Annotated in this window: 96 protein-coding genes, 1 tRNA gene and 2 pseudogenes (1 of these 99 cut by a window edge); 59 read left to right on the plus strand and 40 right to left on the minus strand. The window is 67.5% G+C overall.

Annotation, left to right across the window (positions count from 1 at the left end; genetic code table 11):
* Nucleotides 1–72 precede the first annotated feature (72 nt).
* A complete protein-coding gene (locus RNZ50_11420; protein MDT8855612.1) occupies nt 73–1,245 on the plus strand; it encodes an FAD-dependent monooxygenase in 1,173 nt (390 codons plus the stop codon).
* A 75-nt stretch (nt 1,246–1,320) separates the two neighbouring features.
* On the opposite strand, the gene xth is transcribed toward RNZ50_11420, so the two are convergent.
* From xth to RNZ50_11435, 3 genes are all read right to left on the minus strand, one after another.
* Nucleotides 1,321–2,100: an exodeoxyribonuclease III gene (gene xth / locus RNZ50_11425; GenBank protein MDT8855613.1), complete on the minus strand. Its 780-nt coding sequence runs from the start codon at nt 2,098–2,100 to the stop codon at nt 1,321–1,323.
* A 79-nt stretch (nt 2,101–2,179) separates the two neighbouring features.
* Nucleotides 2,180–2,899: a hypothetical protein gene (locus tag RNZ50_11430; protein MDT8855614.1), complete on the minus strand. Its 720-nt coding sequence runs from the start codon at nt 2,897–2,899 to the stop codon at nt 2,180–2,182.
* Nucleotides 2,900–3,071: 172 nt separating this feature from the next.
* Nucleotides 3,072–3,398, minus strand: coding sequence for an iron-sulfur cluster assembly accessory protein (locus tag RNZ50_11435; GenBank protein ID MDT8855615.1), 327 nt, complete (start codon nt 3,396–3,398; stop codon nt 3,072–3,074).
* Nucleotides 3,399–3,483: 85 nt separating this feature from the next.
* Between RNZ50_11435 and RNZ50_11440 the strand changes: the two genes are divergently transcribed.
* Entirely contained in the window at nt 3,484–4,671 is a 1,188-nt protein-coding gene (locus RNZ50_11440; protein MDT8855616.1) for a deoxyguanosinetriphosphate triphosphohydrolase, read from the plus strand.
* A 1-nt stretch (nt 4,672) separates the two neighbouring features.
* Here the strand turns inward: RNZ50_11440 and RNZ50_11445 are convergent, their stop codons facing one another.
* Together RNZ50_11445 and RNZ50_11450 are read right to left on the minus strand one after the other, a co-directional pair.
* Nucleotides 4,673–5,152: a disulfide bond formation protein B gene (locus RNZ50_11445; protein ID MDT8855617.1), complete on the minus strand. Its 480-nt coding sequence runs from the start codon at nt 5,150–5,152 to the stop codon at nt 4,673–4,675.
* On the minus strand, nt 5,149–5,727 hold the full coding sequence (locus RNZ50_11450) for a YqaA family protein (protein ID MDT8855618.1): 579 nt from the start codon (nt 5,725–5,727) through the stop codon (nt 5,149–5,151). The genes RNZ50_11445 and RNZ50_11450 overlap by 4 nt, the downstream gene beginning before the upstream one ends.
* Before the next feature lie 154 nt (nt 5,728–5,881).
* On the opposite strand from RNZ50_11450, the gene RNZ50_11455 reads away from it, so the two are divergent.
* The 4 genes from RNZ50_11455 to RNZ50_11470 all read left to right on the plus strand — a co-directional run bounded on the left by RNZ50_11455 (nt 5,882) and on the right by RNZ50_11470 (nt 13,990).
* A complete protein-coding gene (locus tag RNZ50_11455; GenBank protein MDT8855619.1) occupies nt 5,882–6,724 on the plus strand; it encodes a neutral zinc metallopeptidase in 843 nt (280 codons plus the stop codon).
* 153 nt (nt 6,725–6,877) lie between these two features.
* Nucleotides 6,878–6,961 (plus strand) — tRNA-Leu (locus tag RNZ50_11460).
* 784 nt (nt 6,962–7,745) lie between these two features.
* Complete coding sequence (locus RNZ50_11465; GenBank protein ID MDT8855620.1) at nt 7,746–10,052, plus strand: Hint domain-containing protein; 2,307 nt, start codon at nt 7,746–7,748, stop codon at nt 10,050–10,052.
* A gap of 356 nt (nt 10,053–10,408) precedes the next feature.
* The gene (locus RNZ50_11470) at nt 10,409–13,990 is read left to right on the plus strand and encodes a Hint domain-containing protein (protein MDT8855621.1); all 3,582 of its coding nucleotides are present in this window, start codon (nt 10,409–10,411) and stop codon (nt 13,988–13,990) included.
* Here the strand turns inward: RNZ50_11470 and RNZ50_11475 are convergent.
* From RNZ50_11475 to RNZ50_11510, 8 genes and pseudogenes are all read right to left on the minus strand, one after another.
* A complete protein-coding gene (locus tag RNZ50_11475) occupies nt 13,982–14,590 on the minus strand; it encodes an NTP transferase domain-containing protein (GenBank protein ID MDT8855622.1) in 609 nt (202 codons plus the stop codon). The two genes, RNZ50_11470 and RNZ50_11475, sit on opposite strands and share 9 nt — an antisense overlap.
* A 332-nt stretch (nt 14,591–14,922) precedes the next feature.
* Nucleotides 14,923–17,340 carry an FAD-dependent oxidoreductase gene (locus tag RNZ50_11480; GenBank protein MDT8855623.1) on the minus strand — a complete coding sequence of 806 codons (2,418 nt, stop codon included), beginning with the start codon at nt 17,338–17,340 and terminating at the stop codon, nt 14,923–14,925.
* Between the two features lie 168 nt (nt 17,341–17,508).
* Nucleotides 17,509–18,837 carry a branched-chain amino acid ABC transporter permease gene (locus RNZ50_11485; protein MDT8855624.1) on the minus strand — a complete coding sequence of 443 codons (1,329 nt, stop codon included), beginning with the start codon at nt 18,835–18,837 and terminating at the stop codon, nt 17,509–17,511.
* A complete protein-coding gene (locus tag RNZ50_11490) occupies nt 18,834–19,844 on the minus strand; it encodes a branched-chain amino acid ABC transporter permease (GenBank protein MDT8855625.1) in 1,011 nt (336 codons plus the stop codon). The genes RNZ50_11485 and RNZ50_11490 overlap by 4 nt, the downstream gene beginning before the upstream one ends.
* Before the next feature lies 1 nt (nt 19,845).
* The gene (locus tag RNZ50_11495; protein ID MDT8855626.1) at nt 19,846–20,556 is read right to left on the minus strand and encodes an ABC transporter ATP-binding protein; all 711 of its coding nucleotides are present in this window, start codon (nt 20,554–20,556) and stop codon (nt 19,846–19,848) included.
* Nucleotides 20,557–20,654: 98 nt separating this feature from the next.
* Nucleotides 20,655–21,436, minus strand: a pseudogene (locus RNZ50_11500) (ABC transporter ATP-binding protein).
* A gap of 125 nt (nt 21,437–21,561) precedes the next feature.
* A complete protein-coding gene (locus RNZ50_11505; GenBank protein MDT8855627.1) occupies nt 21,562–22,746 on the minus strand; it encodes an ABC transporter substrate-binding protein in 1,185 nt (394 codons plus the stop codon).
* A 306-nt stretch (nt 22,747–23,052) separates the two neighbouring features.
* Nucleotides 23,053–24,072, minus strand: coding sequence for a GlxA family transcriptional regulator (locus tag RNZ50_11510; protein ID MDT8855628.1), 1,020 nt, complete (start codon nt 24,070–24,072; stop codon nt 23,053–23,055).
* A gap of 155 nt (nt 24,073–24,227) precedes the next feature.
* Between RNZ50_11510 and RNZ50_11515 the strand changes: the two genes are divergently transcribed.
* Complete coding sequence (locus RNZ50_11515; protein MDT8855629.1) at nt 24,228–25,598, plus strand: 3-deoxy-7-phosphoheptulonate synthase class II; 1,371 nt, start codon at nt 24,228–24,230, stop codon at nt 25,596–25,598.
* Between the two features lie 34 nt (nt 25,599–25,632).
* Here the strand turns inward: RNZ50_11515 and RNZ50_11520 are convergent, their stop codons facing one another.
* Nucleotides 25,633–26,268 (minus strand): PAS domain-containing protein, encoded by a 636-nt coding sequence (locus tag RNZ50_11520; GenBank protein ID MDT8855630.1) that lies wholly within the window; start codon nt 26,266–26,268, stop codon nt 25,633–25,635.
* 301 nt (nt 26,269–26,569) lie between these two features.
* Here RNZ50_11520 and RNZ50_11525 point away from each other — a divergent pair, with 301 nt between their 5' ends.
* The 4 genes from RNZ50_11525 to RNZ50_11540 all read left to right on the plus strand — a co-directional run bounded on the left by RNZ50_11525 (nt 26,570) and on the right by RNZ50_11540 (nt 29,973).
* Nucleotides 26,570–27,466, plus strand: a complete 897-nt coding sequence (locus RNZ50_11525; GenBank protein ID MDT8855631.1) for a YicC/YloC family endoribonuclease — start codon at nt 26,570–26,572, stop codon at nt 27,464–27,466.
* Between the two features lie 2 nt (nt 27,467–27,468).
* Nucleotides 27,469–28,116 carry a guanylate kinase gene (gene gmk / locus RNZ50_11530; GenBank protein ID MDT8855632.1) on the plus strand — a complete coding sequence of 216 codons (648 nt, stop codon included), beginning with the start codon at nt 27,469–27,471 and terminating at the stop codon, nt 28,114–28,116.
* A complete protein-coding gene (locus RNZ50_11535) occupies nt 28,113–28,631 on the plus strand; it encodes a gamma carbonic anhydrase family protein (GenBank protein ID MDT8855633.1) in 519 nt (172 codons plus the stop codon). The genes gmk and RNZ50_11535 overlap by 4 nt, the downstream gene beginning before the upstream one ends.
* Before the next feature lie 154 nt (nt 28,632–28,785).
* Nucleotides 28,786–29,973 (plus strand): aminotransferase class I/II-fold pyridoxal phosphate-dependent enzyme, encoded by a 1,188-nt coding sequence (locus tag RNZ50_11540; GenBank protein ID MDT8855634.1) that lies wholly within the window; start codon nt 28,786–28,788, stop codon nt 29,971–29,973.
* A gap of 3 nt (nt 29,974–29,976) precedes the next feature.
* Here the strand turns inward: RNZ50_11540 and RNZ50_11545 are convergent, their stop codons facing one another.
* The gene (locus RNZ50_11545; protein ID MDT8855635.1) at nt 29,977–30,372 is read right to left on the minus strand and encodes a hypothetical protein; all 396 of its coding nucleotides are present in this window, start codon (nt 30,370–30,372) and stop codon (nt 29,977–29,979) included.
* Between the two features lie 230 nt (nt 30,373–30,602).
* Between RNZ50_11545 and RNZ50_11550 the strand changes: the two genes are divergently transcribed.
* From RNZ50_11550 to phoB, 7 genes are all read left to right on the plus strand, one after another.
* The gene (locus tag RNZ50_11550; protein MDT8855636.1) at nt 30,603–31,643 is read left to right on the plus strand and encodes an ATP-binding protein; all 1,041 of its coding nucleotides are present in this window, start codon (nt 30,603–30,605) and stop codon (nt 31,641–31,643) included.
* Nucleotides 31,644–31,778: 135 nt separating this feature from the next.
* The gene (locus tag RNZ50_11555) at nt 31,779–32,825 is read left to right on the plus strand and encodes a substrate-binding domain-containing protein (protein ID MDT8855637.1); all 1,047 of its coding nucleotides are present in this window, start codon (nt 31,779–31,781) and stop codon (nt 32,823–32,825) included.
* A 73-nt stretch (nt 32,826–32,898) separates the two neighbouring features.
* Nucleotides 32,899–34,275 carry a phosphate ABC transporter permease subunit PstC gene (gene pstC, locus RNZ50_11560; protein ID MDT8855638.1) on the plus strand — a complete coding sequence of 459 codons (1,377 nt, stop codon included), beginning with the start codon at nt 32,899–32,901 and terminating at the stop codon, nt 34,273–34,275.
* A 10-nt stretch (nt 34,276–34,285) separates the two neighbouring features.
* A complete protein-coding gene (gene pstA, locus RNZ50_11565; GenBank protein MDT8855639.1) occupies nt 34,286–35,575 on the plus strand; it encodes a phosphate ABC transporter permease PstA in 1,290 nt (429 codons plus the stop codon).
* 16 nt (nt 35,576–35,591) lie between these two features.
* Nucleotides 35,592–36,389: a phosphate ABC transporter ATP-binding protein PstB gene (gene pstB / locus RNZ50_11570; protein ID MDT8855640.1), complete on the plus strand. Its 798-nt coding sequence runs from the start codon at nt 35,592–35,594 to the stop codon at nt 36,387–36,389.
* Between the two features lie 11 nt (nt 36,390–36,400).
* Nucleotides 36,401–37,120 (plus strand): phosphate signaling complex protein PhoU, encoded by a 720-nt coding sequence (phoU, locus tag RNZ50_11575; GenBank protein MDT8855641.1) that lies wholly within the window; start codon nt 36,401–36,403, stop codon nt 37,118–37,120.
* Between the two features lie 14 nt (nt 37,121–37,134).
* Nucleotides 37,135–37,827, plus strand: a complete 693-nt coding sequence (gene phoB, locus RNZ50_11580) for a phosphate regulon transcriptional regulator PhoB (protein ID MDT8855642.1) — start codon at nt 37,135–37,137, stop codon at nt 37,825–37,827.
* 77 nt (nt 37,828–37,904) lie between these two features.
* Here phoB and RNZ50_11585 read toward each other — a convergent pair whose 3' ends face one another.
* The 3 genes from RNZ50_11585 to mazG form a co-directional block, all read right to left on the minus strand.
* Nucleotides 37,905–38,849: a nucleoside hydrolase gene (locus RNZ50_11585; GenBank protein MDT8855643.1), complete on the minus strand. Its 945-nt coding sequence runs from the start codon at nt 38,847–38,849 to the stop codon at nt 37,905–37,907.
* Between the two features lie 116 nt (nt 38,850–38,965).
* Nucleotides 38,966–39,973 (minus strand): Fe(3+) ABC transporter substrate-binding protein, encoded by a 1,008-nt coding sequence (locus RNZ50_11590; protein ID MDT8855644.1) that lies wholly within the window; start codon nt 39,971–39,973, stop codon nt 38,966–38,968.
* 198 nt (nt 39,974–40,171) lie between these two features.
* Entirely contained in the window at nt 40,172–41,014 is an 843-nt protein-coding gene (gene mazG, locus RNZ50_11595; protein ID MDT8855645.1) for a nucleoside triphosphate pyrophosphohydrolase, read from the minus strand.
* A 63-nt stretch (nt 41,015–41,077) separates the two neighbouring features.
* Between mazG and RNZ50_11600 the strand changes: the two genes are divergently transcribed.
* Nucleotides 41,078–42,253: a M20 aminoacylase family protein gene (locus RNZ50_11600; GenBank protein MDT8855646.1), complete on the plus strand. Its 1,176-nt coding sequence runs from the start codon at nt 41,078–41,080 to the stop codon at nt 42,251–42,253.
* On the opposite strand, the gene RNZ50_11605 is transcribed toward RNZ50_11600, so the two are convergent.
* Nucleotides 42,250–42,642 carry a hypothetical protein gene (locus RNZ50_11605; GenBank protein ID MDT8855647.1) on the minus strand — a complete coding sequence of 131 codons (393 nt, stop codon included), beginning with the start codon at nt 42,640–42,642 and terminating at the stop codon, nt 42,250–42,252. The genes RNZ50_11600 and RNZ50_11605 overlap by 4 nt on opposite strands.
* 166 nt (nt 42,643–42,808) lie before the next feature.
* Here RNZ50_11605 and speB point away from each other — a divergent pair, with 166 nt between their 5' ends.
* From speB to RNZ50_11630, 5 genes are all read left to right on the plus strand, one after another.
* The gene (gene speB, locus RNZ50_11610; protein MDT8855648.1) at nt 42,809–43,768 is read left to right on the plus strand and encodes an agmatinase; all 960 of its coding nucleotides are present in this window, start codon (nt 42,809–42,811) and stop codon (nt 43,766–43,768) included.
* Nucleotides 43,765–44,214, plus strand: coding sequence for a DUF1499 domain-containing protein (locus RNZ50_11615; GenBank protein MDT8855649.1), 450 nt, complete (start codon nt 43,765–43,767; stop codon nt 44,212–44,214). The genes speB and RNZ50_11615 overlap by 4 nt, the downstream gene beginning before the upstream one ends.
* A gap of 108 nt (nt 44,215–44,322) precedes the next feature.
* Entirely contained in the window at nt 44,323–45,381 is a 1,059-nt protein-coding gene (gene prfA, locus RNZ50_11620; GenBank protein ID MDT8855650.1) for a peptide chain release factor 1, read from the plus strand.
* Nucleotides 45,378–46,208 carry a peptide chain release factor N(5)-glutamine methyltransferase gene (gene prmC, locus RNZ50_11625; protein ID MDT8855651.1) on the plus strand — a complete coding sequence of 277 codons (831 nt, stop codon included), beginning with the start codon at nt 45,378–45,380 and terminating at the stop codon, nt 46,206–46,208. The genes prfA and prmC overlap by 4 nt, the downstream gene beginning before the upstream one ends.
* Before the next feature lie 271 nt (nt 46,209–46,479).
* Complete coding sequence (locus RNZ50_11630) at nt 46,480–47,439, plus strand: DUF4167 domain-containing protein (GenBank protein ID MDT8855652.1); 960 nt, start codon at nt 46,480–46,482, stop codon at nt 47,437–47,439.
* Nucleotides 47,440–47,472: 33 nt separating this feature from the next.
* Here RNZ50_11630 and rsmA read toward each other — a convergent pair whose 3' ends face one another.
* The 6 genes from rsmA to lptF form a co-directional block, all read right to left on the minus strand.
* On the minus strand, nt 47,473–48,315 hold the full coding sequence (gene rsmA / locus RNZ50_11635) for a 16S rRNA (adenine(1518)-N(6)/adenine(1519)-N(6))-dimethyltransferase RsmA (GenBank protein MDT8855653.1): 843 nt from the start codon (nt 48,313–48,315) through the stop codon (nt 47,473–47,475).
* Between the two features lie 24 nt (nt 48,316–48,339).
* The gene (gene pdxA / locus RNZ50_11640; GenBank protein MDT8855654.1) at nt 48,340–49,314 is read right to left on the minus strand and encodes a 4-hydroxythreonine-4-phosphate dehydrogenase PdxA; all 975 of its coding nucleotides are present in this window, start codon (nt 49,312–49,314) and stop codon (nt 48,340–48,342) included.
* A complete protein-coding gene (locus RNZ50_11645; protein MDT8855655.1) occupies nt 49,311–50,522 on the minus strand; it encodes a peptidylprolyl isomerase in 1,212 nt (403 codons plus the stop codon). The genes pdxA and RNZ50_11645 overlap by 4 nt, the downstream gene beginning before the upstream one ends.
* A 90-nt stretch (nt 50,523–50,612) precedes the next feature.
* A complete protein-coding gene (gene lptD / locus RNZ50_11650) occupies nt 50,613–52,790 on the minus strand; it encodes an LPS assembly protein LptD (protein MDT8855656.1) in 2,178 nt (725 codons plus the stop codon).
* Complete coding sequence (gene lptG, locus RNZ50_11655; GenBank protein MDT8855657.1) at nt 52,790–53,884, minus strand: LPS export ABC transporter permease LptG; 1,095 nt, start codon at nt 53,882–53,884, stop codon at nt 52,790–52,792. The genes lptD and lptG overlap by 1 nt, the downstream gene beginning before the upstream one ends.
* Complete coding sequence (gene lptF, locus RNZ50_11660) at nt 53,881–55,023, minus strand: LPS export ABC transporter permease LptF (GenBank protein MDT8855658.1); 1,143 nt, start codon at nt 55,021–55,023, stop codon at nt 53,881–53,883. Before lptF ends, lptG begins: the two co-directional genes overlap by 4 nt.
* Nucleotides 55,024–55,196: 173 nt before the next feature.
* Between lptF and RNZ50_11665 the strand changes: the two genes are divergently transcribed.
* Nucleotides 55,197–56,666, plus strand: a complete 1,470-nt coding sequence (locus RNZ50_11665; protein MDT8855659.1) for a leucyl aminopeptidase — start codon at nt 55,197–55,199, stop codon at nt 56,664–56,666.
* A 4-nt stretch (nt 56,667–56,670) separates the two neighbouring features.
* On the plus strand, nt 56,671–57,132 hold the full coding sequence (locus RNZ50_11670) for a DNA polymerase III subunit chi (protein MDT8855660.1): 462 nt from the start codon (nt 56,671–56,673) through the stop codon (nt 57,130–57,132).
* A gap of 69 nt (nt 57,133–57,201) precedes the next feature.
* Here the strand turns inward: RNZ50_11670 and RNZ50_11675 are convergent, their stop codons facing one another.
* From RNZ50_11675 to RNZ50_11685, 3 genes are read right to left on the minus strand one after another with little or no spacing between them, the layout of a single operon-like run.
* Nucleotides 57,202–57,777 carry a TIGR02281 family clan AA aspartic protease gene (locus RNZ50_11675; GenBank protein MDT8855661.1) on the minus strand — a complete coding sequence of 192 codons (576 nt, stop codon included), beginning with the start codon at nt 57,775–57,777 and terminating at the stop codon, nt 57,202–57,204.
* A gap of 9 nt (nt 57,778–57,786) precedes the next feature.
* On the minus strand, nt 57,787–58,407 hold the full coding sequence (locus RNZ50_11680) for a MarC family protein (protein MDT8855662.1): 621 nt from the start codon (nt 58,405–58,407) through the stop codon (nt 57,787–57,789).
* A gap of 7 nt (nt 58,408–58,414) precedes the next feature.
* Nucleotides 58,415–60,262 (minus strand): ABC-F family ATP-binding cassette domain-containing protein, encoded by a 1,848-nt coding sequence (locus RNZ50_11685; protein ID MDT8855663.1) that lies wholly within the window; start codon nt 60,260–60,262, stop codon nt 58,415–58,417.
* Here RNZ50_11685 and RNZ50_11690 point away from each other — a divergent pair.
* Nucleotides 60,243–60,413: a hypothetical protein gene (locus RNZ50_11690; GenBank protein ID MDT8855664.1), complete on the plus strand. Its 171-nt coding sequence runs from the start codon at nt 60,243–60,245 to the stop codon at nt 60,411–60,413. The genes RNZ50_11685 and RNZ50_11690 overlap by 20 nt on opposite strands.
* A 44-nt stretch (nt 60,414–60,457) precedes the next feature.
* Nucleotides 60,458–60,880 (plus strand): nucleoside-diphosphate kinase, encoded by a 423-nt coding sequence (gene ndk, locus RNZ50_11695; GenBank protein ID MDT8855665.1) that lies wholly within the window; start codon nt 60,458–60,460, stop codon nt 60,878–60,880.
* 847 nt (nt 60,881–61,727) lie between these two features.
* On the opposite strand, the gene RNZ50_11700 is transcribed toward ndk, so the two are convergent.
* Nucleotides 61,728–61,928, minus strand: coding sequence for a heavy metal-associated domain-containing protein (locus RNZ50_11700; GenBank protein MDT8855666.1), 201 nt, complete (start codon nt 61,926–61,928; stop codon nt 61,728–61,730).
* 144 nt (nt 61,929–62,072) lie between these two features.
* Here RNZ50_11700 and RNZ50_11705 point away from each other — a divergent pair, with 144 nt between their 5' ends.
* A complete protein-coding gene (locus RNZ50_11705) occupies nt 62,073–64,580 on the plus strand; it encodes a heavy metal translocating P-type ATPase (GenBank protein MDT8855667.1) in 2,508 nt (835 codons plus the stop codon).
* Nucleotides 64,577–64,969 (plus strand): Cu(I)-responsive transcriptional regulator, encoded by a 393-nt coding sequence (gene cueR, locus RNZ50_11710; protein ID MDT8855668.1) that lies wholly within the window; start codon nt 64,577–64,579, stop codon nt 64,967–64,969. The genes RNZ50_11705 and cueR overlap by 4 nt, the downstream gene beginning before the upstream one ends.
* 101 nt (nt 64,970–65,070) lie before the next feature.
* On the opposite strand, the gene RNZ50_11715 is transcribed toward cueR, so the two are convergent.
* Nucleotides 65,071–65,505, minus strand: a complete 435-nt coding sequence (locus RNZ50_11715; protein ID MDT8855669.1) for an Rrf2 family transcriptional regulator — start codon at nt 65,503–65,505, stop codon at nt 65,071–65,073.
* A gap of 755 nt (nt 65,506–66,260) precedes the next feature.
* On the opposite strand from RNZ50_11715, the gene RNZ50_11720 reads away from it, so the two are divergent.
* The 14 genes from RNZ50_11720 to RNZ50_11785 all read left to right on the plus strand — a co-directional run bounded on the left by RNZ50_11720 (nt 66,261) and on the right by RNZ50_11785 (nt 86,601).
* On the plus strand, nt 66,261–68,654 hold the full coding sequence (locus RNZ50_11720) for a glycogen/starch/alpha-glucan phosphorylase (GenBank protein ID MDT8855670.1): 2,394 nt from the start codon (nt 66,261–66,263) through the stop codon (nt 68,652–68,654).
* Nucleotides 68,655–68,664: 10 nt separating this feature from the next.
* The gene (gene glgB / locus RNZ50_11725) at nt 68,665–70,902 is read left to right on the plus strand and encodes a 1,4-alpha-glucan branching protein GlgB (GenBank protein MDT8855671.1); all 2,238 of its coding nucleotides are present in this window, start codon (nt 68,665–68,667) and stop codon (nt 70,900–70,902) included.
* Nucleotides 70,902–72,173, plus strand: a complete 1,272-nt coding sequence (glgC, locus tag RNZ50_11730) for a glucose-1-phosphate adenylyltransferase (GenBank protein ID MDT8855672.1) — start codon at nt 70,902–70,904, stop codon at nt 72,171–72,173. Before glgB ends, glgC begins: the two co-directional genes overlap by 1 nt.
* Before the next feature lie 41 nt (nt 72,174–72,214).
* A complete protein-coding gene (glgA, locus tag RNZ50_11735) occupies nt 72,215–73,648 on the plus strand; it encodes a glycogen synthase GlgA (GenBank protein MDT8855673.1) in 1,434 nt (477 codons plus the stop codon).
* A 5-nt stretch (nt 73,649–73,653) separates the two neighbouring features.
* On the plus strand, nt 73,654–75,759 hold the full coding sequence (gene glgX, locus RNZ50_11740) for a glycogen debranching protein GlgX (protein ID MDT8855674.1): 2,106 nt from the start codon (nt 73,654–73,656) through the stop codon (nt 75,757–75,759).
* A 1-nt stretch (nt 75,760) separates the two neighbouring features.
* Nucleotides 75,761–77,392: an alpha-D-glucose phosphate-specific phosphoglucomutase gene (locus RNZ50_11745; protein ID MDT8855675.1), complete on the plus strand. Its 1,632-nt coding sequence runs from the start codon at nt 75,761–75,763 to the stop codon at nt 77,390–77,392.
* Nucleotides 77,393–77,493: 101 nt separating this feature from the next.
* Nucleotides 77,494–77,991 (plus strand): trimethylamine methyltransferase family protein, encoded by a 498-nt coding sequence (locus tag RNZ50_11750; GenBank protein ID MDT8855676.1) that lies wholly within the window; start codon nt 77,494–77,496, stop codon nt 77,989–77,991.
* Between the two features lie 85 nt (nt 77,992–78,076).
* The gene (locus RNZ50_11755; GenBank protein ID MDT8855677.1) at nt 78,077–78,775 is read left to right on the plus strand and encodes a response regulator transcription factor; all 699 of its coding nucleotides are present in this window, start codon (nt 78,077–78,079) and stop codon (nt 78,773–78,775) included.
* A 64-nt stretch (nt 78,776–78,839) separates the two neighbouring features.
* Nucleotides 78,840–80,003 carry an FIST N-terminal domain-containing protein gene (locus RNZ50_11760; protein MDT8855678.1) on the plus strand — a complete coding sequence of 388 codons (1,164 nt, stop codon included), beginning with the start codon at nt 78,840–78,842 and terminating at the stop codon, nt 80,001–80,003.
* Nucleotides 80,004–80,024: 21 nt separating this feature from the next.
* Entirely contained in the window at nt 80,025–82,223 is a 2,199-nt protein-coding gene (locus RNZ50_11765) for a PAS-domain containing protein (protein ID MDT8855679.1), read from the plus strand.
* A gap of 108 nt (nt 82,224–82,331) precedes the next feature.
* The gene (locus tag RNZ50_11770; GenBank protein MDT8855680.1) at nt 82,332–82,868 is read left to right on the plus strand and encodes a carbon monoxide dehydrogenase subunit G; all 537 of its coding nucleotides are present in this window, start codon (nt 82,332–82,334) and stop codon (nt 82,866–82,868) included.
* A 26-nt stretch (nt 82,869–82,894) separates the two neighbouring features.
* Nucleotides 82,895–83,380, plus strand: coding sequence for a (2Fe-2S)-binding protein (locus RNZ50_11775; protein ID MDT8855681.1), 486 nt, complete (start codon nt 82,895–82,897; stop codon nt 83,378–83,380).
* A gap of 60 nt (nt 83,381–83,440) precedes the next feature.
* On the plus strand, nt 83,441–85,804 hold the full coding sequence (locus tag RNZ50_11780; protein MDT8855682.1) for a xanthine dehydrogenase family protein molybdopterin-binding subunit: 2,364 nt from the start codon (nt 83,441–83,443) through the stop codon (nt 85,802–85,804).
* An 11-nt stretch (nt 85,805–85,815) separates the two neighbouring features.
* Complete coding sequence (locus RNZ50_11785; protein ID MDT8855683.1) at nt 85,816–86,601, plus strand: FAD binding domain-containing protein; 786 nt, start codon at nt 85,816–85,818, stop codon at nt 86,599–86,601.
* Between the two features lie 123 nt (nt 86,602–86,724).
* On the opposite strand, the gene RNZ50_11790 is transcribed toward RNZ50_11785, so the two are convergent.
* Genes RNZ50_11790 through RNZ50_11800 form a run of 3 tightly spaced genes read right to left on the minus strand, consistent with a single transcriptional unit; the run spans nt 86,725 to nt 90,085 of the window.
* Entirely contained in the window at nt 86,725–87,696 is a 972-nt protein-coding gene (locus tag RNZ50_11790; GenBank protein ID MDT8855684.1) for a glucokinase, read from the minus strand.
* Between the two features lie 24 nt (nt 87,697–87,720).
* Nucleotides 87,721–89,049: a GH1 family beta-glucosidase gene (locus RNZ50_11795; GenBank protein ID MDT8855685.1), complete on the minus strand. Its 1,329-nt coding sequence runs from the start codon at nt 89,047–89,049 to the stop codon at nt 87,721–87,723.
* Nucleotides 89,050–89,053: 4 nt separating this feature from the next.
* Nucleotides 89,054–90,085: a substrate-binding domain-containing protein gene (locus RNZ50_11800; protein MDT8855686.1), complete on the minus strand. Its 1,032-nt coding sequence runs from the start codon at nt 90,083–90,085 to the stop codon at nt 89,054–89,056.
* Between the two features lie 278 nt (nt 90,086–90,363).
* On the opposite strand from RNZ50_11800, the gene RNZ50_11805 reads away from it, so the two are divergent.
* The 7 genes from RNZ50_11805 to RNZ50_11835 all read left to right on the plus strand — a co-directional run bounded on the left by RNZ50_11805 (nt 90,364) and on the right by RNZ50_11835 (nt 97,923).
* Nucleotides 90,364–91,716: an ABC transporter substrate-binding protein gene (locus tag RNZ50_11805; protein ID MDT8855687.1), complete on the plus strand. Its 1,353-nt coding sequence runs from the start codon at nt 90,364–90,366 to the stop codon at nt 91,714–91,716.
* Between the two features lie 63 nt (nt 91,717–91,779).
* Nucleotides 91,780–92,772, plus strand: coding sequence for a sugar ABC transporter permease (locus RNZ50_11810; protein ID MDT8855688.1), 993 nt, complete (start codon nt 91,780–91,782; stop codon nt 92,770–92,772).
* Nucleotide 92,773: 1 nt separating this feature from the next.
* Nucleotides 92,774–93,904 carry a carbohydrate ABC transporter permease gene (locus RNZ50_11815; protein ID MDT8855689.1) on the plus strand — a complete coding sequence of 377 codons (1,131 nt, stop codon included), beginning with the start codon at nt 92,774–92,776 and terminating at the stop codon, nt 93,902–93,904.
* Nucleotides 93,904–95,526, plus strand: coding sequence for an alpha-amylase family glycosyl hydrolase (locus tag RNZ50_11820; GenBank protein MDT8855690.1), 1,623 nt, complete (start codon nt 93,904–93,906; stop codon nt 95,524–95,526). Before RNZ50_11815 ends, RNZ50_11820 begins: the two co-directional genes overlap by 1 nt.
* A gap of 13 nt (nt 95,527–95,539) precedes the next feature.
* On the plus strand, nt 95,540–96,625 hold the full coding sequence (gene ugpC, locus RNZ50_11825; GenBank protein ID MDT8855691.1) for a sn-glycerol-3-phosphate ABC transporter ATP-binding protein UgpC: 1,086 nt from the start codon (nt 95,540–95,542) through the stop codon (nt 96,623–96,625).
* Nucleotides 96,626–96,770: 145 nt separating this feature from the next.
* Nucleotides 96,771–96,908 carry a hypothetical protein gene (locus RNZ50_11830; GenBank protein ID MDT8855692.1) on the plus strand — a complete coding sequence of 46 codons (138 nt, stop codon included), beginning with the start codon at nt 96,771–96,773 and terminating at the stop codon, nt 96,906–96,908.
* A 166-nt stretch (nt 96,909–97,074) separates the two neighbouring features.
* Complete coding sequence (locus RNZ50_11835) at nt 97,075–97,923, plus strand: GNAT family N-acetyltransferase (protein MDT8855693.1); 849 nt, start codon at nt 97,075–97,077, stop codon at nt 97,921–97,923.
* 9 nt (nt 97,924–97,932) lie between these two features.
* Here RNZ50_11835 and RNZ50_11840 read toward each other — a convergent pair.
* Nucleotides 97,933–98,046 (minus strand): annotated as a pseudogene (locus RNZ50_11840) (arginase).
* Between the two features lie 314 nt (nt 98,047–98,360).
* On the opposite strand from RNZ50_11840, the gene RNZ50_11845 reads away from it, so the two are divergent.
* Nucleotides 98,361–99,338: a tellurium resistance protein gene (locus RNZ50_11845; protein MDT8855694.1), complete on the plus strand. Its 978-nt coding sequence runs from the start codon at nt 98,361–98,363 to the stop codon at nt 99,336–99,338.
* Between the two features lie 60 nt (nt 99,339–99,398).
* Here the strand turns inward: RNZ50_11845 and RNZ50_11850 are convergent, their stop codons facing one another.
* On the minus strand, nt 99,399–100,097 hold the full coding sequence (locus RNZ50_11850) for a type 1 glutamine amidotransferase (protein MDT8855695.1): 699 nt from the start codon (nt 100,095–100,097) through the stop codon (nt 99,399–99,401).
* A gap of 134 nt (nt 100,098–100,231) precedes the next feature.
* On the opposite strand from RNZ50_11850, the gene guaB reads away from it, so the two are divergent.
* The 3 genes from guaB to RNZ50_11865 all read left to right on the plus strand — a co-directional run bounded on the left by guaB (nt 100,232) and on the right by RNZ50_11865 (nt 105,305).
* Nucleotides 100,232–101,680, plus strand: a complete 1,449-nt coding sequence (guaB, locus tag RNZ50_11855; GenBank protein MDT8855696.1) for an IMP dehydrogenase — start codon at nt 100,232–100,234, stop codon at nt 101,678–101,680.
* Nucleotides 101,681–101,729: 49 nt separating this feature from the next.
* Entirely contained in the window at nt 101,730–102,893 is a 1,164-nt protein-coding gene (locus tag RNZ50_11860; GenBank protein MDT8855697.1) for an RsmB/NOP family class I SAM-dependent RNA methyltransferase, read from the plus strand.
* A 108-nt stretch (nt 102,894–103,001) separates the two neighbouring features.
* Nucleotides 103,002–105,305, plus strand: coding sequence for an ATP-binding protein (locus RNZ50_11865; GenBank protein MDT8855698.1), 2,304 nt, complete (start codon nt 103,002–103,004; stop codon nt 105,303–105,305).
* A gap of 6 nt (nt 105,306–105,311) precedes the next feature.
* Here RNZ50_11865 and RNZ50_11870 read toward each other — a convergent pair whose 3' ends face one another.
* Nucleotides 105,312–105,908 (minus strand): hypothetical protein, encoded by a 597-nt coding sequence (locus RNZ50_11870; protein MDT8855699.1) that lies wholly within the window; start codon nt 105,906–105,908, stop codon nt 105,312–105,314.
* Between the two features lie 193 nt (nt 105,909–106,101).
* On the opposite strand from RNZ50_11870, the gene recA reads away from it, so the two are divergent.
* The 3 genes from recA to RNZ50_11885 all read left to right on the plus strand — a co-directional run bounded on the left by recA (nt 106,102) and on the right by RNZ50_11885 (nt 110,255).
* A complete protein-coding gene (recA, locus tag RNZ50_11875) occupies nt 106,102–107,175 on the plus strand; it encodes a recombinase RecA (GenBank protein ID MDT8855700.1) in 1,074 nt (357 codons plus the stop codon).
* A gap of 141 nt (nt 107,176–107,316) precedes the next feature.
* Nucleotides 107,317–109,965, plus strand: a complete 2,649-nt coding sequence (alaS, locus tag RNZ50_11880) for an alanine--tRNA ligase (GenBank protein MDT8855701.1) — start codon at nt 107,317–107,319, stop codon at nt 109,963–109,965.
* Nucleotides 109,965–110,255, plus strand: a complete 291-nt coding sequence (locus RNZ50_11885) for a DUF1330 domain-containing protein (GenBank protein MDT8855702.1) — start codon at nt 109,965–109,967, stop codon at nt 110,253–110,255. The genes alaS and RNZ50_11885 overlap by 1 nt, the downstream gene beginning before the upstream one ends.
* A 7-nt stretch (nt 110,256–110,262) precedes the next feature.
* Here RNZ50_11885 and RNZ50_11890 read toward each other — a convergent pair whose 3' ends face one another.
* On the minus strand, nt 110,263–110,721 hold the full coding sequence (locus tag RNZ50_11890) for an Lrp/AsnC family transcriptional regulator (GenBank protein MDT8855703.1): 459 nt from the start codon (nt 110,719–110,721) through the stop codon (nt 110,263–110,265).
* Between the two features lie 138 nt (nt 110,722–110,859).
* On the opposite strand from RNZ50_11890, the gene RNZ50_11895 reads away from it, so the two are divergent.
* Entirely contained in the window at nt 110,860–111,657 is a 798-nt protein-coding gene (locus RNZ50_11895; protein ID MDT8855704.1) for a class II glutamine amidotransferase, read from the plus strand.
* 34 nt (nt 111,658–111,691) lie between these two features.
* Here RNZ50_11895 and typA read toward each other — a convergent pair whose 3' ends face one another.
* The 3 genes from typA to RNZ50_11910 all read right to left on the minus strand — a co-directional run.
* Nucleotides 111,692–113,509 (minus strand): translational GTPase TypA, encoded by a 1,818-nt coding sequence (gene typA, locus RNZ50_11900; GenBank protein MDT8855705.1) that lies wholly within the window; start codon nt 113,507–113,509, stop codon nt 111,692–111,694.
* A gap of 136 nt (nt 113,510–113,645) precedes the next feature.
* Nucleotides 113,646–114,263 (minus strand): YitT family protein, encoded by a 618-nt coding sequence (locus tag RNZ50_11905; GenBank protein ID MDT8855706.1) that lies wholly within the window; start codon nt 114,261–114,263, stop codon nt 113,646–113,648.
* A 117-nt stretch (nt 114,264–114,380) separates the two neighbouring features.
* Nucleotides 114,381–114,986: the final stretch of an NADP-dependent isocitrate dehydrogenase gene (locus RNZ50_11910; protein MDT8855707.1), read on the minus strand. The gene runs 609 nt beyond the window's last position; only the last 606 of its 1,215 coding nucleotides appear in the window; its start codon lies off the right edge, out of view — the gene reads right to left on this strand; it ends in the stop codon at nt 114,381–114,383.

Genomic DNA, 114,986 nt, shown 5'->3' on the forward strand with positions numbered 1-114,986 from the left:
GGCGCGAAACAACTGACGCCGGGCCATCGCTGGCCCGGCGTCTTGCATTTGGCGCCCTGAGCGGGGGAAGACATGAGCCTGATCGGCGCAGAGATCACGGTGCTGGGGGCCGGCGTGGCGGGACTGGCAGTGGCAAGGGCGCTGGCGCTGCGTGGCGCCCGCGTCACTGTGCTGGAACAGGCCAAGGCGATCGAAGAGGTCGGGGCCGGCCTCCAGATCAGCCCGAACGGGGCGGCGGTGCTGCACGCACTCGGCCTCGGCGCGGCGCTGGAGGCCGCCTCGACCCGCAGCCAGGCGGTGGAACTGCGCGACGGCATCGACGGCGCCACCGTGCTGCGGATGGACCTTGCCCGCCTGCGGCCGGGGCAGGGCTATCACCTGCTGCACCGCGCCGACCTGATCGACCTGCTGGCCACCGGCGCGCGCGAGGCCGGCGTCGAGATCCGGCTGCTGCAACGGGTGGAAACGGTCGACTTGTCCGGCCCGCGCCCGAAACTGGTGACGCTGCAGGGCGCGCAATCCACGCCGCCGCTGCTGATCGGCGCCGACGGGCTGCATTCCAAGGTGCGGGCGGCCCTGAACGGGGCGGTTGCGCCGTTCTTCACTCATCAGGTCGCGTGGCGCACGGTGATTCCTGCCGAACCGGGTGCCGCCCCGGTGGCCGAGGTTCACATGGGCCCCGGCCGCCATCTGGTCAGCTATCCGCTGCGCGGCGGCAGCCTGCGCAACATCGTGGCCGTCGAGGAACGCCGCCGCTGGGTGCAGGAAGGCTGGAACCTGAAGGACGATCCGGTGGAAATGCGTCTGGCGTTCGAAGGCTTCGGCCCCCGGGTGCGCGGCTGGCTCGACGCGGCGCAGGAGGTCTGGCTCTGGGGCCTGTTCCGCCATCCGGTGGCGAAGCACTGGCACGGGCAGGGTGCCGCGATCCTAGGCGACGCCGCCCACCCGACGCTTCCCTTCCTGGCACAGGGCGCCAACATGGCGCTGGAGGATGCCTGGGTGCTGGCCGCATCCCTTGCCGCGCATGACACACCCGAGGTGGGCCTTGCCGCCTATCAGGCCGCCCGCGCCCGGCGCTGCGCCGCCATCGTGCAGGCCGCCAACACAAACGCGCGCCTCTACCATCTCGACGGCATCGCGCGCGACGCCGCCCACCTCGGGCTGCGCTTCGGCGGCCGCATGGCCCCCGGTCTGGCCCTGAAACGCTTTGACTGGATCTACGCCCACGACGCGACGAAGGCCTGACCTACGGCTTTCTTCTGTTTCCAAATATCCCCGCCGGAGGCACCCGCCCGCCGGGCAATCCCGGCGGCGCAGACCTCAGGCCGCCAGATCCACCCAGACCGGCACATGGTCCGACGGCTTGTCGCCCGCCCGCACCTCGCGGTCGATCCGCGCCTCGCTCAGCAGGTCCGCCGCCTGCGGCGACAGCAGAACGTGGTCGATGCGGATGCCATTGTTGCGCGACCACGCCCCTGCCTGATAGTCCCAGAAGGTATAATGCCCCGGCGCGGGCTCCCGGGCCCGGAACGCATCCAGATAGCCCAGATGCAGCACCCGGCGAAACGCGGCGCGCGTGGCGGGTAGGAACAGCGCATCCTCAACCCAGGCGGAAGGCTTCGCCGCATCTTCGGCCTGCGGAATCACGTTGTAGTCGCCCGCCATGACCACCGGCTCCTCGGTCGCCAGCAGGTCGCGCGCCCGGTCCAGCAGGCGCGCCATCCAGGCCAGCTTGTAGTCGTATTTCGGCCCCGGCGCCGGGTTGCCGTTGGGCAGGTAAAGGCCGCAGACCCTGACAGCCCGTGCCCCGATCACCGTCGCCTCGATCCACCGCGACTGTTCGTCGGCGGCGTCGCCGGGCAGGCCGCGCACCACATCCTCCAGCGGCAGGCGCGACAGGATCGCCACGCCGTTGAACCCCTTCTGGCCATGGGTCTCCACCCGGTAGCCCATCTCCTCGAACAGCGCGCGCGGGAAGTCCTTGTCCTGCGACTTGATCTCCTGCAGCAGCACAACATCGGGCATGGCATTGCGCAGCCAGTCGGGCAGGGCCTCGATCCGCGCCTTGATGCCGTTGATGTTGAACGTGGCGATTTTCATCGTCGCAGACCTTTCGCAGCGGATGGCCGCAGCCTATGGGCTGGCCGGTGCCGGGGCAAGCGCCCGCTCGGGCGCACCCTCAGGCACTCCGGGCCAATGCCGGCCGGGCCGCGGCCAGCCACAGCGCATCGAGCGCGCGGAGTTCTGCGGCATCGAAGCGCGCGGCTTCCTCCCAATACCGCCCCGAGGGCACGAAATAGCCAAGCTCCGCCTCGCGCTGCAGGGCCTGCGCCGCCAGTGCACCGTCGAACGGCAGCGGTCGGGCGCGAGCGACCGAGTCCGGTCGCATCCGGGGGAAGACCAGCCGCGAAGGCCCCTCCGACAGGTTGACGAAGGCACAGCCCTGCCGCGCCCCCAGCACCATCAGCCGCGCGGCCTTGGCCTCCAGCGATTGCAGCGTGATGTCGGGGCGCAGCGGGTCGGGGCTGCCCGTGCCGTAGAAATGCGTGCGCCCGACGGCCGGGTAATGCATGTCGCAGCCCAGCAGGGCAATCACCTTCGGGGCATGGGCAAACAGCGCCCAGTATGCGGCGGTGAAGGCCATGGTGCCCCCGGCATAGACGAAACCGCCAAGGGCATTCTGGGCCGGAACGAAATCCTCCTGAGTCACCAGCCGCTGCCCGGGGCCGGGCTGGGGGCGGCGATCTTCTGGAAAATCATGCGGATGGATCAGCGCATCCCAGTCCGGCCGCACCCGCCAGGCGTTGTTGATCGCCAGCACATGATCGAACGGAGGGCGCGGCCAGTTGGCGGCGCGGGTGACGGACGGGCCGGAGCCGAGGATCAGAATGTGCCGCATCGCCGTGCCCCCATTGTGTCCTCGTGGAACTAGGGCGGGGCGGACGCGGGGCGAGGTCCCCACCGGCATTTCTGCCGAAGATCGCGATTTTTCTACGAAAAATCACCGCTGCGCGGATGCGGCTGAATCGTGGGTTGACCGATTTTTCGTAGAAAAATCGTGCGGCGGCCGGTCACATCGAGAACGACGTTCCGCACCCGCATGAGCTGGATGCATTGGGGTTCCGGATCACGAAGCGCGCACCGATCAGTTCCTCGGAATAGTCGATCACCGCGTTCGACAGGAAGGGCAGCGACACCGCGTCAACCAGCACCTTCTGCCCGTCCTTTTCCAGCACCAGATCGTCGGCAGCCGGATCGTCGAGCCGGATGTCGTACTGGAAGCCCGAGCAACCGCCGCCTTCGACCGCGACGCGCAAGGCGCGCCCGTCGCCGGTGCTGGCGGCAATCTTGGCCAGCCGGGCAAAGGCCCGGTCGGTCACGCGGGGGGGAAGCGTCAGATCCATTGCTTACAAAACCCGTGTCATTCCGGTTACCGATTACATATAGGAGGATGCAATTGCCCACACAAGCACAGGCGACATGATGTTGGCACCCTATGCCTGCCAGCCCGAACAAAGCCGAGGAAGGCTTCATACCGAGCGGATGTCGAGCTTTCGCTCGGATTTTCAGCGCGACCGGGACCGGATCATCCATTCCAGCGCCTTCCGGCGGCTGAAGCACAAGACGCAGGTCTTTGTCGAGCATGAGGGCGACTATTACCGCACTCGCCTGACGCACTCGATCGAGGTGGCACAGGTGGCGCGCACCATCGCGGGCGTGCTGGGGCTGAACACCGATCTGGCCGAGGCGGTGGCGCTGGCGCATGATCTGGGCCACACGCCGTTCGGCCATACCGGCGAGGATGCGCTGGGGGCGCTGATGCAGCCCTACGGCGGGTTCGACCACAACGCGCAGGCGATCCGCATCGTCACCCGGCTGGAACGGCACTATGCCGATTTCGACGGGCTGAACCTGACCTGGGAAACGCTGGAGGGCATCGCCAAGCACAACGGCCCGCTGCTGGTGCTGGGCCCGGACGGGGTGCCGGTCGGCGACCCGCTGCCCTTCGCGCTGGCCGAGGCCAATGCCGAATGGGATCTGGAACTTGACACCTTTGCCTCGGCCGAGGCGCAGGTGGCGGCGATTGCCGACGATGTTGCCTATTCGCACCACGACCTGCACGACGGACTGCGCTCGGGCCTGTTCACCGAGGCCGACCTGATGGAGCTGCCGGTGACCGGCCCGGCCTTTGCGGCCGTCGACGCGCTCTACCCTGGGCTGGAGCCGATGCGGCGGCGGCACGAGGCGCTGCGGCGGGTGTTCGGACGCATGGTCGAGGACGTGATCGCGGTGGCAAAGAACCGGCTCGATGCGGCGCAGCCGAAGTCGGTGGCCGAGATCCGGGCGCTGGGGGCGACGGTGATCCGCTTTTCCAAGCCGCTCTATCAGGAACTGAAGGTGATCCGGTCGTTCCTGTTCCACCGGATGTATCGCGCGCCCTCGGTGATGTTGGAACGGGCGCGGGTGACGCTGGTGGTCAACGACCTGTTCCCGCTGTTCCTGTCGCAGCCCGGGCTTTTGCCCGCCGAGTTGCAGGCCGATGTGGCGCGGGCCGACGGGCAGGTGGCGCTGGCGCGGATCGTGGCCGATTATGTGGCGGGCATGACCGACCGCTTCGCCTTGCAGGAACATGCGCGGCTCTGCGGCGGCACAGCGGGGGACCGCGGCTAGGTCAGCGCCGGGCCGGGGCCAGCGCCGCGGCCAGCCAGATCGCCGCCAGCCCGACCGAGGCCACCGCATTCCAGCTGGCCATCGACAGGGTGAACAGCTCCCACGCCACCTCGTCGCAGCGCACGATCGGGGCGGCGAGGATCTGGTTCAAGAGGTCGGCCGGGTCCAGGCCCGCGACGCTGCCCGTGGTGCAGGAGGTCGGACCCTGCCACCAGCCACGCTCGACGCCGGTGTGATACATCCCGATCCCCGCCGTGGTCAGCGCCGCCGCCGCGCCGAGCACGGGCAGGGTGCGTCCCCTCAGCGCCAGCGCCAGCACGCCGATGCCCACTGCCGCCGCGTGGGGCCAGCGTTGCCACAGGCACAGCGGGCAGGGCGCCATGCCGCCCAGATACTGGAAGCCAAATGCCCCCAGAAGCATCAGGGCTGAACCGCCCGCCGCCAGCAGGATCAGGGTCGTGCGTGTCAATGTGCGTGTCATAGATACCTCACCAGTGCAAAGCCGCCCAGCAGCAGCAGCACCGCCAGCGTGAACAGGATCCCGAGGCGGCGCTCGATGAAGTCGCGGATCGGCGCGCCGAATTTCCACAGCAGCGCCGCCAGCACGAAGAACCGGAAGCCGCGCGCCACGATCGAGGCCACGATGAACACCGGCAGCGACAGGCCGGTCATCCCCGACAGGATGGTGATGACCTTGTAGGGGAAGGGGGTGATGCCTGCAATCAGCACCGCCCAGGCGCCCCAGTCGTTGTAGTTCTGCTCGAACACCGCGAACTTGTCGGTCATGCCGTAGAAGGCCAGCACCGGCTGCCCGACCGTTTCGAACAGCAGCGCGCCGATGCCATAGCCCGCCAGCCCGCCCAGCACCGAACTGACGGTGCAGACCGTGGCGATCAGGAAGGCGCGCGACGGGGCGGCGATGATCATCGGGATCAGCAGCAGATCGGGCGGGATCGGAAACACCGAGCTTTCGATGAACGAGACGAAAGCCAACGCCCAGAGCGCATGGCGGTGCTGCGCCAGCGACAGGGTCCAGTCATAAAGCGAGCGTATCATGAAGGTCTCCTGAAATCCGGGCGGTTGCACCATGGAACGGGGCGCGAGGTCAAGGGCGGATGGAGGCTTACCGATGCGGGCAGGCTCGGCTACTGTGCGGGAACCACGGGCGGCCGGGCGCGTTGCCGGGTGGCGGGGTTTCTGGGGGATCGGCATGAAGTGGCAGGGCAGGCGCGGCAGCCGAAACATCGAGGACCGGCGCGGCATGTCGGCCGGACGGGTTGGCGGGGTCGGCGGCATCGGCGTGGTGGCGGTGCTGCTGATCGGGTATTTCTTCGGGATCGACGTGACACCGCTGCTGCAGGAAGGCGGCAGCGAACCGGGCACGCCCGTCGAACTGACCGCAGAAGACGTGGCTGCGGGCGAATTCGTCTCGGTCACGCTGGCCGATACCGAGGAGGTCTGGGCACAGGTGTTCCGCGATCAGGTCGGCCGGGCCTACCGCCCCGCGACGCTGGTGCTGTTCAAGGACGTGACGCAGTCGCCCTGCGGCGGGGCATCAGGGGCCACCGGGCCGTTCTACTGCCCGGCAGACCGCAAGGTGTATCTGGATACCGCCTTCTTCACCACGCTGGAGCAGCGTCTCGGCGCGGCCGGCGACTTTGCCGCCGCCTATGTGGTGGCGCACGAGATCGGGCACCATGTGCAGCATGAACTGGGCATCCTGGGACAGGCCGGCGAACAGCGCGCTGCCATGTCCGAGGCCGACAGCAACGCGGTGTCGGTGCGGGTCGAGCTTCAGGCCGACTGTTTCGCGGGGATCTGGGCGCGCGAGGCGCAGGCGCGCTTCGGGTCGATCAGCGCGGCCGATCTGGAGGAGGCGGTGAACGCCGCGCGCCAGATCGGTGACGACACGCTGCAGCGCAACGCAGGCCGACGCCCGATGCCGCACACCTTCACCCACGGCACCTCGGCGCAGCGGTCCGACTGGTTCGAGCGCGGCTACCAGACCGGCGACATGGCGCAATGCGACACTTTCGCCGCGTCGCGGCTGTAGGGCGATTTTTCTACGAAAAATCGGCGGTGGCGCGGGTTCCCGTGCCGGGATGCCCGTGCCGGGATGCCCGTGCCGGGATGCCCGTGCCGGGATGCCGGTGCCGGGATGCCGATGATTGACGCCGCGTTGCGGCCGCGGTAAATGGCAGCCGTGGCCCGAGTGGCGGAACGGTAGACGCAGGGGATTCAAAATCCTCCGCCGAGAGGTGTGCGAGTTCGAATCTCGCCTCGGGCACCATCCCCAACGCATGAGATCCTGCGTGAGTTGTGCGGCATACGTGGCAGTGCCGGGTGGTGATTCGGGCTTTCTTAAGCTTAACAGTGGATTGAACGGCACCGAAGGCCGGTTTCGGCCCGGATTGATGCGCATCCGTGAACGGCCTGCGGGCAAAGGGGGCGAAATCTGGGCAGTATCCGGAGCCTGGTTAACCGGCTCTTGCGCCCGGCCACCTGTTTCCGCCACGTCAACAGTCATCTTCCCCGGCCGGCCATGGATTCTGAATCCTGCCACGGAATCCGGGGTTTGGCGGGTCGGCGGGGGCGCCGATCTGCCCGGGCCGGAAACAATCCTGAACCATGGGCTGAGACTCAGGCCGCGATTTCTGCCAGATGCAGGGGGGGGTGCCGCCAAGTTGCCACCAGCCTGCCGTTTTTCACTTTCCGGAAGGCTTAATCAAAGGTAGTGATTCAGGAGTCTTGCTGGGTAAGACAGATTGGCCGTGGGGGCGGTCGTTCAGTGGTGGTGCGCCGGTTGGCGCGGGAGAAGTCGTGAACATGCTGCCAGTTACCGGATTGGTTTCCGGGTGCGTCGATCCGGGGCATCTCCGGGATTGACCGGGCTGCGTCCGCTTCTTGCGGGCGGCAATTCTGTTCCTCCTCGCAATTGACGACAGGTCTCCAGGTGCAGCGGTCCGGCGAGTCCGGTCCGGTGCCGACCGTGCGTTTCCCGCCCGCGGGAGGCGGAGAGCTTTGGATCGGGTGCAGCCGGGCGACGGGTGTGCTGCTGACGTAAGGATATGGATATGCCGGTAATTGCGCTCTACAACTTCGACGAGACGACGGGAACGACGGTCCATGACTCCGCTCTGGGCAACGGGGCGCAGAACGGGATGTACATCAACGGGGCCTCGCCCGCAGGGGGGGAGGCGATGCTGGATGGCAGGAACGATCTGGTAAAGATCCTTGCCAACCCGGTGTTCCAGATGGACAGCGGCACCCTGAACATCGCGTTTTCCCAGAGCTCGGCAAGCGGCTGCCGTCCTGAAACCATCCTGTCGCGCGACAGCGCCGGCGTGACGCAGGGCGGGTTCCGCATCGAGATCCTGGCCAGTGGGGCGATCGTCATCGCGCATGAAGGCGCGGCCGGCACCGAGACCTTCGGCACCGGGCCGGGCTTCATGGCGCCGGGTGATGACATCAAGCTGAGCTACAGCTGGGACGAGGGCGGGACCGGCGGCAAGCTGGTGATCGAAAACACCACCGCGGGCACCGCATTCGCAGACGACGTGCCCAACAGCCTGACGATGGACATGGGCGCCATCAACCAGCCCTGGATCGTGGGTGCCGGGCAGTCGCTGTCGTCCCCGGCGATCCTGAACGACATCAACCAGCATTTCCACGGCACGGTTTCGATGTTCTCGATCTCGGACACGGTCGACAACCTCGGCACCGTCAACGACGGAATCGTTTCGGGCACGGAAGGCGACGACCTGATCGACCTTGCCTATACCGGCGACCCCGATGGCGACCGGATCGACCGCGGCGACGCGATCATCGCCGGTCAGGGCCCCGATGACGACATCGTGGTGGCGGGAGGCGGCAACGACACCGTGCTGGCCGGGCTCGGAAACGACCTGATCTACGGCGGTGGCGGGAATGACGTGATCCATGGCGGCCCCGGCGATGACACGATCGACGGCGGCGACGGCAATGACACCCTTCATGGCGGCAACGGCAGCGATCTGGTGGACGGCGGCGACGGCGATGACCTGATCGACACCAGCGGCAGCAGGGCACCGTTGCCCGACCGCGGCTATCCGGGGCTTTATCCGGCCGATGGCGACCCGATGAACGACCGTGACACGGTCTACGGCGGGGCCGGCAACGACACGATCACCACCGGCGATGACAACGACCTGATCTTCGGCGGTTCGGGCAACGACTTGATCGACGGCGGAATCGACGACGACACCATCCATGGCGGCAGTGGCGACGACACGATGATTGGCGGCGAAGGCTCCGATGTGGTGTTTGGCGGCGACGGCAACGATCTGATCTATGGCGGGCTCAGCCCCGAGTTTCCCGACGCGATCAACATTCCCGACGCCACCGACCTGCGCCCCGACAATGGCCGGGACACGCTGTTCGGCGGCGCGGGCAACGACACCATCTTCGGCATGGATGATGACGACATCCTGCGGGGGGGCGACGGCAACGACTACCTCGATGGCGGGATCGACGACGACACCCTTCATGGCGACGAGGGCAATGACACCCTGATCGGCGGAGAAGGTACCGACGTGATGTTCGGCGGGGCCGACCGCGACACATTCATCGGTGCCACCGCGGGCGATCAGATCGACGGCGGCGAGGAGGGCGACGACTATGACACGCTCGATCTGCGTGGCCTCGGTCCGCGGCAGGTGATCTACGACCCGGCCAACTCGGAAAACGGCACGGTCAACTTCCTCGACAGTGACGGAAACCTTACCGGCACGATGGCTTTCGTGAACATCGAGAATGTGGTGTGCTTTACGCCCGGCACGATGATCGCCACGCCGAAGGGCGAGGTTCCGGTAGAAAATCTGCGCCCCGGCGACAAGGTGATCACCCGCGACAACGGCATTCAGGAAATCCGCTGGACCGGCCGGAAGGTGATGGACTGGCGCGCCCTGACGGCAAACCCGCATCTGAAGCCGATCCTCGTTCGCCAGGGTGCGCTTGGCAACGGCCTGCCGGAACGCGACATGATGCTGAGCCCGAACCACCGGGTTCTGGTCGCCAACGACCGCACGGCGCTTTACTTCGACGAACACGAGGTGCTGGTTGCGGCCAAGCATCTGGTCGGCGGCGCGGGCATCCATGAGGTCGACAGCATCGGCACCACCTACCTGCACTTCATGTTCGACCGCCACGAGGTCGTTCTGTCGAACGGGGCCTGGACCGAAAGCTTCCAGCCGGGCGACTACACGCTGAAAGGCATGGGCAATTCGCAGCGCAACGAGATATTCGAGCTGTTCCCCGACCTGAAGACACCGGCCGGGCTGGACGCATACGGTGCCGCCCGCAAGACGCTGAAACGGCACGAGGCGCGCCTGCTGGTCCAGTAAGGATCAGGCGGCGCCGGCAATCGACGGATCAGGGGCTCCTCGCGGGGCCCCTTTTCCTTGGCGGCGGGACAATCCGGCCGCAGGGAAGGGATTGTTTCGGGTTTGAGGGCGAAGGCCCGCAACCCCCGCAGCCTGTTACGGGAATTCGGCAAAGCAGCCCAATTTGCACATATTTCAGCCACCTTCCGTTGCCAGAAGCGGGGTTGACCGAACCGCGGCTCAAGCCTTTGCCGCGCGCCCCCGAAGCCCCCGGCAGGAGATGACGATGGCCCGCCTGCTTGCCAGACCCCACGCCCGCGACTTCGGCCGCATGTCATTCCCGCCCGTCTTCCCTGCCGCAGCCTGAGGGTCACACCATGCCGAGAGCAGATGCGCTGAAGATCCTTGATGCCGCTGCCCCCGGCAAGGGCGAAGCTGCGGATGGCCTGTCCCCGATCAGGGCCGCCGACGCTGCCCCTGACGGGACCGTGTCGGCCACCGATGGCGACGTGGGTCCGGCCGTGGCCGGTGATGAAAGGGTGCTGGCCGGGGCCGGGGATGACAGTGTCGAGGGCGGCAGCGGCGACGACACGCTGGCGGGCGGTGCCGGGGCCGATGCGCTATTCGGCGGCGCGGGTGACGACCTGCTGCTGGCGGCCGGCGATCCGGCCGATCTGATCGGCAACGGCGGTTTCGAGCAGACCGGCGGCATGGCCGCGACCGGGACCGGCCATCTCGGCTACGATGGCACGGCCCCCGGCGGCTGGGTCGCCGGGCCGGGCGGCGTGGTCGAGATTGTCTCTGCCGGCGCGGGCGGCAACTCGCTCGACACCGAAGGCCCGTTCGGCACCGGCAGCATCAGCCAGCAGATCGCGGGCGTGGTCGATGGCGCACCGTATGAGATCACCTTCGACGCCATCGACGGATTGAGCGACGACAACACTCTGGACGTGTTCTGGAACGGCATTCTGGTCGGCACGGTCGATCCCGGCAGCGCCGCGCACACCACCTACCGCATCGCGGTGACGGGGGGCGAGGGCGACGGCAGCAACACCCTGACCTTCCAGAGCACCGGCCCGCAGGACGGGGCGGGGATGCTGCTTGACAACGTGCAATTCTGGGGCGCCGGCAGCCTGACGGACGATGCCGATGCCGACACCTTGTCGGGCGGCGACGGGCGCGACGCCGTCGTGGCGGCGGGCGGCGACCTGGTCGATGGTGGCGACGATGCCGACACGCTGGTGGTCAACGGCGTGCTGTCGATCGCCTTCGACCCCGACAATGCCGAGAATGGCACCATCACCTTCATCGACGCCTCGATCCTGACCTTCGCAAATATCGAGGCGATGGTCGTCGATGGCGGCGCGGATGACATCGTGCGCGGCACGGCGGGCGATGACCTGATCGGCGCGGGCCATGCCGACCTTGACGGCGACCGGATCGACGGCAACGACGCCCTGCTGCCCGGCGAGGGTGCGAACGACGACATCGTTCTGGCGGGCGGCGGGAACGACACGGTCGCGGGCGGCCTCGGTGCCGACGAGGTGTTCGGTGGCGCCGGGAACGACAGCCTGAACGGCGAGGATGGCGACGACAGCCTGCTGGGCGGCACCGGCGACGACACGCTGATCGGCGGCGGCGGCGACGACACCCTGCGCGGCGGCGACGGGCGCGACCTGCTGCTGGGGGTCGATGGCGCCGACCTGATGTTCGGCGAGGTGGGCGACGACGAACTGGTCGGCTCGGTCGGGGATGACACGCTGCACGGCGGTGCGGGCAACGATACCCTGCGCGGCGACGAGGGCAACGACACGCTTTACGGCGGCGACGATGCCGACCGGCTGTATGCCGGGTCGGGGGCCGGGTTTGTCGATGGCGGCGAGGGCGGCGACGACGACGACACGCTCAATGTCAGCGATCTGGCCGGGGTGGTCCATGATCCGGCGAACGGCGAGAACGGCACCGTCACCTTCCTAGATGGCAGCACGCTGGGTTTCGTCAACATCGAGCATCTGGTCTTCAACGGCGGCCCGGACGGCATCATATACGGCACCGACCGGGCCGACCTGATCGACGCCGCCTATGTGGATCGCAACGGCGACCGGGTCGACGCGGGCGATGCGGTGTTTGCCGGGGCAGGGCCCGACGACGACGAGGTGTTCGCGGGTGGCGGCGATGACACGATCCTGTCGGGTGCCGGGCGCGACTATGTCTATGGCGGCGACGACCGGGACCGGATCGCAACCGGGGACGGCGACGACTACGCGCAGGGCGACGCCGGCGACGACACCGTTCTGGGCGAGGATGGCGACGATTTCCTGCGCGGCGATGCGGGCAACGACATCGTGCAGGGCGACGGCGGCAGCGATACGGTCTATGGCGGGCTGGGCGAGGACACGATCTTCGGCGGGATCGGCAACGACTACGCCTATGGCGGCTATGGCAACGACTTCGTCTACGGCGGCGACGGGGCCGACACCATCACCGGCAGCGATGGCGATGACGTGGTTCATGGCGGCGCGGGCGACGATCAGGTGCTGGGCTCGAACGGCAACGACACGCTCTATGGCGGCGCGGGGCGCGATGCGCTGTTCGGCGATTTCGACCGCGACGTGATCCATGGCGAGGCCGGCGATACCGTCGATGGCGGCAAGGGGGGCGACGATTTCGACACGCTCCACGTCGCGGATGTGGCCGCAATCGACTATGATCCGGCCAACGGCGAAAACGGCACCGTCACCTTCAACGACGGCGGAACGCTGGGTTTTTTCGGAATCGAAAGCACTGTCATCGACAGGGCGGCATCGCGGAACGGCGTCGTGTCGGGCACCGCCGGGGATGACCTGATCGACACGGCCTACTCCGACGACCCCGAGGGCGACCGGATCGACGCCGCAGATGCGCTGCCCGGCGCCGGGCCCGACGATGATCTGGTCAAGGCCGGGGATGGCCACGATACCGTGCTGGCCGGGGCTGGCGCCGACCAGGTGTTCGGCGGCACCGGCAATGACAGCCTTTCGGGCGAAGGCGGCAACGACCTGCTGCACGGCGAGGACGGCAACGACCACCTGTCGGGCGGCGCCGGGGATGACGAGCGTTTCGGCGGTGCGGGCAACGACACGCTGACCGGCGACGCCGGCGCCGACCGGATGCAGGGCGGCGATGACCGCGACACCTTCTTCGACGGCCCGGGTGACACCATCGACGGCAACGAGGGCGGCGACGACTTCGACACGCTCGACCTGCGCGCGTGGGGCAAGGCGGGCACCACCATCCGCTTCGACCCGCTGAACGGCGAAAACGGCTCGGTCGAGTGTCTGGATGCCGATGGCGCGGTGACCGGCACGATCGCATTCAGTAACATCGAACAGGCGGTGCCCTGCTTCACCCCCGGCAGCCTGATCCTGACCGAACGCGGCGAGGTCAGGGTCGAGGCGCTGGTGGCGGGCAACACCGTGGTGACCCGCGACAACGGCCATCAGCCGGTGCGCTGGACCGGGCGGCGCGATCTGGCGCGGGCCGACCTGATGGCGCAGCCCCGGCTGTCGCCGGTCCGCATCGCGGCGCGGGCGCTGGACGGGATCTTGCCGCAGCGCGACATGCTGGTGTCGCCGCAGCACCGGATGCTGATGACCGGGCCGCGCGCCGAGATGTTCTTTGGCGAACCCGAGGTTCTGGTGGCCGCCACCCATCTGGTGGGAGAGGCGGGCATCGACCGGGTGTTTCCCGATGGCATCAGCTACATCCACATCCTGTTCGACCGGCACGAGATCATCAGCGCCGACGGGGCCTGGACCGAAAGCTTCCAGCCGGGCGACCTGACGCTGGCGGGCATGGATGGCGAACAGCGCGCCGAAGTGCTGGCGATCTTTCCCGAACTGGCGGAACCCGGCAGCCGCTTCGCCGCCGCCCGCCTGACGCTGAAGCCGCACGAGGTCAAGGTGATGCTGTCAGACTGACCGGCCGGGCCCCGCGGCCCGCCAGGCGGCCCAGTCCTCGGGCGTATCCAGATCGGTGACGGCGGCGTTGCCCGGCAGCGCAACCAGACGCGTGCGCCCGGCATGGCGGGCCAGCAGGTCGCGCGCCCCCGCATCCCCCGACAGCGCGGCCAGATCAGCCCGCGCCCAGGCGGGGAAGATAACCGGGTGACCGGGCTTCCCCGCCGCCGAGCCTGCCCGCAGGATACTCCCGGGCGTTTCGCGAAACGCGGCAAGCATCATCGCCAGATCGGCCGCCGCGATCTCGGGCAGGTCGGCCAGCAGCAAGAGCAGCGGGCCGGGCGGCAAGGTGCCCTCCGCCGCCCGGATCGAGGCCGCGATCCCTTCCGCCGCATCGGGCACCGGGATCAGCGTCACCGCCAGCCCCGCCAGCGCCCGCGCCCGCGCGGGCCGGTCGGTCGGCAGCGTCACCGCCACCGGACATCCGGTTGCCTGTCCCGCCAGTGCTGCCCGCCGGATCTGGGGGATGCCGCCGATCGTCTCCATCAGCTTGTCGGCCCCGCGCATCCGGCTGGACGATCCGGCGGCGAGGATCACGATCTGCGGCATCGGCATCGGCATCGTCGGGGCCCTTCCATGCTCAGCGACCTTGCGCGCCCCTTCCGGCCCGTTGCTTGCGCAACGTGCGTTCGGCGCTGACGATCTTCCACCGGAAGATCGTCCGGGCGCGCCCCTTCCGGCCCGTTGCTTGCGCAACGTGCGTTCGGCGCTGACGATCTCCACCGGAAGATCGTCCGGGCGCGCCTCTTCCGGCCCGTTGCTTGCGCAACGTGCGTTCGGCGCTGACGATCTTCCACCGGAAGATCGTCCGGGCGCGCCTCTTCCGGCCCGTTGCTTGCGCAACGTGCGTTCGGCGCTGACGATCTTCCACCGGAAGATCGTCCGGGCGCGCCTCACCCACGCATCCGGGTGCCGTCGGCGTCGAACAGCGGTTCGGTCACCAGCACGGCGGGGCGGCGCTCGCCGAGAATCTCGATTTCCACCGCCAGACCATCGGCCACCCGGTCAGACGGCACGAACCCCAGCGCCACCGACTTCTGCGTGTGGTGCGAGTAGCCACCCGACGTGCAATAGCCCGCCACCGTGCCGTCAAGCCAGATCGGCTCCCACGCCACCACATCCGCCCCATTGGCATCGACCACGAAGGCGCAGAGCATGCGTTTCGCGCCCGCCGCCTTTTCCGCCATCGCCGCCGCCTTGCCGATCCAGTCGGACGGCTTGTTCCAGCGGATGAAGCGGTCAAGCCCGGTTTCCGCAGGCGTGTAGTCGGGGGTGAACTCGCGCCCCCAGGACCCGAAGAACTTGTCGAGCCTGAGGCTCATCATCGCCCGCATCCCGAACGGGCGCAGGCCCAGCTCGGCCCCCGCCACCGACAGGGTTTCCCACAGATGCCGCACCGACATGTGGTCGGAATAGATCTCGAACCCAAGATCGCCGGTATAGCTGACACGCTGCACGATGCAGTCGGCCATGCCGACCGTCATCCGCCGCACGTCCATGAAGCGGAACGCGTCTGCCGACACGTCGGCCCGCGTCACCCGCGCCAGCAGGTCGCGCGCGGCCGGCCCCGCGATCTGGAAACCGCTGCGCGCGTCCGAGATGTTCTCGACCCGAACCCCCGGCTCCGCGTGCTGCGCGAACCAGCGGCCGTGCCAGCCCTGCGCGCCATAGCTGGCGGTCAGCTGGAATTCGGTGTCCGACAGGCAGGACACGGTGAAATCGCCGATGATCCGGCCGCTTTCCGCCAGCATCGGCGTCAGGGAAAGCCGCCCCGGTTTCGGGATCAGCCCCGCCATCATCCGGTCCAGCCACGCCCGCGCCCCGGGGCCGGTGACGCGATACTTGCCGAAGTTCTGCACCTCGTTGATGCCGACGCCACCGCGCACCGCCGCCACCTCGGCCGCCGTCGCCTCCCAGGCGTTCGAGCGGCGGAAGGTCGGCGTCTCGTACAGCGGCTCGCCGGGCAGGGCGTGGTAGTTCACCACCTCCAGCCCGTATTGCTGGCCCCAGACCGCGCGCATCGCGCTGAATGTGTCATACATCGGCGTGGTGCGGAAGGGCCGCGCGGCGGACTTTTCCTCGTTCGGGAACGCCACCGAAAAGCGGGTCTGGTAGTTCTCGATCACCTTGGGCACGGTATAGCCCGGCGTCGTCCAGCTCCCGAACCGCGCAACGTCGAAGCCGCGCGGGTCGCGCTCCACCTCGCCCTCGATCATCCACTGCGCCAGCGCCAGCCCCATGCCGCCGCCCTGCGAAAAGCCCGCCATCACCGCGCAGGCCGACCAGTAGTTGCGCAGGCCCGGCACCGGCCCGATCAGCGGGTTGCCGTCGGGGGCGAAGGTGAAGGGGCCGTGGATCACCCGCTTGATCCCCGCGCGCTGCAGCGCCGGAAAGCGGCGGTAGGCGAACTCGATGCTGTCGGCGATCTTGTCGTATTGCTCGTTGAACAGCTCCTGCCCGAACTCCCACGGCGTGCCGTCCAGCGACCAGCCCTCGCAGGGTTTCTCGTAGAACCCGATGCAGAAGCCGCGCCCCTCCTGCCGCAGGTAGCTTTCGCCGCCCGGGTCCATCACATGCGGAAACTCGCGGCCGCGCGCCACGATTTCGGGAATGTCCTCGGTCACCAGATACTGGTGCGCCATCGGCAAGAGCGGCAGGTAGACCCCGGCCATCGCGCCCACCTCGCGCGCCCAGAGCCCGCCCGCGTTCACCAGATGCTCGGCGATAATGGTGCCCTTCTCGGTCACCACCTGCCACGAGCCGTCGGGCAGCGGGTTGGTTTCCAGCACCCGGTTGTGCAGCACGATCTCGGCCCCGCCCATCCGCGCCGCTTTGGCATAGGCGTGGGTTGTGCCGTAGGGGTCCAGATGCCCGTCGAGCGGGTCGAACAGTGCCCCCAGAATCCCGTCGGTGTTCACCATGCCGTCGGTCATCGCCTCGACCTCGGCCGGGGTCAGGATCGCGGTGTCCAGCCCCATGTATCGGTGCTTGGCACGTTCGGCCTTCAGCATGTCGAAGCGTTCGCGGTTGTCGGCAAGGGTGATGCCGCCGACATGGTGCAGCCCGCAGGACAGGCCGGTGATCGCCTCCAGCTCCTTGTAAAGCCGGATGGTATAGCCCTGCAGCGCCGCCATGTTGGTGTCGCCGTTCAGCGTGTGAAACCCGCCCGCCGCGTGCCAGGTCGAGCCCGAGGTCAGCTCCGACCGCTCCACCAGCATGACATCCGACCAGCCGAGCCTGGTCAGATGGTAAAGCACCGAACAGCCTACGACGCCGCCGCCGATGACCAGAACGCGGGTATGGGTTTTCATGCGGAACTCCAGGCAATGTGTGCCGCACATTGGCCCATGCCACGCCGCAGGATCATGCCCGGTTGCGACAGTGAATGTCGCTTCGGAAGGCTCAGCCTTCCCTTCCCTCTTCTTCTGTTCCCAAATATCCCGGGGGTCCGGGGGCTGGCCCCCGGCCTGTCCGCAAGACTATTTTTCGGGAATCAATCCCCGCGGGCTGAACCGCAGCACCAGAAGCAGGATGATCCCCATCGTCAGAAGCCGCATGTGCGCCGCCGAGTCGGTCAGATGCACCTTCAGCCAGGACCCGTCCGCCATGCCCGCCGTGACGCCCTGGATGAACATCAGTCCGATCGGCTCCACCATCACCCACAGCCACCAGATCAGAAAGCCGCCCAGCACCGCGCCCCAGTTGTTGCCCGACCCGCCGACGATCACCATCACCCAGACCAGGAAGGTGAAGCGCAGCGGCTGATAGGTGCCCGGAGTCAGTTGCCCGTCGAGCGTGGTCATCATCGCCCCTGCAACGCCGATCACCGCCGAGCCCAGCACGAAGATCTGCAGGTGCCGCTTCTTGACATTCTTGCCCATCGCGGCCGCGGCGGTTTCATTGTCGCGGATTGCGCGCATCATCCGCCCCCAGGGGGAGTTCAGCGCAAGTTCCGACAGCACGATCACCCCGAGCAGAACCGCGCCGAACAGCCCGGCATAGAGAAGCTTTACCACGATCGACGAGGTGGTGACGGGGTCCAGCCCCCAGTCGGCGGTAAAGGCCAAAAACCGTTCACTTTTCTGCAGGTTGACCTCGTAGGGCACCGGGCGCGGCAGCGAGATCACGTTCTTCACGCCGCGCGCCAGCCAGTCCTCGTTCTTCAGCACCGAGATGATGATTTCCGCAATGCCCAGCGTGGCAATCGCCAGATAGTCCGACCGCAGCCCCAGCGCGGTCTTGCCGATCGCCCAGGCCGCAATCGCTGCCAGCACGCCGCCCATCGGCCAGGCCAGCAGGATCGGCAGCCCAAGGCCGCCAATGTTGCCAGCCGCCGACGGGTTCACCGCCTCGATGGCAGAGACCGCCGGATCGAACACCCAGCGAAACAGGAAAAACCCGCCCGTCAGCAGCGCGACCATCGCCAGATTGCGCAGCCGCCCCGCCGCCATCTGCCGGTAAAGAACAACCGCCGCCCCGATGGTGGCCGCGCCCAGAACCAGCGCCAGCACGATGCCGGGGCCACCCGCCCGCCACGCCTCGGGCACCGGCGCGGCCGAGGTGATGACCACCGCCAGCCCCCCCAGCGCCACGAAGCCCATCACGCCGGTGTTGAAAAGCCCGGCATAACCCCATTGCAGGTTGACCCCCAGCGCCATGATCGCCGAGATCAGCGCCATGTTCAGGATGCCCAGCGACGAGTTCCAGCTTTGCAGCACGCCCGTTGCGATGAACAGCACCGCCACGGCGCCGAACAGGAAAAGGTTCTTGGCGCGCGAGTTGGCTGCGCTCCGGTTGCCGCCGCTCATACCGATTTCCCCTTGAACAGACCCGTCGGCATGAAGATCAGCACGATGATCAGGATGGTGAAACTGACGGCGAACTTGTAGTCGGTCGACATCAGCTGGACAAGACTGTCGGGCGCCAGGCTGTCGGGCAGGGCATAGCTCAGCACCTTCTTCCAGGCATAGGTCACCGTCACCTCGCTGAACGCGATGACGAAGCCGCCCGCAATCGCCCCCAGCGGATTGCCCAGCCCGCCGACGATGGCCGCAGCAAAGATCGGCAGCAGCAGCTGGAAATAGGTGAAGGGCTTGAACGACTTGTCCAGCCCGTAAAGCACCCCGGCAATCGTCGCCAGCGCCGCGGCGATGATCCAGGTCACCTGCACCACCCGCTCGGGGTTGATGCCCGACAAGAGCGCCAGATCCTCGTTGTCGGAAAAGGCCCGCATCGACTTGCCGGTGCGGGTGCGGCCCAGAAACCAGAACAGCGCCGCCACCACCACCGCCGCCGTCACCACCGTGATGCCCTGCGTGGTCTTGATCGCCAGCCCCTCGGCCAGCCCGGTCGCGGCGCGGAACTCGCCCGCCGTGATCAGGAAGCGCCCGCCATCACTGAAGTTCTGCTCGTTTACCCCGATGATGAAGCGGGTGATGCCGTTCATGATGAACATCACCCCCAGCGACACGATCACCAGAATGGTCGGCGCCGCCTTCTGCTTGCGGTAGAAGCGATACACCGCCCGGTCGGTTGCCAGCACGAAGATTGCGGTGATCGCGATGCCGAAGGGCAGGGCCAGCAGCGCGGTCGGCAGCACGCCGAACCCGATGCCCACCGACTGAAAACCCCATGTGATCAGGATGGTGACCATGGTGCCGAAGGCCATGGTGTCGCCATGCGCGAAGTTGGAAAAGCGCAGGATGCCGTAGATCAGCGTGACCCCCAGCGCCCCCAGCGCCAGCTGCGCGCCGTAAGCGAGGCCGGGAACGAAGACGAAATTGGTGAAAGCGACAATGGCGTTGAGCAGATCCATCTCAGCCCCCCAGAAAGCTGCGGCGGACCTCGGGGTCGGCCATCAGCGCCGCCCCGGTGTCAGTGAAACGGTTCGAGCCCTGAACCAGCACATAGCCCTTGTCCGCAATCATCAGCGCCTGACGGGCGTTCTGTTCCACCATCAGGATGGAAATCCCGGTGCGCGCCACCTCGATGATGCGGTCGAACAACTCGTCCATCACGATCGGCGACACGCCGGCCGTGGGTTCATCCAGCATCAGAACCTTGGGCTGGGTCATCAGCGCGCGCCCCACCGCGACCTGCTGGCGCTGGCCGCCCGAAAGCTCGCCCGCCGCCTGATAGCGCTTGGTCTTGAGGATCGGGAACAGGTGATAGACCTGTTCCATCGTGCCCCGGATGTCGTCGCGCCGCAGGAAGGCGCCCATTTCCAGATTTTCCTCCACCGTCATCGAGGTAAAGATGTTGTGGGTCTGCGGCACGAAGGCCATGCCCTTGGCCACGCGGTCCTGCGGCGAAAGCGCCGTGATGTCCTCGCCTTCCAGCAGCACACGGCCGCCGCGCAACTTCAGCATCCCGAAAACCGCCTTCATCGCGGTGGACTTGCCCGCCCCGTTCGGGCCGACGATCACCGCGATCTGACCCTTCTCCACGGCAAGGGTGCAGCCATGCAGGATGTCGGCGGCCCCATAGCCGCCCGTCATGGCATCGCCGATCAGGAAGGGCTCAGCCATGCCGCACCCTCCGCCCCGAAACGGCTTTCATCTTGGCAAAAATATCCCCGGGGGTCCGGGGGCAGGCAGCCCCCGGCTTCCGGCATCCCGCGCAGCCGTCAGCCATGCGCCACCACCTTGTTCTTCAGCCCGGTGCCGAGGTAGGCCTCGATCACCCGTTCATCGTTCTTCACCTCGTCCACCGTGCCCTGCGCCAGCACCTTGCCCTCGGCCATGCAGATCACCGGGTCGCAAAGCCGCGCGATGAAATCCATGTCGTGCTCGATGACGCAGAAGGTATAGCCCCGCTCGCGGTTCAGCCGCACGATGGCATCGCCGATGGTGTTCAGCAGCGTGCGGTTCACCCCGGCGCCGACCTCGTCGAGAAACACGATCCGCGCATCGACCATCATGGTGCGGCCAAGCTCCAGCAGCTTCTTCTGCCCGCCCGAGATGTTGGCGGCGCGTTCCTCGGCCAGATGGCTGATCGTCAGGAACTCAAGCACCTCGTCGGCCTTGTCGCGGATGCGGCGTTCTTCGGCGGAAACGGTGCCGCGGCGGAACCATGCGTTCCACAGCGTTTCGCCGACTGCCGGGCGGGCACCATCATCAGGTTCTCGCGCACGGTCATCGAGCCGAATTCGTGGGCGATCTGGAAGGTGCGCAGCAGCCCCTTGTGGAACAGCTCGTGCGGGGCCAGGCCGGTGATGTCCTCGCCCGCCATGGTCACCCGGCCGGATGTCGGCGGCAGGCGGCCCGCGATCACGTTGAACAGCGTGGTCTTGCCCGCGCCGTTCGGTCCGATCAGACCGGTGATCGACCCGGACCTGATCTCGATGGATGCACCGTCGACGGCCCGGAAGCCGCCGAAATGCCTGTGCAGATTCTCGACCACGATCATCTGGTTGTTTCCCCTTTGCCCTTGCCGTTTCGCAGCGTTGCCGCAGCGCCGTCGGGGCTGTTGTTCAAGGCAACGGCCCGGGGATGGTTGCCCGGGCCGTTGCCGATATCACAGCGGTCCGGCGATCAACGGAACTTCACGGTGTTGATCTTGCCGTCGCCGATCTCGATTTCGCGGTAGTTGCCCGCGGATTCGCCGGCCCCGATCAGTTCCACGGCAGTCGCGCCGACATAGTCGATGTCGGTGCCCGCCGCGATCAGGTCAAGCGCCTTGGCCAGTTCGCCCGGGAAGATCTGCTCGCCCGGCGCGTTCGCCAGATCCATCACCTTGGTCGACCAGTCCTTCGAGCTGGTCGAATTGGCGGCGGCCATCGCCAGCATGATCAGCGCGGCGGCGTCATAGCTTTCCGGCGCGAAGGCCGAGGTGCCGTCGAAGCCCGCCGTGGCGGCCATGCCCTGGAACAGCTCGGCACCCGCCGAATCCGTGCCGGGGTATTGCCCGAACGACCCGTTCAGCCCCGGCCCGATGCTGTCGACCAATGCCTGGCCCACCATGCCGTCGGGCAGCACGAACTGCGAGAAGGCACCCGAGTCGAGCGAGGCCTGGATGATGCCCTTGCCGCCCTGGTCGGTGTAGCCCGCCACGACCAGAATCTCGCCGCCCGCCGCCGCCAGCGCCGCCACCTCGGCGGAATAGTCGGCCTTGCCGTCCTCATGTGACGCCGAGATGGTGATCTTGCCGCCCGCCGCCTCGAAAGCGGCCTGGAAGGCATCGGCCAGACCCTTGCCGTAATCGTTGTTGGTGTAGGTCAGGGCCACGGTCTTGAAACCCTTGTCCATGATGACTTCGGTCATCACGACGCCCTGGCGCGCATCCGACGGGGCGGTGCGGAAGAAAAGCCCGTCATCATCGGCCGACGACAGCGCGGGCGAGGTGGCGGAAGGCGAGATCATCCCGACCCCGTTCGGCCGCGCCACGTTCTGCAGGATGGCCCCTGTCACGCCGGAACAGTCTGCCCCCATCAGCGCCATCACCTTGTCGGAGGTGATCAGGCGTTCGGCGGCAGCGGTCGCGGCGGCGGCATCGACGCAGGTGCTGTCGCCCCGCACCGGCACGACGGTCGATCCGCCCATCAGCTTGCCCGACTCGGTCACTTCCTTCATCGCCAGCTCGGCCCCCGCCGCCATCGCGGGGGTGATCGATTCCAGCGGGCCGGTGAAGCCGAGGATGATGCCGATCTTGATCTCTTCCGCGCCTGCGGCGCCGGCAAGCAGGGCGGTCGCGGTGGTGGCCAGCAGCAGTTTTTTCATTTTTAACTCCCTTGTTGGATCGCAATCCTCATCAGAACCTAGAGGTCCGCGCATCAAAAGAAAAGCGCCCTTGACGCGCGCGCGGGGTGCGGAATTGGGTGCGGGACCACGGGTTCTGCCCGACGTTCAACCCAGAGTTTTCCCGACCGCCCGGCCATCGCGGCCCGGCCCGCCCGCAGGCGGAAGCGCCAACCTCCCCGCGCGCTGACCGCCCGGCCCCCCCGCGCAGCCGAATCTGCCGCACCGCGCTGCCCCCTTGTGTTTCTTCTTGGCTCAAATACCCATGCAGCATCGGCCACGCGCCCCTCAGATCGACAGCCGCACCCCGGTGCCCACGGCACCTTGCGTGCCGCGCTCGCGGTAGGGGGTGGTGTTGTAATGCGCCCGGTAGCATTTCGAGAAATGCGAAGGGCTGGCAAAGCCGCAGGCGAGTGCGACGTTGATCACGCTCATGTCGGTCTGCATCAGCAGGTTGCGCGCCTTCTGCAGCCGCAACTCCATGTAATAGCGCTTGGGGCTGCGGTTAAGGTAACGGCGGAACAGCCGTTCCAGCTGCCGGGTCGACATGCCGACCTCTTCGGCCAGATCGGCCGGGCTCATCGGGTCTTCGATGTTGCCTTCCATCATCTGGATGACCTGGCTCAGCTTGGGGTGGCGCACGCCGATCCGGGTCGGGATCGACAGGCGCTGCGTGTCCTGGTCGGTGCGGATCGCGGAATAGATCAGCTGGTCGGCCACGGTGTTGGCCAGTTCGTCGCCGTGGTCGGTGGCGATGATCTTCAGCATCAGGTCGATCGACGAGGTGCCCCCTGCGGTGGTCAGCCGGTTGCCGTCGATCACGAACACCGACTTGGTCAGCTTCACATCCTCGAATTCCTCAAGGAAGCCGTCCTGGTTTTCCCAATGGATCGTCGCCTTCTTGCCGTCCAGCAGCCCGGCCTTGGCCACGGCATAGGCCCCGGTGCAAAGGCCGCCGATGATCACGCCGCGCCGCGCCTCGCGCCGCAGCCAGCCGATCACCGCGCGGCTGGAGGCGCGCTGCACGTCGATGCCGCCGCAGACCAGCACGGTGTCGTCGCGGTCGATCTCGTCCAGCCCCATGTCCAGCTTGAAACTGGCACCGTTGGAACAGGCGATGGCGTCGCCGCCTTCGCCCGCCAGCGCCCAGCGGTAGAGGTTTTCGCCCGAAACCCGGTTGGCGATGCGCAGGGGTTCGATCGCCCCGGCAAAGGACAGCAGCGTGAAACGGTCCAGCAGCAGAAATACAAAGCGCCGCGCCACGGCGTCCTTGCTGGTCTGGGTGGCTTTGCGCGGCGGGCTGGACATCATGCGACCTGTTTGCGTCGTTTATGAGATACCGATACAGGGTTTCGCGCCCCCTTCAAGGGCCATCGCTGTGTCGCTCCTGCCTTTCGCCCTTTGCTTTCGCCACCGACATCCCCTATACCGCGCCCGATACCGCTCACCTTCGGAGAAGACCCATGACCAAGGGCTGGAAGAAATCGGACTGGCGCGCGAAACCGCGGGTGCAGATGCCCGATTACCCGGATACCCCGGCACTGAACGCCGTCGAGGCGCAGCTTGCCAAGTATCCGCCGCTGGTCTTTGCCGGCGAGGCGCGGCGGCTGAAGAAGCTGCTGGGCCAGGTGGCCGAAGGCAAGGCGTTCCTGCTGCAGGGCGGAGACTGCGCCGAAAGCTTTGCCGAATTCAGCGCCGACAACATCCGCGACACCTTCCGCGTGATGCTTCAGATGGCGGTGGTGCTGACCTATGGCGCCAAGGTGCCCGTGGTGAAGGTCGGGCGCATGGCCGGGCAGTTCGCCAAGCCGCGTTCCGCCCCGACCGAGGTGATCGACGGGCTCACGCTGCCGTCCTACCGCGGCGACATCATCCACGGCTTCGAGCCGACCGAGGCGGCGCGCCGCCCCGACCCGCAGCGCATGTTACAGGCCTATACCCAGGCGGCGGCCAGCCTTAACCTGCTGCGCGCCTTTTCGACCGGCGGCTTTGCCGACATCCACCGGGTGCATTCCTGGACGCTGGGTTTTGCCGAGAACGACAAGGCCGAACGCTACCGCGAGTTGTCGAACCGGATTTCCGACGCTCTCGACTTCATGTCGGCGGCGGGCGTCGATGGCAGCAACGTGCATCAACTGGCCACGGTGGATTTCTATACCAGCCACGAGGCGCTGCTGCTGGAATACGAAGAGGCGCTGTGCCGGACCGACAGCCTGACCGGCCAGCAACTTGCGGGCTCGGGCCACATGATCTGGATCGGTGACCGCACCCGGCAGATCGACGGTGCGCATGTCGAGTTCTGCCGGGGGGTGATGAACCCGATCGGCCTGAAGTGCGGCCCCTCCATGACGGCCGAAGACCTGAAGGTGCTGCTGGCGACGCTGAACCCGGAAAATGAACCGGGGCGTCTGTCGCTGATCGTGCGCTTTGGCGCGGGCAAGGTGGCCGAGCATCTGCCGCGACTGATCCAGACCGTGCGCGGCGAAGGCGCCAATGTCGCCTGGATCTGCGATCCGATGCACGGCAACACCATCAAGTCCGACTCGGGCTACAAGACGCGGCCGTTCGACAAGGTGCTGCGCGAGGTGCGCGAGTTCTTCGGCGTCCACAAGGCCGAGGGCACCATCCCCGGCGGCGTGCATTTCGAGATGACCGGCAAGGACGTGACCGAATGCACCGGCGGCCTGCGCGCTGTGACCGACGAGGATCTGTCGAGCCGCTACCACACCGCCTGCGACCCGCGTCTGAACGCCAGCCAGTCGCTGGAACTGGCCTTCCTCGTGGCCGAGGAACTTTCGGAACTGCGTGCCGAAAAGCGCCGGATGGCGCTGTAGCCAGGCCGGTCAGGGCGGGGCTGCGTGCCCCGCCTCACTCGTCCGATTTCACCAGCCGCAGGTTGGGCTTGCCGCGCGGCGGGGCCGGGCGGAAGGGCGCCGCCGCTTCGGACATGCCGGTCACGGCGGCGGGCTTGCGCAGCGGCCGGGCGTCGGGCTGCGGCGCGGGCCGGACCGGCACCGGCGACTGCAGCCGTTCCACAAGCTGGCTGGCGATGGCAAAGCGGCGCGGGCTGCGCCCGATCTGGCCTTCGCAGGCAAGGCAGCCCAGCGCCAGGTCCACCGGCCCCCGTTCGGACCGCAGCGGCAGCAGCAGCATCCGCGCCTCCAGCGCCGGGCGGCCCAGGCTGCGCTCGGCCTCCAGCCGCAGTTCGAGTGCGCCGGGCAGGCTGAAGACCTGCTCCAGCCCCTCGGCCATCCGGTTGCGCGAGCCCGGCTCGAAGAAAGAGGACAGCGGCATCCCGCGCACCTCCATCCCCATCAGGTCGTTCAACTGCATTCCCGCCAGACGGAACCGGGCGATGCCCGGTGCGACGCGTTCCAGCAGAAAGGCGCTTTCCAGCGCCCCTTCGATGCCGCGCGGGTCGATCTGCGCCCGGCGCGGCAGGTCTGCCCCGTCACGCAGCGCCTCCCAATAGGCGCGGACTTCGGCGATCATTGCAAAGCCCATGGCTTTCCCCGTTCCAGTCCTGCCGACGGAGAGTGGCCAGCGCCACCCGCCGCCGATGTCAGTTTTCTCCATTTCACACACTCCAGAACCGCTGATGTTCCGGTTTGGTCCGGTTGCCGCCTCTCGGCGCCTCTGATACCCAAGCCCGGAAGTTCCGGGCAATGGCGACAACAGGGTTAACCCTAGAACAACACTTGTTACTCAATTCTTAAGATACACGGTTCCGCCCGGTTGTGGCAGAAATCTGCAAGTATGGTAAACCCGGCCGGCGGCGGCCGGCAGCAACACAGGAACAGGCGGGATGATCACCTCGATGACCGGATTTGCCAGCCGCAAGGCGCAGGGCGCCGGATACGAATGGCTCTGGGACATCCGGTCGGTCAATGGCAAGGGGCTGGACCTGCGGCTGCGCCTGCCCGACTGGATCGACGGGCTGGAGGCGCCGCTGCGCGCCGAAGTGACCCGCGCCATGTCTCGGGGAAATGTCAATCTGACGCTGAAGGTCAACCGCATCGCAGGCGACGGGGCCGAGGCGCTGCGGGTCAATACCGCCACGCTGCGCGCCGTGCTGTCGGCGCTGGCCGAGGTCGAGGCGGCGGCGATGGACCGGGGCCTGACGCTGTCGCAGGCCAGCCAGGCCGAGGTGCTGGGGATGCGCGGCGTGCTGGAAATGGCCGCCCCCGAGGATGATACCGCCCCGTTGCGCGCCGCCCTGCTGGCCGACCTGCCGGGGGCGATGGCCGAGCTTGCGGCAATGCGCAGGGCCGAAGGTGCGGCGCTGGCCCAGGTGATCGCGGCACAGCTAGACCGCATCGCCGCCCTGACGGCCGATGCGGCGCACGAGGCCGAAGCCCGGCGCGACGCGGCGGCGGCCAGCCTGCGCGAGGCGCTGGCGCGGCTCTTGTCGGCCGCCGAAGGGCTGGATGCGACGCGCATCGCGCAGGAACTGGCGCTGCTGGCGGTGAAGTCGGATGTGACAGAGGAGCTTGACCGGCTGGCGGCCCATGTCGCGGCGGCGCGGGCGCTGCTGGAAGAACCGGGGCCGGTCGGGCGCAAGTTCGACTTCCTGATGCAGGAATTCATGCGCGAGGCCAATACGCTGTGTTCCAAGGCGCAGGCGCTGGCGCTGACCCGCATCGGGCTTGACCTGAAGACGGTCATCGATCAGATGCGCGAACAGGTTCAGAACGTGGAATGACCATGCCCCAGACCCCCAGCCGCCGCGGGCTGCTGCTCATCCTGTCGTCGCCGTCGGGGGCGGGCAAGTCGACGCTGGCGCGGCGGCTGATGGCGTGGGACCCGGGCATCCGCTTTTCGGTCTCTGCCACCACCCGCGCCCCGCGCAGCGGCGAGCTCGATGGCCGCGAATACTATTTCCGCTCGCGCCCCGATTTCGAGGCGATGGTGGCGACCGGCGACATGCTCGAACATGCCGAGGTGTTCGGCAACCTCTACGGCTCGCCGCGCGGCCCGGTGGAACAGGCGCTGCTCGACGGGCGCGACACGCTGTTCGACATCGACTGGCAGGGCGGCCAGCAGATCCGCAACTCTGCCCTCGGCCGCGACGTGGTGTCGATCTTCATCCTGCCGCCGTCGATCTCGGAACTGGAGCAGCGCCTGCGCGGCCGCGCCCAGGACAGCGACGCGGTGATCGCCGAGCGGATGGAAAAAAGCCGTGACGAGATCAGCCACTGGGCCGAATATGACTATGTGCTGGTCAACCGCGACATCGACGATGCCGAGACTGCGCTGCGCACCATCCTGTCGGCCGAACGCCTGCGCCGCGACCGCCAGCCGGCCCTGACCGATTTCGTGCGGGGCCTGAACAAGGAGTTCGAGACGCGATGATCTATGCGCTGGAAGGGCTGGTGCCCGAGATCGACCCCGAGGCTTGGGTTGCCCCCGATGCCAACCTGATCGGGCGGGTGAAGCTGGCGGCCGGTGTCTCGATCTGGTTCGGCGCCACCCTTCGCGGCGACAACGAGCCGATCCTGGTCGGGGCCGGGTCGAATGTGCAGGAGTCATGCGTGCTGCACACCGACATGGGCTACCCGCTGACCATCGGGGCAGATTGCACCATCGGGCACCGGGCGATGCTGCACGGCTGCACCATCGGCGACGGCTCGCTGATCGGCATGGGCGCCACGGTGCTGAACGGCGCGGTGATCGGCCGCGGCTGCCTGATCGGGGCGGGGGCACTGGTGACCGAGGGGAAAGAGATCCCCGATGGCTCGCTGGTGATGGGCGCGCCGGGCCGGGTGGTGCGGGTGCTGGACGCGCAGGCGCAGGCGCGCCTGCTGGCGTCGGCGGCAGGCTACCGCGCCAACATGCGGCGGTTCCGGGACGGGCTGCGGCCGGTTTGACCGCGGACGGGGCCGGGAGCGCAAAAGTTTTCCAAAACTTTTGCAAAATCCTTCGAAGGATTTTGGTCCTCGCCGCCCGCCGGCAGCCTGTGCGGGGTGTGGGCTTGAGGTGCCGCGCGGGGCGTGCGACGAATGGTGCCAAAGGAGATTGCAGATGTCCGACATTCCCGAAAACCTGGTGCGCCGCACGCCCTGGCCCGAAAGCGTCAGCCGCCCGGTCGGCACGCCGCTGCAACCCTCGGTGGTCTATGCCTCCGACAGCCCCGACCAGCTTGATGCGCAATATGCGGGGCAGGTGAAAGGCTACACCTATGCCCGCGAGGGGCACCCCAATGCCGAGGTGCTGGCGGCCAAGATCGACGCGCTGGAGGGGGCCACGGGCGGTCTGATCGTCGGGTCGGGCATGGCGGCGGTGACGGCCTGCCTGATGGGGCTGCTGTCGGCAGGCGATCATGTGCTGGGCGGCGACACGCTTTACGGCCGGTCGCTGCGGCTGATGACGCAGGATCTGGCGCGCTTCGGCATCGCGACCAGCCTTGCCGACCCGACCGATGTCGCGGCGATGGCGCGGGCGCTGCGGCCTGAAACGAAGATGGTGCTGATCGAGGTGGTATCCAACCCGACGCTGCGGGTGGCCGATCTGGCCGGCATCGCCGCGCTCTGCGGCGAGCGGGGCGTGTTGCTGGCGGTGGACAGCACCTTCTGCACGCCGCGCGGCCTGCGCCCGTTCGAGCATGGCGCGGATGTGGTGATCCATTCGGTGACCAAGCTGCTGGCCGGGCATTCCGACGTGACGCTGGGCTATGTCGCCTGCCGGGATGCCGGCCATCGCAAGGCAGTCTATGACTTCGCGGTCACCACCGGCCTGACGCCAAGCCCGTTCGACTGCTGGCTGGCCGAGCGCGGGCTTTACAGCTTTCATCTGCGCTATGACCGGGCGGAGGAGAATGCGGCGGCCCTGGCCAGCCATCTGGCGGGGTTGCGCGGCATCAGGCGGGTGATCTATCCGTTGCGCCCCGATCATCCCGACCATGCGCGGGCCGTGGCGCTGCTTGGCACGCGGGGCGGCAACATGCTGTCATTCGAGCTGGACGGCGGGCGCGAGGCGGCCAATGCCCTGACCCGCGCCATGCCCGGCCTGGCGTTTGCCCCGACGCTGGGCGATGTGGGCACCACGCTTTCGCACCCCGCATCCAGCAGCCACCGGGCGGTGCCCGAGGCGGCGCGGGCCGCGGTGGGGATCAGCGAAGGGTTCTTCCGCATCTCGGTCGGGGTCGAGGACATCGCGCTGCTGACGCGCGATTTCAGCGCCGGGGTGGCTGCCGCGCTGGCCGCAGGCTAGCGGTCAGGCCGACCGCAGTTCCACGATGTGGAAGTTCAGACCGGGCGCATGGGCGCGCAGTTCGCGTTCGACCATGGCACGGTCGGGCAGCGGGCCGGTGACGGCGCAGGCCAGGCCCCCGTAGCCCAGGCCGTTCAGCAGGACGACCATGTGCAGCGCATCGAACCCGGTGCCGACCAGCGGAAACACCACCCGGTCGGGCGCCACGCGCGCCAGCAGGTCGCGGTCGAGCGAGCCGTGGCGGGCCACCACCACCGATGGCCGGTCCGGCAGCAGCCGGATCAGCGCCAGGGCTTCGGGGGATTCGATGACAAGACAGACTTCTGGACCGGCGCCTTCCGGGCTTGATGCCCCGGGGCGGAAGGGCGGAAAGCTACCCTTGCTGCCAGTAGCGGCCATGTCGGGTCCAGAATCGGTGTGGCATGTGGACGTCCAGGGTGATGTGGCGGGAAAGCGGGCGAACGATACACCCTTGGATTGGCAAGCAGTCACGCGCTACACGTCAAAGGGTAATTCGGGTCATCAGCACTGGCAAGCCCCCATCCTGCGCCGTTATTAAGATGCGGTTAAGGGGCACCCGGCAAGCCGCAACGGGCGCCAGGGGCGATGTGAAGGGAAGGGCTGAAGCCATGGACGGGCAGCTTGTACGCACGATGCTGGAGGCGGTGCCGCTGCCGCTGGTGCTGATCGGCCAAAGCGAGAAGATCGTGGCGGCAAACGCGCCGGCGGTGGAACTGTTCGGGGCGGGAATCGTCGGTCGGCATCATGTGATCGCCATGCGCCAGCCCGGCCTGCAGTCGGTGATCGAGGGCGCGCTGATGCGGGGCGAAGCCGGGCAGGCGCGGCATCTGGTCACCGGACCGACGCACGAGATCACCTACCGTGTCACCGTGACGCCGGTGGCGGGCGAGGGGCTCAGCGGCGCGCTGTGCGTGTTCGAGGATATCACCGAGCAGCAGCAGATCGGCCAGATGCGCCGCGATTTCGTGGCCAATGTCAGCCACGAGCTGCGCACGCCGCTGACCGCGCTGGTCGGATTCATCGAGACGCTGAAGGGCGCCGCGCGCGACGATGCGGTGGCGCGCGCCCGGTTTCTGACCATCATGGAACGCGAGGCCGGCCGGATGAACCGGCTGGTGCGCGATCTGCTGCAGCTGAGCCGGGTCGAGGCCGAGGAACGCCAGCGCCCGACCGAGCGGATCGACCTTGCGGCGATCCTGGGCATGGCCGTGACCGCGCTGCGCCCGATGGCCGAGGAAGCAGGCGTGGTGATCGAGGTGACCGGGATCGCGGGGCCGCTGATCCTGCCCGCCGACGCCGACCAGATGACGCAGGTTTTCCAGAACCTGATTGAAAACGCCGTGAAATACGGCGGGCCGGGCAAGCCGGTCACCATCGATGTCAGCCGGGGGCAGCGCGATCCGGCCCTGCGCGGCCCGGCGGTGCGGATCGACGTGATCGACCGTGGCGAGGGCATCGACGAGGTGCATCTGCCGCGCCTGACCGAGCGGTTCTACCGGGTCGACAACCACCGCTCGCGCGAGAAGGGCGGCACCGGGCTGGGGCTGGCGATCGTCAAGCACATCGTCCACCGCCACCGCGGCCGCTTCCGCATCGAGTCGGTGCGCGGCAAGGGCAGCCGTTTCACCGTGATCCTGCCGGAAAATTGACCGGCGCGGCGGGTCGGGCGGGCGGCCTTCATGAAACTGTTACAAAACCGTCGCAAAAGCGTGTCCAAGGCCACCTAGACGCAGGGTCGGGATCGCCAGTCAGGCGGTCGCTCTGACCCATACCAGGAGAAATCCATGTCCTTCATGAAACTCACCGTATCGACGCTGGCCATTGCCGCCGCGTCCGTGACCGCCGCCGCCGCGCGCGACCAGGTCCGCGTTGTCGGTTCCTCGACCGTGTTCCCCTACAGCCAGGCCGCTGCCGAGAACTTCTCCAATGACACCGGCATGGCGGCTCCCGTCGTCGAATCGACCGGCACCGGCGGTGGCTTCAAGGTGTTCTGCGAAGGCGTGGGCGAAGGTTTTGCCGATGTTGCCGGCGCATCGCGCGCCATCAAGAAATCGGAATACGACCTTTGCATCAAGAACGGCGTGACCGACATCTCCGAACTGATGATCGGCTATGACGGCCTGTCGCTCGCCATTTCGCGCGCCACCCCGCACGACTGGGCGCTGACCGAAAAGCAGATCTACCAGGCGCTGGCCGCCGAGGTTGAAGTGGACGGCGCCTGGGTTGCCAACCCCTACATGAAATGGTCGGAAATCGACCCCTCGCTGCCGGACGTGGCGATCCTGGCCTATGGCCCGCCGCCGACCTCGGGCACCCGCGATGCCTTCGTCGAACTGGCCCTGCATGACGGCTGCAAGGAGTTCGACTACGTCAAGGCGATGGACAAGGAAGCCCAGGCCAAGTTCGTCACCGAATCCTGCTCGCGGATGCGCCAGGACGGCCCGTTCGTCGAAGCCGGCGAGAACGACAACCTGATCGTGCAGCGCCTTGAAGCCGACCCGACCGCCGTCGGCATCTTCGGCTATTCGTTCCTCTACGAGAACAACGACAAGCTGATGGGCATCTCGATCAACGGCGTGGCCCCCTCGGAAGAAACCATTGCCGACTTCACCTATGGCGTGGCGCGTCCGCTCTATGTCTACATCAAGAACGCCCACCGTGGCGTCATCCCGGGCCTGAACGAATTCGTCACCGAATTCGTGTCGGACGAGGCGATGGCAGCGGGCGGCTACATGGAAGAGCGTGGCCTGACCCCGCTGGGTGCCGACCTGATCGGCGGCGTGCAGACGGTCGCCCTCGACGCCGTGAACATGACCGCGCCCGAAAAGTAAGCCGATCCGAACCGACCGGCCGCCCGCGATTCCCGCGGGCGGCCTTTTCAGACCATCAACCGGGGCTCTGCGCATGACCGGCCTGGCTTTCCTGCTGCTTCTTACCGCCTCTCTGCTGGGCTTCATCCTGAACCGCCGGGCGGCACGGTCGATCCGCGCAACCGGCGCGCCGATGCACTCCCTGACCAATTACCACGGCGGCTTTTCAAGCCTGCTGGTGCTGGTTCCGGGCTTCGTGTTCCTTGTGCTCTGGATCCTGTTCCAGGGCACCGTCATCAACCAGATGGTGATGGGCAGCCTGCCCGCCGATGTGCTGAGCGGGCTTGACGACGGGGCGGTCAATCTGGTGCTGACCGAGATTTCCTCGCTGGCGGCTGGAAGGGTTTTCGGCACGCCCGCGCCGTGGAAGATCGAGGCCGCCGAGTACATGACCGCGCTGCGGGCCGCCGCAAGCTGGCTGATGATCGCGGGCCTTTCGGCCATCATCGCCGCCGCGCTGTTCTTTGCCTTCTCGCGGGTCAGGGCCGACTTCCGCGCCCGGCAGGGGGTGGAGCGTATCATCCTCGGGCTGATGATCTTCTGTTCCTCGGTCGCGATCTTCACCACGGTCGGCATCGTGCTGTCGCTGGTGTTCGAAAGCTACCGCTTCTTCAGCATGGTTCCGGTGACCGAGTTCCTGTTCGGCACCAACTGGGAACCGCAGATCCCGATGCGCGCCGACCAGATCGCGGGGGCAGGGGCCTTCGGCTGGCTGCCGGTCATCCTGGGCACCATGGTGATCACCGTGATCTCGATGGCGATCGCGACGCCCATCGGGCTGTTTTCCGCGATCTACCTGAACGAATTCGCCTCACCGGGATTCCGGTCCTTTGCCAAGCCGCTGCTGGAGATTCTCGCGGGCATTCCGACCGTGGTTTACGGCTTCTTCGCGGTGCTGACCGTGGCCCCGGCCCTGCGCGCCGGCGCTGCCGACTGGGGCATCGCCATGTCGCCCAACACCGCGCTTGCGGCCGGGGGGGTGATGGCGATCATGCTGATCCCGTTCATCTCGTCCTTTGCCGATGACGCGCTTTCGGCGGTGCCGCGGTCCCTGCGCGACGGCAGTCTGGCACTGGGGGCCACCCGGGCCGAAACCGTGCTGAACGTGCTGTTCCCGGCCGCCATTCCGGGCATCGTGGGCGGCATCCTGCTGGCCGTCAGCCGCGCCGTGGGGGAAACCATGATCGTGGTGATGGCCGCGGGTCTGATCGCCACCATGACCATCAACCCTCTGGACAGCGTGACCACCGTCACCGTGCAGATCGTCACGCTGCTGATCGGCGACACCTCTTTCGACAATCCCAAGACGCTGGCGGCCTTCGCCCTTGGCCTGATGCTGTTCATCGTGACGCTGGGCATCAACATCTTCGCGCTGCGGATCGTCCGCAAATACCGCGAAATCTACGATTGAGGACGCCAAGATGACCGACATCACCCCCGACGGCGCGGCCGACAAACCCTGGGCCTCGCCCCGCGCGGCGGCCAACGTCAAGAAGCGCCACCGCTCGGAACTGGTGCTGAAATCGCTGGGCCTTGGCGCGATGGGCATCGCCTTCCTGATGCTGTTCCTGCTGGTCTCGTCGCTGGTTTCGACCGGCTGGCGGGCCTTCACCCAGACCCATGTCACCATCGACTTTCCGGTGACGGAGGATCGGGTGAAAGCCGACCAGATCGCGAGAGGCAACTATCGCGGGCTGATGCAGGATGCGATGACCGCCACCCTGCCGACCTTTTCCGAAGCCAGGCCGAAGGATCTGGCCGACATCCTGTCGAACGCGGCACAGTTCTCGCTGCGCGACCGCGTGGTTGCCGACCCGACCCTGATCGGGCGGACCATAACGATGAAGGTGCCGGTGTCCGACCCCTACGACCAGTTGAACAAGGGCCTGATCGACCGCGAAACGCCCGAACAGAACCGCCGCCTGTCCAACGCCCAGATCGCCGCCTTCGACGCGCTGGTGGCAGACGGGCGGGTGTCGAAGCCGTTCAACTGGGCGCTGTTCACCAACGCCGACAGCCGCTTTCCCGAACTGGCGGGCCTGAAGGGCGCGCTGGTCGGTTCGTTCTATGCGCTGATGACCTGTTTCCTGCTGTCCTTCCCGATCGGGATCGGCGCGGCGATCTACCTCGAGGAATTCGCGCCCAAGAACAAGATCAGCGATTTCATCGAGATCAACATCAACAACCTTGCAGCGGTGCCCTCGGTGGTGTTCGGTCTGCTGGCGCTGGCGGTGTTTCTGGGCTGGTTCGGGATGCCGCGGTCAGCCCCCTTCGTGGGCGGGCTGACGCTGGCGCTGATGACGCTGCCGACCATCATCATCGCCACCCGGGCCGCGCTGAAGGCCGTGCCGCCCAGCATTCGCGAAGCGGCGCTGGGGGTGGGGGCCAGCAAGCAGCAGGTGGTGTTCCACCACGTCTTGCCGCTGGCGCTTCCCGGCATCCTGACCGGCACCATCATCGGCCTGGCACAGGCGCTGGGGGAAACCGCGCCGCTTCTGCTGATCGGGATGAACGCCTTCATCACCGCCGCCCCGGGCACGCCCTTCGACAGCGCCACCGCCTTGCCGACCCAGATCTTCATCTGGGCCGACAGCCCCGAGCGCGGCTTCGTCAGCCGCACGTCCGCCGCGATCCTGGTCCTGCTGGGTTTCCTGATCGCCATGAATGCCCTCGCCATTTTCCTGCGCTCGCGTTTCGAGCGGAAGTGGTAAGACAGGAGCCTGCCCGATGAACGACATGCGAATTCTGGAGAGAGACGTGGACGTGAGCCGCACCAAGATCATGGCACGCAACGTGCAAGTGCATTACGGCACCAACCATGCGCTGAAGGATGTGAACGTCGACGTGCTCGACAAGACGGTGACCGCCTTCATCGGCCCGTCGGGCTGCGGCAAGTCCACCTTCCTGCGCTGCCTGAACCGCATGAACGACACCATCGATTCCTGCCGGGTCGACGGGTCGATCACCATGGACGGCAACGACATCTACGACCCGCGCATCGACCCGGTGCAACTGCGGGCACGGGTCGGCATGGTGTTCCAGAAGCCGAACCCCTTCCCCAAGTCGATCTATGAGAATGTCTCCTATGGCCCCAAGATCCACGGCCTGACCCGCAACAAGGCGGAAATGGACGAGATCGTTGAAAAGTCGTTGCGCCGCGCCGCCCTGTGGGGCGAGGTCAAGGACCGGCTCGACAGCCCCGGCACCGGCCTGTCTGGCGGCCAGCAGCAGCGCCTGTGCATCGCGCGCGCCATCGCCACCTCGCCCGAGGTGCTGCTGATGGACGAACCCTGCTCGGCGCTCGACCCGATCGCCACCGCCCAGGTCGAGGAACTGATCGACGAGCTGCGCAGCCAGTTCTCGGTGGTGATCGTCACCCACTCGATGCAGCAGGCGGCACGGGTCAGCCAGAGGACCGCCTTCTTCCACCTCGGCTATCTGGTGGAATACGGCGAGACGGGGCAGATATTCACCAATCCCAAGGACCCGCGCACCGAATCCTACATCACCGGCCGGATCGGCTGAGGGAGACCATGATGCACAACGAACAGCACATCGCCTCGGTCTTCGACCGGGATCTGGAAGCGATCCAGGCCATGATCATGAAGATGGGCGGGCTGGTCGAGGCCGCCCTGCTCGACGCCGCCCAGGCACTGGAAACCCGCGACGAGGAACTGTCGGAACGGGTGCGCCGTGGCGATGCCGCGATCGACACGCTGGAAGACCAGGTCAACACCGAATGCGCGCGGGTTATCGCCCTGCGCGCCCCCACGGCGGGCGATCTGCGCACCGTGCTGACAGTGATGAAGATATCGGCCAGTCTGGAACGCTGCGGTGACTATGCCAAGAATCTGGCGAAACGCTCGACGGTGCTGGCGCAGATGGCGCCGATCGGCGGCTCTGCCGGGTCTATCCGCCGGATGGCCAAGACCGTGACCCTGCAGCTGAAGGACGCGCTCGACGCCTATATCCAGCGCGACGCCGAACTGGCGGCCGACGTGCGGATGCGCGACAAGGACGTGGACCAGATGTACAACGCGCTGTTCCGCGAATTCCTGACCCACATGATGGAAGACCCCCGCAACATCACCGCCTGCATGCACCTGCATTTCATCGCCAAGAACATCGAACGCATGGGCGACCATGCCACCGGAATCGCCGAACAGGTGATTTACCTCGTGACCGGATCGCTGCCGGAAGAAGCCCGGCCGAAAGCCGACCTGATGGCAATGGGCCGTTCCGGCCTCGGCGAATGAGCAGGGTGCAGGGCATGGCTGGCGCGGAACAACCCCTGGTGCTGCTGGTCGAGGACGAACCGGCCCAGCGCGAAGTGCTGTCCTACAACCTGGAAGCCGAAGGCTACCGGGTGGCGCGCGCCGAGAATGGCGAGGAGGCGCTGCTGCTGGTCGACGAGATGGCACCCGACCTGATCGTGCTGGACTGGATGCTGCCCAACGTCTCGGGCATCGAAGTCTGCCGCCGGCTGAAGACCCGGCCGGAAACGCGCGGCGTGCCGATCATCATGCTTTCCGCACGGTCAGAGGAGGTGGACCGGGTGCGCGGGCTGGAAACCGGCGCCGACGACTATGTGATCAAGCCCTATTCGGTGGTCGAACTGATGGCGCGGGTTCGGGCGCAACTGCGCCGCACCCGGCCCTCGGCGGTGGGGGTAGTGCTGGAGTTTGCCGACATCCGGCTGGACGCCGAAACCCACCGGGTGTTCCGCGCCGACAAGGTGCTGAAGCTGGGTCCGACCGAGTTTCGCCTGCTGACCACCTTCATGGAAAAGCCGGGCCGGGTCTGGAGCCGCGAACAACTGCTGGACCGGGTCTGGGGCCGCGACATCTATGTCGACACCCGCACGGTCGATGTGCACATCGGCCGGCTGCGCAAGGCGCTGTGCCAGTTCGGCGGCGACGACCCGCTGCGCACGGTGAGGGGCGCCGGCTACGCGCTGGGGTAGGGCGCAAAAGTTTTCAAAAACTTTTGCAAAATCCTTAGAAGGATTTTGGCGCGGGATGCGGGGTGCCCGCGCCCGCGTCACAGCCTCCCGATCCGTTCCGTCAGCAGGGCATAGAAGCCGACAGCATCGACATCGCCGATGAACAGCGCGTTGGCCGCGCGGTCGGTGACGCCCCACCAGTCGGCCACCGTCATGCCCAGCGTGAGCTCGCTTTGAGTCTCGATCTCGACGTTGATGTGGCGGCCGGTGAACAGGTCGGGGCGGATCAGGTAGGCGATCACGCAGGGGTCATGCAGCGGTGCGCCGTCGCTGCCATATTTGCGCATGTCGAAGCGTTCGAAGAAATCGGTCCATTCCGCCACCATGCGGCCGGGTTCGGTGCCCAGGGCGCGGAGTGCCTCGATCCGGGCGCGGTTGGTCAGGGCCTTGTGGGTGGCGTCGAGCGGCAGCACCACCAGCGGCACGCCTGACTTGAACACGATCTCGGCGGCTTCCGGATCGACGTAGATATTGAACTCGGCGGCGGGGGTGGTGTTGCCGACCTCGAAATACGCCCCCCCCATCAGCACGACCTGCTGCACCCGCCCGATGATGTCGGGCGCGCGGCGAAATGCCGTGGCGATGTTGGTCAGCGGCCCCAGCGGGCAGAGCGTCACGCTGTGTGCCGGTTCGCGCCGCAGGGTCTCGATGATGAAATCGACGCCATGCATGTCTTGCAGCGGCATCACCGGGTCGGCCAGTTGCGGCCCGTCGAGCCCGGTCTTGCCATGCACCTGCTCTGCCGTGACCAGCTTGCGCTGCATCGGGGCATCGCAGCCCGCGAACACCGGGGTTTCCGGGCGACCGGCCAGTTCGCAGATGATGCGGGCGTTGCGCTGGGTCAGCGGCAGCGGCACGTTGCCCGCCACGGCGGTGATGCCCAGCACCGTCAGATCCTCGGGGCTGGCCAGCGCCAGCAGGATGGCCACGGCGTCGTCCTGTCCGGGGTCGGTGTCGATGATGATCTTGCGGGCTTTTGTCATGGCGGTCTCCTGTCGCGGGCAGGAAAGCGCAAGGGGCGGGGTTTGTCCATCCGGCAAACCCCGCCCCCCGGTGCAAACGGTTTGGCAGGCGCTGTTTCCGGCGCCTTGCCAGCGGCTTAGCCGTCGAAGTTCACTTCCTCGATCAGCTTCAGCGCGGCGGGCCGCTGGGCGGCCACGTCCGACAACCCGAGGCTGTCGGGCGTGAAGCTGCCCCAGCCGGCCACCAGCGCCGACAGCGGCACGCCGGGTTTCACCGGAAACTCGTGGTTGGTTTCGGCATAGATCGCTTGTGCTGCATCCGACGACAGCCATTCCATCAGCGTCAGCGCCGCCGGCTTGTTCGGCGCGGCCTTGGTCATCGCGACGCCCGAGATGTTCATGTGGGTGCCATCCCCCTCGAACACCGGAAACACGATGCGGACCGAGTCTGCCCAGGCCTTCTGTTCTTCGGACCCCATCATCTGCCCCATGTAGTAGGTGTTGCCGAGGCTGATATCGCATTCCCCGGCCCAGATCGCCTTGACCTGATCGCGGTCGCCGCCGTCGGGTTTCTTGGCGAGATTGGCCTTCAGCCCCTCCAGCCAGGTCTTCGTCGCCTCGGGCCCCTTGTGGGCCAGCATCGCGGCGGCCAGCGCCACGTTGTAGTCGTTGGTGCCCGACCGGGTGCAGAGCCGCCCCTTCCATTTGTCCGACGCCAGGTCTTCGTAGGTCGTCACCTCGCCATCCGCCACGCGGTCCCTGGCGGCATAGACGATGCGGGCGCGGCTGGTCAGGCCGAACCACTGGTCGGCCGGGTCGCGGAAGGCGGAGGGGATGTTGGCCTCCAGCACGTCGGACTGCACGGCTTGCGTCACCCCGGCATCGACCACCTGCATCAGGCGGGCGATGTCGACGGTCAGCACCAGATCGGCCGGGCTGCGGTCGCCCTCGGCCACCAGCCGTTCGACCATGCCCTTGTCAACAAAGGCCACGTTCACCGCGATGCCGGTTTCCGCCGTGAAGGCGTCGATCAGCGGTTGCAGCAGTTCGGGCTGCCGGTGGGAATAGATGTTCACCTCGTCTGCCAGCACGGGCAGCGCGGTCGAGCAGAGCGCAAGGGCAAGAAGTGGCGTGCGAAGGGTCATTACCGGAGACCTTTAGTCGGGAATATGGGCGAGGTTAAACATGAGTCGTTTCAACGGGTCAATAGTTGAGTGAAGTGGTAAGGTAAAAAAAGAGCCTCCGGCGGGGATGTTTTGGCCAAGGTGAAGCCGGAACCTCCCTTCATCTTGGCCAAAACATCCCCGCCGGAGGCTCTGAATCGGCAACAGGCGCGGCGCGGGTCAGCGCATCCGTTCCTCGGCCTTGGCGCGGTTCCACAGCGCGTCCATTTCGGCCAGATCGCTGTCGGCCGGGGTCTTGCCGTCTTCGGCCAGCCAGTCCTCGATGCGGCCGAAGCGGCGGGTGAACTTGGCGTTGGCGGCGCGCAGCGCGGCCTCGGGATCGACCTTCAGGTGGCGGGCGAGGTTGGCCATGACGAACAGCAGGTCGCCGAACTCCTCTGCCACCTCGGCCTCGGTCATGCTGTCGCGGGCCTGCACCAGTTCGGCGGCCTCTTCCATCATCTTGTCGAGCACCTGATCGGTTGACGGCCAGTCGAACCCGACCCGTGCCGCGCGCTTTTGCAGTTTCACCGCGCGGGTCAGGGCGGGCAGGCCCAGCGCCACGCCGTCGAGCACCCGGCCCTCGGCGCGCCCGGCGCGTTCGGCGGCCTTCAGCCGTTCCCAGTCGGCGGTCTGCTGGTCGGGGGTCTTGTCGCGGCTTTCGGCGCCGAACACATGCGGATGGCGCGCCACCATCTTGTCGGCAATGCTGCGGGTGACGCTGTCGAAGCTGAACAGACCGGCCTCGGCGCCGATCTGCGCGTGATAGACGGTCTGCAGCAGCAGGTCGCCCAGCTCGCCCTCCAGATCGGCCCAGGCGCGGCGGTCGATGGCGTCGGCGACCTCGTGCGCTTCCTCGATGGTATAGGGCGCGATCGAGGCGAAATCCTGCGCGATGTCCCAGGGGCAGCCGGTCTCGGGGTCGCGCAGGCGGGACATGATTTCCAGCAAGCGCGGCACACCACCCTCGGGATCGGCGATCAGGGCCGCGCTGGCAGGCAGGGGCAGGGGGCGATGGGGCATTGCGGCGGCTCCGGATTTGCGGTTCTGTCATCTCCTAGCCATGTCCGAGCCAAGGAGTCCATCATGCCCGTCGTCAACCGGATCGCCGCCTATGCGGAAGAGATGAAGGGCTGGCGGAGGCATCTGCACCAGCATCCGGAACTGGAGTTCGACTGCCACGCCACGGCGGCCTTCATCACCGAACGGCTGCGCGCCTTCGGGGTGGACGAGATTCACACCGGCATCGCGACCTCGGGGGTGGTGGCGATCATCCGGGGGCAGGGCGGGGCGGCGGATGGCGGGCCGACCATCGGCCTGCGCGCCGACATGGATGCGCTGCCGATTGTCGAGATCACCGGCAAGCCCTATGCCTCGCAGGTGCCGGGGCGGATGCACGCCTGCGGCCATGACGGCCATGTGACGATGCTGCTCGGTGCGGCGAAATACCTGTGCGAGACGCGGCATTTTTCCGGCCGGGTGGCGCTTCTGTTCCAGCCCGCCGAGGAGGACGGCGGCGGCGGCGAGGTGATGGTGCGCGAAGGCGTGATGGACCGTTTCGGGATCAGCCAGGTCTATGGCATCCACAACGCGCCCAACGTGCCGTTCGGCAAGTTCGTCACCACGCCGGGGCCGCTGATGGCGGCGGTCGATACCGCCTGGGTTACCCTGGCGGGCAAGGGCGGGCATGGCGCCACGCCGCACGAATGCATCGACCCGATTCCGGCGGCGGTGGGGATGATCGGCGCCTTGCAGACCATCGTCAGCCGCAACGTCTTTGCGCTGGACGAACTGGTGGTGTCGGTGACGCAGATCCATTCCGGCACCGCCTCGAACATCATCCCGGAAGAGGCGTGGTTCTGCGCCACGATCCGCAGCTTTTCGCCCGAGGTGCGCAAGCTGGCCGAAAAGCGGTTCCGCGAGATCGTGGCGGGCCATGCGGCGGCCTATGGGGTTCAGGCGCGGGTGGTTTATGAACTGGGCTATCCGCCGACCGTCAACCATCCCGACCAGACCGAGTTTGCCGCCGGGGTGGCACGGGAAATCTCGGGCACGGGCGGCGTCGATGCGCAGGCGACACGCGAAATGGGGGCGGAGGATTTTTCCTACATGCTCGAGGCGCGGCCGGGGGCCTACCTGTTTCTCGGCACCGGGCCGGGGGCGGGGCTGCACCATGCCGCCTTCGATTTCAACGACGAGGCCGCCCCGATCGGCGCCAGCTTCTTTGCCCGTCTGGTGGAACGGGCGCAGCCGCCGGTCTAGCGCCCGGCCCGCAGGCGGGGGATCAGGGCAAAGCCGATCTGCCCCGCCAGCCCGATCAGCCCCGCCGGGCGCAGCATCGCGGCCAGATAGGCGCCGAATGGCACGCCGAAGACCAGGACCGACAGCAGGGCCTCGCCCGCCATAAGCATCATGAAGGCCAGCGCGACCATGCCGAGCGCCGCCCCGGGCCGCGCCACACCGGGCCAGCGCCGCAGGGTATGCCCCGCGACCACCCATGAAATCGCCAGCACCAGCGGCACTTCCAGCAGCACCGCCGCCACCTCGCCGATCCGCGGTGCCACGACCAGCACCCGAAGAACCCCCAGCGCGAAGGCCGCCGCGAACACGATGGCAAGATAGCGAAAGGCGGCAGTCAGCAGGACGGGCATCGACTTCCCCGTTTCAACGATGGGCCTGCCCCGATCAGACGCCGCGCTGCGGCAACAGTCAACGCCCGCGCAGGCCCCGGCCTGTGGACATTGCCGCCAAGACGCAAGAAACTGCTCGAAAGGTCGGGATGCACGATCCCGCGCAACCGCAAGCGAGGCCCCAACAATGGCGATGGAAGATGCGAAACACGAGGTCGACGCCGCCTTCACCCGCAAGGGTCTGCGCGGCTATGCCTTCGAGAATGCCTTCGGCGGCGCCACCAGCTTCCTGCGCCGCACCTATACCAAGGATCTTACCGGCGTCGATCTTGCCATCACCGGCGTGCCCTTCGATCAGGCGGTGACCCACCGCACCGGCACCCGCTTCGGCCCCCGCGCGATCCGCGAGGCGTCGAGCCTGCAACCCTATGATCCGCCGCATGGCTGGGGCACCCACCCGCTGGAGGAGCTGTCGATCATCGACTACGGCGATCTGGCGTTCGACTACGCGAAGGTTTCCGACTTCCCCGACGCGTTGACCGCCCATATCCGCACCATCCTTGCGGCGGGGGCAGGGACCGTGACGCTGGGGGGCGACCACTACATCACCTACCCGATCCTGAAAGCCTATGCCGAAAGGTTCGGCCCGATGAGCGTGATCCACTTCGACGCCCATTCCGACCTGTGGCAGGATGACGACTTTTCCCGCATCGACCACGGCACGATGATGTACAAGGCGGTGAAGCAGGGGCTGGTGGACCCGGGCCGCTCGGTCCAGATCGGCATCCGCACCCATTGCGACGACTACCTTGGCATGAACGTGATCGACGCCCGCGAGGTGCACGAAAAGGGCGCCGCGGCCGCCGTGGCCCGCGCCCGCGGGATCGTGGGCGACCTTCCGGTCTACCTGACCTTCGACATCGACGCGCTCGACCCCGCCTTCGCCCCGGGCACCGGCACCCCGGTCTGGGGCGGGCTGGCAAGCTGGCAGGCCTCGGCGATGCTGCGCGATCTGGCCGGCATCAATCTCGTCGGCGGCGATGTCGTCGAGGTCTCGCCGCCCTATGACACCACGGGGGCCACGGCAATTGCCGGTGCCCACGTCGCCCATGACCTGATCTGCCTCTATGGATGGACCCGCCGATGAAAACCCTTGCCGTGATACTTGGGCTTGTCGTCGTCCTGCTGGGCGCCGTCGCCGTCTGGGTGCGCGTCGCCCCGACCGATACCGCCGTCTGGCACGTCGACCCGGCGACTGCCGCCAAACCGGACAAGCCGAACCACTGGCTTTTGCGCGCGGACGGCGAAGCGCCTGCGCTGCAACTGGCCCTGCCGCCCGATCAGGCGGCGGCCCGGCTGGCCGAAATCGCCGCCGCCACGCCGCGCACGATTGTGCTGGCGGGGCAGGGCGACCATGTTACCTGGGTGACCCGCAGCGCGCTGTTCGGCTTCCCCGACTACACGTCGGTCCGCATCACGCCGACCGCCGCCGGGTCGGAAGTGACCATCTTCGCCCGCGCGCGCTTCGGCTATTCCGACATGGCGGTGAACCGCAAGCGGGTCGAGGACTGGGCGGCGCGCCTGGCTCCCTGACAGTTTCTTCTTGGCCCAAATACCCATCCTGCCTTTGTGCCATGGGCAGGCGGTGCAGGTCACGCCCACCCCTTGACCCATCGGCCGCCTTGCGCCACACCGCAGCCCATGCTGCCGATGGAAAAACTTGACCAGATCACCCGACGCTTCGAGTTTCTCGAAGCCCGGCTTGCTGCCGGGGCGTCGCATGGTGAAATCGCCAGCCTCAGCCGCGAACATTCCGATCTGGCCCCGGTGGCGCGCGACATCGCCGCCTACCGCCGCGCGCTCGACGATCTGGCCGAGGCCGAGGCGATGCTGGCCGACCCCGAGATGCGCGCGCTGGCCGAGGATGAGCTGCCCCGCCTGCGCCTCCGCATCCCCGAGATGGAACAGACCCTGCGGCTGGCCCTGTTGCCCCGCGATGCCGCCGACGCCCGCCCGGCGATTCTCGAAATCCGCCCCGGCACGGGGGGCGAGGAAGCGGCGCTGTTCGCGGCCGACCTCTTGCGGATGTATCAGCGCTTTGCCGAAAGCCAGGGCTGGACCTTCGAGATCCTCAGCCAGCAGGACAGCGATCTGGGCGGCATCCGCGAGGTCACGGTCAACGTGCGGGGCGAGGGGGTCTTTGCCCGGCTGAAATACGAATCCGGCGTGCACCGGGTGCAGCGCGTGCCCGAAACCGAGGCTGGCGGGCGCATCCACACCTCGGCCGCCACGGTGGCGGTGCTGCCGGTGGCCGAAGAGGTCGATCTGGTGATCCCGGCGTCCGACATCCGCATCGACACGATGCGCGCCAGCGGGGCAGGCGGCCAGCATGTCAACACCACCGATTCGGCGGTGCGGATCACCCACCTGCCGACCGGCATGATCGTGACCAGCGCCGAAAAATCGCAGCACCGCAACCGCGACATCGCCATGCAGGTGCTGCGCGCCCGGCTCTACGATCTGGAGCGGGCGCGGATTGACGGGGAACGCGCCGCCGACCGCAAGTCGCAGGTCGGCTCGGGCGACCGCTCGGAACGCATCCGCACCTACAACTTCCCGCAGGGCCGCATCACCGACCACCGGATCAACCTGACGCTTTACGCGCTGCCGCAGGTGCTGGCGGGCGACCTGACCGAGATCATCGACGCGCTGACCGCGCATGACGTGGCAGGCAAGCTGGCCGAGATGGAGGCGTCGTGACACTGGGCGAGGCCCTGCGCGCCGCCACCGCCCGGCTGGCAGCTGCCGGGGTGCCCGACCCGGCCCGCGATGCCCGCCACCTGCTGGCCCATGCCGCCAGATTGCCTGCTGACCGCCTGACCCTGCACCTGTCCGATACCCTGACGCCCGACGCCGCCGACCGTCTCGACGCGGCGCTCGCCGCCCGCGCCCAGCGCCAGCCAGTCAGCCAGATCGTCGGGCACCGCCTGTTCTGGGGGCGACGTTTCGGGGTCACGCGCGACACGCTCGACCCCCGCCCGGAAACCGAGGCGCTGATCGCCGCCGCGCTGGCCGAACCCTTTGCCCGCGTGCTCGACCTCGGCACCGGCACCGGGGCCATTTTGCTGACCCTGCTGGCCGAACGCCCCGCCGCGCGCGGTGTTGCCACAGACATATCGGCTGCGGCGCTGGAGGTGGCGCGGGGCAACGCGGCCGGCATGGGTCTGGCAGATCGCGCCGACTTCCTGCTGTCGGACTGGTTCGCTTGCGTGACCGGTCGCTTCGATCTGGTCGTCGCCAATCCGCCCTACATCGCCGCAGCCGAGATGGCAGACCTGTCGCCCGAGGTGCGCGACTGGGAACCGCATCTTGCCCTGACCCCGGGTGGCGACGGGCTGGCGGCCTATCGCGCGATTGCCGCCGCTGCACCGGCCCATCTTGCCCCCGGCGGGCGGCTGATGGTCGAGATCGGGCCGACGCAGGGCGCCGCCGTCTCGGCCCTGTTCGCCACCGCCGGGCTGACCGGGATTGCGGTGCTGCCCGATCTTGACCGCCGCGACCGGCTGGTGCTGGGCCGGATGCCGTGATCGCTGCGGGAATTTCGCCACACCGCAGCGAAACCCTGTCAAAAAACTGTCAGATACGGGCAAAACTGCCGCATGCGACCAGAATCGGCTTGTCAGCGCCCCGGTCCTCTGTGTAGTCAGGGTATACGCGATGAGGGGATGGCTTCGGGTTTCCGGCCCATTTACCGCGCGCTCAAGCCAAAAATGCTCCACACGCCCCAGATTGGGCGCAGCGCGGCGTAGTGCCGCTGGCGTGCGGGCAAAGCCAGAACATTCTGGATACAAGGACAACATGAGATCCTCCAAGTCCCGCTCGCGTTCGAAATCGAACCGCCCGCGCACGATCGGCAACATCGTGAACCGCGTTTTCGACAGTTCAGGCCCCGATGGCAAGGTGCGCGGCACGCCGCAGCAGATCATCGAGAAATACCTGGTTCATGCGCGCGACGCGCAGCTGTCGAATGACCGTGTCGCGGCCGAGAACTTCCTGCAGCACGCCGAGCATTATACCCGGATGCTGGGCGAGGCGCAGCGTGAACTCGCCGCCGAAATGGACGCCCGCCCGCCGCAGCAGGAGCAGCGCCCGCAGCAGGAACAGCGCCCGCAGCAGGAACAGCGCCCGCAGCAGGAGCAACGCCCGCAGCAGGAGCAACGCCCGCAGCAGGCCCACCAGCAGCGTGATCGGCAGTCCAACGGCAACGGCAATGGCCAGCCGCGCGACGACCGGCCCGATTACCGCCCCGAATACCGGTCCGACGACCGCAACGACCAGCGCGGCGACCAGCGCACCTACGGGCGGGGCGACCAGCCGTCCGACGCGCGCCCCGAGCCGCGGGATGACCGGCCGGAGCCTTCACCCTATCGCCGCAGCACCGAGGTGATCGACCTCGCCGATGTCGCAGACGATACGGGTCTGGTGGAAACGCCGGAAAGCCGCCGCGCCCCCGACATCCGTCAGACCGAGCCGCGCCAACCCGAGCAGCGTCAACCCGACCAGCGCAAATCCGAAGGGCGGCAGCACCGCGCAGCCGATGCAGCGCCCAAGGCCACGACGCGCGCGCCGCGCCGGGCACCGGAGCCCAAGCCGGAAGGCCAGGGTGCCGCGGATCAGGTCGCGGTTGCCGGTCCGGATCAGGCGGATGCGCCGAAGCCCGCTGCGAAAACCCGCAGCCCGCGCAAGCCGCGCGGCGAGAAGCCGCAAGCCGAAGGCGATGCCCCGGCCAATGGCAATCCGCGCGCAGCCGCCGAATAGGCGGCAAGGCGGGGCCTTTCCCGGCCCCGCACCTCACCCCGCAGCGACCTGCCGGGCCAGCGCGCAGAACTTCTCCAGCGAGATCTCCTCGGCCCGCTGGGTGGGCTCTATCCCGGCGTCGCGCAGCCAGTCCTCGATCCCGGCACCCAACCCCTTCAGGCTTGATCGCAGCATCTTGCGGCGCTGGTTGAAGGCCATCGCAGTCACCCGCGCCAGCACATCGGCGTCGGCCGGATAGCGCGGCGCGTCCAGCCGGGTCAGATGCACCACGGCCGAATGCACCCTGGGGGCAGGGGTGAAGGCTTCGGGCGGCAGGGTCAGCACGATCCTCGCATCGCAACGCCATTGCGCCAGCAGCGCCAGCCGCCCGTAGGCCCTGGAGCCGGGCTTTGCCACGATGCGCTCGGCCACCTCTTTCTGGAACATCAGCGTCAGGCTTTGCCAGAACGGCGGCCAGACCGCAGGCGTCAGCCAGCGCACCAGCAGTTCGGTGCCCACGTTGTAGGGCAGATTCGCCACCACCCGGATCGGGGCGCGCAGATGCGCCGCCGCATCCAGCGTCAGCGCGTCGGCGTTGATCACCTCCAGCCGGCCGGGATAGGCGGCGGCCACCTCGGCCAGCGCGGGCAGGCAGCGGGCATCCTTTTCCACCGCCAGCACGCGCCGCGCGCCCTCGGCCAGCAACCCGCGCGTCAGACCGCCCGGGCCAGGGCCGATTTCCAGCACGTCGCAGCCGGTCAGGTCGCCCGCCGCCCGCGCGATCTTCGCGGTCAGGTTCAGGTCGAGGATGAAGTTCTGGCCAAGCTGCTTTTTCGCCACCAGATCATGCGCCGCGATCACAGCACGCAGCGGCGGCAGCCCGTCAATCGCCGCCATGCGGGCAAGCCTCCCGGGTAAAGGTCATCCGCGCGCCACGGCCATCGCCTGCGCCATGCGCAGGGCGGCGATCAGGCTTGACGGGTCGGCCAGCCCGCGCCCGGCGATGTCGAAAGCGGTGCCGTGGTCGGGCGAGGTGCGAACGAAGGGCAACCCCAGCGTCACGTTGACCCCGCCCGCGAAATCCAGCGTCTTTATCGGGATCAGCGCCTGATCGTGATACATGCAGATCGCCGCGTCATAGCGGGCGCGGGCGGCGGGGTGGAACATCGTGTCGGCGGGCAAGGGGCCGGACAGCAGCAGCCCCTCGGCGCGCAGACGGTCAAGCAGCGGGGCGATCATCGCGATTTCCTGTCCTCCCATCGCGCCGCCTTCGCCGGCATGGGGGTTCAGCCCGGCCACGGCCAGACGAGGGTGCGCGATGCCGAAATCGCGGATGAGCCCGGCATGGGTGATGCGGATAGTATCTTCCAGCAGCGCGGGTGTCAGCGCGGCCGGAACATCCTCCAGCGCGATGTGGATCGTGACCGGCACCACCCGCAGGTCGGGGCAGGCCAGCATCATCACCACGCTCTCCACCCCCGCAAGGGCGGCGAGATATTCGGTATGGCCGGGAAAGGCGAAGCCCGCGCCTTCCTTCAGCGCCAGCTTGCTGATCGGCGCGGTGCAGACGGCGGCCGCCTCGCCACCCTGCACCAACGCCACCGCGCGGGCAATCACCGCCACCACCCCGGCGGCATTGGCGGGGGTGGGCGTGCCGGGGATAGCCTCGGCGGGGAAGGGATGCTCAAGAACCGGCAGAACGCCGTCGGGCTGGTCAAGCGCCTGCGAGGGATCGGCAATCACCGCCAGCGCGGTGCCCGGCGGCAGATGCCGCGGATCACCGATCCAGAAGAACGGCACCGCGGCCCCCAGCACCTGACGGGCCTTGACCGCAATCTCGGGGCCGATGCCCGCCGGTTCGCCGCAGGTCACGGCGATGGGAAGCCTTGCCGTCATGGCTCGCGGATGATGGCTTCGGAGCGCAACTCTTCCATGTAGATCTCGGCCTGCATGGCCAGCCGCTGGTTGGTCAACTGGTTGCGCATCATCTCGCGCGTTGGCGGAATTGCAAGACCGGGGCGGCGCGAACACAGCATCAGGAATACCCGCGACCCGCCGCGCACCAGTGCGGTCGAGCTTTCACCTTCGTCCAGCTTTGCCAGTTCGGCGGCAATGTCGCCCGGCACCTGACCCTGCGGCAGGGTCTGGCGCTGCAACTGGCCTTCGGGCAGACCCAGAGCCTGACCATAAAGATCGTTGCAGGCATCGACCGAGGCCAGCACCCGCGCCGCCTGACTGCCGTCGTCCCCGGGCAGCATCAGCATCGCATAGTCGAGCACGGAGGACGTGGCGCGGTCCTGGGTTCCCTCGCGGATGCCGCGCAGCAGGTAAAGCCGCACGCCGGTCTTTTCCTGCACCGGCGGCGTGAAGTTGCCCTGACCCATGCCGATCAGCACCGGGGCGAGCGAAGCGGGCAGGTCGGTGATCTGCTGCCAGTCGAGCTGCCCGCCGCTTCCTGCCGTCGGGCCGCTGGAATACTGCCGGGCGGCAGCGGCAAAATCGGCCTCGGTCTTGATCCGGGCGCGCAGCTGGCGCATCCGCGCCATGGCGGCATCCTGCTTCCCCGCCGGGGCGGCGAGCACGATTTCCGACAGAAGCACCTGCATCGACAGACCCTGCACCGCGTTGGTCAGGCCGCGATCAACCTCGACATCGGTGATCCGGGTCAGCGGGCCGAACTTGGCGCGCACCACCTCGCGCCACAGGAAGCCTGCGGCCACAAAATCGCGGAAGGTTTCGGCATCCACGCCGCCCTGCGCCAATGCGGCCACGAACTGTTCGCCCGTCAGGTTGGCGCGCCCGGCGAATTCGTTCATCCCGGCAGTGAGTTGCTGGGCCGTCAGCGCGATGCCCATCTGCTTGGCCGCCGACATGCGCAGCTTGTCGTCGATCAGCGCCTTCAGCGCCAGCGCCGAAACATCGCCGGGCGCGCGCAACAGCGTCAGGAACCGTTCGCGCTGGCTCAGCTCATAGCCGGTGATGACGCGGTCGTTCACGATCATCCGCGGGGCGAACTGGTTGGTCTGCGCCGGGGCGCCCATGGCCGTGATGCTCAGCATCAGGCCGACGGAAAGGAAGGTCACGAGGCGCATCATCTGGGGCATTCTCATCGTGGGGTCAGCAGGTCTGGTGTCTAGCAGGCATCTTGCGGTCTGTCGTGCATCATCTTTCGGGCCGGGCGCAGGCGGGGCCGGTCATCTGCGGCAGATCCGCGCCGGGCCCGCCTCGCCTCCGCCGCCAAAGCCCAGAAGATCGACCGAAAGGCCGAAATCCGTGGTCGGGTCCACATTAGTCGAGGACGTGAACCGACGCGAGAGGGAAAGATCGACCTGCAGGCATTCGTTGCGGAAGGCCAGGCCAAGGCCGGCCGAAGTCGCCCTTTCGGCAATGAAATCATAGCGTCCGGTCATGTTTGCGGTCCACGCGTCAGTCAGCTTGTAGCTGCTGTCGAGGAACAGTTCGGACGTGTCGGCGGGGCGGTTCTCGGTGGTGTCGGCCACCATCCAGACATAGCTGGACGCGATGCCGTAGCGCTCGCGCTGCAAATCCATACGCATCTCGCCCTTGGTGACGTCGAAGCTGTCGTCGAACAGCACGCGGTTGGTCAGCCGCAGCCCGTCAAGCAGCGACACCTCCACCCCCACCAGCCAGTCCGACTGCGCGCCGCCGAGACCCGAGGCGACACCGAACTGTCTGGTGTCGGATTCGCGCAGCACGCGGCCCAGCGTGGCGCCCAGCGTCCAGCCGGTGGGGTCGTGGCGCGTCCAGGTCACGCCGATATTGGCGCGCGCCCCGGTTTCCACCGCGTCGGAACCGGGAAAGCGGTTCAGCGCGAAAAGGTTGCCCTCGTCGAACTCGACCAGCGTGCTGTCTTCGTTGGGCAGGCTGTCGGTGCTGTCCGGGCTCCAGATCAGTTGCACGACCGGCTCGATCACATGGCTGGCACCAAGGCGGCCGGCCTTGACCCAGGGCCAGCGCAGTTCCACCCCGGCCGCGGCGTGGCTGCGCAGGGTGCTGCCCTCATATCTGCCGTCCTGCCGGATGTCGTAGGCATCGGCCGACACTTCGCCCAAAGCGGTGGCCAGGATGCCCGCCGGGGCGACCCAGGTGCGCCGCCAGTCGATCAGCAGCGAGGCGCGCGACGTGTCGCGCCCGTCGGGGATGCCGTCGCCGTCGCCGTCCAGCAGGCTGTCGGATGACCGGCTCTGGCTGTGGGTCTGAAAGCGCAGCCCGCCTTCGCCGCCCACCGCCCCCAGGCTGAAGCGGCGGTAGAAATTGAAATCCGTGATCAGCGACGGCAGGGTGGCGTTGTCTTCGTCGGACCGCAGCGAGTTGAAGTGGATCAGCCGCGCCGAGATGTGTTCGTTGCGCCGGGTGCGGGAAACTTCGATCCGGCTGTCGAGCCGGTCCTTTTCGGACAGGCCGTAGTCGAGCAGATAGGCCGGATCGCTGACCGCTTCGATCCGGAAGGTCAGATCGAAATCGCTGGGCAGGGCGAAATCCCCCAGCGCCTTGACATATCCGCGGCTGTCGCCCGGCATCAGGTCGTCGCGCGCCAGGGCGCCCGAAAGCTCCAGCAGGCCGGCGCCGAACGCCTGCCGGTAGCGCAGATCCAGCGCGCGGCCGTTCTTGGTGGTCAGGTATGGCGTGAAGGTCAGGTCGCGGCTGTCGCCCAGCGGCAGGAAATACGGGATCTTGAAGCCGCTGCCCAGCCCCGAGGTGGTGCGAACGTCCGGCATCAGGAACCCGCGCGTGCGCTTCAGCGACGGGTCGGGCATCCGCAGCCGTGGCAGGTAGAACACCGGCAGGCCCGCGACGCGGAACTGGGCATGATCGAAATACAGCTGCCGTTCCAGCTGGTCGTGCACCACCCGGCGGGCCCGGATTTCCCACAAGGGCGTCGGGTTCAGGGTGCAGACCTGACAGGACGAGGCGACCGTCTGCGAAAGCTGGGTGTAGCGCCCGCCGGTGCGCACCATTTCGGCGGCGGCGATCTGCAACTGCTGGTTCAGCACCAGCCGCGCGCTTTGCAGCACGCCATCCGACAAGTCGGCGGCCAGATCGGCCTGGCTGGCCAGCACCAGTGTGTCGGGTCCGTCGGTCAGCGTGATCGGGCCTTCGATGGTCAGCCGGTCGGTGGCCCCGTCGAAGGTGATGCGCGTGGCCCGCAGGCGGCGGCCCTGGAAGTTCACCTCGACCGCCCCATCGGCGATCAGCAGATCATTGCCGGTCACCTCGACCCGGTCCGCGACCAGCGTGGCCAGACCCGGGGCAGGCGGCGGCACGGGCGGCGTCTGCGCCAGTGATGGCGCGCAGCACAGGCTGGCGGCCAGTGCGACCAGCAGGATCAGGCGGTGGAGAAGGCCGGGCATCAGCCATCCTCCAGATGCAGCAGCAGGCCCATCGCCATCAGCACGGCGGCAACCGGCGGCGACCAGGCCGCAAGGAGGATCGGAATCTGGCCATTCTCGCCCAGCACCTGCGCGAAGTTGCGCAGGAAGAAGATGCCGAATCCGCCCGCCAGCGCAAGCAGAACCATGCTGCCGGTCTTGCCGAAGCGGGCGTGGCGCATGGTGAAACCGGCCGCCACCAGCACCATCGCCGCCAGCAGCAAGGGCATCGCCAGTTCCATCTGCATCCAGACCCGGTGGTTTCGCGCCGAAAAGCCTGCGCGTTCCAGCGCGGCGATGTATTCGGGCAGATCCCAGATCGGAATCGCCTCCGGCGTGCCGAAACTGTCGCGGATCGCGTCGCGCGTCAGGTCCGAGGGCAGCGCCATCCGCGGCGCAAGGGTGGCTGCGGCCTCGGGGTTGCTTGCCGCCAGTTGCCAGCGTTTCACGCCGGTCAGCGCCCAGGCCCCGGGGGTCAGCAGGGCCTCGTCGGCCTCGATCCGGGTTTCGGGCAGGCCGGTGGCGCCGAAGGTCAGGAAGGTGGCGCCGAACAGTTGCGTCCCGTCGGCGTTGGCGCGGTTGGCGTGGATCACGGTCTGGCCGTCGCTGCCGCCCTGCCGCAGCCACAACCCGTCTTCGCTGACCGACAGCACCGACTCTGCCCCCTGCTTCAGGCGGGCATTGAGCACGTCATGCTGCTGGGTGGTGGCCGCGACCAGCGGGTTGAACACCAGCACAGATATGCCCCCCAGCGCGAGCGCCGCCAGCACGGGCGTCATCAGGAAGCGCAGCCCCGACCGCCCCGCCGCCCGCACCACGACCAGCTCGCTGGACCGCGCAAGGCCCAGAAACAGCGCAATCGCCGCCAGAATGACGATCAGCGGCAGAATGCGGTAAAGGCTGGCCGGAACGTTCAGCGCCGAAAGCTGGATCAGCCGCCCCAGCCCGACCTCCTGACCGGAAAAGCGGCGCAGCTGGTCGACCATGTCGATCAGCATCATTATGCCGAAGAATATCAGGAAGATGCGCGTCACCATCCACGCAAAGCGCCGCGCAATGTAGCTGCTGAGGATCATGGCGCCACGACCCCGTCAGGCAGTTCGGCCTGCGCGCGGCGCGCCCGGCGCGGGCGCTGCGACAGCCACAGAAGGACCGCCGCCGCCAGCAGGCCTGCGGCCGGGGCGGCATAGGCCAACGGCCAGGCTCGCGGGTCGCGCATTCCCGCCGAGGTGGCGGCCGTGTTGATCAATTGCACCCCGATCAGCAGCAGCACCGCGAACAGGATCTGGCGCCACAGCCCGAAGCGGCTGAACGCCCCCAGCAGCAGCGTGGCAAAGCCCAGCATCGCCCCTGCGGTCGCAAGGAACGGTTGGGCAAAGCGGCTGTGGGCATCGTAGAGGAAGGCGGCCCGGTCTGCTCGGGTTTCGGCCATCAGCGCCTCGGTCGGGTGCAGCAGTTCCCAGGTGGACAGCTCGTCCAGCGACCGGCCCGACACGCCGTCCTCCCGGATCAGGGTGCCGAGGTCATAGGTGAAATCGGCGAAGCGGGTGACCGACAGGCGGTTGTCGGCCCGCCCCAGACCCGTCACCATGCCGTTGAACATCACCAGCTTGGGCCCGGCATCGCCGCGCACCAGAAGCGCACGGCGCGCGGTGTAGGTGATGCGTTCCGGCCCCCCGCGTTCATCCGTCAGGAACAGGTCGCGCAACTCGCCGGTCTCGGTGATCTCGCGGATATACAGCGTGATGCCCGGCGCGGGGTGCAGGAAGCGGCCATCCGACAGGAAGCGCGCCGTCACGTTCTGGGCGATCTCGGCGCTGCGGGCGGCCAGCGTGCTGCGGCTGGCGGGCACCAGCACATGCATCAGCACCATCATCATCATCGCCACCGTCAGCCCGTAGAACAGCACCGGCCGCGCCAGCCGCATCGAGGAAAAGCCGGTGGCCTGCATCACCACAAGCTCGCTTTCCTGGCTGAGCCGGTTGGTGACATAGATCGCCGCCGCAAAGGCCGAGACCGGCAGCACGAGGCGGATCACGTTGGGCAGCGTGAGCAGCGAGAATTCCAGAAACACCAGCGCCGATTGCCCGTTGCCGATCAACTGGTCGAACAGCCCCACCGCGCGGTTGATCCAGTAGACCGCGACCAGCACCAGCGAGAAGAAGCCGAACAGCGCGAGCAGTTGCGACAGCAGGTATCTGTCGAATCTTGACACGCGAACCCTCTCCTCCGGTCAGTGCGGCGGACCCTAGACCAATTTCCGGACGGGGAAAACTCATATCTGGTCAATCGCCGGGGCAGGGATTACCGTCCGCTTCAGCGCCGGGCGGGTTATTCCCGCCGGTCATGCCTTTGCGGGGAAACCCGCCCAGTAACCGGAGTGATGCCATGTCCCAACCCCAGCCGATCCAGTTCCGCGATATCGACCCCGAAGCCATCGCTGCAGCCCCTGGACGCATCGCCCTGGTGGTTCCGGCAGCAGGCACGCTGGGGGTGGCGGGCAAGCGGGTGAACAAGCTGACACGCGGCGCGTTGCAGCGGTTTCTCGAGTCGGAGGCGTTCAAGGCGCTGAAATCCGGCGAGGCGCAGGATCTGGCCTTTCCGGCCGGCCTCGCCTGCGAGGCGCTGCAGGTGGTCAAGCTGGAGCGCCGCGCCGAGGCGACCGAGGCGCGCAAGGCGGGCGGCGCGATCGGCCGGGCGCTTTCCAAGGCGGGCACGCTGGTGGTGGCCGAAGGGCTGGCGCGGGCGGCCGACCTGTCGTTCGGCGTCGCTCTCCGCGCCTATGACTTCACGCCCCACAAGACCGGAGAAAAGACCGTCCCCGGCATGGTGACGCTGATGGTGTCGAACCCCGAGGCGGTGGCCGCCGAAGCCTCGCCCATGGCCGCGCTGGCCGAAGGCGTGTTCTTCACCCGCGATCTGGTGAACGAACCGGCCAACGTGCTGACCACCTACGATTTCGCCGCGCGGCTGGCCGCGATGCACGAACTGGGGCTCGAGGTCGAGATCCTGGAGGAGGAAGACCTGACCCGGCTGGGCATGGGCGCGCTTCTGGGCGTGGGGCAGGGGTCGGAAACCCCGTCGAAGGTCGTGGTCATGCAATGGCATGGCGGCAAGAAGGGCGAGGCCCCGTTCGCGCTGGTCGGGAAGGGCGTGGTGTTCGACACCGGCGGCATTTCCATCAAGCCGGCCGGCGGGATGGAAGAGATGACGATGGACATGGGCGGCGCGGCGGTGGTGGCGGGCGTGATGCGCACGCTGGCGCTGCGCAAGTGCAAGGCCAATGTGGTCGGGCTGGTCGGGCTGGTGGAAAACATGCCCGACGGGCGGGCGCAGCGGCCGGGCGATGTGGTGCGCTCGATGAAGGGCGACACCATCGAGGTGATCAACACCGACGCCGAGGGGCGGCTCGTGCTGGCCGATGTGCTGTGGTATGCGCAGGACCGTTTCAAGCCGACCGGGGTGATCAACCTTGCCACGCTGACCGGGGCGATCATCGTCGCGCTGGGGCACGAGAACGCAGGCGTGTTCTCCAACAACGACGCGCTGTGCGACGCGTTCCTCAAGGCAGCGGCGGCGGAAGGCGAGGGCGCCTGGCGGATGCCGATGGGGCAGGCCTATGACGACAAGCTGAAATCCCGAATTGCCGACATGATGAACGTCGGCGGGCGCGATGGCGGCGCGATCACGGCGGCGCAGTTCCTGCAGCGGTTCATCAAGCCCGACATGCCGTGGGTTCACCTCGACATCGCGGGCACGGCGCTGTTGAAGGCCGACACCGCGCTGGCACCCAAGGGGGCGACCGGCTGGGGGGTCATGGCGCTGAACCGGCTGATCCGCGACCGGTTCGAGGGGTAGGCGCTTGGGGCTGGCGCTGTTCTATCAGCTGACCCGCTCGCCGGTCGAGGATACCGCCGCCCTGCTTTTGGGCAAGGCGGTGGCGGCGGGCTGGCGGGTGATGCTGCGCGGCACCGACGCGGCGCGGCTGGCAATGCTGGACGAAAAGCTTTGGGGGGGGGCCGAGGACGGCTTTCTGCCGCACGGACTGGAGGGCGGGCCGCATGACGCGGCGCAGCCGGTGCTGCTGGGCTTGGGGCCGATTGCCAACGCCGCCAATTGCCTGATGACGGTGGACGGTGCGGCGGTGGCGCTGGACGAGGCCGCGCGCCTGGACCGGATCTGGGTGCTGTTCGACGGCAATAGTGACGCGGCGCTGGCCACGGCGCGAGTGCAATGGAAGGCGCTGGCGGGCGTCATTGACGGGGTCAAGGCGCAATACTGGTCGGAAGTGGACGGGCGGTGGCAGATGAAGGCGGAACGCTGACGATGGCCTGCCCTGTGGGCCGGCGTGCCTTCGGCGAGGGTATTTGGACCAAAGAGAAACCGCAGGCGATCAGCGGCGCAGGATCATGCGGTCGCCCGCGATCTCGATCCGGAACCGGCCGAGGTAATCCATGCCGAGCAGCGAGCCGTCCATTTCGCCCTCGTTGACCCAGGCGGTCAGGGCGGCATCGCGGAACGGGCCGAGGCTCACGTTTTCCAGCCGGACGCGGGCGGTGCGGACGGTGCCGTTGGCGGTCTGGGCCTGCCCCAGGTAGACGAGGCTGGCCGGGTCGATGCCGATGCGGCGGGCATCCGACCGTGACAGAACCATCGACGAGGCGCCGGTGTCGACCATGAAGGTCAGGGGGCGCCCGCCGATGTCGAGCGTGAGGTAGTAATGCCCGTCGGGCGCGCGCGGAATCTCGATCTGGTCGGCGGTGGCGCGCATCTGCGGTGCGGGCAGGGTGCTGCGCAGGTCGGACCACAGGCCATAGCCCGCCATCAGCCCGACCACGATCAGCCCCCAGGCCAGCGCGGAGCGCAGCGCCTGCGCCATGCGGCCGCGGAACTCGACGATCACCCAGCCACCCACCGCCACCAGCAGCAGCGCGAGGTAAGCCAGCCTTGCGGTCATGTCGCCGTCCATTCCTGCCCCCTATCCTGCCAGCCCGGTGCCGCGCACCCCGTCAATCACGAACTGCACCGAAAGCGCCGCGAGCAACATGCCCAGCAGGCGCGTGATGACCAGATTGCCGGTGCGGCCCAGCAGCCGTTCCAGCGGCCCGGCCACGAGGAACAGCGCATAGGCGGAGGCCACCACGAGGATCATCACCAGATGCACCACCAGCACCCCGGTCCAGCCGGGGCCGGACTGCCCGACCAGCAGGATCATGGTCGCCATCGCGCCGGGGCCGGCGATCAGCGGCGTGGCGAGCGGGAACACCGACGGGTCGGCCGGGTGCTCGGCTGTCTGGCCCTCGCGCCGCTGGGTGCGGCGTTCGAACAGCATGTCGAGCGCGGTCAGGAACAGCAGGATGCCGCCCGCGATGCGGAAGGCGGGCATCGAGATGCCGATAAAGCCCAGCACCGCCTCGCCCGCAAGGCCGAACACCGTCAGAAGCGCGATGGCGATCAGGCAGGCCCGCCTGCCGATGGCGCGGCGCTGCGCTTCCGACATGCCGGGCGTCAGGGCGATGAACATCGGGATCAGGCCGGGCGGATCGACCACCACGAACAGCGTGGCAAAGGCGGTGATCAGGAAGGCCGTCTCGATCATGCCGCCGCTACACCCCCGCCTGTTCCAGCCGCTCCTGCGCCTTGACCCACATCGCCTCGGCCCGGTCCAGGCCCTCCATCACCTCGGCATATTTTTTCTGCCAGGTCTCCGCCTCGGTGCCGCGTCCGGGCTCGTAAAGCCCGGGATCGGCCAGCTTGCGTGCCAGACGGTCGCGCATCTGGTTCAGCTTGTCGAGCCGTTCCTCGCATTTGCGCACCTCGGCCTTGAGCGCCAGCACCTCTTCGCGGCCGGCTTTCTTGGGCTTTTCAATGGGCTTGGCGGGTTTCACTTCCTCGTCACCGGCCAGAAGCTGGCGACGGTAGGCCTCCAGATCCTCGGTGTAGGGGGTGACGGCGCCGCCCTTGACCAGCCACAGCCGGTCGGCAACCAGCCCGAGAAGGTGCATGTCGTGGCTGACCAGAACCACGGCGCCGGAATATTCGGTCAGCGCCTCGACCAAAGCCTCGCGGCTTTCCATATCGAGGTGGTTGGTCGGTTCGTCGAGAATCAGCAGGTGCGGCGCGTCGATGGTGGCCAGCAGCAGCGACAGCCGCGCCTTCTGGCCGCCCGAGAGCCGCCCCACGGCGGTTTCGGCCTGGTCTGCCATCAGGCCGAAGCCCGCCAGACGGGCGCGAAGGCGCGGCTGCCCCTCGGCGGGGCGCAGGCGCATGATATGCTGCAGGGGGGTCTCGTCGATGTGCAGCTCGTCCACCTGATGCTGCGCGAAATAGCCGATGCGCAGTTTTGACGACGACACCAGCTTGCCCTCGCAAGGCGCGAGCTTGCCCGCCAGCAGCTTCGAGAGCGTCGACTTTCCCTCGCCATTGCGGCCCAGGAGCGCGATGCGGTCGTCCTGGTCGATGCGCAGGCTCAGCTTCTTCAGCACCGGGGGGCCGCCGTAGCCCACGGCGACGCCTTCCATGTTGATGATGGGGGGCGAAAGCTCCTCAGGTTTCGGGAAGGTGAAGACCTGTTTCTTCGCCTCCTCGGGCGGGGTGATGGTGGTCATCTTCTCCAGCATCTTGACCCGGCTTTGTGCCTGCACGGCCTTGCTGGCCTTGGCCTTGAAGCGGTCGACGAAGGATTGCAGATGGGCGCGCCGCGCCTCCTGCTTCTTGGCCTCGGAGGCCAGCACGGCGCGCTTTTCTGCCATCTGGCGGGCGAACTGGTCGTAGGGGCCGGTCCAGTAGGTCAGCTTCCTGGCGTCGAGATGCAGGATGCCCTGCACCGCGCGGTTCAGCAAACCCCGGTCGTGGCTGATGATGATGACGGTATGGGGATATTTCGCAAGGTAGCTTTCCAGCCACAGCGCGCCTTCAAGGTCGAGGTAGTTGGTCGGCTCGTCCAGCAGCAGCAGGTCGGGCTGCGCGAACAGCACCCCCGCCAGCGCCACCCGCATCCGCCAGCCGCCCGAGAAATCGGAACAGGGACGCAGCTGCGCCTCGGCGTCAAACCCCAGCCCCTTGAGGATGGTCGATGCCCGCCCTTCGGCCGACCAGGCGTCGATGTCGGCCAGCCGGTGCTGGATCTCGGCGATGCGGTGCGGGTCATGCGCGGTTTCGGATTCCGCCAGCAGGGCGGTGCGTTCGGTGTCGGCCTGCAAGACGGTGTCGAGCAGCGAGGTGTCCGACGACGGCACCTCCTGCGCCACGCCGCCGATCCTGCTGCGGGCGGGCAGGGTGATCTCGCCGCCCTCCAGCGCCAGCTCGCGCCGGATCAGGCGAAAGAGCGTGGTCTTGCCGCTGCCGTTGCGCCCGACAAGGCCGACCTTGTGGCCGTAGGGGATCGTGGCGGAAGCGCCAACCAGCAGCGGGCGGCCTTCGACGGAATAGGTGATGTCTGAGATACGGAGCATGGCGCACGCCTTGCCCGAACTGCCGGGCGGCGTCAACCTCGCGCGGGACCGGCTTTCCGGACTGGCGGGCATCGCGGCGGGGTCGGCTGCGGGCGCGCCCCCGTTGGTCGCAGCCGGGCGATTGTCTCTTTTGCCGCTGAATGCCGCATGATAGAGGCCAGCGCATATCCCGTCCGCCCTGAATGGAGACCAGACATGGCCCTTGAACGCACCCTTTCGATCATCAAGCCCGACGCCACCCGCCGCAACCTGACCGGCAAGATCAACGCCAAGTTCGAGGAAGCCGGGCTGCGCATCGTGGCGCAGAAGCGCATTCACCTGTCCCCGGCGCAGGCCGGCGCCTTCTATGCCGAACACAAGGAACGCGGCTTCTACGGCGAGCTGTGCGAGTTCATGGCGTCGGAGCCGGTGGTCGTGCAGGTGCTGGAAGGCGAAGGCGCCATCCTGAAGAACCGCGAAGTCATGGGCGCCACCAACCCGGCCAACGCGGCCGACGGCACCATCCGCAAGGAATTCGCGCTGTCGATGGGCGAAAACTCGGTCCACGGCTCCGACAGTCCGGACTCGGCGGCGCGCGAAATCGCCTTCTTTTTCTCGGGGCTTGAACTGGTCGGCTGAACCAATCGGCGGCGCCGGGAGCACAAAAGTTTTTTGAAAAACTTTTGCAAAATCCTTACAAAGGATTTTGGCGCTTCCCCTGCCGCCGTCCTTCCACGACCCCAAGACGGTCAAGGGCCGACTCCGTTCGGAGCGGCCCTTTCTTTGTCGGCCCGGGCCTTCGGCGCGTCGATCCGAACGAAGGACCGCCGCCTTCGCAATGCGGCGAAGTGCCCGATTGCAGCGGACGCAGTAAGGCGGCATCAAAGTCCAGCGCGAGCCATTCCCCTGCGCAAGGGATGTCCGCGCGGGTGAAGGTTTCGGTGTCCGGGCCGAGTGTGGGGCGCGAGGAAAAGCCAGGGGCCAAGATCGGGCATCGCCATCACCGCAGCAAAAAGGCCAGCGAAACCGCTGGCCCGGGGCTGGCAAGTGCGGATCGCACCACTTGGCAGGGTTCGGGGGCTGCCCCCGATCATCCAGCGGTCAGATCGACGCCCAGTCGCGGATCAACGGCTGACCGGCCTGGGGCACGGTCGTGTCATGCTGCCCCTGCTGCTGGTTCGGGGCAGGGGTACTTCCTTGCTGGGGGGTGGTCGGGGTCGGGGTCTTTGCCATGGTTCTGCTCCGGTTCATGGTCTCGCTGGTACGTCGGCGGTGCCCGGGATGGGCAAGGGTCAACTTGCAAGTGTTGCCTGCCATTGTGGCAGGATCAAGGCAATCGCAGCCTGTCTTGTCGCTGACTTACGCCCCGTCTTTTGCCGCTGCAAGCCGATCCCTGTCACAACGACGTCATTCCGGGCCGAAAAGAACCGATCTGGCATGGCCTGGCGCGCCATCACAACCACGGCATCCGGCGGAAAAGGCGGGTTCAGCCGGCGACCTCTGCCGGAAAGCCCACCGCTTCCAGCGCCGCGATCAGGGTTGCCACGGGCGCGGCACCCTCGATGGTCGCGGTGCGCCCCGGCAGGTCGACGCTGACATGTCCGACCCCTGGCACGGCACCCAGCGCCTGTTCGACCGAGGCGCGGCAGTGACCGCAGGTCATGTCGGGAATTGAAAGTGTGGTCATGGCGGCCTCCGTTGCCTTGCGATGCTGCCAGACTGCCTTCCGGCAGCGAAAGGTCAAGCCCCGGCACCGGATGAAGGGTATGATGTATGCTCCCTTGACCTTCCCGTGACTGGAAGCCCCATATAGGCAGGGAAGGAGTCTGCCATGAACCCCGTTCCGACCCATCCGGCCCCGACCCATCTGGCCCCGACCCATCTCGGCCCGGCCGATCCTGCCCCGACCCGCGCCGCGCCGCCGTCCCTGACTGCGCGCTTCCGCCTGCAGGGGCTGAGCTGCGCTTCTTGCGTGGCGCGCGCCGAACGGGCGCTGATGGCCGTGCCGGGGGTGGCCTCGGCCCGGGTCAACCTGGCCGAGGAAAGCGCCGAGGCCCGCTATGCCGCCCCCGCCACTCCGGCGGCATTGACCGCGGCGCTGACACGGGCGGGCTATCCGGCGCGGCAGGCGAATCTTGCGCTGTCGGTAGAGGGCATGACCTGTGCGTCCTGCACCGGGCGGGTCGAACGGGTGCTGCGCGCGCAGCCGGGGGTGATCGATGCGGCGGCCAATCTTGCCGCGCGCCGGGCGCAGGTCACGGTGTGGGAGGGCAGCGTCACGCCCGCCGCGCTGGCGGCGGCGGTGACGAAGGCCGGCTTTGCCGCCAGCGCAGACGCCGTCTCGCCCGACAGCCGCAAGGCGGACCTCGCGCGGCTAAGGCGCGACACGTGGCTGGCGGCGATCCTTGCCGCCCCGGTCTTCGTGGTCGAGATGGGCGGCCATCTGGTGCCCGCCTTCCACCACTGGCTTGCGGCGATGATCCCTTTGGCGCTGCTGTGGCAGATGCAGTTCGTGCTGGCGACGCTGGTGCTGGCCGGGCCGGGGCGGCGGTTCTTCACCAAGGGCCTGCCCGCACTGGCGCGCGGCGCACCCGACATGAACAGCCTCGTCGCGGTCGGCACGCTGGCGGCCTGGGCCTATTCGACCGTTGCCACCTTCGCGCCCGGCCTGCTGCCGCCCGACTCGCGCGCCGTCTATTTCGAGGCGGCGGCGGTGATCGTGGTGCTGGTGCTTCTGGGCCGCAGCCTGGAGGCGCGGGCGCGCGGGCAGGCCGGGGCGGCGATTGCCGGGCTGGTCGGCCTGCAACCGCAGACGGCCCGGATGGAAACCGCTGCCGGGGTGGCCGAGGTGGCGCTGACCACCATCCTGCCCGGCGCGCGGTTGCAGATCCGCCCCGGCGAGCGTCTGCCGCTGGATGGCGTGGTCGAGGACGGCCACTCGGCGGTCGATGAAAGCATGTTGACCGGCGAGCCGATGCCGGTCGCCAAGGCCCCCGGCGACCCGGTGACCGGCGGCACGGTCAACGGCACCGGCGCGCTGGTGATGCGGGTGACGCACGCGGCGGGCGACACGGTGCTGGCACGGATCATCGCCATGGTGGAGGAGGCGCAGGGCGCGCGGCTGCCGGTGCAGGCGCTGGTCGACCGGATCACGCTTTGGTTCGTGCCGGTGGTCATGGGGCTGGCGGCGCTGACGGTGCTGGTGTGGCTCGCCTTCGGGCCGGGCCTCGGGCAGGCGCTGGTGGCGGGGGTGTCGGTGCTGATCATCGCCTGCCCCTGTGCCATGGGGCTGGCCACGCCGGTCTCGATCATGGTCGGCACCGGGCGGGCGGCGGAACTGGGCGTGCTGTTCCGGCGCGGCGAGGCGCTGGAGCGGCTGGCCGGCGTGACCCGCGTTGCCTTCGACAAGACCGGCACGCTGACCGAAGGCAGGCCGGAGCTGACCGACCTGATCGCGCTGCCGCCCTTCACCGAGGCGGACGTGCTGCGTCTGGCGGCGGCGGTCGAGACGCGGTCGGAACATCCCCTTGCCACGGCCATCCTGAAGGCGGCAGAGGGGCGCGGGCAGTCGCTGCCTGAGGCCACCGGCTTTGCCGCAACGCCGGGGCACGGCGCCTCTGCCACGGCAGAGGGGCGCGAGATCACCGTCGGCAGCGCCCGGCTGCTGGCGAACCTGCCCGCGGGCCTTGCCGCGCAGGCGGCGGACCTTGCGGCGCAGGGCCGCACCCCGGTGTTCGTGACGATCGAAGGACAGGTTGCCGGGCTCCTGGCGCTGGCCGACCAGGCGAAGCCGGGGGCGAAACCGGCGGTGGCGGCGCTCCGCGCGCTGGGACTCGACAGCACCATGATCACCGGCGATGTCGAACCCGTGGCCCGCGCCGTGGCGGCCGACCTGGGCATCACGACCGTCCGGGCCGGAGTGCTGCCCGCAGGGAAGGCCGCCGAGGTGCAGGCGCTGGGGCCGCGCACCGCCTTTGTCGGCGACGGCATCAACGACGCCCCGGCCCTGGCCGCGGCCGATGTCGGCATTGCCATCGGCACCGGCACCGATGTCGCCATCGAGGCGGCCGAGGTGGTGCTGATCTCGGGCGACCCGCTTGGCGTCGCCACCGCGGTCCGCATCAGCCGGGCGACGCTGGCAAACATCCGGCAGAACCTGGTCTGGGCCTTCGGCTACAACGCCGCACTGATCCCTGTGGCGGCGGGGGCGCTGGTGCCCTTCGGCGGGCCGCAGCTTTCGCCGATGCTGGCAGCGGGGGCGATGGCGTTCTCGTCGATCTTCGTGCTGACCAACGCGCTGCGCCTGCGCCGCGTCCAACCCGCAAAGGCCCTGCCATGAACATTGCCGAAGTTTCCGCCCGCGCCGGCCTGCCCGCCAAGACCATCCGCTACTACGAGGAGATCGGCCTGATCCGCCCGGCCCGCGCCGCCAACGGCTACCGCGCCTTCCGCGAGACCGACCTGCACAAGCTTGCCTTCCTCGGCCGTGCCCGCTCGCTAGGTTTCAGCATCGAGGACTGCCGCGCCCTGCTGGCGCTTTACGAGGACCGCGGCCGCGCCAGCCAGGACGTCAAGGCCATCGCCCAGGGCCACCTCGACCGGATCGCCGCCAAGATCGCCGAACTGCACGAGATGCAGGCCACCCTGTCCGGCCTCGTTTCCGCCTGCGCGGGCGACAGCCGCCCCGACTGCCCGATCCTGCGGGGGCTGGCCAGAACCCCGCTCTGACCCCGTGTCATTCACCTTGCACAAATATCCTCGGGGGGAGACGCGACAGCGTCGTGGGGGGCAGACGGCCCCCCGCCCGGAACGGGCCCCGGCAGCAGGGCTCAATCCACCGTCAGCAGTTCCCTCATGTCTTCATTGCCTTCGATCATGTCGCGCAGCGACAGCTTGTCGAGCGTGGCATAAAACGCCGCCAGCGCATCGGCCAGCGCGCATTTCAACCGGCAGCATCCCGCCAGCGGGCAGCTGTTCGCATCGCCCGCAAAGCATTCGGTGATCGGCAACCCGGATTCGAAGGTGCGGAACACCTCGCCCACATGGATGTCATCGATGTTGCGCCCCAGCGCCAGCCCGCCCGACCGGCCGCGCACCGTGCGCAGATAGCCGCGCTGGGCCAGCAGGTGAATCACCTGTGCCAGATGGTTTTCCGAGGCATTGCAGGCCTCGGCGACTTCCTGCTTGCGTACGACCCGACCGTCATTGATTGCGCAGAACATCAAGGTACGCATCGCAAGATTGGTGCGTGTGGTGACCCGCATGGTCGTCCCTGCCTTCCCGTTATGGCCCCGTCCCGTTAGGGGACCTTGTGTCTTGGGTAGCGGCAAAGAGGGCGGAAGATACATGATCCAGATCAGATTTTCCGGCGGGGCCCGGGCAATTCGGTATCTCGCCTTCCGAATTGCCGACGTGGCGCCAGCCCGATCCGGGCAGGGTGACATCACCTGCCCGCGAAGCGGAACCGCACAAGCCGATCAGGTGCTTGCGGACGAATCGGGCCGTCCGCGGCCGTGGGTCCGGCCCGCAGTCGGCGGGCGTGCCCGGCACGGGCATGGCACGGGTGGCACCCCCGTTCCGGACCTTGCCGTCCGGCAGAGGTGGCAACGGCGGCTGCGCGCAGGCGGGCCGCCCGGTTCGGCGTCGCGGGCAGGTTAGCGCCACCACCCGGCGGTGCTTGCACCGCGCTGCCGCAAGCGGCAGTCCGCCCGAGATTCGGGCAATGACCCCGTGCCGTTCCGCCCCCGGGTTTCCCCCGCCCGCCACTGCCAACCGCCCGGCGTGCCGGAACGGCGCAGGTATTTAAAGCGGTTTGAACTTGATAAATCCAATAATGTAGTGAAAATGCCGGCATCAGGCGGGCCGAACCTAAAGCGCTTTGAGCCAGCAAGGGCTGAGTTGCGTCGAATGGCGCCATCCGGGGCGGCGGTCGCCTCTGGCCCTCGGGTTGCGGTTCGTGTGACATGACGGGAGTCGGGCCTGGTGCCCTGAAGGGAATTGCAACGCATTGGACACAGCCTTGACTCATGACCGCTTCACCCCCGCCTCGCTGAAGGCGGACATCCAGTGGCATCTGACCTACACGCTGGGCAAGGACACCCCGACCGCCAGCCGATACGACTGGCGCATGGCGCTGTCCTACGCGATCCGCGACCGGATCGTGGAGCCGTGGTTCGCCTCGACCCGCCGCACCTGGGGCGAGGACCGCAAGCGGGTCTACTACCTGTCGATGGAGTTCCTGATCGGGCGGATCCTGGAGGATGCGACGATAAACCTCGGGCTGCGCGACGTGGCCGAGACGGTGATGGCCGAACTGGGGCAGGATTTCCGCGCGCTGGTCGAGGACGAACCCGACGCGGCGCTGGGCAACGGCGGGCTGGGGCGGCTGGCGGCCTGCTTCATGGAATCGATGGCGACGCTGGCCTGCCCGGCCTACGGCTACGGCATCCGCTACGAACACGGTCTGTTCCGCCAGCGGTTCGAGGGCGGCCAGCAGGTCGAAACCCCGGAAGACTGGCTGAACCAGCCCGACCCCTGGGAATTCGACCGCCCCGAGGCCGCCTACACGGTGGGCTTCAAGGGCGAGGTGGTGACCCGCGACGGGCAGGAGGTCTGGCTGCCGGGCGAGACGGTGTTCGCCTCGGCGCATGACGTGCCGGTGGTGGGCTGGCAGGGCAAATGGGCCAACACGCTGCGGCTCTGGGGTGCCAAGCCCACGACGCAGTTCGATCTGGTGCGCTTCAACCGCGGCGACTATGCCGCCGCCGCCGAACCCGAGGCGCTCGCCCGCACGCTGAGCCGCGTGCTCTACCCCGACGACACCACCTATCAGGGCAAGGAACTGCGCCTGAAGCAGGAGTTCTTCCTGACCTCGGCGGCGTTGCAGGACATCCTGCGCCGGTATCTCGCGACCCACAGCGACCTGCGCGCCCTGCCGAAGTTCGTGGCGATCCAGATGAACGACACCCATCCGGCGATTGCCGGGCCGGAACTGATCCGCCTCCTGTCCGACGTGCACGGGCTGTCCTTTGCCGAGGCGCTGGATGTGGCGCAGCAATGCCTGGGCTACACCAACCACACGCTCCTGCCCGAGGCGCTGGAACGCTGGGCCACCTTCACCTTCGGCAACGTGCTGCCGCGCCACATGCAGATCGTCGAGCGGATCGACGGCTGGCACCGCCGCACCTATCCGAACCGGCCGCACTACGTCGGCATCGTCAAGCATCAGGAAGTGCGGATGGGCGAGCTGGCCTTCATCATGTCGCACGCGGTGAACGGCGTGTCGGCGCTGCATTCCGATCTGGTCAAGCAGAACCTGTTTCCCGAACTGCACCGGCTGCATCCCGGGCGGATCGTCAACCAGACCAACGGCGTCACGCCGCGCCGCTGGCTTAAGATGTGCAACCGGCCGCTGGCGGGCCTGATTTCCGACACCATCGGCGACGGCTGGGAGGCCGATCTCGACCGGCTAAAGGAACTGGAGCCGCATGTTGCCGACGCGGGCTTCCGGTCGGCCTTCGATGCCGCCAAGCGGGTGAACAAGGTGGCGCTGGCGGACTGGCTCGCGCGCGACTGCGGCGTGAGCGTCAGCCCCGACGCGCTGTTCGACGTGCAGATCAAGCGCATCCACGAATACAAGCGCCAGTTGCTGAACATCCTGGAAACCGTCGCGCGCTGGAAGGCGATCCGCGACAACCCGACCGCCGCATGGGTGCCGCGCGTCAAGATATTCGGCGGCAAGTCGGCGCCGGGTTACGTGGTTGCCAAGGAAATCATCCACCTGATCAACGACGTGGCGGCGGTGGTGAATGCCGATCCGGTGACGCGCGACCTGCTGAAGGTGGTCTATCCGGCCAACTACAACGTCTCGATGGCGGAAAGGCTGATCCCGGCGTCGGATCTGTCGGAACAGATCTCGACGGCGGGCAAGGAAGCCTCGGGCACCGGCAACATGAAGTTCATGATGAACGGCGCGCCGACCATCGGCACGCTCGACGGGGCCAACGTCGAAATCCTGCACGAGGTCGGGGCGGAAAACTTCTTCCTGTTCGGCCTGACGGCGGCAGAGGTTGTCAGGCGCCGCGAAGACCCCGACCATTCGCGCCATGCCATCGAGGCCAGCCAGACCCTGCAGGACGTGCTGCAGATGATCGCGGAAGGCCAGTTCAGCCCCGGCCAGGCCGACCGCTATCACGGGCTGGTGCACCGGGTCTGGCATCACGACTATTTCCTCGTCGCGGCCGATTTCGACAGCTATCTGGCGGCGCAGGCTGCGGCCGATGCCGCCTATGCCGACCGCCAGAGGTGGATCGCGATGGCCGCGATGAACACCGCGCGATCGGGGTTTTTCTCATCCGACCGGACAATCCGTGGTTACATGGCAGACATATGGTCTGTCGAGTCGGCCCTTTAGGGAGGCATCCATGCCGAAGATCCCCGCCCCTGCGACCACGACGCTGATAGATATCGCCTCGGCGCAGGCGCTGGCGTCTGGCGCGCACGGCGACCCGTTCTCGGTGCTGGGCCTGCACCAGCGCGGGGCCGACTGGGTGCTGACGGTGTTCGCACCCGGGGCCGAACGGCTGGAGGCGCTGGCGGACAGCGACGTGGCGCTGACGCCGCTTGCCGGGGTGCCGGGCATCTTCACCGGCCTGATGCCGGGGCGGGTGGCCTACCGGCTGCGCGCACAGGGCCAAGGTGCTGTTTGGGAGTTCGACGACCCCTTCCGCTTCGGCCCGGTTCTGGGCGAGATGGACGAATACCTGCTGGGCGAGGGCACGCACAAGCGGCTGTGGCAGGTGCTGGGCGCGCATCTGATCACCCATGAAGGCGTGGCGGGCACCCATTTCGCGGTCTGGGCCCCGAATGCGCAGCGCGTTTCGGTGGTGGGTGATTTCAACCTGTGGGACGGGCGGCGCCACCCGATGCGGCGGCGTGGGGCCACGGGCGTGTGGGAAACCTTCCTGCCGGGCATCGCAGAGGGCACGATCTACAAATACGAGCTGCGCGGCCCGGACGGGGCGCTCTTGCCGCTCAAGGCCGACCCGGTCGGCTTCGGGTCGGAACATGCGCCGGCCAACGGGTCGGTGGTGCGCCGGATCGGCGGTGCCGACTGGGCCGATGCCGAATGGATGGCGGCGCGCGGCACGCATCAGACCATCGACGCGCCGATCTCAATCTACGAGGTGCATCTGGCAAGCTGGAAGCGCGCGCCGGGCAACCGGATGCTGTCGTATCTGGAGCTTGCCGAACAACTGGTCGGTTATGTCGTCGACATGGGCTTTACCCATATCGAGCTGCTGCCGGTTTCCGAATATCCGTTCGACGGGTCCTGGGGCTATCAGCCGGTGGGTCTGTTCGCGCCCACCATCCGCCACGGCACGCCGCCCGAGTTCCGCGCCATGGTCGAGGCGGCGCACAAGCGCGGCATCGGCGTGCTGCTCGACTGGGTGCCGGGGCATTTTCCCGCCGATCCGCACGGGCTGGGCCGGTTCGACGGCACGCCGCTCTATGAACATGCCGACCCGCGCGAAGGTTTCCACCAGGACTGGAACACGCTGATCTTCAACTACGGCCGGGTGGAGGTGACCAACTACCTTGTCTCCAATGCCTTGTATTGGCTGGAGGAATACCATCTCGACGGGTTGCGCGTCGATGCCGTGGCCTCGATGCTCTACCGCGACTATTCGCGGTCGGCGGGGCAGTGGGTGCCCAACAAGGACGGCGGGCGCGAGAATTACGAAGCCATCGCCATGTTGCAGCGCATGAACATCGTGGCCTATGGCGAAGTGCCCGGCGTCATGACGGCAGCCGAGGAAAGCACCGCCTTTCCCGGCGTGTCGCGCCCGGTCAACCATGGCGGGCTGGGATTCGGGTTCAAGTGGAACATGGGCTGGATGAACGACACGCTCAGCTACATGAACAAGGATCCGATCCACCGGAAGTTCCATCACCACAAGATGACCTTCGGGCTGCACTATGCCTGGTCGGAAAACTACATCCTGCCGATCAGCCATGACGAGGTGGTGCACGGCAAGGGCAGCATGCTGGGCAAGATGCCCGGAACGGCATGGGAGAAGTTCGCCAACCTGCGGGCCTTCTACGGCTTCATGTGGGGGCATCCGGGCAAGAAGCTGCTGTTCATGGGCTGCGAGTTCGCCCAGTCGCGCGAGTGGAACCATGTGCAGAGCCTCGACTGGCATCAGCTTGACGACCCGGCGCATGGCGGGGTGCAGGCGCTGGTGCGCGACCTGAACCGGCTTTACGTCACCACGCCGGCGCTGCACGTCAACGACACCCGGCCCGAGGGCTTCGCCTGGATCGAGGCCAACGCGGCCGACACCTCGGTCTATGCCTGGGCGCGGTTCGGGCGGGCGGGTGACCCGGCGGTGGTGGTCGCGGTCAACATGACCCCGGTCGAGCGGCGGCTGCGGCTGGGCTTTCCCGCCCCCGGGCGCTGGGACGAGGCGCTGAACACCGACGCGGGCATCTACGGCGGTGCCAACCGCGGCAACATGGGGGGTGTCGAGACCGACCCCACCCCCTGGCAGGGCCAGCCGCAATCGGCGCTGGTGACCCTGCCGCCGCTGTCGGCGGTGTTCTTCCGGCATGGCCCACAGCAGATTGGCGGGGAACCTGCCCCGCAAAAAGGGAGGAATTGATGCAACCAAGACCCCACGCGCGGCTTGCGTCGCAGGCCATGGCCTTCGTGCTGGCCGGCGGGCGCGGCTCTCGCCTGAAGGAACTGACCGACAGCCGGGCCAAACCGGCCGTCTATTTCGGCGGCAAGACCCGGATCATCGACTTTGCCCTGTCGAACGCGCTGAACTCGGGCATCCGCAAGATGGCGATCGCCACGCAATACAAGGCGCACAGCCTGATCCGGCATTGCCAGCGCGGCTGGTCGTTCTTCCGGGCCGAGCGCAACGAATACCTCGACATCCTGCCCGCCAGCCAGCGGGTGAACGAGCACAAGTGGTATCTGGGCACCGCAGACGCCGTGACGCAGAACATCGACATCGTGGACAGCTACGGCATCAAGTATGTCGTCGTGCTGGCGGGCGACCATGTCTACAAGATGGATTACGAGATCATGCTGCGCCAGCATGTCGATACCGGGGCAGATGTGACCATCGGCTGCCTGACCGTGCCGCGCAGCGAGGCGTCGGCCTTCGGGGTCATGCACGTCGATCAGGCGATGCGGGTCACCGATTTCCTGGAAAAGCCCGCCGACCCGCCGGCGATTCCGGGCGACCCCGACAATGCGCTGGCCTCGATGGGGATCTATGTCTTCGAGTGGACCTTCCTGCGCGACCTCCTGATCCGCGATGCCGAGGACGAGAATTCCAGCCACGATTTCGGCAACGACATCATTCCCGCCATCGTGAAGCACGGCAAGGCCATGGCGCACCGCTTTTCCGAAAGCTGCGTGACCTCGGGGCTGGAGAAAGAGCCCTACTGGCGCGATGTCGGCACCATCGACGCCTTCTGGCAGGCCAACATCGACCTGACCGATTTCGTGCCCAAGCTCGATCTTTACGACAACGCCTGGCCGATCTGGACCTATGCCGAGATCGTGCCGCCGGCCAAGTTCATCCACGACACCGACGGGCGGCGCGGCATGGCGGTCAGCTCGCTGATCTCGGGCGACTGCATCGTGTCGGGGTCCGAGGTGCGCAATTCGCTGCTGTTCACCGGCTGCCGGACGCATTCCTTCTCCAGCCTCGAATATGTCGTGGCGCTGCCGCAGGTGATTGTGAACCGCAAGGCCGACCTGAAGAACTGCGTGATCGACCGCGGCGTGATCATTCCCGAAGGGCTGGTGGTGGGCCAGGACCCGGAGGAGGACGCGCGCTGGTTCCGCCGCACCGAGGCGGGCATCGTGCTGGTGACGCAGGACATGCTGAATGCAAGGGCGCACGCGCTGGGGTAAGGGGGGCGCGGAAGATCGTGCCCGAAGGAAAGGATAGCCGGATGGAGACGCGCGGGCGTGTGTTGTCGGTGGCGTCGGAATGCGTGCCTCTGCTGAAGACCGGCGGGCTGGCCGATGTGGTGGGGGCGCTGCCCGGCGCATTGGCGGGGCAGGGCTGGGACATGCGGGTGCTGATGCCCGCCTACCGACCGCTGCGGGCGCAGACCGAAGGCTGGCCCGAGGTCTTTGCCGAGGCCGACCTGTTCGGCGGGCCGGGGCGGGTGCTGGCGGGCGAGGTGGCGGGGGTGTCGCTGCTGCTGCTGGACGCGCCTCATCTTTACGACCGCGAGGGCGGGCCCTATGCGGGCGCATTCGGTGACTGGCCCGACAATCCGCAACGTTTTGCCGCGCTGAGCTGGATCGCGGCCCGCATCGCGCGCGAAGGGCTGGGCGATGGCTGGCGCCCGCAGGTGCTGCACGCCCATGACTGGCAGGCCGGGCTGGCGCCGGCCTATCTGGCGTATTCCGGGGCGGAGGGCGTGCGCTCGGTCATGACGGTGCACAACATCGCGTTTCAGGGCTGGGCCGATCCGGGGATGCTGGGGCTGCTGCGGCTGCCCTATGCGCAATTTCACGCCGATGCGCTGGAATACTACGGCGGCCTGTCCACCCTGAAGGCCGGGCTGGTGACGGCGGATGCGATCACCACCGTGTCACCGACCTATGCGCAGGAACTGATGCGGCCCGAATACGGCATGGGGTTGCAGGGGGTGATTGCCGCGCGCGCGGGCCAGGTGCGGGGCATCCTGAACGGGGTCGATACTTCCGTCTGGTCGCCCGAGGCGGAGCCTTTGCCCTATACTGTGAAGAACCGCGCGGGCAAGGCACGCAACCGGGCGGCGCTCTGCGCGCTGTTCGGGCTGGAGGTGCCGGGGCCGCTGGCCATCGTCGTCAGCCGCCTGACCGACCAGAAGGGCATCGACCTGCTGCCGGCCGTGATCCCGGATTTCGTGGCGGCGGGTGGCGGGCTGGCGGTGCTGGGCACTGGCGATCCGGCGCTGGAAGGCGCAATGCACGGGCTCGCCGCGCGCTTTCCCGGCCGTGTTTCGGTGCGGATCGGCTATGACGAGGCGCTGAGCCACCAGATGTTCGCGGGTGCCGACGCCGTGCTGGTGCCCTCGCGGTTCGAGCCTTGCGGGCTGACACAGATGTATGGCCTGCGCTATGGCACCCTGCCGGTGGTCGCGGCGGTGGGCGGGCTGGCCGATACCGTGATCAGCGCCAACCCGGCGGCGATGGCGGCGGGGGCGGCGACCGGCATCAGCTTCACCCCGACCGATGCGCTGGCCTTCGGCGTGGCGCTGCGGCAGCTGGTGTCGCTTCATGCCGACCCGAAGGCCTGGGCGGCGGTGCAGGGCAATGCGATGCGCGCCGAGGTCGGCTGGGATGCCTCGGCCGCGGCCTATGCCGGGCTTTACGAAAGTCTGGTCGGGTGATTGCCATCAGCGACCTGCCGACCCGGCTGGCGGGCCATGCCATCAGCCCCGGCCGCCCCTGGCCGATGGGGGCGCAGTTTGATGGCGACGGCGTCAACGTCGCGGTATTTTCCGCCCATGCGGAACGGATCGAGCTCTGCCTGTTCTCGCCCGATGGCCGGAAAGAGCTGTGCCGGATTCCGGTGACCGAACGCGATGGCGATGTCTGGCACATCCATGTCGGCGGCATGACGCCGGGCACGCTTTACGGCTTTCGCGCCCACGGCCCCTATGCGCCCGAGGCCGGGCACCGCTTCAACCCCAACAAGCTGCTGATCGACCCCTATGCGCGGCAGCTTTCGGGGCGGCTGAAATGGTCGGATGCGCTGATGGGCTACAAGATCGGCAGCCCGCGCGCCGACCTGTCGTTCGACACCCGCGACAGCGCCTTTGCCGTGCCGAAATCGGTGGTGGTCGATGCCACGTTCAACTGGGGGGGCGATACGCCGCCAAGGGTGCCCGCGGCCGACAGCGTGATCTACGAGGCGCATGTCAAGGGCCTGACCGCGCTGCATCCGGACGTCGAGGGCGGCGTACGGGGCTCTTTCCTCGGCATGGCCTCGGACCCGGTGCTGGACCATCTGCAACGGCTGGGGGTGACAGCGGTAGAGCTTCTGCCGGTGCAGGCCTTCCTTGACGACCGCTTTCTGGTGTCGCGCGGCCTGCGCAACTACTGGGGTTACCAGACCATCGGCTTTTTCGCGCCCGAGCCGCGCTACATGACGCGCGGCGCGATCTGGGAGTTCCAGACCATGGTGCGCCGCTTCCATGCGGTGGGGATCGAGGTCATCCTCGATGTGGTCTACAACCATACCGGCGAGGGCGACGAACTGGGGCCGACGCTCGGCTTTCGCGGGCTGGACAACCGAAGTTACTATCGCCTGCTGGAAGGCGGGCGGTACTACGTCAACGACACCGGCACCGGCAACACGCTGAACCTGACGCAGCCGATGGTGCTGCGCATGGTGATGGACAGCCTGCGCTACTGGGTCGAGGTGATGCACGTCGACGGCTTCCGCTTCGATCTGGCGGCGGTGCTGGGGCGCGAGACGATGGGCTTCGATCCGCAGGGCGGGTTCTTCGACGCGATCCGCCAGGACCCGGTGCTGGCGCATGTCAAGCTGATTGCCGAGCCGTGGGACATCGGGCCGGGCGGCTATCAACTGGGGTCGTTCCCGCATCCGTTTCTGGAATGGAACGACCGCTTCCGCGACGGGGTGCGCCGGTTCTGGCGCGGCGACGCCGGGATGGCCCCCGATCTGGCCAAGCGCCTGCTCGGCTCTGCCGAGCGGTTCGACCATTCCGGGCGGGCGGCAACCTCGTCGGTGAACTTCCTGACCGCGCATGACGGCTTCACGCTGGAAGATCTGGTGTCTTTCAGCGTCAAGCGCAACCTCGCCAACGGCGAGGACAACCGCGACGGTCACGACGACAACCATTCCGACAACATGGGGGCGGAAGGGCCGAGCGCCGACCCCGCCATCCTCGCCGCGCGCGACCTTCGCAAGCGCAACCTGCTGGCGACGCTGATGCTGAGCCAGGGCACGCCGATGCTGCTGGCGGGCGACGAGATCGGCAATGCGCAGGGCGGCAACAACAACGCCTATGCGCAGGACAATGAAACCGGCTGGGTGACGTGGACGGGGGCCGATGCCGGGCTTGCGGATTTCGTCGCGCGGCTGATCGCGCTGCGCCGCGCGCATCCGGTGCTGCGCCAGCGCCGTTTCCTCCATGCCCGCGCGCGCGCCTGGGACGGGTTGCCCGACGTGATCTGGCGCCGCGCCGATGGTGCTGCGCCGCGCCCCGAAGACTGGCACGACCCGGCCTTCCGCTGCCTCTGCGTCGAGTTGCGCATGGCCGCCGAAGGGCCGGGCACCCCCGACGACGTGATCTTTGCCGTGCTGAACGCGGGGCCGGCGGTCAAGCTGTTCCTGCCCGCCACGCAGGCACGCTGGCAGTTGATCCTTGATACCACACGCCCCGGGGCCGGGGCCGAAACCGCCGTGACCGGGCTTGAAGCCCCGGCGCAATCCGTGCTGGTGTTCCAGCCGCTGATCCTTCCGGAGGACTGACATGACCGCCAAGACCGTTCCCACCACGCCCATCGCGGGGCAGAAGCCCGGCACCTCGGGGCTGCGCAAGAAGACCCCGGTGTTCATGGGGCCGCACTATCTGGAAAACTTCGTTCAGGCGACGTTTGACGCCATCGGCGGGGCTGCGGGCAAGACCTTCGTGCTGGGCGGCGACGGGCGCTATTTTGGCGACCAGGCGGCGCAGGTCATCCTGAAGATGGCGGCGGCCAATGGCGCGGCGCGGGTGATCGTGGGGCAGGGGGCGATCCTCTCCACCCCCGCCGCCAGCCACCTGATCCGCCTGCACCGCACCGACGGCGGCATCATCATGTCGGCCAGCCACAACCCCGGCGGGCCGGAGGAGGATTTCGGCGTGAAGTTCAACACCGCCAACGGCGGCCCGGCCCCCGAGGCGGTGACCGAGGCGATCTTTGCCGCGACGAAAGCCCTCAAGCACTACCAGATTTCGGACGCGCCCGACATCGACCTGCACTCGGTCGGCTTCGTGACGATCGACGGCATGGCGGTCGATGTGGTCGACCCGGTGGCCGATTATGCCACGCTGATGGAAAGCCTGTTCGATTTCCCGGCGATAAGGGCGATGTTCGCGGCGGGCTTCCGGATGCGGTTCGACGCGATGTGCGCGGTGACCGGGCCTTACGCGAAGGAGATTCTGGAAACGCGGCTCGGCGCGCCGCATGGCACGGTGGTCAACGGCACGCCGCTGCCCGACTTCGGCGGGATGCACCCCGACCCCAACCCGACCTGGGCCCATGCCCTGATGGACGAGATGTTCGGCGCCGATGCGCCCGATTTCGGCGCGGCCTCGGATGGCGACGGCGACCGCAACATGGTGGTGGGGCGCGGCGTCTATGTCTCGCCTTCGGACAGCCTGGCCGTGCTGGCGGCCAACGCGCACCGCGTGCCCGGCTATGCGGGCGGGCTGAAGGGCGTGGCACGGTCGATGCCGACCTCGGCGGCGGTGGACCGGGTGGCCCATGCCCTGGGGATCGAGGCTTACGAGACCCCGACCGGCTGGAAGTTCTTCGGCAACCTGCTGGATGCCGGGCGGGTGACGCTCTGCGGCGAGGAAAGCTTCGGCACCGGGTCGGACCATGTGCGCGAGAAGGACGGGCTCTGGGCGGTGCTGTTGTGGCTGAACATCCTGGCGGTGCGGCAGGAAAGCGTGGCCGAGATATTGACGCAGCACTGGGCGCGGTTCGGGCGCAACTACTACAGCCGCCACGATTTCGAGGCGGTCGCCACCGACAAGGCCGACGCGATGATGGCGGACCTGCGGGCCGCGCTGCCCGATCTGCCGGGCCGGGTGGTCGAGGGCATGACCATCGCCGCCGCCGACGATTTCGCCTATGAAGACCCGGTCGACGGCTCGGTGTCGCTGCAGCAGGGGCTGCGCGTGCTGTTCACCGACGGCAGCAGGTTCGTGCTGCGCCTGTCGGGCACCGGCACCGAAGGGGCGACGCTGAGGCTCTACCTTGAACGCTATGCGCCGGGGCCGGCCGGGCTGGGGCTGGATGCGCAGAAGGCGCTGGCCCCGGTGATCCGGGCGGCGCACGAACTGGCCGGGATCGAGCGGTTCCTTGATCGCACCGCCCCCGACGTGGTGACCTGAGGCCGGATTCGCCGCGACCTGTCGCCTTTCGCCAGGCCCTGCGCCCGGAAACGGCATTTGCCGGTGGCAGGGCGGGCACGCCGGAGTCGGCGATCGGGTCGATGGTGGTCGGGCAACTGGCGCGGCGGCTGAACCTGCCGCTGCGCTGTTCGGGCAACGTCACCACGTCGAAGCTGCCCGATGCGCAGGCGATGACCGAAGGCACCCTGTCGATGCTCGCGGCGATTCTCGGCGGCGACAGTTTCATCCTGTATTCGGTGGGGTTTCTCGACGGCCTGCCGGGCATGTCACGCGAGAAGTTCAAGCTGGATGCCGACCTTTGCGGCGCGCCGCACGGCTGTCCGAATGGCGTGCTGATCGACGACAGCACCCTTGCCGCCGATGCCTTTGCCGCGGCCGGCCCCGGCAACCGCTTTTTCGGCTGCGCCCACACCATCAGGAACCACGAAACCGCCTTCCGGAACAGCGAAGGCGGCGGGCAGCCACGATGCGGCTTTCCGCGCCAATGCGCTGTGGAAGAAGCGGCTGGCAGCGTTCGAGGCCCCGGCGATGGGAGGAACCGGCCGCGTTCGTCACCGTCCGCAAGGCCGGGGCATTGAACCCGGCGTCAGACCTTTGGCCAGATTGTCGCAGGGGGCGGTTGCTGCTAGTCTGCCCCCCAGCACATCGCGACGCAGGCATCACATGACCGCCACGTTCCCCCCCAGACCGCCCGGCCTGCAGCAGTCGGCGCTGATCATCGACGACCATCCGCTGTTCTGCGATGCGCTGGTGATGACGCTGAAGGCGGTGACCGGCATCACCTCGGTCGAAACCGTGGGCGGGCTGGAGGCTGCGCTGGCGCTGCTTGACCGGGGGCTGGCCCCCGACGTGGTGGTGCTGGATCTGAACCTGCCCGATGTCTCGGGGCTGGACGGGCTGATCCGGCTGCGGGCGGCGGCGGGGGGCGTGCCGGTGGTGGTGGTGTCATCGCTGGCCGACAACCGGGTGGTCGGGGCGGCGCTGCGGGCGGGGGCTGCGGGCTTCGTGCCCAAGCATTCGCGCCGCGAGGTGTTCCGCGCCGCGTTCGAGGCGGTGCGTCTGGGCGAGGTCTACTGGCCCGAAGGCTATGTGCCGCAAACCGACCCCGAAGCCCCGGCAACCCGGCGCGAGGATGCGGTGGCGCGGCTGGGCCTGCTGACCCGGCAGCAGGCCAGGATCCTGCAACTGATCTGCGAGGGGCGGCTGAACAAGCAGATCGCCTTCGATCTGACCATCGCGGAAACCACCGTCAAGGCGCATGTCACCGCGATCATGCGCAAGCTCGGGGTGCAAAGCCGCACGCAGGCGGTGCTGATCGCCAAGGAAACCAGCTTTGCCAGCCTGATGCCGGAAGACGGCTGACCGGGGCACGCCTCTTGTCAGAGGGGGCGCCCGCGGCTTACGCTGGCCCCCAGGGAGGACATCGATGGATCTGTCATGCGAGGCGACGCCCCGGGCATCCGGCGCGCCGCTTCTTTCCACCGCGCATGTTCCGGCCCGGCTGCCCGATAAGGCGGCGCGGCTGCTGGCGGCGCTGGGTCCGGGGCCGTTTGCGGTGGTTATCCTGTTCATCTCGCCGCTGGCCGACATGGACGGGCTGATAGCCCAGCTTGACCGCTGCGCGCCCGGCGTGCCGGTGATCGGCTGCACCACGGCGGGGGAAATCTCTCCCGAAGGCTATGCCGAAGGCGAGATCGTGGCGCTGGGGCTGCCTGCCGCGCATTTCGCCGCCGACACGCTGCTGATCCCCGATCTGGGGCATCTGGACCGGCAAGACCTGATCGGGCGGCTGATCCGGTCGCGGGCGGGCCTCGCACGCCAGCAACCGCGCTGGGACAACGAATTCGCCTTCCTGATGGTCGACGGCCTGTCGATCCGCGAGGATGAGCTGACCTCGGCGCTGGCATCGGGTCTCGGGCCGGTGCCGCTGTTCGGCGGGTCGGCCGGTGACGGCACGCGATTCAGGCAGACCTTCGTGCTGCACGAGGGGCGCGCGCTGCGCAATGCCGCCGTGCTGACCATGCTGCGCAGCGATTGCCGGGTGAAGGTGTTCAACCTCGACCATCTGGTGCCCACCGAGCGTCGCATGGTGGTGACAGAGGCCGACCCGCTGAGCCGCACGGTGCGCCAGATCAACGCCGAACCGGCCGCGCGCGAATATGCCCGCCTGCTGGGCAAGGACCCGGGGCAGTTGACCGCCTTCACCTTTGCCGCGCATCCGGTGGTGGTGCGGATCGGCGGCAAGCACCATGTCCGGGCCATCCAGCAGGTGGCCGAGAATGGCGACCTCGTGTTCTTCTCGGCGATCGACGAGGGGCTGGTGCTGACGCTGGCCGAACCGCAGGACATGGTGGCGCATCTGGATGCCGAGCTTTCCGCCCTGTCGCAGGGCGGCGCGCCCGCGGCGATCATCGCCTGCGACTGCATCCTGCGGCGGCTGGAGGCGCTGGAAAAGCAGAAATACGGCGCGGTGTCGGGATTGCTGCGCCGCCACCGGGTGATCGGCTTTTCCACCTATGGCGAGCAGTTGAACGCGATGCATGTCAACCAGACGATGACCGGCGTCGCCATCTATCCGCCGGGAGGCTGACCGGCGATGCCGCATCCCGTGATGATCGACACCCTGATCAACCCGGCCGATCCCCCGGCCCGGCAGACCGAGAAGCTCCTGGCCATAGCGCAGGTGCTGATGCGGCGGGTCGAGCAGGTGACCGACGATTCGGGTGCGGCCTATGCCCAGTTCCAGCGTGCGGCCATGCTGGAAGATCAGGTCCGCGCCCGCACCCGCGACCTTGAACGCGCGCTCGACCTCTTGAACCTGTCGAACGCCCGGCTGGCCGAGGCCAACCGCGCCACCGAGGCCGCGCGCCAGAACCTCGCGAACGCCATCGAAACGGTGCAGGAAGGCTTTGCCCTGTTCGATGCGCAGGACGTGCTGGTGATGTGCAATTCCCGCTTCGGGATGCACATGCTGGACCTGCGCGAGCATCTGAAACCGGGCCTGACCTTTGCCGACTATGTGGAAAGGGTCAGCCAGTCGCGCTATCTGGCGCTGCCCGATGCCGAAAGCCCGGAAGACTGGTCGATCCGCCGCAAGCGCCGCCACGAGGACCGCCATGTGATCTTCAACGTGCGGATGATCTGGGACCGCTGGGTTCAGGTGTCGGAACACCGCACCGCCGATGGCGGCACCGTGATCCTGCAGACCGACGTGACCGACATCATCCGGCTGGAACGGCAGGAACGGGGCAAGATGCTGGACGATCAGGCCCGCATCATCCGCGCCACGCTGGACCACATCGACCAGGGCATCTGCATCTTCGACGCCGACCGTCGGCTGGTCGGGTGGAACCAGCGGCTGAGCACCCTGCTGGCGATTCCGGTGGCGCGCCTGCTGCTGGGGGCGGGGTTCGCCACGCTGCTGCTGCGCGCGCAGCAGGGCATCTCGTTTGCCGAAGGCATGACCGCCGACCGTCTGCAGGCCTGGGTCGAGGCCACCGCCCCGCGCCCGGCGCTGCGCTTCACCCTGCGGCGCGGGTCGGACATGATGCTTGACGTGTTCGCGCAGGAGATGCCCGACCGCGGCTTCGTGATGAGCTTCACCGATGTCACCGCCGAACGCGATGCGATTGCCGCGCTCTACCTTGCCAACGAGACGCTGGAAGCGCGCGTGATGGAGCGGACGCTGGAACTGGAGGATGCGCTGGGGGATGCCGAACGGGCCAACGCCTCGCGCACCCGCTTTGTCGCCGCCGCGAGCCACGACCTGCTGCAACCCCTGTCGGCGGCCAAGCTGTTCATCGCCTCGATCAGCGACGAGGCGGTGACGCCCCGCGCCCACGAGGCATTGCAAAAGGCGCAGAACGCGCTCGATTCGGTCGAAGGCATCCTCGGCGCGCTGCTGGATATCTCCAAGCTGGAACGCGGACGGGCGGCGGTGTCGGAAGGCCCGGTGCGGCTCGACCGGCTGCTGGGCCAGTTGCGCGACGAATTCGCGCCGATCGCCGCCGCCAAGGGGCTGGCGCTGGTGGTGCTGCCCTCGCGCGCCACCGTGCTGTCGGACCCGACCTACCTGCGGCGCATCCTGCAGAACCTGATCGGCAACGCCATCCGCTACACCGCGCGGGGCCGTGTGCTGGTCGGCGTGCGCCGCCGCGGCCACGGCGTGCGGCTGGAGGTCTGGGATACCGGGCCGGGCATTCCCGAGGCCGATCAGGACGCGATCTTCCGCGAGTTTCACCGGCTGGACGCCCCGGCCTCGGCGTCGGAAGGCATGGGGCTTGGCCTCGCCATCGTCGAGCGGGCCTGCGCCCTGCTGGGGCACCCGCTGGGCCTGCGCTCGGAGGTCGGGCGCGGCACCTGCTTCATGCTTCAGGTGCCGCTGGCCGACCGGGCGGGGCCGGCCGAGGTGCGCGCCCCGCGCGGCGTTTCGCTTGCCAACCAGCACCGCATCGCCTTTCTGGTGGAAAACGACGACGACCTGCGGCGCGCGCTGGGGCTGCTGCTGGAACGCTGGGGGATGAGCGTGCTCGACGCAGCCTCGGGCGAGGAGGCGTTGGCGCTGATTGGCGAGCTTGGCATCCTGCCGGATTTCTTTCTGGTCGATCAACAGCTTGGCACGGGCATGACCGGGCTCGACTTCATCAAGGCCCTGCACGCCGCGCATGGGCCGGTGCCCGCCTGCCTTGTCACCGCCAACCGCGACCCGGCCGTGCAGGCGCGGGCCGCGGGGCAGGGCGTGGCCTTCCTGCACAAGCCGATCGAGCCGCGCGCGCTGGAGTCTTTTCTGGCCACGCTCGCCCCGGTCTGACGCGCAAAGGGCAACACTACGACGAAGGTTTCATTTGCGGTGCGACAATCTGGCCTTACTGTCGATGCGAACAGGGGATGAGGGGCTCGTGAACATGGAACGGACGACATGCATCTGACCGGCGCGCGCGACATCATGGCCGATCCCGGCACGGTCTGGGCGGCAATTCTGGACCCCGAGGTGCTGAAGCTCTGCGTGCCCGGCTGCGAAAGCATGAGCGGCAGCGTGGAGGACGGCTTCGAGGCCGCGGTGGTGCAGAAGGTCGGCCCGGTCAAGGCGCGCTTCACCGGCACGGTGACGCTGTCTGATCTGGTGGTTCAGCAAAGCCTGAAGATCACCGGCGAAGGCAAGGGCGGCGCTGCGGGCTTTGCCAAGGGCGGCGCGCAGGTCACGCTGGAACCGATCGAGGGCGGCACCCGGCTTGGCTACGCCGCCGAGGCGCATGTCGGCGGCAAGCTGGCGCAGCTTGGCAGCCGCATCATCGACGGCTTCGCCCACAAGACGGCGGACGAGTTCTTCACGCGCTTCAAGGATGTCGTCGAAGGCCCGGCCGAACCGGAGCCGGTCGCGGCCGAAACCCCGGCAGATGACCCCTCGGCGGATGGTGAAAAGAAAAAAGGGTGGTTCCGCCGCATCATCGGCTGAACCGGAAAATCGACAGGGAGAGAACCATGACGAAAGTCACGATGACCGTGAACGGAAAATCCGTCTCGGCCGAAACCGAAGGGCGCACGCTGCTGTCCTCCTACCTGCGCGACGGGCTGGGGCTGACCGGCACGCATATCGGATGCGACACCTCGCAATGCGGCGCCTGCGTCGTGCATGTCGATGGCAAGGCGGTAAAAAGCTGCTCGGTCTTCGCGCAGGACGTGGCAGGGGCCGACGTGAAGACCATCGAGGGCATGGCCAACCCCGACGGCACGCTGGGCACCATCCAGCAGGCGTTTCAGGACAATCACGGGCTGCAATGCGGCTTCTGCACCCCGGGGATGGTGATGTCTGCCGCAGCGCTGCTGGCCGAAAACCCGCAGCCGACCGAGGCCGAGGTGCGCCACTATCTGGAAGGCAACATCTGCCGCTGCACCGGCTACCACAACATCGTGAAATCGGTTCTGGCGGCATCGGGGCAGGAAGTCGTGCCCGTCGCCGCCGAGTAACCGTTTCCAATGATAATATTGGCGGGCGTTCTTCACGCACCGCATCAAGGGAGGATTGACATGCCCAAAGACGGTGGCATTGGTGCCAGCACCAAGCGGCGCGAGGATGTCCGGTTTCTGACCGGCCAGGGACGCTATACCGACGACATCAACCTGCGCGGCCAGGCCTACGCGCATTTCCTGCGCTCTGACGTGGCGCACGGGCGTATCAACAGCATCGACACCACGGCGGCAGCGGCGATGCCGGGCGTGCTCCGCATCTTCACCTCGGCCGATTTCGCAGGCGTCGGCGGCATCCCCTGCGGCTGGTGCGTGACCGACCGGTTCGGCAAGGCGATGCAGGAACCCAAGCACCCGGTGCTGGCCGACGGCAAGGTGCGCCATGTCGGCGACCCGATCTGCGTCGTGGTGGCCGAAACCTACGAAGAAGCCCGCGATGCGGCCGAAGCGATCGAGCTCGACATCACCGAGCTGGAACCCGTGCTGGACATGAAGGCCGCGATCCTGCCCGGGGCGGTGAAGGTGCATGAGGAACTGGCGTCAAACCTTTGCTTCGACTGGGGTTTTGTCGAAGAGAACAAGGCTGCGGTCAACGAGGCCTTCGAAAAGGCCGCGCATGTCACCACGCTGGAGCTGATCAACAACCGTCTGGTGGCAAACCCGATGGAACCCCGCGTCGCGGTGGGTGACTATGAACAGCATTCCGACCACCACACGCTTTATACCACCAGTCAGAACCCGCATGTCATCCGCCTGCTGATGGGTGCATTCGTGCTGGGCATCCCCGAGCACAAGCTGCGCGTCGTGGCCCCCGATGTCGGCGGCGGCTTCGGGTCCAAGATCTACCACTATGCCGAGGAGGCGTTCGTCACCTTCGCCGCGAAACAGTTGCGCCGCCCGGTGAAATGGACCTCGTCGCGGTCAGAGGCGTTCCTGTCGGATGCGCAGGGCCGCGACCATGTGACCAGGATCGAACTGGCGCTGGATGCCGAAAACAACTTCATGGCAATCCGCACCGACACCTATGCCAACATGGGGGCGTATCTCTCGACCTTTGCGCCGTCGATCCCGACGTGGCTGCATGGCACGCTGATGGCGGGAAACTACAAGACGCCGCTGATCTACGTCAACGTCAAGGCGGTGTTCACCAACACCATCCCGGTCGATGCCTATCGCGGCGCGGGTCGGCCCGAGGCGACCTTTCAGCTTGAACGGCTGGTGGACAAGGCGGCGCGCGAACTGGGGGTGGACCCTGTGGCGCTCAGGCGGCAGAACTTCATCACCGAGTTTCCCTACCAGACGCCGGTCGCGGTGGTCTACGACACCGGCAACTACCATGCCACGATGGACAAGCTCTTGGAAATCTCGGACCACGCCGGTTTCGAGGCGCGGCGGCTGGAAAGCCTCGCGCGCGGCAAGCTGCGCGGCTTTGGCATCGCGCATTACATCGAGGCCTGCGGCATCGCCCCGTCGAACCTGGTGGGGCAGCTTGGCGCCCGCGCCGGGCTTTACGAAAGCGCGACGGTTCGGGTGAATGCCACCGGCTCGATCTCGGTGTTCACCGGGTCGCACAGCCACGGGCAGGGGCACGAGACGTCTTTCGCGCAGGTGGTGGCCGAGATGATCGGCATCGACGCCAACCAGATCGACATCATCCACGGCGATACCTCCAACACCCCGATGGGCATGGGAACCTACGGCTCGCGGTCATTGGCGGTCGGCGGGTCGGCCATCGTCAAGGCCACCAACAAGATCGTCAACAAGGCGAAAAAGATCGCCTCGCACCTGCTGGAAGCGGCAGAGGGCGACATCGAGCTGAAGGACGGCAAGTTCACCGTGGCGGGCACCGACAAGTCGATCGACTGGGCCGGGGTGACGCTGGCGGCCTATGTGCCGCACAATTACCCGCTGGAAACCCTCGAACCGGGGCTGGAGGAGACGGCGTTCTACGACCCGTCGAACTTCACCTACCCCTCGGGCGGCTATGGCTGCGAGGTCGAGGTCGATCCCGAAACAGGCAAGGTGACCATCCTCGCCTTCTCGGCGGCGGATGATTTCGGCAACATCGTCAACCCGATGATCGTCGAGGGCCAGGTGCAGGGCGGCCTGGCGCAGGGCATCGGCCAGGCGCTGCTGGAAAACTGCGCCTATGACGAGAACGGCCAGCTGCTGTCGGGCTCGTTCATGGATTACGCGATGCCGCGCGCGGATGACCTGCCGATGTTCAACGTCGACCACAGTTGCATCACGCCTTGCACCCACAACCCGCTGGGGGTGAAGGGCTGCGGCGAGGCCGGGGCGATCGGCTCGCCGCCCGCCGTGGTCAATGCGGTGATCGACGCGCTGGTGCGCGCCGGGCACCCGGTGACCCATATCGACATGCCCCTGACGCCCGGTCGCGTCTGGGCCGCCATGAACGCCTGAGGGAGAAAGCCATGCACAACTTCGACTTCGTGAAACCGGCAACGGTGGCCGATGCGGTGGCGGCACTGGCCGCCGAGGGAGCGCAGGCGCTTTCGGGTGGGCAGACCCTGCTGCCGACGATGAAACAGCGGCTTGCGGCGCCGGAGGTTCTGGTGTCGCTGACCGGGATTGCCGAACTGAAAGGCGTCTGCCAGGGCGACGGCGGCATCATCATCGGGGCCGCGACAACCCATGCCGTGGTGGCCGCCGAGGGTGCGAAATACTACCCGGCGCTGGCGGCGCTGGCGGGCCAGATCGGCGACCCGGCGGTGCGCAACCGCGGCACCATCGGCGGCAGCCTTGCCAACAACGACCCCGCCGCCTGCTACCCGGCGGCGGTTCTGGCCTCGGGCGCGACCGTGGTCACCAACCGGCGCGAGATCGCGGCGGAAGACTACTTCCACGGCCTTTTCACCACGGCGCTTGAAGAGGGCGAGATCATCACGGCGGTGAGGTTTCCGGTCCCCGACCGCGCGGCCTACGTCAAGTTCGCCCAGCCCGCCTCGCGCTTCGCGATGGTGGGGGTTTTCGTGGCGAAGTTCGGGGCCGAGGTGCGGGTGGCGGTCACCGGCGCCTCGGAAGGCGGGGTGTTCCGCTGGGCCGCGGCAGAAGCTGCCCTCTCGGCCAACTTCGCGGCCTCGGCGCTGGCCGGGCTGGCGCTGCCCGCCGAAGGGATGATGGGCGACCTGCACGCCTCGCCCGAATACCGCGCGCATCTGGTGGCCGTCATGACCCGCCGCGCCGTTGACGCCACCTGACGATCGCGATTTTTCTACGAAAAATCAGACACAAACCGAAAGGGCACCCCGACCGGGTGCCCTTCTTTCCATTCATCTTTGCCCAAATATCCCCGCCGGAGGCTCCGCCCCCAGCCCCCCGGGTCAGCCCCGGCCACCTCGCGCCAGATAGGTGGCACAGCCGGTCAGCGCGGCGTAATCGTCCTCGATCAGCGTCACCGCGAAATTCTGCATGAAGCCCGCAAAGCGGCCCTTGTCGCGGAACGCCTCGGCAAAGCCCATCCTGCCCAGATGGGGGGCGACGGCCCGCGCCACGCCGCCGCACAGATAGACCCCGCCGAACGGCAGGTGGATCAGTGCCAGATCGCCGGCCACGACCCCCAGCAGGCGGCTGAAGATCCGTGCCGCGCTGCGGGCCGGGCCGTCGCTGGCGAGCGTTTCCATGATGCGCGCGGCGCCGCGGTCCTCGGGGCAACCCGCCTCGGCGGCGGCAAAGGCGAAGACGCGCTCCAGCCCGCGCCCCGACAGCACGTCCTCGACCCCGGGAAAGCCGTGTGCGCTTTCGACGAACCGGGAAAGGGCAAGGTCTTCCCCGGTCCGCACCGGCAGGCTGACATGCCCGCATTCCGAGGCGGCGACGATGCGCCCCCAAGGCGTTTCATGCACCGGGGCGGCGTTGAAGCCGGTGCCGATGCCGATCACCAGTCTTGCCGCATCGGCCGCTCCGTCCGGGCCGGGAATCAGGGTCGCGAGCTTCCCGGGCGCGATATGCCCCAAAGCGTGGCCCTGCGCCTGCAGGTCGTTCAGGATCGCCACGGTTTCGGCCCCGGTGGCGCGGGCGAGGGTATCGCCGTCGAATGTCCAGTCGAGGTTGGTCATGCTGGCCACGCCGTCGCGGACCGGGCCGGCCGCCGCAACACAGGCCCCGGCGCAATCGACTCCGTCCTCCTCGGCGATGAAGCGACGCAGGATCGGCTCCAGCCCCGGGAAATCGGCGTTGCGGTAGCGGCGGATGGTTTCGGGCAGAAGTGCTGTGCCAAGCGCCAGTGCGACGCGGGTGTTGGTGCCGCCGATGTCGGCCACGAGGGTGCATGTATCGGCGGCGCGAGGCGGCATGGCGGGCTCCGGGGTCTGACGGGATCAGGGGTGGCGCGCCAGCGCGCGGCTCAGGGCGTGATAGGATGCTTTCGGGGTGCGCTGCAAGGTTTCGAAATCGACATGGATCAGCCCGAACCGCTTCTCGTAGCCCAGCGACCATTCGTAGTTGTCAAGCAGCGACCAGACGAAATACCCCGCCACCGGCACCCCTGCCGCGATGGCGCGCTGCACGGCCGCGAGATGGTCCGCCAGATAGGCGATGCGGGCGCTGTCATCCACCCGGTTGCCGGTCAGCGCGTCGGGGTTTGCCATGCCGTTTTCGGTGACGTAGAGCGGCAGGCCCCTGGTATAGTCCTGATGCGTGCGCTTCAGGAAATGTTCCAGCCCGTCGGGATAGATTTCCCATCCCATCTGGGTCTTGGGCAGGGGGCCCCCGACCTCGCGGTGCGCGGGCCAGGGGCCCTCGCAGGGGGCGATCAGCTTGCGGGTGTAGTAGTTCAGCCCGACCCAGTCGACCGGGGCGGCGATGGTGGCGAAATCCTCGTCCCAGCCGGCGGGCAGGTGCGGCTCCAGCCCTTCCAGCACATCGGCCGGATATTGCTTGTGGAACAGCGCCGAAAGGAACCAGCGGTTGTAGTAGCCGTCATAAAGGCTGGCGGCGGCTGTTGCTTCCGGCGAGGCATCCGCCGGGGCGGCGTATTCGAAGTTGCACACCGCGCCAAGGTTCCCCATGCCGTGCCCGCGCATCACCTCGATCGCCCGGCCATGCGCCAGCAGCACATGGTGCATGGCGCGCGCCGCCGCCCGGATGTCGCGCAGGCCCGGCGCGTGCAGGCCGAGGAAATGCGACAGCCACGCCACGCACCACGGCTCGTTGATCGGGGCGGCGGACCACAACCGATCTCCGATCCGGCGCATCAGCACCTCGGTGTAGTCGGCGAGCCAGCTTGCGATGTCACGGTTGCGCCAGCCGCCCAGATCGGCCAGCGGCGACGGCAGTTCCCAGTGATAAAGGGTGGCGGCGGGTTTCAACCCGCGCTCCAGCATCCCGTCCACCAGCCGGTCGTAGAAATCGAGCCCTTCGGCATTCACCGCGCCGCGTCCCTCGGGCATCACCCGCGCCCAGGAGGCGGAAAAGCGGTAGACATCGAAGCCTGCGGCGGCTGTCAGGTCCAGATCCTCGGGCCAGCGGTGGTAGTGGTCGCAGGCCCGCGCCCCGTTTTCGGCGCGCACCACGTTTCCGGGGGTGGCGGCGAAATCGTCCCAGTGGGTGCGACCGGCACCGCCGAAGGCGTGCCCCTCGATCTGGTAGCTGGAGGTGGCGGCCCCGAACTGGAAGCCTGGCGGAAAGTCGGCGCGGGTGGGCAGCATGGCGTCAGCTCCGCTTCGGGGCCGGTCCGGTGGACTGGCCGATGATCAGATCCGCCTCCAGCAGCCGGTGCTGCGGTGCGGCTCCGGGGTGGGCGATGATGTCGAGCAGCATTTCCGCCGCCTGCCGCCCGGCCTCGCGCACCGACGACCGGGTGGCGGTATAGATCGGCACATCCTCGCCATTCTTCATGTAGCTGAGCTCGTCGTCATGGATGATCACCGACACGTCGCGCCCCAGCCGCAGCCCGGCCGCATCGCAGGCCCGCCGCACCCCCATGCCGGAGATCATCGAGGCGACCAGAAACGCGGTCGGCGGGTCGGGCAGGGCAAGCATGGCGCGGGCGGCGCGGTGGCCTGCGGTTTCGGTCATCTCGTCGGTGAACATCAGCGCGGGGTCGGCGGCAATGCCCCGGTCTGCCAGCGCCGCCAGATAGCCCGTGCGGCGCCGGATCGCGAAATCCATGAACTCCAGCCCGTTGACCAGCGCGATCCGGCGATGCCCGAGGTCGAGCAGGAATTCGGTGGCACGCTGGAAGGCGCGGCGGTTGTTCACGTCGAGCCAGGAATAGGGGGTTTCGGTGCCTGTGGCGCGGCCGTGCACCACGAAAGGCAGGCCGACCTCTTGCAACAGGCGGATGCGCGGGTCGTCGGTGCGCGGGGCGTGAACGATGATGCCATCGACGGTGCCGCGCGATTTCAGGGCGCGGTAGGTGCGTTCCTCGTCTTCGTCGGGCACCACCGACAGCACCATGTCATACCCCGCGCGGGCATAGGTTTCGCCCGCCCCGGCGATGAAATCGGCAAACACCGGGTTGACGATCTCGTGCCGCGTGGCGATCGGGATGACGTGCCCGACGGCCATCGCGCGCCCGGTGGCCAGCCGGATCGCGCGGGCGTTCGGGCTGTAGTTGTAGCGCCGGGCCGCCGCCATCACCCGCTCGCGGGTTTCCTCGTTGACCTCGGGATAGCCGTTCAGCGCCCGGCTGACCGTGGTGGGCGACAGGCCAAGCTTTAGCGACAGTTCCTTGAGGTTCATCGGGTGCTTTGCGGGGGGCGGAGCCAAAACGGTTTCAATTGCAGCCAAGCTTAGCGGCGGCCCGCGCAATCGTCAAAGGCAAACCGGATTGATCCTTCTGGGGAGTCCGGCTTTCTGCACCTGCAAAACAAAGGGAATTCAAGCCTGTGTCAGGCCGGAGGATTGACTTATTGGCAGGGATCGGCAAACCTGCCTTATCCAAAGCGGTTTGGAATTGATTCTGATCTGCCTGAGGCATAACGCGACGCCGGGGCGGCGTCTGCAACCGGGAGGACGCAATGAAATCCAGAGTTTACGCAGGTGCGGCGGCACTTGCGCTGCTTTCGGGTGGCGCTGTCGCGCAGGATCTGAAGTTTGCGCCGGGCGAGGATGCCCGCTTCAACTGGGACAGTTTCGAGGCGCTGAAGGCCACGGATCTGAAGGGCCAGTCGCTGCGGATCGACGGGCCGTGGGGCGGGGTGGACAAGCAGCTGTTCGAAACCGTCATCGCCTATTTCGAGGCGGCGACCGGGGCCGATGTCGAATACACCGGCGGCGACGGGTTCGAGCAGCGCGTGATGATCGATGTCGAGGCAGGCTCGCCCCCCGGGATCGCGGTGATCCCGCAGCCGGGGCTGGCGGCAGACCTGGCACGGCGCGGCAAGCTGGCGCCGCTTGGCGCCGACATCGGCGCCTGGGTGGCGGAAAACTATGCCGCAGGCCAGTCCTGGGTGGACCTTGCGACCTATCCGGGGGCAGACGGGACCGAGGCGCTTTACGGGTTTTTCTACAAGGTCGATGTGAAATCGCTGGTCTGGTATTCGCCCGAGAATTTCGAGGACGGCGACTACGAGGTTCCCGAGACGATGGAGGACCTCAAGGCGCTGAACGACCGGATCGTGGCCGATGGCGGCACGCCCTGGTGCATCGGGCTGGGGTCCGGCCCCGCGACCGGCTGGCCCGCGACCGACTGGGTCGAGGACATGATGCTGCGGGTGAATACCCCCGAGGATTACGACGGCTGGACCTCCAACGAGTTGCCGTTCAACGACCCCAAGGTGGTTGCCGCCATCGAGGAATTCGGCGCCTTCGCCCGCAATGACGCCTATGTGGCGGGCGGGGCGGGCGGCGTCGCCTCCACCGACTTCCGCGACAGCCCCAAGGGTCTCTTTGCCTCGCCGCCGCAATGCTACATGCACAAGCAGGCGTCGTTCATCCCGTCGTTCTTCCCCGAAGGCACGGTGATGGGCGAGGATGCCGATTTCTTCTATTTCCCGGCCTATGCGGGCCGCGACCTGGGCAAGCCGGTGCTGGGGGCAGGCACGCTGTTCGTGGTGACCGAGGACAGCCCGGTGGCGCAAGCCTTCATCCAGTTCCTGACCAGCCCGATCGCGCACGAGGTCTGGATGGCGCAATCGGGGTTCCTCACGCCGCACAAGGGCGTCAACGTCGAGGTCTACGGCGACCCGACGCTGCGCAAGATGAACGACGTGCTGCTGAACGCCACCACCTTCCGCTTTGACGGATCGGACCTGATGCCGGGGGCGATAGGTGCGGGCGTGTTCTGGACCGGGATGGTCGATTATTCCGGCGGCAAGGATGCGCAGGCCGTGGCGGACGACATCCAGAAAACCTGGGACTCGTTGAAGTAACCCAGTCGGGGGCGGGCGTGCCCGCCCCCGACTGGCGGCATGGGCAAGCAACGGGGGCAACCGGTGGAACAGTTCATCCTGGCGGGCGGCACGATCATCATCGGCGTGTTCGGCTGCATCGCCTATTTCTTCCTGTCCAACATGGTGCTGGACAGCATCTTTCCGCCGCGCGGCCCCGACGCCGGGTCCAACATCACCCGTGCCAATGCGATCCGGCCCTGGCTGTTCCTGTTTCCGGCGCTGCTCTTGCTGACGGTCTATCTGGTCTATCCGGTGTTCATGTCGGTCTACCTGTCGTTCATGGACCGGACGGGCGACAGGTTTGTCGGTTTCGCCAACTATTCCTGGCTGTTCCGCGACGACAAGTTTCAGGAATCGCTGGTCAACAACCTGCTGTGGCTGGTCTTCGTTCCGGCCGCCGCGACCTTCTTCGGCCTGATCGCCGCCGCCGTGACCGACCGCATCCGCTGGGGCAACTTCGCCAAGGCGATGATCTTCATGCCGATGGCAATCTCGTTCGTCGGGGCCTCGGTGATCTGGAAGTTCGTCTACGACTACCGCGGCGACGGGCAGGCCGAGATCGGTGCGTTGAACGCGATCTGGGTCAGCCTTGGCGGCACGGCGCAGACCTGGCTGACGCTGGCGCCGTGGAACAGCTTTTTCCTGATGGTGGTGCTGGTGTGGATTCAGGCCGGGTTCGCCATGGTGATCCTGTCGGCCGCGCTGCGCGGCATCCCCGAGGAAACCATCGAGGCGGCCATTCTCGATGGCGCATCCCCCCTGCAGATCTTCATGAAGATCAAGGTGCCGCAGATCTGGGGCACCATCCTGGTGGTCTGGACCACGATCACCATCACCGTGCTGAAGGTGTTCGACATCGTGCTGACGATGACCAACGGACAATGGGGCACGCAGGTGCTGGCCAACCTGATGTTCGACTGGATGTTCCGCGGGAACGATACCGGACGCGCCTCGACCGCCGCCATCATCATCATGCTGATGGTGACGCCGATCATGATCTGGAACATCCGCAACGCCCGCAAGGAGATGCGCTGAGATGGACAACATCGTGGGCACCAGGTCGCGGCTGGTCTGGGCGGTCAATCTGGCGGCGCTGCTGCTGGTGCTGATGTGGACGCTGCCGACCTTCGGGCTGCTGGTGTCGAGCTTCCGCGACCGCGACCAGATCACGACCTCGGGGTGGTGGCGGTCGCTGTTCCCGTCGGAGCAAAGCGTGCAATACCGCGCGCCGCCGCCCGATACGGCGGTGGAGGAGGGCGGGCTGTTCGTGATTTCCGGCAACGTGTTCGAGGGCCAACCCGGCCGCGTCAGCGCCTTCGGCACAACCGCCCGCGCGCCGGGCGAGAACCCGGTTGGCGAGCCCGTGACGACGCGCAGCGGGCTCGAGGTCGTGGTGAACGAGGACGGCGGTTTCCGCATTTCCTCGCCCCGGGCCTTCCAGGGCACGCGGGGAGAGCGCATCTTCGTGATGACCACCGAGCCGCCACGCTTCACGACCGAGAATTACAGCCGGGTGCTGGGGGCCGAAGGGCTGGGCCGGGCCTTCCTGAACACGATGACCGTGACCATCCCGGCGACGGTTATCCCGATCCTGATTGCGGCCTTCGCCGCCTATGCGCTGGCGTGGATGGAGTTTCCCGGCCGGGCGCTGATCATCGCGGGCATCGTCGGCCTGCTGGTGGTGCCGCTGCAACTGGCGCTGATACCGCTGCTGAAGCTGCACAACGAAATCGGCATCGGCAAGACCTATATCGGGATCTGGCTGGCCCATACCGGCTTCGGGCTGCCGCTGGCGATCTATCTCTTGCGCAACTACATGATCGGCCTGCCGCGCGAGATCATCGAAAGCGCGCGTGTCGATGGCGCGACCGATTTTCAGATCTTCCTCAAGATCATCCTGCCGCTGTCGTTCCCGGCGCTGGCGTCCTTCGCGATCTTCCAGTTTCTCTGGACGTGGAACGACCTGCTGGTGGCGCTGGTGTTCCTTGGCAACACGCAGGACCAGCTGGTGATGACCGGGCAGTTGAAGGAACTTATGGGCTCGAAGGGCGGCGAGTGGGAGATTCTGGCGGCCTCGGCCTTCGTGTCGATCTTCGTGCCGCTGGTGGTGTTCTTCGCCATGCAGAAATACCTCGTGCGCGGCCTGCTGGCCGGATCGGTGAAGTGATGGCGCTGCCGGTTGACAAGGACTGGTGGCGCGGGGCGGTGATCTACCAGATCTACCCGCGCAGCTTTCAGGACAGCAACGGCGACGGCATCGGCGACCTGGCGGGCATCGCGGCGCGGCTGGACCACATCGCAGGCCTTGGCGCCGACGCGATCTGGATCAGCCCGTTCTTCCCCAGCCCGATGAAGGATTTCGGCTATGACGTGAGCAATTATTGCGACGTTGACCCGATGTTCGGCACGCTGGCCGATTTCGACGCGCTGGTGGCGCGGGCGCATGGGCTGGGTTTGCGGGTGATGATCGATCTCGTGCTGTCGCACACCTCCAACGCGCACCCGTGGTTCCGGGAAAGCCGGGAGGACCGCACGAACCCGAAGGCCGACTGGTATGTCTGGGCCGAACCGAAGCCCGACGGCACGCCGCCCAACAACTGGCTGTCGGTGTTCGGCGGTTCTGCCTGGCAATGGGAGGGAAGGCGGCGGCAATACTACCTGCACAACTTCCTGACCTCGCAGCCAGATCTGAACCTGCATTGCGAGGCGGTGCAGCAGGCGCTGCTGGACGTGGCGCGGTTCTGGCTCAATCGGGGGGTGGACGGCTTCCGGCTGGACACCATCAACTTCTACTTTGCCGACAGATACTTGCGCGACAACCCGTCGCTGCCGCTCGATCTGCGGAACGATTCCATCGCACCCGGGGTCAACCCCTATAACCACCAGTTGCACCTGTTTGACAAGAACCAGCCGGAGAACCTTGATTTCCTGCGGAAGTTCCGCGCCGTGCTGGAGCCCTACGGCGCGGCCGCGGTGGGTGAGGTCGGCGATGCACAGCGCGGGCTCGAGATCATGGCCGAATACACCTCGGGCGATGACAAGGTGCAGATGTGTTATCCGTTCGAGATGCTGCAACCGACCCGCCTGACGGCGGCGCTGGTGCAGGACACGTTCGAGCGGATGACCCGCGCCGCCCCCGACGCCTGGCCGTGCTGGGCCTATTCCAACCACGACACGGTGCGACACATCACACGCTGGCGCCTTTCACATGACGCAGCAAAGGCTTACACGACGCTCTTGATGTGCCTGCGCGGGTCGCTGTGCCTGTACCAGGGCGAGGAACTGGGGCTGCCCGAGGCCGAGCTTGCCTTCGAGGACCTGCGCGACCCCTACGGCATCGAGTTCTGGCCCGAGTTCAAGGGCCGCGACGGCTGCCGCACGCCGATGGTCTGGCAGACTGACAATGCGGCGGGTGGCTTTTCCACCGCCGACAGGCCATGGCTGCCGGTGGCGCCGCAGCATCTGGGCCTGTCGGTTGCGGCGCAGGACGGCATCCCCGACGCGATGCTGACGCATTACCGCCGCGCGCTGGCGTTCCGGCGTGCGCACCCTGTGCTGCGTTGGGGGGCAATGTCGCAGCCGCTGGCCGATGGCGATGTGGTGCAGTTCCTGCGCACGGGGCAGGAGACGCTGTTCTGCGCCTTCAACCTTGGCGACGGCATCGCGGGGGTCGATCTGCCCGACGGCGACTGGACGGCGGTCGGCGACAGTCCGGGCGGCGTTGAATTGACCGGCGAGCGCCGGGTCAGCCTTGGCCCCTGGGCCGTCTGTCTGGCGAAGAAAGTCTGAGGGAGGGGAACCGATGGCCAACCTGAAACTGGCGAACGTGGAAAAGGCCTATGGCGAGGTCAAGGTGCTGGCCGACATCAACCTCGATATAAAACAGGGCGAGCTGATCGTGTTCGTCGGCCCCTCGGGTTGCGGGAAATCGACGCTGCTGCGGATGATTGCCGGGCTCGAACGCATCACCGGCGGCGTGCTGTCGATCGACGGGCAGGTGGTGAACGACGTGCCGCCCGCGCAGCGCGGCATCGCGATGGTGTTCCAGAGCTACGCGCTGTACCCGCACATGACGGTGCGCGACAACATGGCTTTCGCGCTGAAGATCGCGAAAAAGTCCCGCGAGGAGATTGCGGCCGCGGTGGACAAGGCGGCGCGCATCCTGCAACTGACGCCCTACCTTGACCGGCTGCCCAAGGCGCTTTCGGGCGGCCAGCGCCAGCGCGTCGCCATCGGGCGGGCCATCGTGCGCGACCCCAAGGTGTATCTCTTCGACGAGCCGCTGTCGAACCTCGACGCAGCCCTACGGGTGGCCACAAGGATCGAGATCGCCCAGTTGAAAGAGGCGATGCCGGAGCGCACGATGATCTATGTCACCCATGACCAGGTCGAGGCGATGACCCTTGCCAGCCGCATCGTGGTGCTGGCGGGCGGCGGCATTGCCCAGGTCGGCAGCCCGCTGACGCTGTATGAGCGCCCCGAGACCGAATTCGTCGCGCAGTTCATCGGCAGCCCGGCGATGAACCTGATGCCGGGGCAGGTAACGGCGACCGGGGCGGAAACCGAGGTGCGGCTCGACAATGGCGGCGTGGCGCGGGCGGCGATAGCCACAAGCGCCGCCGACATGGGGATGCGGGTCAACCTCGGCGTGCGCCCCGAGGATCTGCTGGCCACCGAAGGCGCGCCGCTGTTCACCGGCGAGGTCGAGATCACCGAGGCCCTGGGCGAGGTGACGCTGCTCTACTTCAAGCGGCAGGGGGAGGAGGCGCAGGTGGTGGCCAAGCTGCCCGGCATCCACCCCGGCCTGCGCCGCCAGGTGGTGCGGCTGGGGGCGGAACCGGCGAAGATCCACCTGTTCCACCAAGGCCGGTCGCTGCTATACCGCTGAACCCGGTTGACAGGCGCGGGGGGCGGGCGCACATCAGGGGCAGGGCAGGCGTGCGGGGGCTGATCCATGACCCCCGCAGCCCGGCGCGCCCCTTGCCGGACCGGCCCCATGGCCCCCGTCCGGCACAGCCGGAGAGGAAGTTGCCATGGCCAAGGGTCAGATGCGGTCCAACAAGGAAGTCAAGAAGCCCAAGAAGGACAAGTCGAAAGTGGCTGTCGAGGTCAATGCGTTGACCGCCCGCCTGACGGCGGCGCAAGACAAGGCCAAGGGCGACAAGAAGTGACATCTGCCGCGCGCCTACAGCAGCGCGCGCAGGCAGACGAACAACAGGCTGAGCCCCCCCGCAAGCAATGTCGGCACCCAGAGGGTCAGGCGTGGCGCGGGGGGATGGGCTTTGCGTTTCATTCCCGGTTCATCGCATCTTAAGGTTTCCGCTGTCTTAACGGGGCATGGAAATCCTTTGGGACAATCTGGATTCGGCGGCATGGCGGGGAACGACCCCGTTGCAGCAAAGCTGGGAATATGGGCAGGCAATGGCCGCGCTTGGCGCGGGCGTGCGCCGGGCGCAGGTGTTTCTTGACGGGCAAGAGGTGGCGCGGGCGCAGGTGCTGCACCGGCGCGGGCTTCGGCTGATCCTGCGCGGGCCGCTGTGGCTGGCATTACCTGAGCCACGGGCGCGCCGCGCCGTTCTGCGCCGTCTGGCCCGCCATGCCGCACCGACGATCGCCACACCGGCCGAGGCCGTGCCCGGCTTCGGCGTATTGCCGCTGATCACCCCGCGGCACCATGCCCTGTGGGATCTGACGCCCGACCCCGCCGCTCTGCGCGCGGGCCTGTCGGGCAAATGGCGCAACCGGCTGGTCCGGGCCGAGGCGCAGGTGGCGCCGCGCCGCGCCAACCCTGCCCGTGCGCTGGAACCGCTGCTTGCGGCCGAGGAGGCTCAGCGCGGCCAGCGCGGTTACCGCGCGCTGCCGCCCGCCTTTGCCCGGCTCTGGCCCGGGTCGCGGCAGGTATGGGAATGGCACAGTGCGGGCCGGATGCAGGCCGCGATGCTGATCCTGAGGCATGGCACCTGGGCCAGCTACCACATCGGCTGGGCCGGCCCCGCCGCGCGGGCGGCATTCGCGCACGGGCCGATGCTGTGGCAGGCGGCCCTTGCGCTGCGGGCCGAGGGTGTGCGGACCTTCGATCTGGGCGATGTCAACGCCGAGGATGCGCCGGGGCTGGCGCATTTCAAGCTGGGCACCGGCGCGGCGCTGACCCCGCTGGGGCCAACCGCGCTGGTTCTGCCCGGCTGAGTGCACCCCCCGGGCAGGGAAGATGAAGCCGAGAAGAATCGGCAGCGCCTGCGCCGCGAGGATCGCGGTCGAGCCGGAATGGTCATGGGCGGGCGCGACCTCGACGAGGTCGCTCCCCCGCAACCTCCTCCCGCCGGGCGACGCCCGCTTTGCCGAACGTCGCGGTCCCGACCAAGGGCAGGTTCAGCCGCCCGGTTTCATGGCCCGGTTTCATGGCCCGGTTTCATGACTGTGCCCGCCCCTGCCGATTCTGCCGCTGCTGCCGGGGCAGGGTGGCCGGGCGGCGCGGGCGAGGGGCATCGAAATCGGCGCCTTGCCCGGTCAGTCTGGCATGAAACGGTGGCCCGCATGCGGCCGCTGGCACGTCTTGTGCCCGACGCGCCGCTTCCCCTTGACCGGGCGATGCGCTAGGCCGGGGCGTCCGACAGGAGGCCAAGATGACCCGACCGCCGATGTTTCCGCCACCGGAGTTTCCGCCGCGCCGCCTGGCCTTGTTCCAGCGTATGCCGCCTGCGGTGTTTCCGTCGATCCTGGGCCTGTCCGGCCTGGGCCTGGCGCTGCGCCGGGGCCTGGAGGCGCTGGACCTGCCCGCAGCCCCGGCCGAGGCGCTGCTCGGGGCGGTCTTCCTGCTCTGGGCCTTTGCGGTGGTGGGTTATGCGGTCAAGACCGCGCGGCGGCCGGGCGTGGTGGCGGAAGATCTGCGCATCCTGCCCGGCCGGGCGGGCCTTGCGTCGATGACGCTGGGGCTGCTGCTGCTGGCGGCGGTGCTGGAGCCCTATGCGCCGGGTGCGGCACGGGCGGCGCTGTTCCTCGGGCTGGCGCTGCACGCAGGGCTGGCCGGGTTGATCCTGCGCCAGATCCTGACCGCCCCGCAGGGTGGACGCGACGTGACGCCGGTATGGCACCTGAGCTTCGTGGGCTTCATCATCGGCGGGCTCGCGGCCTTTCCGCTGGGGCTGCCGGGCCTCGGAAACGCACTGCTCTGGGGCACGATTCCGGTGGCGATGGCGGTCTGGGGCATCAGCCTCGTGCAGCTCCTGCGCCGCATTCCGCCCGCGCCTCTGCGCCCCTTGCTGGCGATCCACCTCGCCCCCGCCAGCCTGTTCGGCACCGTGGCGGCTCTTGCCGGGCTGCCGGTGCTGGCGGCGGGATTCGCCGTGCTTGGCGCGACGATCCTGCTGGCGCTGCTGGCGGCGGGGCGCTGGATCACGGCCTCGGGGTTCAGCCCGCTCTGGGGGGCCTTCACCTTTCCGCTGGCGGCCTATGCCGGAAGCCTGTTCGCGCAGGGCTTCGATCTGCCGGGGATCGTGGTGCTGATGGCGGCACTGGCGCTGGTGCCCTGGGTGGCGATCAAGGTGCTGAAATCCTGGGCCAAGGGCGAACTGGCGGTCAAGACAAACGCCGCCCTCGCCTGACTTTCTTCTGTTCCCAAATATCCCCGCCGGAGGCTCCGCCACCCACCACAGGCACCACCCTCACCGTATCAGACCAACCCAGCCCCGCGCGATGGCAAGCCCGGCCGCATCGGCCTCGGCCCCCAGGGTGGCGGCCAGCGCAGGGCGCGCGTTCTGCCAGCCGGGGTGCATCCTCTCTGCCAGGCCCGAGAACTCGCGCGACCAGTCGGCCACGATGGCGCGGTTGGCCTCGAAATGGAACTGGGTGCCATAGGTCGCGCGGCCGACGCGGAACCCCTGCTGCGCCGCGGCGGACGACTGCGCCAGGTGCACCGCGCCTTCGGGCAGGGTGAAGGTGTCGGAATGCCACTGGAAGATCGGAAAGGCGGCGGGCAGCGCCGACAGCACCGGGTCGGCCCGCCCCTGATCGGTCAGCACCACGGCGGTCCAGCCGAATTCTGGCGCGGCCCCCAGCAGGTTCCGCCCGCCGAACGCCCGCGCCAGCAGCTGGCAGCCAAGGCAGATGCCCAGCACGGCCCGGTCCAGATCCGACGCTGCCCGCATCACCCGCGCGAGGTCCGGCAGATAGGGGTGGATGCGGTCGTCGAGCGCGCTCTGCTCGCCGCCGAACACTACTAGCGCGTCATGGGCACCCGGTTCGGGCAGACCGTCTCCCGCATAGGGGCGGAAAACGTCGATCCGCGCACCGGCCTCGTGCAGCGCCACCCCGACCTGGCCGTGATGGGTGACAATGGTATTCTCGACAATCGCCACCCGCATCGCGGTCTCCCCCTTTTGCAGCCTCAGGTCACCACGCCGCGGCAACCACCGCAAGCCCCCGGATTCCCGCTTGCCTTCCCCCGGGGTCCGTGAAACAGGGAACCGCCAAACGATGACTCCCAAGGAGACCTCCCATGGAGATTCGCGAGGCGCTAACCTTCGATGATGTGCTGCTTGTGCCGGCAGCCAGTTCGGTCCTGCCATCGGACGCGGATACCTCCACCTTCGTCACGAAGGTGATCCGGATGAACATTCCGCTGCTGTCCTCCGCGATGGATACCGTGACCGAGGCGCGCATGGCGATCGCCATGGCGCAGGCCGGCGGGATCGGGGTCATCCACCGCAACCTCGGGATCGAGGAGCAGGCGCGCGAGGTGCGCCGGGTCAAGCGGTTCGAATCCGGCATCGTCTATGCGCCGATCACCCTGACGCCCGACCAGACGCTGGCCGATGCCAAGATCCTGCAGGAACGCTACAACGTCACCGGCTTTCCCGTGGTGGACGAGCTGGGCCGTGTAGTGGGCATCGTCACCAACCGGGACATGCGCTTTGCCTCCGATGACCGCACGCCGGTGCGGGTGATGATGACCTCTGACAACCTTGCCATCCTGCATGAACCGGCCGACCGCGCCACCGCGATCAGCCTGATGAAGGCCCGGCGGATCGAGAAGCTCCTGGTGACCGACGGCAAGGGCAAGCTGACCGGCCTCCTGACGCTGAAGGATACCGAGCAGTCGGTGCTGAACCCGCACGCCTGCAAGGACGAACTGGGCCGCCTGCGCGTTGCCGCCGCCTCGACCGTCGGCGACGCCGGGTTCGAGCGCAGCCAGGCGCTGATCGACGCCGGGGTGGACATGGTGGTGATCGACACCGCGCATGGCCATTCCGAAGGGGTGGCGCGCGCCGTCGAGCGCATCAAGCGGCTGTCGAACACCGTGCAGGTGGTGGCAGGCAACGTGGCAACCGGCGAGGCCACGCGGGCGCTGATCGGCGCCGGGGCCGATGCGGTCAAGGTTGGCATCGGGCCGGGGTCGATCTGCACGACCCGCATTGTCGCGGGGGTGGGCGTGCCGCAACTGACCGCGATCATGGATTCCGCACAGGCAGCGGGCGACGTTCCGGTGATCGCCGATGGCGGCATCAAGTATTCCGGCGATTTTGCCAAGGCGATTGCAGCCGGGGCCTCCTGCGCCATGGTCGGCAGCGCGATTGCGGGCACCGACGAATCCCCGGGCGAGGTGATCCTGTATCAGGGCCGCAGCTTCAAGAGCTACCGCGGCATGGGGTCGCTGGGCGCCATGGCTCGCGGCTCGGCCGACCGCTATTTCCAGAAGGATGCGGCCTCCGACAAGCTGGTGCCCGAAGGCATCGAGGGCCAGGTGCCCTACAAGGGGTCGGCGGCGGCGGTGGTGCATCAACTGGTCGGCGGCCTGCGGGCGGCGATGGGCTACACCGGGAACCGCGACATCGCAGCGATGCGCGCGAATTGCCAATTCGTGCGGATCACCGGCGCCGGATTGAAGGAAAGCCATGTGCATGACGTGCAGATCACCCGCGAAAGCCCGAACTACCGGGTGATGTAGTTATGTCAATGGTTTGCCAGACATTGCTTATGTATCGCATGAGGATCGCTTGACCCCCGCCGCGCGGCTTTCCGCGGCAATGGCCGTGCTGGACCGCGTGCTTTCGGGGGCGCCCGCCGAACAGGCCCTGACCAACTGGGGCCGGGGCAGCCGCTATGCCGGATCGGGCGACAGACATGCGGTCCGCGATCTGGTCTATGACGCGCTGCGCTGTCGACGTTCCTTTGCCGCGCTGGGGCGGGCCGAGACCGGGCGGGGGCTGATCCTCGGCGGTCTGCGCGCCGCCGGAACCGATGTCGAGGGCCTGTTCACCGGCGAGGGCCATGCGCCCGCCCCCCTGACTGCGGCCGAGTCCGCCTCGGCCGACCCGTTGCCCGAACTGGTGGCGCTCGATTGCCCCGACTGGCTCGCGCCTGCGCTTCGCGCGTCCCTCGGGGCCGATTTTGCCGCCGTCATGGCGGCGCTGCGGCATCGCGCTCCGGTCTTCCTGCGGGTCAATGCCGCGCATGGTTCCCGTAACGAAGCCGCCATGGCACTTGCCGCCGAAGCCATCGCGACCCGCCCGCATCCCCTTGCGAAGAGTGCGCTGGAAGTCAACGGAAACGCGCGCAAAATCCAGAAATCTGCCGCCTATCTCTCCGGTCTGGTGGAACTGCAGGATGCGGCATCCCAGGCGATCGTCGAGGCGCTGCCGCTGGTGGAGGGCCAGCGCGTGCTCGACTATTGCGCGGGGGGTGGCGGCAAGACGCTGGCGATGGGCGCGCGCGCGGCACTGACCCTGTTCGCCCATGATGCCGACCCCGGCCGGATGCGCGACCTGCCTGCCCGCGCTGCCCGGGCCGGTCTGCGTCCGCAGATCCTGACGGCGGCGGAAATGGCGCAGCAGGCCCCCTTCGATCTTGTGCTGGCCGATGTGCCCTGCTCCGGTTCCGGCAGCTGGCGGCGCGCGCCCGAGGCCAAATGGGCCCTGACCTTCGAGCGTCTGGCCGCGCTGTGCGAGACGCAGGCCCGCGTCCTCGACCAGGTGGCCGGTCTTGTCGCACCGCAGGGGCATCTGGCCTATGCCACCTGTTCGCTGCTCGATGCCGAGAATGCCGACCAGATCGCCGCGTTTCTGGCACGCAATCCGGGTTGGCGGCAGTCCAGCGTCTTGCGCCTGACTCCGCTTGATGGCGGCGACGGTTTTTTCCTGTCGATCTTGACGCGAATTTAATCGGATAATACACAATCTTCAGCTGTATTCGCGATGTGATTAAGGCGCGATTAACGATTTCCCCTCCGTATGGAGCCTGAAGCGAATCCTGAACGGAGGGGGAACGTGGTGAAAGCTGACTCACAGGCGTCCAACCTGCTCGGCACGGCGCGGGCGCTGTCACCCCGGGTCTGGCCCCTGCTGGCGGTGGCGATCGGCTGTTTCATCATCGGCCTGCTGGCCCCCGACCCGCAACTGAAACGGACGGCCGCGGTCGCCGGGGTGACCTTTGCGGTGCTGGTGGTGCTGATCCGCAGCGTCGTGACGTTCGAGGCGTTGCGCGAACGACAGGTCGAACGGCGGCTGGGGGTGCTGATGGGCCAGGATGCGGCCCCGTGCTTCACGACCGACCTCGTGGGGCAGATCGGCTTTCAGAACAGGTCGGCGCAGGACCGTTTTGGCGCGCAGGACGGGGCGACGCTGGTTTCGGCCCTGCATGACCATTTCGCCAGCCCGTCCTCTGTGCTGTACCGGCTGCAAAGCCGTGCCTCCAACCTCGGCTCGGCGCGCGAGGATGTGGTGACGCGGCGCGGCCATACCCGCCTGTCGGTGCACCGCATCGGGCCGACCCGGTTCCTGTGGCGGCTGGAGGAATTTCTGGATCGGGCGGGGGCCGGGCGCGGTGCCGAAACGCTCAGCCTGCCGATGATGATCGCCAACAAGTCGGGCGTTGTGCTGTTCACCAACGAATCGATGCGCCGATTGCTCGGGGCGCGGCCGAAGCGGCTTGACCGGGTGTTCGTGGATCAGGTGCTGCGCTCGGGCGAAGAGGTCGAGGTGACCTCGGTTGACGGCCCGGTGCGTGCCATTCTGGCCGAGATCGAAGGTGCCGGGGAACGGCGCGAGATCTACCTGATGCCGGTGCCCAACCGGCCCGACGGCGACACGGTGCTGGCCGATTTCGAACATGTGCCCGTGGCGCTGATGAAGTTCGGCGGCGACGGCAGCCTGCGTGCGGCCAACCGCGCCGCGCGCGATCTTCTCGGGCTGGACCAGGGCGCCGCCGTCACCTTTCCCGATCTGTTCGAAGGGCTGGGCCGGTCGGTGACCGACTGGCTGTCCGATGTCGCCGCCGAGCGGGTGCCGGGCGGGTCAGAGGTGTTGCGGATGCGGCGCTCGGAGCCGGATGTCTTCGTCCAGATCACCCTGCGGCGGATCGTCGAGATGGGGCGGCCCTGTGCGCTGGCGGTGCTGAACGATGCGACGGCGCTGAAGACGCTGGAAGCGCAGTTCGTGCAAAGCCAGAAGATGCAGGCGATCGGCCAGCTGGCCGGCGGGATCGCCCATGATTTCAACAACCTGCTGACCGCGATTTCCGGGCATTGCGACCTCTTGCTGCTGCGCCACGACCGGGGCGACCCGGAGTATGCCGACCTCGTGCAGATTCACCAGAACGCCAACCGGGCCGCGAGCCTGGTCGGCCAGTTGCTTGCGTTTTCGCGCAAGCAGACGCTGAAGCCCGAACGGATCGACCTGCAGGAGGTGCTGTCAGACCTGACGCATCTTCTCAACCGCCTCGTCGGCGAACGGGTATCGCTGCGCCTGGCACATGCGCCCGATCTTGGCCCGATCCGTGCCGACAAGCGGCAACTGGAACAGGTGCTGATGAACCTGGTCGTCAACGCCCGTGACGCGATGCCGGAGGGGGGCACCATCCGGATCGAGACCGAGGCGCTCACGCTGCGCGAGGAACTGCGCCGCGACCGGGCGGTGGTCCCGGCCGGAGCCTACGCGGTGATCCGGGTGCTGGACACCGGCTGCGGCATCCCGCCGGAACGGTTGCAGAAGATCTTCGAGCCGTTCTTCACCACCAAGCGCACCGGCGAGGGCACCGGGCTCGGCCTTTCCACCGCCTATGGCATCGTCAAGCAATCGGGCGGCTTCATCTTCGTCGACAGCGAACCCGGCCTCGGCACGGTGTTCCACCTCTACTTCCCGATCAACGACCGGCCTGCGGAAGACGAGGCGCGCCCGCCCGCAGAGGCCCGCCCGATCGTGGTCAAGCAGGGCGAGGGCGTCGTGCTGCTGGTCGAGGACGAGGCGCCGGTGCGGGCTTTCGCGTCCCGCGCCTTGCGGCTGCGCGGCTATACGGTGCTCGAGGCGGAAAGCGCCGAAGAGGCGCTGAAAACCCTGGAAGACCCGTCGCTGGCGGTCGACATCTTCGTGACCGACGTGGTGATGCCGGGCATGGACGGCCCAAGCTGGGTGCGCCGCGCGCTGGAGGACCGGCCGAACGTTCGGGTGATCTTCGTCTCCGGCTATGCCGAGGAATGCCTGTCCGATCAGCAGGCGCGCATCCCGAATTCGGTCTTCCTGCCCAAGCCCTTCTCGCTGACCGACCTGACCGAAACGGTCCAGGGCCAGATGCACTGACCGCGGTCAGCCGTCGCCCAGCGTTTCGTAAAGCTCGAAGTCCCGGGCGGCGGTGCGGCGGAGCAGGGCCTCCGTCGCGGGCGACAGGTCCATCGCCGCCTTGGGCGAGACATTCAGTTGCGGCAGGATGATCTCGCACCCCAGCCGGTCCTCGAGAAAGTCGATGAAGGTTTCGATCTGGTCGTAGCGGAACAGCCGGTCAACGCCCTTGCCGTTCTTCGATTGCAGGAATCGCGCCTGCGAGCCGACGGCGGCATATTCCGGCTGCGGATCGGCGCAATAGCCCGTCACGAACTGATCGAAGCTGAGCCCGACCGTGCTCTTGTGCGGCTCTGTCACGTCCTCGCGCTGGCGATAGCGATACCAGCTGCCCAGCCAGTCGCGCGGCTCGCGCATCAAGGCCACCACGGTGAAGGGATGGCCCGAGGCAACCTCGAAATAGGGGCCGAGAAAGCGATGGAACCGTTGCGCCGTGGTATGCTTGAGCACCGGCGGGCGCTGAACCACCACGGCCGCCAGCGATTCGAGCGCTGCCTCGATCGCGGTCGATCCCGTTTTCGGCGTGGCAAGAAAAGCCAGCCTCTGATCCCAAAACACCAGCATCTTCGTCCCTTTTTTTCGTCCGGGGTCCATAAATCGCCCGGTTCGTAAACTATCCCTTAACGCTTTTGAGAAAAAGCTGATTTTACGAAAACCGGTTGAAATGTTCTGGTTTTGGCCCCATAACGGCAGGAACAAGACAAGAACACAGGCATGGATTGCTGCCCGCGTGCGGCTGTGAAATAAGGATCAGGCAATGGCGACTGCGAACCTCCTCGACTTGAACGGAAAGCGCGAAATGGACAAGGCAAAGGCGCTGGAAAGCGCGCTGGCACAGATCGAAAGGCAGTTCGGCAAGGGGTCGATCATGCGGCTGGGCGCTGACAGCCCGGCGATGGACATCGAGGCGACCTCGACCGGTTCGCTGGGTCTTGATATCGCGCTTGGGATCGGCGGCCTTCCCAAGGGCCGGATCATCGAGATCTACGGCCCCGAAAGTTCCGGCAAGACCACGCTGACACTGCATGTCGTTGCAGAGGAACAGAAAAAAGGCGGCGTCTGCGCCTTTGTCGATGCCGAGCACGCGCTCGATCCGCAATATGCCAAGAAGCTGGGCGTCAATCTGGACGACCTGCTGATCAGCCAGCCCGACACGGGCGAGCAGGCGCTGGAAATCGTCGACACGCTGGTGCGCTCGGGCGCGGTCAGCCTCGTGGTGATCGACTCGGTGGCGGCGCTGACGCCCAAGTCGGAAATCGAAGGCGACATGGGCGACATGCAGATGGGCGCCCAGGCCCGTCTGATGAGCCAGGCCATGCGCAAGCTGACTGCGAGCATCGGCCGCAGCAATTGCATGGTGATCTTCATCAACCAGATCCGGATGAAGATCGGCGTCATGTTCGGTAGCCCTGAAACCACCACGGGCGGCAATGCGCTGAAATTCTATGCCTCGGTCCGGCTCGACATCCGCCGCATCGGGTCGATCAAGGACCGGGACGAGGTCGTCGGCAACTCGACCCGGGTGAAGGTCGTCAAGAACAAGGTGGCGCCGCCCTTCAAGCAGGTCGAATTCGACATCCTTTATGGCGAAGGCATCTCGAAGGTGGGCGAACTGGTCGATCTTGGGGTCAAGGCGGGCGTGGTCGAGAAATCGGGCTCGTGGTATTCCTACGGCGACGAGCGGATCGGGCAGGGGCGCGAGAACGCCAAGACCTTCCTGCGGTCCAACCCGGCGGTTGCGCAGGCGATCGAAGACAAGATCCGCGCGGCGAACGGGCTGGATTTCCACATGTCCGAAGGCGGGGCGAGCGAAGATCTGGTCGACATGTAACGGCGTGCAGGCACGGGGTCGGGCACCCCGCGGCCCGGCCCTTTTCATGCCGCGGCACGGGTGATGGTGGACAGGCCCTGCCCGGGGGGCTAAACGGGGCGTCACATGACCGCCATCCGCCTGACAGAGGGCCCTTGATCCATGCCGTCGCTGAACGATATCCGCTCGACCTTCCTCGACTTCTTTTCGCGCAACGGCCACCGGGTGGTGGAATCGAGCCCGCTCGTGCCGCGCAACGACCCGACGCTGATGTTCGCCAATTCCGGCATGGTGCAGTTCAAGAACTGCTTCACCGGGGTCGAGACGCGGGACTACACGCGGGCGACCACGGCGCAGAAATGCGTGCGGGCGGGCGGCAAGCACAATGACCTCGACAATGTCGGCTATACGGCGCGCCACCATACCTTTTTCGAAATGCTTGGCAATTTCAGCTTCGGCGATTATTTCAAGTCGGAAGCGATCCCCTTTGCCTGGGAGCTTCTGACCAAGGACTACGGCATCGACAGGAGCAAGCTGCTGGTCACAGTCTATCACTCCGATGACGAGGCGGCGGCGATCTGGAAGAAGGTCGCGGGCCTGTCGGATGACCGCATCATCCGCATCGCCAGTGACGACAACTTCTGGCGGATGGGCCCCACCGGACCCTGCGGCCCCTGCACCGAGATATTCTACGACCATGGCGACAGCATCTGGGGCGGCCCGCCGGGCAGCGCCGATCAGGATGGCGACCGCTTCATCGAGATCTGGAACCTGGTGTTCATGCAGAACGAGCAGTTCGCCGATGGCACCATGGTCCCGCTGCCCAAGCAGAGCATCGACACCGGCATGGGGCTGGAGCGGATCGGGGCGCTGTTGCAGGGCAAGCACGACAACTACGACACCGACCTGATGCGCAGCCTGATCGAGGCTTCGGCACACGCGACCTCGACCGACCCCGACGGGCCGGGCAAGACGCACCACCGGGTGATCGCCGACCACCTGCGCTCGACCTCGTTCCTGATCGCCGACGGGGTGATGCCGTCGAACGAGGGGCGCGGTTATGTGTTGCGGCGCATCATGCGGCGGGCAATGCGCCACGCGCATCAGCTGGGCGCGCAGGACCCGGTGATGCACCGTCTGGTGCCCGCGCTGGTGCGGCAGATGGGGGCGGCCTATCCCGAACTCGTGCGGGCGCAGGCGCTGATCGAGGAAACGCTGCGGCTGGAAGAAACCCGTTTCCGCCAGACGCTGGAGCGGGGCCTGCATCTGCTGGCCGACGAGGTGGCGCGGATTCCGGAAGGCGCGGCGCTGCCGGGTGGCGCGGCGTTCAAGCTTTACGACACCTATGGTTTTCCGCTCGATCTGACGCAGGACGCGCTGCGTGAACAGGGGCGAACGGTGGACATTGCGGGCTTTGACGCGGCGATGGCGGAACAGAAGGCCAAGGCGCGCGCCTCCTGGGCTGGTTCGGGCGAAACCGGCGATGCTGCGATCTGGTATCAGGTGTCCGAGGACCACGGCCCGTCGGAGTTTCTGGGCTACGATACCGAGGCGGCCGAGGGTCAGGTGCTGGCGCTGATGGTCGATGGTGCGCCTGCGAAAACAGCCGACGGCAAGGTGCAGATCGTGGTCAACCAGACACCATTCTATGCCGAAAGCGGCGGGCAGGTCGGTGATCGGGGCTGGATACGGACCGAGACCGGCACGGCCGCCGTGTCCGACACGCGCAAGGCCGCGGGTGTGATCATCCATGTGGCCGAACTGATCGAGGGCACGATCGCCCTTGGCCAGCCCGCCAAGTTGGAGGTCGATCACCGCAACCGCGCCGCGATCCGGGCCAACCACTCCGCGACCCATCTCCTGAACGAGGCGCTGCGGCGCGCGCTTGGCGACCATGTGGCACAGCGCGGGTCGCTGAACGCGCACGACCGTCTGCGGTTCGATTTCAGCCATTCCAAGGCGCTGACGGCCGAGGAACGGGCGCAGGTGGAGGCCGAGGTCAACAGCTTCATCCGGCAGAACGGTCCGGTCGAAACCCGGGTTATGACACCCGATGATGCCCGCAGCCTTGGCGCGCAGGCGCTGTTCGGCGAGAAATACGGCGACGAGGTGCGGGTTGTGTCGATGGGCGTGCAGCCCGGGTCGGGCAAGGGCAGCGACGGCAAGACCTATTCGCTGGAGCTGTGCGGCGGCACCCATGTCGGGCGGCTGGGCGAGATCGGGTCGTTCCTGATCCTGTCGGAAAGCGCGTCCGCCTCGGGCATCCGGCGGATCGAGGCGATCACCGGCGAGGGCGTGCTGCGCGACGTGCGCGAGAACTACGCCCATCTTGAGGCGGCGAGTGCGGCGCTCGGGGCGGTTCCGGCCGAGCTTGCGGCGCGGATCAGGCTGCTGATGGCCGAACGCAAGGCGTTGCAGAACGAGGTGGCGCAACTGCGTCGCGAGGTGGCGATGGGCGGCGGCGGGGCCGGACCCGAGGCCCGCGAGATCGGCGGGGTCAAATTCATGGCGCAGGTGCTGACCGGGGTTTCCGGCAAGGATCTGCCGGGGCTGATCGACGAGATGAAGCTGCGGCTCGGCTCGGGTGCTGTGCTGCTGATCGCCGACACGGGCGGCAAGCCTGCGGTGGCGGCGGGGGTCACGGCGGACCTGACGGGCCGGCTGTCGGCGGTGACGCTGGTCAAGGCGGCGGCCGAGGCGATGGGCGGCAAGGGCGGCGGTGGCCGGGCCGACATGGCGCAGGCCGGGGGTGCCGACATCGCGCTGGCCGATGCGGCGATTGCGGCGGCCGAAGCCGCGATGGTGGCGTGATGCCGACCGCGCTTTGGATCGCCCATGTGCTGGTGACGGATGCCGAGGCCTACGGCCGCTATGCCAAGGCGGCGGGCCCGGCGATTGCCGCGCATGGCGGCGTGTTCCTTGCACGCGGCGGGCGGCATGTGCAACTGGAAGGCAACGACCGGCCGCGCAATGTGGTGGCGCGCTTTCCCAGCCTTGAAGCCGGGGTGGCCTGCTATCATTCGGCCGAGTATCAGGCGGCGCTTGCGCATGCCAAGGGAGCCTCGGTCCGCGACCTGTGCGTGGTGGAAGAGGCCGAATAGCGCCGGGTCAGAGCGGCAGGGCGGTGGTGTCCTTGATCTCCTCCATCACGAAGCTGGCGGAAACGTCGTGCAGGTCCACCCGGCGCACCAGTTCCTGATAGAGCCTGTCATAGGCCTTCACGTCCGCCACGCGGGCACGGATCAGGTAATCCAGATCGCCGCTCATGCGGTATGCGCCCAGGATGTCGGGCATGTCGCGCGTCGCCTGCGCGAAACGGTCCAGCCAGTCGGGCGTGTGGCGGTCGGTGCGGATCAGCATGAAGACCGTCAGCCCCAGCCCGACAGCCTCGGGGTCGAGCAGCGCCACCCGCGCGCGGATCACCCCCGATGCCTCCAGCGCCTTGACCCGCCGCCACACCGCGTTGCGCGACAGGCCGACCCTTTCGCCAAGATCCTCCAGCGCCAGCGAGGCGTCGGTTTGCAAGAGGCCGAGAATGCGGCGGTCGAGATGGTCGAGTATCTGCATGGCAGCCATTTTTGTGGGAAACTTTCCCGAAAGTAAAGCCGGATCGGCAACAGAACCCGCGTGCAATGGCCGGGATTTCTTTCTATCATGGCCGGACAGGTCATTCGGCGCCGGTCGGGCGCGCAAGGGGTGTTGCAGATGTGTCGTTGGGCCGCCTATATCGGCGCGCCGATCTTTCTGGAAGAGATCGTCAGTCGGCCGGGTCATTCGCTGATCCACCAGAGCCATTGTGCCACGCAATGCCACAGCGCGATCAATGCCGACGGGTTCGGCATCGCCTGGTATGCCGACCGGCCCGACCCGGGGCTTTACCGCGACGTGATGCCGGCCTGGTCGGACCCCAATCTGCGCAGCCTGACGGCGCAGGTGCGATCGGGGCTGTTTCTGGCGCATGTCCGCGCCTCGACCGGCACGGCCACCAGCCGGAACAACTGCCACCCCTTCACCTGGGGGCGGTGGAGCTTCATGCACAACGGTCAGGTCGGGGGCTACGAGACCTTCCGCCGCGACGCCGACATGATGATTCCCGAGACGCTTTACCCGCACCGCAAGGGCGCCACCGACAGCGAGGCGCTGTTTCTGGTGGCGGTGGCCGAGGGGCTGGAGGATGACCCCTGCGGCGCGCTGCTGCGGGCGGTGCGGCGCCTCGAGGCGCTGAGCCGGGCCAAGGGCTGCGGGCCGCACATGCGACTGACGGCGGCGCTGTCTGACGGGCAGCGGCTTTACGCCGTGCGCTATGCCACCGACGATCTGGCGCCGACGCTGTATCACCGCTGGTCGGATACGCGCTCGGGCCGGGCGGTGGTGTCGGAACCGCTGGAGGCGGACCAGACCGGATGGGAGATGGTGCCGTCGGGGTCGTTCTGCACCTTCGAGGGCGACCGGGTGCGCGTGGACCGCTTCGACCCGGCGTGGATGCCTGCGGCGGCGGAATGAAGAAGGGCCGCACCCGAAGGTGCGGCCCGTTCGGTCAGCCCGCGCGCGACTGGCGCTTGCGTTCGTTGGGATCAAGGTAGCGTTTGCGCATCCGCACGGATTTCGGCGTGACCTCGACCAGTTCGTCGTCGTCGATATAGGCAATCGCTTGTTCCAGCGACAGGCGCACCGGCGTCGTCAGCCGCACCGCCTCGTCGGTGCCGGAGGCCCGCACGTTGGTCAGCTGCTTGCCCTTCAGCGGGTTCACTTCCAGATCGTTGTCTCGGTTGTGCTCGCCGATGATCATGCCGGTGTAGACCGCTTCCTGCACGCCGATGAAGAAGTGGCCGCGGTCTTCCAGCTTCCACATCGCATAGGCAACCGAGACGCCGCTTTCCATCGAGATCAGCACGCCCGCGCGGCGGCCCTCGATCGGGCCCTTGTGCGGCGCCCAGGTGTGGAACACCCGGTTCAGCACGCCGGTGCCGCGCGTGTCGGTCATGAACTGACCATGGTAGCCGATCAGCCCACGCGAGGGCACATGCGCGATGATCCGGGTCTTGCCGACGCCGGCCGGCTTCATCTCGATCAGGTCGCCCTTGCGCGGCCCGGTGATCTTTTCGATCACGGCGCCGGTGTATTCGTCATCCACGTCGATGGTGACTTCCTCGATCGGTTCGCAGCGCACCCCGTCAACGTCCTGGAACAGCACGCGTGGGCGCGAGATCGACAGCTCGAACCCCTCGCGGCGCATGTTCTCGATCAGCACGCCCATCTGCAATTCGCCGCGGCCGGCAACCTCGAAGGCGTCGCCGCCCGGCGTGTCGCTGACCTTGATCGCCACGTTGATCTCGGCTTCCTTCATCAGGCGTTCGCGGATCACGCGCGACTGCACCTTCGATCCATCCTTGCCCGCGAGCGGGCTGTCGTTGATGCCGAAAGTGACAGAGATGGTCGGCGGGTCGATCGGCTGCGCGGGCAGGGCGGTCTCGACCTCCAGCGCGCAGAGCGTGTCGGCCACGGTGGCCTTCGACATGCCGGACAGCGTGACGATATCGCCCGCTTCGGCGAGGTCGATCGGAGATTGCGACAGGCCGCGGAAGGCCAGCACCTTCGACACGCGGAACTGTTCGAGCTTTTCGCCGTTGCGGCTCAGCGCCTTGATGGTATCGCCCGCTTTCAGCGTGCCAGCCTCGACCCGGCCGGTCAGGATGCGGCCGATGAAGGGGTCGGCCGACAGGGTGGTGGCCAGCATCTGGAACGGCTCGTCGCGGCGCGAAAGCTGCGCCGGTTGCGGCACATGGCGCAGCACCAGATCGTAAAGCGCCGACAGGTCCTTGCGCGGGCCGTCGAGCGTCTCGTCCGCCCACCCGGCGCGGCCAGAGGCGTAAAGCACCGGGAAATCAAGCTGATCGTCGTCGGCGCCGAGGTTTGCGAACAGGTCGAACACCTCGTTCAGGGCGCGGTCGGGTTCGGCGTCGGGCTTGTCGACCTTGTTCAGCACCACGATGGGCCGCAGCCCCAGCGCCAGCGCCTTGGAGGTGACGAACTTGGTCTGCGGCATCGGGCCTTCGGCGGCATCGACCAGCAGCACCACGCCATCGACCATCGACAGGATCCGTTCGACCTCGCCGCCGAAATCGGCGTGGCCGGGGGTATCGACGATGTTGATCCGCATCCCGCCCCATTCGAGCGAGGTGCATTTGGCAAGGATGGTGATGCCGCGCTCGCGCTCGATATCGTTGCTGTCCATCGCGCGTTCGGCGACGGCCTGGTTGTCACGGAAGGCACCGGACTGTTTCAGCAGCTCGTCCACCAATGTGGTCTTGCCATGGTCCACATGCGCGATGATGGCGATGTTGCGAAGCTCCATCGGGAGGGTCTCTTTCAATTGATCTGATGTTGGGGCGGCGTTACAGCAGCATGGCCGGAATTGCCAGTGCCGATTGCGTCCCGCCCCCGTGCGGCGTGCGGATTTGTGCGAAACCCCGGCGGCGGGGGCGTTCGGGTCAGGTGGCGGTGTATCGGTCGCGCCGGTGGTTGATCGCGATCACCAGATTGACCACCAGCGCGCCAAGGAACGACAGCGCCACCGACGGCACGTCTCGGACCAGAAGGGCCACCGAGAACAGCGCGGCGTCGAACAGAAGCTGGGTATAGCCCGCACGAAAGCCGGTGCGGTCCTGCAGGGCCAGCGCCACGATGCCGACGCCGCCAAGGCTCGCCCCGTGGCGGAACAGCGCCAGCAGCGCCGAACCCGACACCGCCCCGAACAGGACCGCGCCGAACACCGGGTTCAGGCTGGCAAAGCTGACCCAGTCCGGAATCACCATGCTGAGGCCCGACAGCAGCGCCACCGCGAGGAAGGTCTTGACGGTGAAGGCCAGCCCCATGCGCCGGTAGCCGATCCAGTAGAACGGCAGGTTGATCGCGAAGAATACCAGACCGAAGCTGAGCCCGGTGGCATAGGAGATCAGCACCGCCAGCCCAGCCGTCTGGCCGGTGACAAGACCGAGATGGGTCAGGATGGTGATGCCGAAGGCGGCCATGGTGGCGCCGTAGGCAATGCCCTGGGCATCGTCGAGCAGGCTGTGGGCGGGGGAAAGGGGGCGCGTGGCGTCGGGCATCGATCTTTTCGGCTGACGCCGGGGGTTTCACACCCCCGGACCCCCGTGGGATATTTGTGCAAAGATGAAAGCGCAAGGGGAGGTGTTCGGGGCGGCTTCATGCCGCCCCGGGTCGGGTCAGCCCTTCAGGGCCTTGTTCAGGTATTCGTCGACCTTTTCGAGGTAACCGATCGTGGTCAGCCATTTCTGGTCGGGGCCGACCAGCAGGGCCAGATCCTTGGTCATGTGGCCGTCCTCGACGGTGGCGACCGTGACGCGTTCCAGCGTTTCTGCAAAGCGGGCCAGTTCGGCGTTGCCGTCGAGCTTGGCGCGGTGGCGCAGGCCGCCGGTCCAGGCGTAGATCGAGGCGATCGAGTTGGTCGAGGTCGCCTTGCCCTGCTGGTGCTGGCGGTAGTGGCGGGTGACAGTGCCATGCGCCGCCTCTGCCTCGACGGTCTGGCCGTCGGGGGTCATCAGGACGGAGGTCATCAGCCCGAGGCTGCCGAAGCCCTGCGCCACGGTGTCGGACTGCACGTCGCCGTCGTAGTTCTTGCAGGCCCAGACATAGCCGCCCGACCATTTCATCGCGCTTGCCACCATGTCGTCGATCAGGCGGTGTTCGTAGGTGATGCCTGCCTTCTTGAACTGGTCTTCGAATTCGGCCTCGTAGATCGTCTGGAAAATGTCCTTGAAGCGGCCGTCGTAGACCTTGAGGATGGTGTTCTTGGTCGACAGGTACACCGG

Source organism: Paracoccaceae bacterium Fryx2 (assembly GCA_032334235.1).
GTDB lineage: Bacteria > Pseudomonadota > Alphaproteobacteria > Rhodobacterales > Rhodobacteraceae > JAVSGI01.

Coding starts and splice junctions, on each gene's coding strand:
- RNZ50_11520 (MDT8855630.1), bottom strand. CDS start 26,268: ATGGGCTTTGCAATGATCGCCGAAGTCCGCGCCTATTGGGAGGCGCTG.
- RNZ50_11525 (MDT8855631.1), top strand. CDS start 26,570: ATGATCACCTCGATGACCGGATTTGCCAGCCGCAAGGCGCAGGGCGCC.
- RNZ50_11645 (MDT8855655.1), bottom strand. CDS start 50,522: ATGCCCCAGATGATGCGCCTCGTGACCTTCCTTTCCGTCGGCCTGATG.
- RNZ50_11885 (MDT8855702.1), top strand. CDS start 109,965: ATGCCGACCGCGCTTTGGATCGCCCATGTGCTGGTGACGGATGCCGAG.
- xth (MDT8855613.1), bottom strand. CDS start 2,100: ATGAAAATCGCCACGTTCAACATCAACGGCATCAAGGCGCGGATCGAG.
- RNZ50_11845 (MDT8855694.1), top strand. CDS start 98,361: ATGACCCGACCGCCGATGTTTCCGCCACCGGAGTTTCCGCCGCGCCGC.
- RNZ50_11790 (MDT8855684.1), bottom strand. CDS start 87,696: ATGCCGCCTCGCGCCGCCGATACATGCACCCTCGTGGCCGACATCGGC.
- RNZ50_11540 (MDT8855634.1), top strand. CDS start 28,786: ATGTCCGACATTCCCGAAAACCTGGTGCGCCGCACGCCCTGGCCCGAA.
- RNZ50_11685 (MDT8855663.1), bottom strand. CDS start 60,262: ATGCTCCGTATCTCAGACATCACCTATTCCGTCGAAGGCCGCCCGCTG.
- RNZ50_11550 (MDT8855636.1), top strand. CDS start 30,603: ATGGACGGGCAGCTTGTACGCACGATGCTGGAGGCGGTGCCGCTGCCG.
- RNZ50_11820 (MDT8855690.1), top strand. CDS start 93,904: ATGGCGCTGCCGGTTGACAAGGACTGGTGGCGCGGGGCGGTGATCTAC.
- RNZ50_11760 (MDT8855678.1), top strand. CDS start 78,840: ATGGATCTGTCATGCGAGGCGACGCCCCGGGCATCCGGCGCGCCGCTT.
- RNZ50_11490 (MDT8855625.1), bottom strand. CDS start 19,844: ATGGATCTGCTCAACGCCATTGTCGCTTTCACCAATTTCGTCTTCGTT.
- RNZ50_11850 (MDT8855695.1), bottom strand. CDS start 100,097: ATGCGGGTGGCGATTGTCGAGAATACCATTGTCACCCATCACGGCCAG.
- RNZ50_11775 (MDT8855681.1), top strand. CDS start 82,895: ATGACGAAAGTCACGATGACCGTGAACGGAAAATCCGTCTCGGCCGAA.
- guaB (MDT8855696.1), top strand. CDS start 100,232: ATGGAGATTCGCGAGGCGCTAACCTTCGATGATGTGCTGCTTGTGCCG.
- RNZ50_11590 (MDT8855644.1), bottom strand. CDS start 39,973: ATGACCCTTCGCACGCCACTTCTTGCCCTTGCGCTCTGCTCGACCGCG.
- RNZ50_11600 (MDT8855646.1), top strand. CDS start 41,078: ATGCCCGTCGTCAACCGGATCGCCGCCTATGCGGAAGAGATGAAGGGC.
- alaS (MDT8855701.1), top strand. CDS start 107,317: ATGCCGTCGCTGAACGATATCCGCTCGACCTTCCTCGACTTCTTTTCG.
- gmk (MDT8855632.1), top strand. CDS start 27,469: ATGCCCCAGACCCCCAGCCGCCGCGGGCTGCTGCTCATCCTGTCGTCG.
- RNZ50_11870 (MDT8855699.1), bottom strand. CDS start 105,908: ATGCTGGTGTTTTGGGATCAGAGGCTGGCTTTTCTTGCCACGCCGAAA.
- RNZ50_11785 (MDT8855683.1), top strand. CDS start 85,816: ATGCACAACTTCGACTTCGTGAAACCGGCAACGGTGGCCGATGCGGTG.
- RNZ50_11835 (MDT8855693.1), top strand. CDS start 97,075: ATGGAAATCCTTTGGGACAATCTGGATTCGGCGGCATGGCGGGGAACG.
- RNZ50_11535 (MDT8855633.1), top strand. CDS start 28,113: ATGATCTATGCGCTGGAAGGGCTGGTGCCCGAGATCGACCCCGAGGCT.
- RNZ50_11450 (MDT8855618.1), bottom strand. CDS start 5,727: ATGATACGCTCGCTTTATGACTGGACCCTGTCGCTGGCGCAGCACCGC.
- RNZ50_11440 (MDT8855616.1), top strand. CDS start 3,484: ATGTTGGCACCCTATGCCTGCCAGCCCGAACAAAGCCGAGGAAGGCTT.
- RNZ50_11700 (MDT8855666.1), bottom strand. CDS start 61,928: ATGACCACACTTTCAATTCCCGACATGACCTGCGGTCACTGCCGCGCC.
- RNZ50_11510 (MDT8855628.1), bottom strand. CDS start 24,072: ATGTCCAGCCCGCCGCGCAAAGCCACCCAGACCAGCAAGGACGCCGTG.
- RNZ50_11905 (MDT8855706.1), bottom strand. CDS start 114,263: ATGCCCGACGCCACGCGCCCCCTTTCCCCCGCCCACAGCCTGCTCGAC.
- speB (MDT8855648.1), top strand. CDS start 42,809: ATGGCGATGGAAGATGCGAAACACGAGGTCGACGCCGCCTTCACCCGC.
- glgC (MDT8855672.1), top strand. CDS start 70,902: ATGCAACCAAGACCCCACGCGCGGCTTGCGTCGCAGGCCATGGCCTTC.
- RNZ50_11505 (MDT8855627.1), bottom strand. CDS start 22,746: ATGAAAAAACTGCTGCTGGCCACCACCGCGACCGCCCTGCTTGCCGGC.
- RNZ50_11475 (MDT8855622.1), bottom strand. CDS start 14,590: ATGCCGATGCCGATGCCGCAGATCGTGATCCTCGCCGCCGGATCGTCC.
- RNZ50_11815 (MDT8855689.1), top strand. CDS start 92,774: ATGGACAACATCGTGGGCACCAGGTCGCGGCTGGTCTGGGCGGTCAAT.
- lptG (MDT8855657.1), bottom strand. CDS start 53,884: ATGATCCTCAGCAGCTACATTGCGCGGCGCTTTGCGTGGATGGTGACG.
- RNZ50_11630 (MDT8855652.1), top strand. CDS start 46,480: ATGAGATCCTCCAAGTCCCGCTCGCGTTCGAAATCGAACCGCCCGCGC.
- RNZ50_11515 (MDT8855629.1), top strand. CDS start 24,228: ATGACCAAGGGCTGGAAGAAATCGGACTGGCGCGCGAAACCGCGGGTG.
- RNZ50_11615 (MDT8855649.1), top strand. CDS start 43,765: ATGAAAACCCTTGCCGTGATACTTGGGCTTGTCGTCGTCCTGCTGGGC.
- RNZ50_11690 (MDT8855664.1), top strand. CDS start 60,243: ATGTCTGAGATACGGAGCATGGCGCACGCCTTGCCCGAACTGCCGGGC.
- ndk (MDT8855665.1), top strand. CDS start 60,458: ATGGCCCTTGAACGCACCCTTTCGATCATCAAGCCCGACGCCACCCGC.
- RNZ50_11765 (MDT8855679.1), top strand. CDS start 80,025: ATGATCGACACCCTGATCAACCCGGCCGATCCCCCGGCCCGGCAGACC.
- glgB (MDT8855671.1), top strand. CDS start 68,665: ATGCCGAAGATCCCCGCCCCTGCGACCACGACGCTGATAGATATCGCC.
- RNZ50_11705 (MDT8855667.1), top strand. CDS start 62,073: ATGAACCCCGTTCCGACCCATCCGGCCCCGACCCATCTGGCCCCGACC.
- RNZ50_11445 (MDT8855617.1), bottom strand. CDS start 5,152: ATGACACGCACATTGACACGCACGACCCTGATCCTGCTGGCGGCGGGC.
- RNZ50_11750 (MDT8855676.1), top strand. CDS start 77,494: ATGGTGGTCGGGCAACTGGCGCGGCGGCTGAACCTGCCGCTGCGCTGT.
- RNZ50_11430 (MDT8855614.1), bottom strand. CDS start 2,899: ATGCGGCACATTCTGATCCTCGGCTCCGGCCCGTCCGTCACCCGCGCC.
- ugpC (MDT8855691.1), top strand. CDS start 95,540: ATGGCCAACCTGAAACTGGCGAACGTGGAAAAGGCCTATGGCGAGGTC.
- RNZ50_11470 (MDT8855621.1), top strand. CDS start 10,409: ATGCCGAGAGCAGATGCGCTGAAGATCCTTGATGCCGCTGCCCCCGGC.
- RNZ50_11755 (MDT8855677.1), top strand. CDS start 78,077: ATGACCGCCACGTTCCCCCCCAGACCGCCCGGCCTGCAGCAGTCGGCG.
- RNZ50_11485 (MDT8855624.1), bottom strand. CDS start 18,837: ATGAGCGGCGGCAACCGGAGCGCAGCCAACTCGCGCGCCAAGAACCTT.
- phoU (MDT8855641.1), top strand. CDS start 36,401: ATGCACAACGAACAGCACATCGCCTCGGTCTTCGACCGGGATCTGGAA.
- typA (MDT8855705.1), bottom strand. CDS start 113,509: ATGGAGCTTCGCAACATCGCCATCATCGCGCATGTGGACCATGGCAAG.
- RNZ50_11745 (MDT8855675.1), top strand. CDS start 75,761: ATGACCGCCAAGACCGTTCCCACCACGCCCATCGCGGGGCAGAAGCCC.
- RNZ50_11480 (MDT8855623.1), bottom strand. CDS start 17,340: ATGAAAACCCATACCCGCGTTCTGGTCATCGGCGGCGGCGTCGTAGGC.
- RNZ50_11495 (MDT8855626.1), bottom strand. CDS start 20,556: ATGGCTGAGCCCTTCCTGATCGGCGATGCCATGACGGGCGGCTATGGG.
- RNZ50_11455 (MDT8855619.1), top strand. CDS start 5,882: ATGAAGTGGCAGGGCAGGCGCGGCAGCCGAAACATCGAGGACCGGCGC.
- RNZ50_11545 (MDT8855635.1), bottom strand. CDS start 30,372: ATGGCCGCTACTGGCAGCAAGGGTAGCTTTCCGCCCTTCCGCCCCGGG.
- pdxA (MDT8855654.1), bottom strand. CDS start 49,314: ATGACGGCAAGGCTTCCCATCGCCGTGACCTGCGGCGAACCGGCGGGC.
- RNZ50_11895 (MDT8855704.1), top strand. CDS start 110,860: ATGTGTCGTTGGGCCGCCTATATCGGCGCGCCGATCTTTCTGGAAGAG.
- RNZ50_11605 (MDT8855647.1), bottom strand. CDS start 42,642: ATGCCCGTCCTGCTGACTGCCGCCTTTCGCTATCTTGCCATCGTGTTC.
- rsmA (MDT8855653.1), bottom strand. CDS start 48,315: ATGGCGGCGATTGACGGGCTGCCGCCGCTGCGTGCTGTGATCGCGGCG.
- RNZ50_11890 (MDT8855703.1), bottom strand. CDS start 110,721: ATGCAGATACTCGACCATCTCGACCGCCGCATTCTCGGCCTCTTGCAA.
- RNZ50_11555 (MDT8855637.1), top strand. CDS start 31,779: ATGTCCTTCATGAAACTCACCGTATCGACGCTGGCCATTGCCGCCGCG.
- RNZ50_11665 (MDT8855659.1), top strand. CDS start 55,197: ATGTCCCAACCCCAGCCGATCCAGTTCCGCGATATCGACCCCGAAGCC.
- RNZ50_11800 (MDT8855686.1), bottom strand. CDS start 90,085: ATGAACCTCAAGGAACTGTCGCTAAAGCTTGGCCTGTCGCCCACCACG.
- phoB (MDT8855642.1), top strand. CDS start 37,135: ATGGCTGGCGCGGAACAACCCCTGGTGCTGCTGGTCGAGGACGAACCG.
- RNZ50_11680 (MDT8855662.1), bottom strand. CDS start 58,407: ATGATCGAGACGGCCTTCCTGATCACCGCCTTTGCCACGCTGTTCGTG.
- prfA (MDT8855650.1), top strand. CDS start 44,323: ATGCTGCCGATGGAAAAACTTGACCAGATCACCCGACGCTTCGAGTTT.
- RNZ50_11675 (MDT8855661.1), bottom strand. CDS start 57,777: ATGGACGGCGACATGACCGCAAGGCTGGCTTACCTCGCGCTGCTGCTG.
- RNZ50_11585 (MDT8855643.1), bottom strand. CDS start 38,849: ATGACAAAAGCCCGCAAGATCATCATCGACACCGACCCCGGACAGGAC.
- glgA (MDT8855673.1), top strand. CDS start 72,215: ATGGAGACGCGCGGGCGTGTGTTGTCGGTGGCGTCGGAATGCGTGCCT.
- RNZ50_11420 (MDT8855612.1), top strand. CDS start 73: ATGAGCCTGATCGGCGCAGAGATCACGGTGCTGGGGGCCGGCGTGGCG.
- RNZ50_11830 (MDT8855692.1), top strand. CDS start 96,771: ATGGCCAAGGGTCAGATGCGGTCCAACAAGGAAGTCAAGAAGCCCAAG.
- RNZ50_11805 (MDT8855687.1), top strand. CDS start 90,364: ATGAAATCCAGAGTTTACGCAGGTGCGGCGGCACTTGCGCTGCTTTCG.
- mazG (MDT8855645.1), bottom strand. CDS start 41,014: ATGCCCCATCGCCCCCTGCCCCTGCCTGCCAGCGCGGCCCTGATCGCC.
- recA (MDT8855700.1), top strand. CDS start 106,102: ATGGCGACTGCGAACCTCCTCGACTTGAACGGAAAGCGCGAAATGGAC.
- RNZ50_11780 (MDT8855682.1), top strand. CDS start 83,441: ATGCCCAAAGACGGTGGCATTGGTGCCAGCACCAAGCGGCGCGAGGAT.
- lptD (MDT8855656.1), bottom strand. CDS start 52,790: ATGCCCGGCCTTCTCCACCGCCTGATCCTGCTGGTCGCACTGGCCGCC.
- RNZ50_11770 (MDT8855680.1), top strand. CDS start 82,332: ATGCATCTGACCGGCGCGCGCGACATCATGGCCGATCCCGGCACGGTC.
- RNZ50_11465 (MDT8855620.1), top strand. CDS start 7,746: ATGCCGGTAATTGCGCTCTACAACTTCGACGAGACGACGGGAACGACG.
- pstA (MDT8855639.1), top strand. CDS start 34,286: ATGACCGACATCACCCCCGACGGCGCGGCCGACAAACCCTGGGCCTCG.
- cueR (MDT8855668.1), top strand. CDS start 64,577: ATGAACATTGCCGAAGTTTCCGCCCGCGCCGGCCTGCCCGCCAAGACC.
- RNZ50_11715 (MDT8855669.1), bottom strand. CDS start 65,505: ATGCGGGTCACCACACGCACCAATCTTGCGATGCGTACCTTGATGTTC.
- pstB (MDT8855640.1), top strand. CDS start 35,592: ATGAACGACATGCGAATTCTGGAGAGAGACGTGGACGTGAGCCGCACC.
- RNZ50_11795 (MDT8855685.1), bottom strand. CDS start 89,049: ATGCTGCCCACCCGCGCCGACTTTCCGCCAGGCTTCCAGTTCGGGGCC.
- pstC (MDT8855638.1), top strand. CDS start 32,899: ATGACCGGCCTGGCTTTCCTGCTGCTTCTTACCGCCTCTCTGCTGGGC.